This is a genomic window from Mucilaginibacter sp. CSA2-8R (genome assembly GCF_038806765.1).
Lineage (GTDB): Bacteria > Bacteroidota > Bacteroidia > Sphingobacteriales > Sphingobacteriaceae > Mucilaginibacter.
Genome location: NZ_CP152389.1, coordinates 3,167,983 through 3,283,325 on the forward strand (window position 1 = coordinate 3,167,983; position 115,343 = coordinate 3,283,325).

The window sequence follows — 115,343 nt, forward strand, 5'->3', positions numbered from 1 at the left end:
AACTCTTTCCGCTACCGCAAGCGTCTCGCTTGTCGTTAACTCGATATTGTAATGAAAAAGTACAATACCTGTCAGCGGGCCATAAGCGGGACGCTTGCGGCAGCAAGCAACAGTAAAACTCTCACAGGTCAATCCGCCCAATTAATCGAAAACTCCGCCCTTCAGGGGGCCGGGGTGCTTGGCTGGGCGGCCCCTAAACGCCAGCGGCGTCAGATTTGTCTTTCGCCTGAACAGTTTATTGAACGACTGCGGGTAGTCGAAGCCCAGTTTGTAGGCAATTTCGGCTACGGAGAGGTCGCTGCCGGCCAGGAGTTGCTTGGCTTTTTCGAGCAGATGATCCTGGATGTATTGCTGGGCGCTGCGGCCCGACAGGTTGCGGAGCAAATCGCTCAGGTACTTCGGCGATTTGTGAAGCCTGCCGGCCAGATAGCCCAGCGTGGGCAGACCATCATCGGCCAGTTGCTGGTCGTTGGCAAAGTAGGCGGCCAGCAGGTTGTCTACCTCGCTCAGCAACTGGTGGTGGGCGGGTTTGCGGGTATTAAACTGCCGCAAATAAAACCGCTGACTATAATGCAGCAGCAACTCTAACTGCGAAATAAGCACCTCCTGCGTTAAGCCGTCAATCGAGGTATCAAGCTCCTGACTAATGTTGTGCACAATTTGGGTAACGGTGGCTTCTTCTTTTTCTGACAGAAACAAGGCTTCGTTAATGGCGTACGAAAAAAAGTTGTATGTTTCTATTTTGCGGGCCAGCGGGTGGCCCAGCAGCAGGTTGGGATGAAAGGCCACGCACCAGCCTTCTAACTGGTGCCGATCGGGCACGTTGGCCGTAATTTGTCCGGGTGCAAAAAACGACATCACGCCTTCATCATAATCATAATACCCCTGCCCGTACTGCACCTTGCCGCTCACCTTTCGCTTAAGCGCCACGCAATACAGGTTAAGCAGCAGCGTACGCGACCGCCCATCTGGACTGGCCGGGATATCTTCCATCCTAAACACATCAATAAGCGGATGCAACGGCGGCGGCAGGCCCAGGGTACGCCGGTGGTCGGTAATGGAATTAACGGGCTGAGGCAGATGTTGGCTCATGGGGTATAAAGATAAAGAGCGGTGCGCTTATTTTTAAACAGCGCACCGCAAATAAATTTACCGGTCAATAGTGGCCATGGTGTTGACATCGTACCTGTCGCCGGTGGGCGTACCTAAAGGCACAATGGCTTCCAGACGGTTCAACTCACTGGACGAGAGAGCAATATCTGCCGCAGCAATATTCTGTTCTACATACTTTACGCGCTTAGTACCGGGGATTGGTACATGCCCTTTGGCCAGCACCCAGGCAATGGCCAGTTGCGATGGCGTTACCTGTTTTTCGGCTGCTATTTTATTGATGGCCGTTACCAGTTCGAGGTTTTTATAAAACTGATCGCCCTGAAAGCGCGGGATGTGCCGCCTAAAATCGTCGGCCGAAAAATCGTCCGGATTTTTAATATCGCCGGTTAAAAATCCGCGTCCCAGCGGCGAGTAAGCCACCAGGCTGATGCCCAACTCATTCAGGGTATCGGTAATTTTAGCTTCCTCAACCTCACGCTCAAACAACGAATACTCGGTTTGCACGGCCGTAATGGGATGCACCTGGTGCGCCCTGCGGATGGTAGCTGCTGATACTTCCGACAAGCCGATGTAGCCCACCTTACCCTCTTTTACCAGCTGGGCCATGGCCTCTACCGTTTCTTCGATAGGCGTATTCGGGTCAAGCCGGTGCAGGTAATATAAATCAATATAGTCAGTCTGCAGGTTTTTAAGCGAGCGCTCGGCCGCTTTTTTAACGTAATCTTTGGAGCCGTTAAAGTTCCAGGTCAGCTGCTCGTCGTCGCCCACCTCATAACCAAATTTGGTAGCAATAATGTAGCGGTCGCGGTTGCCTTTAATGGCTTTGGCCACCAGCCGCTCGTTAAGCAGCGGGCCATACAAATCGGCCGTATCTAAAAAGTTGCCGCCCAACTCGAGCGAGCGGTGAATAGTGGCAATGGCCTCGGCCTCGTCGGCCTTGCCATAAATATCGCTGCCGGCCAGGGTGGTCATGCCCATGCAGCCCAAACCCACCTCGGGCACTTGTAAGCCTTCGCTTCCTAATTTTACTGTTTTCATGGTTTGTGTTTTTCTGTTGATACAAAGGTGAAGCTTTGGTGGCATGGCGGTGTGTCCGTAGAGCGGATTTTTGTATCCATAGACAAGCCTAAGCCAAGCCCCCCAGCCCCCTGAAGGGGAGGTTTTGATTAGCGGGGTGGACTTGGTCTGTCCTAAGTTGCGGCAAGCGTTCATATTATACTGAGTGCGCTGTTGAGTTTATTGTTGGCGGCGTATGATCAAGGCGATGAGCAGGAGCCTTGCAGCAGCTTAGCTGAACCCCTTTTTAACGCAAGTTTTAGCCTGGCTTATCATAATATAAAACTAACTTGAGTTGATGAATAGTTTAGCTCTGCACCTCTACAACCAGGAAGTTACAAACAAATAGGGAATAATTTTGCTTACTTAGCCATATAACAGTGCAGCCTGCACCAACGGTGACCATATGTTTTTGAAAAACTTTTCGTTTGAGGAAGTAATAACGCTCCTGGCCGATTCGCCTAACTTTTACCTGGTTCATATTGACAATCAGGATGAGTATGTTTACCTAAATCAGCATTTTATTAACCGCCACAGTACATTTTACAACAACACCGACGTCAGATCGGCAGCTATTGCGCTGCACCCTGATGATTATGACCTGAGTTTGGCTACCTATAAAAAATGCATGGCACACCCTACTCATACCTTTCCGGCCACGCTGCGCAAATTGGATGGCAAAGGCGGTTATATTATTACTTATTGGGAGTACAAAGCTAATATTTTGGCTGATGGCAGTATCAAGGGGGTTATTGGCATAGGTTACGATATAACGGCGTTTGAATCGCGTCGCGAACATATCCGGTTTTTAACCGACACGCTCACTAACGTGGCACGGCAACAATCGCATGATGTGAGGCGCCCCTTAGCTAATATTGCCGGGTTGATAGAGGTACTCAAAATTATGGCCGAAGACAATGAAGAACTACAAGCCGTTACCGATAAGCTGAGCCAAAGCTGCGATGAACTGACTAACGAATTTGACCTGTTTATCGTCAAAAACCTGTCGGACAGGTCTGCACCCGAATAACGTTTTCTTGCAAACCGTGTCACTCATTAACGATGAACGACGTTATACGCCAAGCGCAAGACCAAAATTTACTGACTCATTGATTTTGCAGAATCGAATAAAAGTATGCTTCTTAAAGTCCTCGCCTTCGGCCAGGATTTAGGTGGCGTTACTCTGCCGGCTCCCACAATTGTATTTTGTTGCCTTCGGGGTCGAGGATATGTACAAATTTGCCGTAGTCGAAGGTTTCGATCTGGTCTACTATGGTTACGTTTTCTTTTTTAAGGTCGGCCACCAGCGCTTCTAAGTTTTGCACCCGGTAGTTGATCATAAAATCTTTGTCGGACGGGGCAAAATACTGGGTATCCGCCGGGAAGGGGTTCCACTGGGTTAAACCTTTTTGGGCACTGTTTTCGGCATCGCGCCACTCAAAGGTGGTTCCGTAGGGTGTGGTATCAAAGCCGAGGTGTTTTTTATACCATTCGTTTATGGCTTTAGGGTTATGGCACTTAAAGAAAATGCCGCCAATGCCGGTTACTTTTTTCATTTTTTTAGCTTGATAGGTTACCACAGTAGTGTTAAATGCATAGCCCGCCAAAAACGAAGCGGCTACGATGATGGTAAGCGATATATATCTTTTGCTGTCTGTCATGTTAAACGTTTAACAGGTATCATCAGGTCGAGCTCAAAATAATCCCAGCGGCCAATAAGCGTTTTGTTCAAATACTCTTCGATGCCGGGCTGCGTGTCGCACTCATAATCACTATTAATCAGCCACCGGTCAAACAGGTAGTTAAAAGCCTGGCCAACCAGTTGCAAATTGCCCAATACCCTAACCACCGCATAAGTACATGCAGGTAAAGTGGTAGTGCTTATGGGCGCGCCATGGGCAGGTTTAAAAGCTGCCGGAAGCGTTATGCAGGCATCGTAACGATATTTGCCTTTGGGTGTCACCTCCGGATCATCGGGCGACATGCCAAAAATTGTCTGCGCCTCGTATACGCCATTTGCTTTGGCCCAAGCCACTAAAGCACTAAAAGCATCGAGCACCACACCTTCTTTAAACGCATTTGTAACCCTGATGTAGGCAACTCTCCTTTCGGGAAGCCGCCTGATGCTAACCTCGAACTCGCGGTTGCAATGATAGACATGCACTGCCAGTAAGTCTTTGCCAATCTTGCTGTTTTGCAATGCTTCGCCTTTTCGGTATGCACCCGGCGACACCTGAAAGTACCCGGTAAAAGCCCGCGTTAGCGTAGCCGCAGACGAATAACCGCAGGCAAGGGCAATATCCGAAATGGTTTTTTTAGAAAAGCGCAACAGGCGCGCGGCCTTTTCGCAGCGCGCACGGGTGGTAAACTGGTTTACGGTTTCGCCGGTAACCGACGTAAACACCCGGTGAAAGTGGAATGGCGAATAACAAGCTACATCAGCTAATTGCGCTAAAGAAACAGGCTCGTGGATGTGTGCCTGTATAAAATCGATTACTTTGTTAATTCGCGCCCTGTAAACCTCGTTAGCTAAATGCATGCCCGTACCGATAACTAATTATTGATAAGCTAAATAAGCATATTTTAAGTAAGTATTGCATGTGGCCTGCCTTTTTAAGCGCCGGTTTTTATGTATCGAAGAGCTTGCCAAAAGCAGCGGGTTGAATCTACTTGCTGCACTGCTACTTAACCTGTTCGCTGCCGAAAGCGTCCCGCTAACAGGATGTGCCGTTTTATAATAATAGCAGGCTAATCACAAGCCAGGAGGCTTGCGGTAGCGGGGAGGCTTTCGTGTATTAGTAAATCTATTATTGAACCGGTAAAATTGATAAATTAGCCTTATGACGCCGCTAAACAAAAGCTCCCTCTTTATGGGGCTCGGGGTAATGTCGATGAAAAAAATAAGCAACTTGAGCGACTGGGCTTTTAAGCCCGATTTTGATAATAGTACAGTTATCGAAACCAGCATCCACTTGATGTACCCCGACTACCGCACCATGCTGGACTTAGCGCCTGCAGAAAGAATAAAGAAAATTAAGCAAGACCAGCGGGACAAGTTAAAAAAACTGCTTGCAACCGGCTTTTTTCCATCGTTCACTATAATCAGCACGTCGAGAAAACCGAGGGGCATCAAAGCCCGTCATCCGTTTTTGGCATTAGCTGCAATTGCAGAATTGGACTTTGTAGGCAGTATTTTTATTAATCAGGTAGCAGGTGCGCGAAAGGTGCGCCATAAAAAGCCACTTTCCTTTTTTTGCGTAAAAATGACCGTGGCTGTAGCAATTGAAGGTTTTACCACCGGTATGCAAAAGGTGGAAGAACGGATGGTAATCGTAAAAGCCAAAACAGGCGAAGACGCCATTGCAAAGCTCGAAGAAACTAAAGAAAGCTACAGCCAGCCTTACTTAAACAGTGACGGCAGGTTGGTGAGCTGGAACATTGAGAGTTTCGACGATTATTATGAAACCGACATCAGGTCGGTACAAGACCTGAACAATCCGGACGGCGTAGAAGTGTACTCCCATTTAAGATCGCGTAAAATAAGGCCAAAAGAGTAATAACCGAATATTAAAAGCAATATAAGACTGTGAAAAATTGATAAATTAGCTGCATGACGCCATTAAAAAGACTAGGCCCTCAGGAGGCCGGGGGGCCAATATTCAAACTTAAAGACGCCTGGCACTGGGAGGATGCCCCTGCCCTTGCTACCGACCACGAAATGAATTCCTTTGAATTGGAAACCGGGCTGCTAATCCCGCCCGATATGCGAACTTTTTTTACATCCGTCAACGGTTCCAACGGCTACGACGACGGCCTCTTCGATTTTTACTCATTCGATGGATTTATGAGCGAAAACGAACCCGCTCCCAAACTTTACCATCTACCTTCTGCTGTAACCTCGAACAATACCCCAAACCATTGCTACGTTTTTGCTGATTACCAGGTTCACTTAATTGACTACCTCATTCAGCTTTATCAGCATCCAACCGCATCTAATGATATTTACATACGCTGCGGCCAAGAAATTAAATTAATGGCTCATTCGTTTAATGAGTTTGTTTCCTTGTGTTTGATGGATTCGCAAAAATTATTTTTTAACGATTGATGGGTTTTTACAAGCAAGATGTCAGTGATAAAAACGACCTGAAGCTGAGATGCTACAGACCCATCATCAATTTATAAAAGCAGGGTATTTGTCCTAAAATCAAGGGACTTAAAATTACGGATACACAGGTTGTCCAAAACATTAATCCCTCTGGTGGAAGGGGAACATTTTTGCCCCAAATAAATCTTGACATGACGGACAGTACAGCGTAAACCACAACGTTGAAAATCGAATACAATAATGGTTTGTACAGTTTGATGTTGTATAGGTGCTTAAACAACAATCCATACATTATAATAAACGGTATACCGTAAAAGATTACCCTCCAAAAGTTACACAAAATAGCACCACTAATATTGGCGCTAAAGTTTCTCGACTCCAAAAACAAAAGCAAAAAACAGAGAATACTTTCAACCAAAATGAGGCTTGTGTATAATATGATGAAGTTTTTCACTTTGTTCATCTCTGACCTTCTCTATAAATAGCTTATTGTATGCCTTTTTGTTAAATACGGTATATTTACACGTTAACCTATGAGTTAAAAGTGAATGGTTTAATTTAATAAAACTGTTTTACATGTAAGCAAACAGACTTTTACTTTCTGGTTGGAGGTCGGTGACACCGCCATTGCTGTCAAAAGAATTTAAATTTTAACGCCCCATTATAACAACTAAAGTTGGAATCCCGAAGCCTATTTAAAATACCGGCAGCAACTATCTGCCAAGTTAAAACATCATAAATTTAACTATTAGCAAATCAGTGCTACCACCAAAAACCACCTCAATTATTTTACAAGCCCTACGACCTGTCGGCATACGCCTCCTCCCCTTTACCCATCATCGACAAAATTATGATGATGAGCGAAAACTGCATGATGACGATGTTTAGAATCAGGTTTTCGCCGGCAGGGTTTAGGATGGGGAGTTTTGAATCCAGCAACCACCACTTAAGCCAGTCTAAAAGCAGGCTGCCGGCTACACCCAGTACTACAACAAGTAAGGGCTGCAGGTAACTAACTATCAGCTGGTTAAGCGTACCCCAGGTAATGAGCCAGGCAATGGTGAGGGTGGCTAAAACGGCTGCCATGTTTTGGTATAAGGTGTTGGGCGTGAGTAATGATGCAGTAGCTAACGCGGTGCCGTAACCCAGAAAATAAAGCAAGAAAAACGCGAACGGCAGGTACACATACGCCGCACCCGACTGTAAATATGGCCGATTGCTCAGTAACAGTCCCAAACTAAAAAACACAGGTGGCGATAACGCAGCCATCGCAGACAGATCGTCCGAAAAATACGTAGCCAGTGCGCCCAGTACGGTAGCTGCTAAAAGGTAAATGAGGGTTTTGGTTTGTCTAAGGTTCAGCTTCATCAATTAGTTAATGGTGTTTTGGTACCGGTGTTGTTCGTCAAATCCAGTTCGGCCTTAAAGCGAGCAGGGTCGTCTACATGCAGCAGCAGGGTACGCACACGGTAACGCTTGCCAAACAGGCCGTGCAATACGTGGTCGCGGTTTAGGTGGAGGATAATGTTGTGTGCCTCTAACTGCCCCAGCGGCGATAGTTTGCGGGTGCCCGCATCGGCCGGCAAATCGCGGCCCGACTGCTCCACCCGGCCAATGTGCTGGGTATGGATATGGGTTTGGGCCATGATGCCGTAACGCAACTGCAGTTGTTCGCCGTTGATACTGATCAGCCGTTTTGAGAGCGACCGCGCATAGCCAAAAAACTGCAGGGCGGTGTACACGCTCAGGCCCGACAATATCCAGGCGGCGGTATGGTTCCACCGGGCTACCAACAGGTGCATGGCCGCACTCTCTATCAAAATCAGGAAAATGAGGCAGCCCAGCAAGGCCGGGGTGCCGCTGTTTTGGTGATAAGTAAACTGGTTGCGGGCAGGCTTACCCGATTTCCAGTTGAAGATACCATAATAAATTACCGAAATTTCGGATGTTAGCGCGGCAGCCAGCGTGCGCGGCAAGGCGGCATAGCAGGCGTTTTTCAGCACGTCGAAAAAATCGCCCCCGGCAGCGCGACCCTGGCCAAACCGCCGGCGCACAGCCATAAACTTTCGTAGTACCAGCGTTAACGAGGCGATTTCCATCAGCGGAAAACCAAACAGCTTAAACAGGTGCAGCCACTGCTGATGCCCGGCCGGTACCAGGTACGATGCCGAAAACATACCCGCCATCACCAGCGGTGCGACGGTTAGCTTGCTTACCCTGGTTTTGTGAATGAGCCAGGCATAAATGAGCGGCACGGTTAATAGCAAATCGACCGTGATGGCGGCCGACAATGCTGACGGGTTTTGATGAAATACAGGCGATTTTACCAGCCAGACAATGGTTGCAAAAGCAGTGATAACAAAGCCAAAGGCGAAGTATGGGCGGTGATTGACGGCAGGTTGATGAGTCATGGTGGCGTGGGTCTAGTGCATGCGTTCAATATAGCGATTTAAATAGCAGCGGCATACTTTTGGCAGCGGTTTTCCTGTCTGGCGGTAGGTTAGTGATCACAAACTTCAGCCTATAAAGGCGTTAGGTTGCCGAGATAGCGGCTAATTTAAGTCATGAAGTTTATGATCAATGCTGTTGGTTTGGAGGTTTTTTATAATCAGGCAATCTTTAAAGATGGATTTCAGGCTGTCGATATTTGCGCGATTAACATAGGTTATTTTGCAATGGTTGAGATAATAAAGAAGCTGCTTAGCTTCGCTTAAATGTACGGGCGCGTTATAATCCTTAAAAACAGAAATGGTTTCGCTCTGATGAGGGCTTATCAAGATATCCCTTCTCGGCAATTTTGTGATATGGAGTATTTTAAATGCAGTGTCTAAAGCGTTGTCTAAAAAATAGCGTTGCCTGATAAGCAGATCCTTGTCCGGTTTAGCAATTTTTAGCGAAAAAAAGCTGGAAGTATCGCCAAAATGCAGATTGTAATCCTGCCCCGTAAATAACACTGCTGTTTTGTTCGTGAAGTTTATCACTTTCAGCTTAAACTCAATCACAGGTAAACTTTCAGACTGAGTTACGTCGGTGATTATTTTAATCGAATCGATCTTCATTAGCATACCTTGATCGATAGATGTATTACCCGAACAACTGCAAAACAAGGCGATACAAGTGATGTAAAAAAAATAGTGTAATGGCTTGTTAAATGTCATGTAGAAATGGCGGTTGCTTGGTATATAACGTACGATTTTTTTTAAGGGCGGTAAGTTGGTGTTATCAATCGGCTATCTTTTTTCTTGCCTTGCAGGAAGTTGGTGATAACACTATGAGTGTTGGGAAGATTTACTTATCCCCGCCGTCATGCCGACGACGGTCGGCATCTCACTCGCTAAGTAGTAAAATTTCGTATAAACGTCTTGGAGGTGGACCGCCTGGTAGGATGCTAAAATAAATTCAGCACGACTGTCATAAGTTTTTTACTGTTCCCAACACCAATGGTGATAACACCAACCTCAGGCTGCTTCCAGCATTGTTATGACGAGATTGGATGAGAAACCAAGAGCCATTCTTTTAAACACATTTCATGGCGAGGCACGAAGCCATCTTTTTAGGACATTCGCAGCGGGTATGACTGTGCTACAATTTAGCCTAAACGCTGGCTCAACTTAAAAAGATGGCTTCATACCTCGCAATGACGCGGTGGATTTTATTCACTCATTCACTCATTCAAAATTCACTCATTGGCTTTAGTTCTCTCATTGGCCTACCAACACCACGCCCCCGCCTGGCTGAATGGTAACCTCAGTAGTGCCTGTTTTTTTCAAAGTCAGGTCTTTAGCGTTAGTAACCTTGTCGCTGCCATCGGCATAAACTTTTACGCTTTGGCCGGATAGCATGGGCAGCTTTAAGTTGAGTTTGAGCGGGGCCGACTGCGCGTTGATGCCGGCTATGTACCATTTGCTGCCGTGGCGGCGGGCAATCACGGCGTATTTGCCGGGGTAGCCGTCAATGTAGCGGGTTTCGTCCCAGGTGGTAGGTACTTGTTTTATAAAGTCAATCTCGAAGGAGGGTACGTCGGTCAGGTTGTTGGGCGTGATACCGAACATCTGCACCGGGTTTTGGAACAGTACCGAGGAAGCCAGCTGGAAGGCATCGGTGGTCAAGCGTTTATTTTTGTCGGTGTTGCTTTTTACGAGGTATTTGTTGAGCAGCACGCCGCCAAACTCCATGCTGCCCACCGTGTTGCGGATAAACGGATGCATGGTGGCGTTAAAGGCTTCAGCCTCGCGCACGTTTTGCGAAAATATCAGGTTTTCGGAGGCTACCACGGCCTCGCTGCCCACATAGTTGGGATACATGCGTTCCCAGCCACGCGGCAAGGTGGTACCATGGAAGATGATCATTAGCCCGTACTCGTTGGCATCGGTCAGGATGTCTTCGTACAAGCGCATGGTTTCCTGCTTGTCGCCGCCAAAAAAGTCGACTTTGAGGCCTTTAACGCCTTGGTCGCGCAGCCACCGCATTTCGGCCTTGCGCTCAACCGAGGCATTCATGCGGTTGCGCGGACCCATCGGTGCATCGTTAAACGGCCCGTTTGAGTTGTACCACAAAAACACGTCTACGCCTTTGCTGTGGGCATATTTAATGAGTTCTTGCATGCGCTCCTTGCCTATGTTTTTATCCCAAAGGGCATCTATCAAAATGTACTGAAATTTAAGATCGGCGGCTAGGTCAATAAATTTCACTTGGTCGGCATAGTTCATGCTGGGGTCTTGCCAAACAATCCAGCTCCAGGTGCCTTTGCCGTAAGTGTATGGTTTTGAGGGGGCATACAGCGGTTCCACCACATCAAAAGGAATGGTGGTTTCGGTGATGGGTTTTAAATCGGTGCCCACGGTAATGGTGCGCCACGGGGTTACGCCGGGCAGCGCAATAGCTGCGCCGGTGCTGCCAAAGCCGTTATTTTGTTTAGGATCCGGATATTTAATACTGAAAGTACCATCGGCCGAGCCTTCGCTCAGTTGCGAGGCGCAATACAGGCTGCGCACGCCGGTTTCTGAAACCAGCACCCAGCCGCTGTTGCCTACGTGGAATAGTCCTGGAAACACGTAGCCATCGGCATGCGGCTTGGCGGCCACCAGCGGCGCGTCGGCCGTGTAAGGCGTTTCGTAGCTTGGCGTAGTGCGCGACCAGCCCGCAGTTGGCCCCATCATGGGCGCTAAAAAGCGGGTGGTTGTGGCCGGAAACTTAAAGCCCGTAGCCTCGCTTTGTATCACGCAGCTCAGGGTTTCTTTCCAGTTAGGCAGCTCGTACCTAAAGGCAATGTTATTATCGCTCACCTGGAAAACGATGCTGATTTTGCGCTGCTGCGCATTTTCCAGGTTGATCGTAAGCTTGTTAGCCGCATAATGCACCTGTGACACCTTAGCCCTATCGAGCGTGTATTGCTGGTCTACGTTACCTTCAGTTTTGCCTACCAATTTGAGGCCCGACGCAAAATCGCCTTCGTTACTTTGCAGCCCCAGCGGCGAGTTATCGAGCATGGTTTTGCCTTTATAGGTTACGGCATACTGGGCCTTACCGCCCTGCAGCCTGAAACTGAGGGCCGTTTGTTTATCAGGACTATATACGGTGGCATCCTGCGCCCAAAGCCGCGCCGTGCACGAAAGAATGAAGACGGATAACGCAAACGCTTTTTTCATGAAGTGGGTATAAGTGTGTTTTGTTGGTTAGGATTATGGTGCCAAGATAAGGGAAAATTAAGGCAATGAGCGAATGAGTGGGTGGTGAATGAGTGAATTTTCAAGTCAATGAGTGAATCTTGAATGAACGAATGAGTGAATTGACCGATCGAAATTTACTTTTGGCTCTTGGTTCTCCCGCCAATCCTGTCATTCCGAACGATAGAGAGAAATCTTGTTTCTCGCGATAAATGAATTACTTTTCTCTACGTCTGTATTCGTGACTCCAAATTCCCCATCCTGGCTCTTGATTCTTGGCTCTTGATTCTTATATTTAGTGACTTATGATTATAACCGCAACTTTATTGTAGTAAAGCAAAAGCCGAACTACCAGGGTTTTAAAGATATGATTGGCTCGGAATTATTAACGGATTCAAAGCAACACGCTGACAGCACTGAAAGCGAGCGGGTAAAAATGGATACTAAAGCCGACAGCATTTTAAAGCACGATCCCTTTTATCAATCGGTTTTTCAAAAACCCGGTTAACTACTGGACTATTGTACACAGCAAGAAAAAGGTACAGGGCCCGCTCACCCTGCCCGAGCATGAGCAAAAACGAAGAGAACTTGAAATACCCAAAAGCGTTAAACTACAATATGCACCTACCTAAACTTATGCGCTGCCTCATCCTTTTACTGCTTTTACTCACCGGCAACCGCTTATGGGCAGCAAACGCTATTGACAGCCTCCAAACCGACCACGATGTGGAATTATTTGCCACCCGTATTGTTAAAGAGTTTTACCAATTTAAAAAATTGGTAGCCGTGGCACCCTCAACCGATTTCATCAATCAAAACACCAATTGCGACAGCATAGCCTTGCGCTGGAAGGGTAAAAACTGGCAGAAGGCCGATTTTAACCAAGACGGCAAAACCGACTTGTTTGTTATCTTGCATGAAGATAACAGCCGCTTTCAACCATACATCATTATGGACGACGGACCTCGCGGCTTTACACTGCACAACCTAAAGCGCAGCCTATCTTACACATGTGAGCTGGCCCGTGTTGCCGCTATTGGCCAGCAGCCTGCACTGCTGTATTATTATATTAAGGAGGAACCCACCCGGCAAATATTGAATAACCTCGATCATATACAGGTAAACACGCTTATTTACAAGTTTGGTGGTTTTGTTGAATATAATCGCCATCCACAGCCCATAGCTGTAAATACCATTTATTTAAAAACTTTTGGTGCATGGGCAGGTAACTCGGATTTTGAGCTTACTATCAGGTCTGATGGTAAAGCCATTTATAAACCGCTTGCCTGGACTTCCAAAAAAACCCAGCAAACCGGCATCATAGCGCCCGACAGACTTAAAGAGATAACAGGTTTGCTAAGTTACATTCGTTTGCGGCAACTCAAAAGCAGTTATGCAGTAACGTGGTCAGACGACCAAACCGCAATTCTTAAAATAAGCCTGGCAAACGGGTCTGTTAAAACCATTGATGATTATGGCCTGCGGGGCACCTTCGGTTTATCGCATTTGTACAAGTTATTGTTTGATTTAAGAACCAGTGAGGTTTGGCATTAATTAAGGTTTTGCCTGTAAACGGGTATCGGGCGTAACTATGGGCCGCCCAAAGGTGGGGATGATTAGTTTGCCCTTCATCTGCGGAAAAATGGCCCGTAGCCTGGCTTCATTTTCGATTTTTGGATTAATATAAAAACAGTGCTGTTGAGGTGTGAATGAGTAAACAAACGGGTAAGTGAAGTTCACATTTTTATACCGGCCGCCAGCTAAGCACAGGTAGTGGTAAAAACTTTTTCTTACATCATAAAAACGGCCGCAGTCTCGCACTGCAGCCGTTTTTCCCTAAAAACAGGAAAAGAATTTTGAAATCCCTTTCCACCTTGCACTTTACTGTAATTATGAACGCCAGGCGCACTTTACACAAGTTAGTTTAATACCGATGTGCGCCAGTTTTTTGATACTAAATAAAGGTGAGGAGATTTAATAAAATGGCTGCAATCTCGCACCACAGCCAATTCAACCTAAACAACTAAAACAATTGATATAATGAACACCACGCCCACTAAGGCGCCTTTTAAAAAGCAAACAAATGGCACTAAGGCTTACATAACCCCGCATGCTATGGTATGGATAACATACCTGGTAAACAGGCCGGCGCATCACCGGATTTAGGCTTACGCCGGCCCTCACTAAAAAAATTAATGAATCAACAAGGCATACCGGTTTCAGGCACATCCTGCTAAATCTTTACAACCCTATTTTAGCGTATGGTACGCGTATACCCTTTACTCTATAAAAGTAGGGGTCTTTATAAGAGCCGCTGCAGTCGCCTTTATTACAGGCACTAAAGTTTAAACAATAAGTAAGCAGCAGCTCGTTGCGCCCGTTGGCATGCTCGGGATGTACCACCGGTGTATAATACCGGGCGTAGCCACCATTCAGGTTTTCTTGTATGGTATACACTTTGGTGCGCGCCGTAAACGGACCGGTAATGTTTGATGATGTAGCGATGTAAATGTTCCGCTGGTCCGAACAGTCAAAGCCCTGGTCCATCGTCATGAGTACGTATTTATTATTTACAAAAGCAATATTGCTGGTGCCCAGCGCATCGGTTACGCGGGAGGTATTACCCGTTACCGGTGTATTTACCCAAGCCGATCCGTTCCAGAAAGTCCACGATTGAGGGTTGCTTGACGGGAAGCGGGCCAGGTAAATATTGGATGAAAAACCAAAACCGGTATCTTGAAACCCATAGGCATATACATATCCGTCAATACCCTTAATCATGCCGGTTGAGTAATTGATAGCGGTTTGATTGCTCATATTGGCTGGTGTAGTACGCACGCCGGTCCAGGCGTTGCCGGTACCCTCGGTAATATCCCAGAGCGACTGCCGCGCTATGGATAGCCCCTGCCCCTCGCCTACTTGTACGTATACATGGTTGCCAATCTCAACGCCAGGGCCGGGCCAGGCAAAGCTATCGCCGGGCTGTATATCACATATCCGCCTGCTGCCATTGCGGGTAACGTTGGGCGCATCACTGGCCCAGTTAGTGGTTGATGGCTGCACCAGCATCGAGTTACCATAATCAATAATATCGCCGCAGGCAAACATACTATTTGATAACAGCCTCGAACCATCAGTAGCATCCTGCGTTACCCACAGCACCTTGCCGGCATTGCTGCTCCACGTAAGCGGAATGCTGTTGCCCTGGTCAAACGCTACTGAGCCCTGCGCGGGGTTGTTACGGTTAAAAAAGCGCACCACCTGGTCGTCGCGGTAAGTGCTGGGCGTGCGTTGGGTTAGCACCCAGCGTTGCCGGTTATCGGTGTTGGGTGTTTCTTGTATTATAGCTGTACCGTTGCTGGTTGAGCCGTTGGCGTTGGCCAGTGCCAGGCCATTACCTTTATTAATGATGTTATACTGCCCGGTAGTACCAATTTCGGTAATACGCCACAACTGCTGGTCGGCCAGTACCGGAAACTCGGCATATTGCTGCAACTGTGTACCGGAGGTGGTAGTTGCACTGGGCACATCTAAAATTTTGCCGCTAAACGAGTTGCGGATATGATAGTACTTTACGCCGTTTACCGTGGTACGGTAAATAATATACCAGCGCTGCCAGGCATCGCGTTCATCATCAGCAGTGGCGCCAAACTGTACAATTTTTTGCTGATCGAGGTACTTTTCGTTAGCGCCGGGGTTACCTGTAACTTCTAAAAACTTACCGCCCGTTACGCACGAAATTTTGTACTCGCCATAATCTGACGTAATAGCCATGGTGGCTTTGGCCATACCGGCGGGTTGGGCATTGGCAGGTAAAATATCGGCCGGACGTTTACAGCTGTGTGTGGCAAAAGCAGCTGCCAGTACTAAAAAAGTAAAGCTTTTTCTCATAATTAATAATTGGTGGTTATTTACAATGGTTAATACACAACAAAATGAAAAATCGATTTAGCTAAAACTTATATAAAACTATTTGAACGTTATTAAATCACTAAAAATTGAATTATTCTGTATCAAAGGATGGTTATTCCTTTTTGCTGCAATGAGCTATGCTGCAACTGTATGGTAAATATATGCAACCAAACAAATAAACAGCAACCACTATAAAACTTTTTTATAACTGATTTACAGACTTTTAAGATACATTTTAAGTATAGGCACATGAAACAGCACTTTTAAGACGCCATTTTTTGCTAAAACAATTTACCTAGATTGAATATGTTTCAAATTTTACATTAACTGCAAGACGGACAACGTTTTATAAATGTCAAACTTACGCTTTATTTTAACGGTGCATTGTAATAACTGTCTAGCATCCTTATGTGATGCCACATACGCCTATACTGCACTATATAATTTCAGGGCGATTGATAACGATGCAGCCTGCTTTTGAGAGGTTAGCAGATGGCATTACTTTTTGGCATCAGGGGTAAATATGGGCTGTCCAAAGGTGGGGATGATTAGTTTGCCCTTCATCTGCGGAAAAATGGCCCACAGCCTTGCTTCGTTTTCGGCTTTCGGGTTAATAAAAAACCAGTGCTGCCCGGCATCTTCGCTTACTGCCAGCGTACATGACTGTGCCGAAAGCGTACCCCCCGGTACCTGCATAACCAGGGTTTGCGGCACTACCGAAAAGTATAACTGGTCTATTTTGCTTACTTCGCCCGGGCGGCCAATGGTAAAGCTTTTAATGGCTATACCCTGGCTCTTCATCACTTCAAAACTTTTATTGACGATGCTCAGCAAACTGTCTTTACCGCCAGCCTCGGCAACAAGCTTAGGGTGCGTATAAGCTAATACGGTTTCAAAATCACTTTTTACCGTGGCGTCACCAATTTTTTGCACCAGCGCCGCAATCTGTGCCTGCTGTTGCTGTTGGGTAGTGGGTTGGGCTGATGATTTAATTGTACACGTTAAAGTAACAAATAGCAATAAGCAAAGGCGTTTCATGCCCGAAAGATAGCAAGGGTTAAGCAATAATTGTTATTTTCGAAACAACAAAACCATGAACCTCACACCTCTATTAAAACCCTTCAACTTGAAATATCTTATTACCCTATCTTTTTCATTGCTGTTGCAATTGGCCTGCCAGGCGCAACCCTATACCCCAATCAGCTTAACACAAAAAATATTTTCGGCTGATAGCTTTCCCGATCTTAAAAAGTATTGTACCGGAGAGTACCAGGGCCGCCCCAACGGACAGGATTTGCCGCCGGGTGCCAAAGTGAGCTGTACCCTGCTGGCTCAAAATAACCGAACCGCTGTGGTAAATGTTAATTTAACCAACAGCAGCGGCCAAACGTACGATATGTACCTGCACCTCAAAAAAGATTCGGTATGGAAAGCGGCCGCGTTTCGGGCGTTAGCGCTTACCGGTATTATTGAGGAAATAAACCGGCAATTAAAATTGCTTAGCCCCAAACAGGTAGACAGCATAATTGCCGCACCGGGCAAAGCGGGTAAACTTTTTAAAAGCCGGGCCGAATACGAATTTATGCTGGGTAACACCACGTTAACTTTGGCTTCAGACTCACAACTGGTAGCGCATTTTACAAAAAACAAAGCAACGTTTGAAAGCCTTAAGAATGACCTGCTTAAAAACGGCATCTTAAAATTAGACGGTAGCGCAAAGCGAACCAAAAACCCGGATGCCATGATGAAAAGTCTAAAGGATTTACGGCTCGAAAGCGCCTTTCGCGAACGGGAAGAAGTGCCCCACAACATCAATTTTTTAATTGGCGGCATTATCGATAATAGTGTAGGATACCTATATATACCAAAAGAGCAAAACGTACCCAAAATGTCGCCCGGTGAGTATATCATGATCCGCAAAATAGTCGACGGCTGGTATTTATATAAAACTACTTAAGTTTTACTGCTGATGAACTATTTTTTCAATCGCTAAAAAAAGAGTGGGATGCTGATATGCGTCAGCATAACTGCACCAGAAAGGCAAGTTTGACGCTACAACCGCGATGATAGCATCAACTTCAAGCAACTTATATCAACACTATGCAATTAAATCTGCGCCCTGCACTGCTCGGCATCATCATACTAAGTGCAACTGTTTGGCTGATGTACCACGATGGATTATTTACGCGGTATAATTATATGACTGCCCAATGGGATAAATATCAGGGTCGGACATCATTAGTTGCTTATGGAGAGCGCTTGCGAATGGAACTGCAGCTAAAGATGATAGCCCTTGCCAAAGATTTTCAGATTAAAACAATTGCGGATTGCAACATATCTACGGCGGCAGTTCGGGGCGCCCAAGCCTATAATAACGTGATGATGCAGGCACTCAGCAAAAAACCGGGTGCAGGCTGGAAAGCCGCATTCGACAAAAGTGCAGACTCTTTGTACCGTTTGCAAAGCAGTGAGGTGGTTTATCGCGCTGTGATGAAACACCCAGGCGTAGTACAGGATATAGCGCGTTTAGACTCGGTGCTGGGCCGCGGCAAATCGGGCATAATGGTTAGCAACCTGTATAACGACAGCGTCCGTAAAGCATATACGGTTTATCCATACGGGCAAGGCCGGCATCACATCTATAAAAAATACAGTGTAAATATTTATACGCTAAAAGTTAGTGAGTACATAAATTAGCGCTTTTACTAAACATTGCATCAACAATAAAACCTTACCCCATGCTTCGTCAAATTACACTTTACCTTTCGCTTTTAGCTGCCACTGGTTGCCGGGCGCAAACCAACCCTGCGGCGGGCAACAGCCAACCGCTGGCCGACACCGTACAGAACTACCGCGCCCTGCTTACCCGGTTAGAACAGCAGTCGGCCGATAAAACTTACGATTACCTGGGTACCATCCAATCTACCATTGATTTCGGTACTAAAACCAATAACCTTGCAGAATACCCTGACGGGCTGATACCAGGGTTGCCGCTGGAACGTGCTGAAAAAGCGATGAAAAAACTAAGCGGTAAAAACGAAACTGTCATTACCCAGGATACCATTACCCTGCTGATTGATTACCCGTTAACCCGCGAAACCCGGTTGAAAGTAAACTCTCAAGACGGCTTTACCCGTGCAGAATTGTTTCAAACCATCAGCCAGGCCTACTACCGGCTGTTTGATGAAGAAGAGGCCAGTGCCACCGTAAAAACTATACCTGCCGCGCAGCGTACCGCTGTATACAACCGTAACCAAACCAACGGTAAATACGGCATCTGGGGCCACGACATTGCCGATTTAATTTTGATGGCGGCTGACGTTTATCAAACCCCGCAGGGCGAAATCATATTGAGCTTAAATATCGAATCGTAACGGATGTGGATATTCGGGCCGATCAAACTAATGCCTTACAGCGCATGATTGCTTTTGCGAAGATAGAGCTTATTATATGGTGAAACGGGAGATTGCTGAAACAAACCTCCCGCTTAAAACTCATCTAACCCATTATATCCATGCCCGTTGGCATCTCATACGCTAAGTAACAAACACTTAACTGGCAGTTGCGCAAAGCGGCAACCTTGTTCAAAAATTCCGATATTCATCAGCTAAACAGATTATAATATTAATACCCATTGCATAAAATACAATATTCAACCTATGCCCAGCCCTCTGAAGTATTTTTGCGTGTTGATTTGCCTGATGATGCAGGCCCAAGTACTGAGCGCGCAGGGCAAAAAGCTTACTGCCGGTAGCGACACCAGTTTCTGGTACCGAGACATGCTCAAAAACGTTGCTAAACTTAACCTGCCTAACCTAAAACAATCCGCTACCGGGCACCAATGGCGGATGTGGTTTGACGGCCAGGTAACGTCGTACGTTTTGATTATACACCCTGCCGAAAGCCAGCTTATTTTATATACGCAGGAGTACGAAGACCCTTTAACCGGACAGCCCTCCAACCGCATATTTGTAAAGGCTTATGCACTTAGCAGACTGCAAGCCAAAGGCATCGACAGCTTAAAAGAAGCTTACGGGATTGACCAGATACCTACCGACGAGCAAATTAAAGGCTGGGGAGACATAATGGGCCTTGATGGAGTTACTTATCTGATGGAAAAAACCGATGATACCACCTATTCGTTTAAACATTATTGGACACCATCAGCCATTAAAACAGACGAAGCTAAAAAAATGACCGGTTTTATAGCAGCCACAGAGCAGCTTATTGGTTATCAGCATTTTGATACAGATTTTATGAAATCTATCCCATTCTTGAGCTATTTCACGGGCGGTCCGCTATTGGGCATGAAGGCATTGCCCCGTAAAGAAGCACGTCGCCTGCGTAAAGCGCGCAAGGCCTACTTAAAGAGCCATCCTGAAATTAGTAAATAGAAGCCATAATTACAGATATGGTACTGTAGAACTTTACCTGTGCTACAATTTACTCATCAGCCCGCTTACAAATGCATTTTCAAGAAAACCCAAATCAGTTTATGAAGTACTGGAAAAGCAAGCGTATGAAGTGGCCATAACGTGAGTGTAAGGTATAGGATTGGACTATTCATGTTAACCTTCATCCCATGCCTGATGCCGTTATCTTATTTTCCGCAGCCTTTCAGGCAAGCCCAATATAAAGTCGGTCAGCGGTTCGAGGTTGGCGGGTATCAGCTGGCTTTGCAAACGGTATAGTTGGCCGTCGGTGGTTATTACTTCCAATTTAAGTTCGGGCACATCGGTGAGGGCTACATTTTGGTGCCATTCTGCAAGGCGCGACAGCAGGCTGTGCTGCAACAGCCGTTGCAGCGTATCTAACTGCGAACGGTTAAGTTTGCCGGTAAACTTATCCAACTTGCCATCCGCAGTAATTTTACCGGAAAAAGCCACATCGCCCTGCCGGTTAATATTTATTTGCCTGGCGGATGAATCGCCGCTGGTTAAACTCAGGGTTAGTGATTTAAAGCTTATTTTTTCGGCCGGGATGTAAGTTAGATTAGCGTAACGGTATTCGGAGCGGCGGGCCAGGTTGCGGGCGTTGTCGCCCACCGGCACCAGTATCAGTTGCCTTTGGCTAACCGCTTTGATGAAAAACTTAGCCGAGTCCGACCGCTCGAAGGCAAAATTATCTACGCTGCTATAATAGTTTTTAAACAGCACCAGCGTATCGCCTTTAAATATATAATTGGTATGCTCGGGCACGCCCTCAAACACGGCGTCCAGGACGTAGTCATTTCTAAAAATTAAGGAGTTTAACGCTGTGCTTATCCACCTCCCCTGCTTTGTTAACACCTGCGTTTGCGCACGCAGGCTGATGGGCGTTAAGCAGAAGAACAACGCTAAGTATAGGCGCATGTGGATTCGCATCGTTTTGGTTTAGTAGTACGCCTTTTTTGAGCTATTATTGTGGGGATGTATTTTAGAGCCAGGAGCTAAGAACCAAGAGCCAGGATGGGGAATTTGGAGTCGAGAGTGCAGAGTAAGGAGTACAGATGACAACTGGCACTCTTTGGCTGTTATCTGCGCTGATAATTCCCAAAGCGCGTCATTGCGAGGAACGAAGCCATCTCTTTAGGACATTTACAGCGGGTATGCCTATCACGCAATTCGCCTAAACGCTGGCTCAGCTTAAAGAAATGGCTTCGTACCTCGCCATTACGCGTTGGAGTTTGTTCACTCAATGGCTAAACGGACTTACTGACTCATTGACTTTAAAATTCAATCCTTATCTAAACCCACCCATTACCAATGCAACCAGCCACCTTACCAATTGCGCCTTTTGCGTCTTCGTTTAAAACGGAAGCTTTGCTTATCATCAATTAACAAAACATGAAAAAGCTGCTTATTATTTTTTTGCTGATAGCCGGACAGATTGCTGCCGTGGCACAAACACACTCGATTCCAAAGGTAAGTACTGAAAATTCGTTTTATGATAACAGTTTTGAAAAATTTTGGGTCTTTATACAAAGTGGAAGATTAGACTCCGGGATGGTACAGGCTTCTTCACAAGCATCAGAAGCGGAGCTATTGGTCACTAAAGATAAATACACTAAGTGGGTTTGGGAACATAACCCTGTTGCAAATCAGGCGCTAACTAATTACGTTTTTTCGGAGGGCACTAAAACGACTAAATTGTACATTGCTGTCCCTGAAGTTCTTTCATCGTTTTATCGGTATGACATTTTTGATGATGATGGAAAATCGATTATTACCGGTGGCAAATTAAACGGTAAAGGTATTGAACTGAAAGATGATAAAATTCGGCATACTAAAACTAAATGGGTATTGTTTGATTTAGGCCGGTTTGAAATTGCCAATAAGGTAATTACGGTTGAGTATTACAATTATTTAACCCGAAACCAGGTTACCAAAACCGTTCTGCATAATAAACCATTGCGACCTGCTCAATTATTTTTTACTTCTTTGCTCGAAAGTGAACAGCTTGTAGGATTAATCGTCACTAACAAAAAACGCCCCGACGGCTTTGCGTTTAAACTACATGACAGCACCGACGTAAAAGGCGTTTTATTATATCTTATTCCGACCAGCCTCACTTTTATATATCATGTTTACCTCAAAAATTTAGAAACAGGCAAAAAGGTTTATGTTGGTAATAATTGGAAATATGAATGGCGACAAACTTATCCGAGTTTGATAATTGATGCAGCTTATTTTCGACAACCCGGCAACTACGAAGTTTCCATTGTGCCGGCACTATACTTTAACGGCGCTCCTAAAAAATCTTTCACCAAACAAACGGTTAAAACACATTTCACGGTGCTACCATCCGATAAAACCTATACCCGCAAACAGCTTTGGTTGTGGTTAAGCTTAGGCATTTTAACAGTATCTGCACTGGCGGCAACGGTTATTGCACTGCAAAAACGCCGCCATGCCCGGCGCATCGCCCGCGAACAAACTCAGAAAGCGCAGGCTCAAATGCAGCTATCTACCGTACGTGCACAGCTTAATCCGCACTTTGTGTTCAATGCACTGGCGGGCATCCAAAACCTGATGAACAGCCAGCAAACCGACCAGGCCAACCGCTACCTGTCGCGCTTTGCCAGGCTTACGCGTAATGTGCTCTACAGTGCCGAATTTGTTACCCTAACCGATGAGCTTGCCCTGCTGAACGATTACCTGGAGATGGAAAAGCTGAGGTTTGGGTTTACTTACCACCTGCAAACCGACCCGCAACTGGATACCGCCAACCTGGAGATACCGGCCATGCTGCTGCAGCCCCTGGTTGAGAATGCCGTAAAGCACGGCGTGGCTAGTTTGAGCACCGATGGCCTAATTACGCTTGAGGTACAAAAACAAGCCGATAATGTACTAATTTCGGTAATGGATAACGGCAAGGGTTTCGACAATAGCCTGCCCACTGGTGGCCTGGGCCTCAAACTCACGGGCGACCGCATCAGGCTGCTTAACGAGCTGCACCCCGGCACGCCGATAAGTATGGATATCACCACGCCCGAAACCGGTACCCGCATCATCATCACCTTAAACCATTGGTTATAAAGTCATGCGCGCTATTATTATAGACGACGAACTTGCTAATTTGCAAAACCTGCAGGTGCTGCTGGTCCGGCACTGCCCCCTGGTAGAGGTAGTGGCCAGCGCCCAAACCCGCGACGACGCCGTAACGCTGATTAACCAGCTACAACCCGACCTGTTGTTTTTAGACATCCATTTGGGCGATGCCACGGGCTTTGAGGTGCTGCAATCCGTCCGTCATCAAAACTTTGAAGTGATATTTGTAACCGCGTTTGACCGCTACGGCATACAGGCTATTAAATTTGCTGCGCTTGATTACCTGCTTAAGCCCATTGATATTGACGAACTGATGCAGGCCGTAACTAAAGCCGATGCCAGGGTAAAAGCCAAGCAGACCAACCAGCAGTTAGGTTTACTGCTTAACCACCTGCAGCAAGGGCGCAGCCATCCGCAAAAAATTGCGCTGCCCCAATTTAAAGAAACCCGGTACGTACAAACCGACCAAATACGCCGCTGCCAAGCCGACAATACGTATACCTTGTTTTTTTTGGCCAGCGGCGAGCAGTTGCTCATCTCTAAACCGCTTAAAGAGTACGCCGAATTATTGCAGCCGCAGGGCTTTATCCGCACCCATCAAAGCCACCTGATAAACGCGAGCTTTGTAAAAAGCTGGCTGCGAGAAGACGGCGGCACCCTCCTGCTCGACAATGGCGAACACATCCCCATTGCCAAAATAAACCGCGAAAAGGTAAGAGCCCTGCTGGCCAAGCCGGGGTTTTGACGCAAGGTGTTACTTTAGAACCAAGAACTAAGAACCACGAACCAAGATCTGGAATTACGTTTATAGAGCCCAAAATATAGATGGTTAAGCCAATATTTAAAATCAAATCTAACTATTCGCACATCGCGAGTAGCAGGATCTCTCGTTATCACTCGAGATGACAGCATTCAAAAGGGAAAAATCAAAGGACAAGAATCAAGAATAAAAGTTCGACCTGCCAAGCCACTCATTTACTCTTACTATCATTCGCTCATTCAAAACTCACTCATTGGCTTCCATTCACTTCATTGCTTCACCGGAAACGGCAGGCTTACGCGGATGTCGCGCTCCTCGCCGCTGGTATTGGTGTAGCGGGCTTCTTTCATCACGCGCAGGGCTTCTTCGTCGCAACCGTATCCGAGCGGCTTTACCACACTTACGTTTTTGGTGCGGCCATCGGTATCAATGGTGAGTTCGACCGTAACCTTGCCGGTAACACCGGCTGCACGGGCCTGCTCGGGGTATTGCAGTTTAGTTAGGATGGCCTGGAAACCGCCAACGGCTTCAACCGGCGAATATCCTGCATCGTGCGGAATCGCATAATATAAACTGGCCGGATTAGGGTTAGGCTGGCCGGCTACCGGCAGCTTGTAGTTAATTTTCCATTTTGTAAGGTATTGCTGCAGTGGCTCTAAACCTACTTTGGCGCGGCGCTTATTTACGTTGGCTTCATCGGCTATTGGGTACAGTTTTACACCGTCGGGGGTTTCGTGCGTTTGCGAACCGTATATCTGCAGCTCGTTGTGGCCGGTTTTAACACGGTCGGTAATGATAGCCAGCGAGGCGGGACGCAAGTCGCCTTTTTGTACTGCCAGGGTAAGCAGCGGCAGGTATTTTTCCTGCACCTCGGTATCATTGTGCTGGATCACCAAAAATATGGTCGACTGATGCTGAGGCCCCACCAGCGCTTTGCCGGGGTAACCATAGCGCGCTATCATTTTTTCGGCTTTAATAAGGTTAGCCGCATCCAGCCGGCTTTGCTTGTTCATGTTTTCGCGGTCGGCCTCGGGCGTGGCGTTTTTTATTTTGCGGTAAAGCTGGTCGTTATACAAAATCGTATCCAACTGCTTTGTCAACTGCGTATTATACGTTTGTGCCAAAAGCGAGGTGCCGCACAAGCTTAAGCCGGTAATCAGCGTAGCTAATTTAGGTAATAACATGGATTGGTGTGTTTGCGTATTGGCCATGAAGATACGAATGTTAGGTTACTTTTTGGCTGATGGGTTTACTCCTATGCGGGGTGGCGTGTAGTGTGAATTAGCAAATCTACTTATTGCAGGTAACGGTTTTAATTAGGAAAATTGGTTTATGCCGAGTAGTCATACCAATACTTATCGGCTTCTCAAATGCACGCTTTCTGTTTAATAATTGAGGTAACGACAAGAAATCTTTTTTGTACTTTTTGGACGTAATTTTTGTCGATGAAACCAGCCGTATTACTCCTGTTTTTGCTAACATTCACTGTTAAATCTTATAGCCAGGCTATCAATTGTAACGACAGGCAGGCGCTGAAAGCATCGCTGAAGGCCTTGCATGAGAACGACCAGCAGATGAGACTGGATTTAAACCAGAAAATGCAAACCCTGAAAATGCCCCAGGATTCGGCAATACTGATGCCGGTAGTACGAAAAATACGGAAGCAGGATACTGAAAATCAAAAATACGTCAGCACGTTGCTCGACCAGTGCGGATGGCCCGATAACCTGGATTTAACCGAAAACAGCACCATTTTTTTGGTGATTGACCACGGCGATGTATCCTATATTAAAAAGTACCTTCCGTTAATTTACCAGAAAATGCAGCAAGGCGTCGTCCAAAAATCCGACTATGCCACCATCTCCGACCGCCTGCTGATGTACGAGGGCAAAAAACAGGTCTATGGTACGCAAACCTACCGCAATCAGCTTTCGGGTCTAACCACGGTTTGGCCGGTAGAAAACGCCGCTCAGTTAGATGAGCAGCGCAAAGCCATGTCGCTTACCCCGATGAACGAATATATAGAAAGCTTGAAAGCCGCTTATGGCAAAAACGTTACCTGGGATAAAGCCCTGACTGTAGAAGAAGCGCAAAAGACTTATCGAAAAAGTAAATAAGTGAGTTTTTAGTTAGAACGTCGGTCGAATCGGTAAGTACCTTAAGCGCATGAATGAACGTTAATAAGCCTGAATAAGCACCTGGGCCGGGATGTGTAAAACCTCGTTCAGTTTACGAATCATGGCCAGGCTTAGCTTGCGCTTGCCCGAAAAGATTTCGGATTTGCGCGACCGGTAGCCCAAAATATCAGCCAGCTCTTTTTCGGACATGCCCATTTGGTCTAACCTGAACTTTATAGCTTCCAGCGGATTGGGTGATGATACAGGATGATGAGCCAACTCATAATCTTTGATTAGTATGCTTAAAACCTCCAACTCGTCAGACAGGGCCGAACCTTCTTTGACGTCCAACTGCATCAGGTCGTAAACGCGCGCCAGCGCACCATCATACTGTTGTTCTGTTTTAATGGGTTTTAACATAGTTTATCAAATCAAGGTTTCGTTTCATCTCAACGTTGTATCTTAATAATATTGTATAGTGCAATTTAAGTAGGAAAGTTGATAATTCAGCAAAGCTGAAATTTAAGCTGTAGAGCAAACCCCCCGCCGTCATGCTGATGTATATCAGCATCCAACGTGCTAAATCAACGTACAATGCAATTCTATCAACCTGTCCTGTGGGATGCCGATATGCATCGGCATGACTGAACCGAAAGAAGTTTTTAGCCTTTGGTTTGTGTTGCTACAAACCATCCGCCACGCCAATGAGTAGCAAAGCCTATCCGCTTGAGTCAGTGAGTCCGTCGAGTCCGTAAGTCAGTAAAGCTTATGAGTGACGCTATTGGCATCTTTATTATTAGCGCTATGCTTTTGGTTCTTGGCTCATGTCTCTCCCCCAATCCTGTCATTCCGAACGATAGAGAGGAATCTTGTTACTCACGATAAATGAATGACTTTTCTCCACGTCTGTACTTTTGAGTCTGAATTCCCAGTCCTGGTTCTTGGCTCTTGGTTCTTACCTCTTGGTTCTCGGCTCTTGGTTCTTGGTTCTTACTCTTTTTGTTATCTTGTTCATCAATACCAACCTTATGAACGCCTCCGCCTCTTTGCCTGCCGTATACTGGAACACCGGTCAGCTAATTGCCTTTAGGTTTTTTACGTTGCTGTTTACGCTGTTTATTTTGTTTAACCCTAACATGGTGGCGTTTGTTTACCCGTTTTGGATGCTCGTTAAAATACCTGTAGGCTGGCTCACTAATTTAGCGGCGCAGTGGATATTTCATATCGGTCTTCCGCTGAACGACAAAATATCAGGCAGCGGCGACCGGCTGATTGATTTTATGCACCTGTTTGTGGCATTTGCACTGTCGGTATTGGGTACGGTGGTTTGGTCGGTGGTGGATTACCGCAGGCGCAGTTACAACCAGGCGCTGTATTGGGTAACCGTGCTGGTGCGGTACTATCTGGCCATTACTATGTTTGAGTACGGCATGGTTAAGCTATTAAAATGGCAGTTTCCGGATTTAACCGCGAGCAAACTTTCGCAACGCTACGGCGACTCGTCGCCCATGGGGCTGGCCTGGCGGTTTTTAAGTTATTCTACCGGCTATAACTATATTATGGGTTTTGCCGAAATTAGCGGCGGACTGCTATTGCTGTACAGGCGCACGGTGACGCTGGGCGCCATGCTTACTTTTTTTGTGGCATTAAATATTATGGCCATCAATTACTGTTTTGATGTGGCCGTTAAAATACTATCCACCGCGTTGGTGATGATGAGCTTTTTTTTGCTGGTGCTGGATGCCCGTCCGCTTATCCGCTTTTTTATTTTGGGCCAGCCTGCCGGTGCGCCTGTTAAACTTAAACCCGAGTTTAAGCAACGTTGGATTAACGTAACCAGCCTGGTACTTAAATGCCTGGTGCTATTACTGGTAGCCGGCATGACAACCTCGACCATCATCAAATATGAGTATGCCAAATATAAAAGCACCGAAGTAAAACCAGGCTATTATAAAGTGGTAAACTACCGTGAACCCGGCAGGCCTCAAACCCAAACCAATATGGACCCGGCCCGCTGGCAAAAGGTGATGCTCACTCACGATTCGCTGAGCGTATATATTGCCGGCGGCGTACGCATAGCCTGTGCGTGCAACATTGATGCGGCAGGTAACCAGCTTATTTGCTTTAAGCCGAATGCCAACGAAACCGACTTTACCCTGAAATATAAAACGCTTAAAACCGGCAACCTGAGTCTGAAAGGTGTTTTTATGAGGCATCAAATGGTCGCTAAACTGGCTTTTCAGAGTGCCTATCATTCCGACACTACCCTGCTCCTGAACCGCGGCTTTCACTGGATTAACGAGGCGCCGTTTTATAAATAAATGAGTGAGTGGTGAATGAGCGAATGGTTTAGGTGCAGATGCTTAGCAATGTATGATTTGTAAATGTGTGAGCCATACTTCAATCTATCATCTCGAACGTTAGTGAGAGATCCTGCTGCCCGCGATGCACAAATAAATATTGATTTACTCAACCCATATTCCATAAAAAAGGCTGCCCCCTTGCCAGGGGCAGCCTACTACAATAAACTTACACAATCAAATAATCCGGCTTGTGGAGGGCCGGCAAAAAACAATCTTTTACTTTTCTTCGCCTACCAGTTTTTTTACCAGCTTGGCGCCTTTCAGCAGGGTTTGGCCCAGCTTTTTAACAGCGGCACCGTCTTTACCTTCGGCTTTTTCGGCGGCGGCAACTGTTTCTTCGCCCAGTTTTTCTAACAGGGTGTATACCTTTTTGCCGTCTTTATCGGCAATAGCTTCTTTCAGCTTTTCGAGGTTATGTACAATGGGTGCATAGCCGCGTTTGCCTTCCAGGGTTTTAATCCAGCTGTTGATGCTGGTGGTTGAGCCGGTTTGCGACTCTTTTTCGATGCTGTTTTCTAACGCTTCGGTGGTTTTTTCAACGTGTTCCAGTTCTGATTTTTCTTCGGCCATGATGTAGATTTTTTAGTATTTATTTAACCACCTTCTTTGTTGCCCGGTGGCGTAAATTTTAACATCAGGCGGCGGCTTAAGTTTCCTGTCATCGTAAAGCCCTAGGTTGTTGACTACAACTTTGGGTTGTGGTTATGACCGAAACAAGCGGTTGTTTTGGAGGAGGTTGTATTTTGTGAATAATTGTATGTTAAATCGAGACAACATTATTTAAATACCTATTAATCAAAAGATTAAAGAAAAACAGGTATTTGATATGAGCCACCGTTTGCAAACAGCTTACGCGCTATAATTTTAATGCTTTTTGTACGGCAGTTAAAGTGTTGCGATAATGGCCTTGCTGGCAACTCCTGTTCATCTTTTTTAAGATTTACTCCAAAAGCACCAGTCAACTCTTGATAGCCAAAAGCTTAAATCTTTTGATAAATTAGAGGCATTCAATCTTTATATGGCCCGTAATTTATTCTGCTTTTCTCTCCTTTGCTGTTTTACGCTGGCTATTAACTTGCCGGTGTTTGCACAGCAGCAAGGTCTTTTTGTTGAACCTAAGCTGCCTAACACCAAAGGCATAAATCCCTTTAATTACGACAACAAGATTTTTGTTGAAGATAAGACCTACATCTATGACTATTTCATTGTGAAAGGTAAGGATACCCTCCAATACGCCATCGTATCGCAAGCCGACGGAACTAAGTCATGGCATTATGTGCCTAAAAAGCAGCATGATAGCACCACAGTTACATATCTTGGCATCAAGACCTTAGGCAAGTCAGGGCCTATCATGATGGAAAACCCTGATTATAAGCAAACAGAGTTATTTTTGTACCATTATAACGCCGACTTTAAACCCTTAGATACCGAGCTAACAGGAGTGATTGAAAATAAGGTAAATATATGGGTACATCCATTTCGCTTTCATGCCCTCGAGATTTTGCAGCTGGCTCCCTTTCCTTATGTTAAATTGCCGCTTAAAACCGGTCAAACTTATGACTGGAATCTCGAAATAGGCGAAAAGTGGCCCGAATTTAAAGCGTTTGACTGGAAAGGTAAGCTTACGCTGCAGTGCAAGTATGTGGTGCAAGGCCAGGAAACACTCTCCCTACCTGTTGGAACTGTTCAAACCATAAAAATACAAGGTATCGCAAACACAACCAGTGGCCGCAGTTCGCTAGTGTCTTACTTTAACCAGCAATACGGATTTGTAAAGATGATATACCACAATTTAGACGGATCAAATATTACGATAACGCTTAAGGATATTAAATAGAATGGGCTATTTGGCGGGGTTCGGCTTATAATATTTTAGCTCAAGGAATAGAACATTTTGCGTTGTCTCACTTAGAGTGAAATGAGAAGCGGTTCGCCTAAAAACAATATTGTAAATATAAACCAGAAGGCTGGATAGATCTGTATCAATTGACACAGGACTAACCCTGCTTATATTTGCTTCAAAAAACAATTTGTGAACCGCTCCACATCTACACTAATTAAAATTATAAACAATTTTAAACCGTTTAATGAAGATAATTCAGTTGATGATCATGAATCATTTTTTTATGACATTACCGATGAGCTTTATGCTAATGCGGATGGAAAAATTGCAATTTCCGCGGTTATCAAATTGATCGAACGTTATCCCAACGCTGATTTCGGATCACCAGGCCCTCTCGTTCATTGGCTGGAAAAGTACCCGCATCAATACGAAAGTATTCTTTATGACTCTATAAAAAAGTGTCCGGTACCGTTGACAATTTGGATGTTGAACAGAATCATAAATGCGGAAAGGGATAATTTACATTATGCAATACTCATAAATTTATTAACTGAGGTTTCTGAAAAAGAACATGTGCATCAGTCTGCTAAAGATATGGCTGTCCAATGTCTGGCCTATCAAAACACTGTACGAGATAAATTCTCCACAAAATAGGCGCCCTCTGCCCCCTGTTCACAACAGGCTTAAAGGCTATGAAATAGTTTAGGCTTCTTTGGATTTAGGTTATAGACTAACAAGTTAAATATGCGTCCATTTCGTTCAATGTTACTATTGAGGTTACTGACAACTTTATCAAAAAAAACGCATGCTTATAGCGGTGCAACTAAGTTATTATTCCTTTCTCCAACCAATCGCCCTGCAAACCGTATCTTTGCCCCTGCTATGCCCATCATCTCACATCAATTACCCAACTATCAGCCCAACCCAAACACCGAAGTATTAATACTGGGCACTTTTACGCCCGGCCTGCCCGGTGCGCCCGACTTTTTTTACGGCCGCCCACGCAACTTTTTGTGGCACCTGCTACCGCAGGCTTTCGGTCTGGCTCCGCTTAAAGACGAACCGCTGGGCCCTAAGCAGGCCTTTATGGCCGAGTATAAGATAGACTTTGCCGACATGATAAGCAGTCTGGACCTGCCCGACGGACTGGAAGACGAAGCCGAAGATGATGCGGCCGATGCTTACGTACTGGAGTGGAACAACATTATCTCTATTATTGATGCCCTGCCCCACCTCAAAGCTGTTTATTTTACCCGCAAAACCTTTAACGGTCTGCCTAACATTAAGGCACAGGTTACGCCATTGGCCCAGCACTGCCGCCAAAAAGGTATCCGCTTTTGTAAACTCGAAACCCCGGCCCGCCACTACAGCGACAGCAAACTGCAGCAATGGAAAGATACCATAGTGGCGCAAACCACCTGCCTGCGGCCATGACGGTGAGCCAGTGATGGTTAACTTTTGCTTAAAAACCATTATCACCTATTTTATACTATGGAATTAGCCATCCGTTACTTTTTAGTAGCCGTAACCATGTCGTCCATACTGTCGGTAATGTTTTGTACGCTGCCGGGCCAAAGCATGGGAAACGTAATTACCTACATGGTTTACCTACTTATTAAAAACGGATGGAGCTACGTAGTGTCGGGCATGCTCATCAGGGCGTGGTACCTGCACTCGGCAGGCAATAATGATGCCCGGCAAAAGTGGGGCGAGTTGTTTCTGTATGCTAACCTATCGGCTATTCTTATCTTTGTGGCCTGCCTCATGGGCTTTCATGTTGCGAGTAATACCTTTTACATAATGGTTTTGGCAACCGTGGCCATCAATATACCTGTGAGCTACTGGCTGGTAAATAAAGCATTTAATTAAGCTTGCTAAGTATACAATAATAGTTATTTTCGATGCTCATGAAAACGCCTAAACTTATCTCAGCCGTTGCGCTTGCTATAGGCGCTATAAGCGCGACACAAGCACAAAACAGTGCAGCCTCTTCAGCTTTAACGGTTAGTAAAGCTAAGGCCAATGCTATTAGTTATTTAAAGGCTCATCAAGAAGTGATGGCTGGCTACCAGGTAATGGGGTGGAGCGACTTGGTAACCTATAAAAAGCCAACGAATGATCCAGTACTGTTTAAAAAAGCTAACGATCCGTTGCTTGACAACAAAATTGACAGTGTTATCATGCTGCAAAAATCATCAGCACCAATAGCTGACAAGCCACTGGCATACACTATAATGCATACATTTAAAGTTAATGTACCCGACAGCGGTATGGTTCGCAGGGATTATACTTATTATTTTGACCCTACCTTTAACGTCATTAGCATTGATAAGCGCCCTGCAGACGAGAAAGTTAAACTACTGATTCAGCAACTTGATAATTCTTATAAGGTTAAACGCTTAATTGGTGAAATCCGGGATTACAAAATTGCCCATCTAAAGCAAAACTAATACCTACATTGCAACACCCAATCTCACGCCATCTGCAAATAGCCTCAGTTTGCTATTTTTTGTCTTGGTTAGCCTCGGTAGTATTAATAATGGCTCCTGCTTTTGATGGCAAAAAGGTCGACATATTTCCTAAGGTATTGGCCCTGGCTGCCCTGGCTGGCATAGGTTATCTTATCAGGCAAAATTACTCATGGTTTAAATGGCTCTTTTTACTGCTAACAATGGTTGGTTTGTTAGGATTATATTGGGCGCTAACAGACAGTGAGCCCGACAATCAGTTAACGGTTTACGTTGGCTGTTTGCGCGAATTTTGGAAAGTACTTACCTGCATATTCCTTTTTCTGCCTGTTAAAAATCAAGACCGGCCGGCACAGCAGCAATAGCCCGGGTTTATAAAACTCAGCCATCAAACCATTCTCGTATTTTGCTTATTATATTAAAATACTAAATAATAGTATATTTACTATATGAGCCACCGGCGAGAGGACTATCAAAAAAACAAAGGTTTACCGGCCGACCGGTCTGCCTCTACCGATGGTGCCTGGATTAAAAGCAAACTGTGGAGCGCAATTACCATTTTTGCCATACTAATGCTGATACTTTTAATTGTGGCTTTAAAACGATTGCTTTAAGCAGGCAACAGCACCGTTGCTGCATGCTGGCTGTCAGGCCAGTTTTCATTTTTAGTAAACCATTTATCGCGATGCTGGTTAATCATCACATATTTATCCGTAACAGAGGGCGTAGTGCCCCTGGGGCCAGATGATTTCTGGAGCCCATCTAATCATAGCAGATCCATATTTTTTTATTGACGACCGGCCCGCTTTTAACCCAAGCAGGCCGGCCTGTTACCCTAAAAAACATCCGCTCAGCTATGGCAAACACCATGGCGGCAGGCCCAAGAAAACCTTCCCAGAAATTTAGCATCCACGAATTGATAGCCTTGAACTAAACAAGCCCGATTAGGTGCTGCTCCGCATCGAGGTATCTGACAGTTGCGGCGCCGGCCCGCACGATGATGACTTTATTTGCTAAACAACAAATTCTCAATTTTATTGAGTAGTGCATATTGGTCTGCAAAACCAAAATTGGTTAAAATAATAACGGTGTACCCCTGCTTAATATAACGCGCGTTCATCGCATGCCATCCCGAACTATCGCCCGGGTGCCCGATAAAGCTGCGGTCTTTTTTGTCGGTGGTTATCCACAAATAACCAAAATGCGAATCTCCCCATTGGGGTGTATATTCAGCCGTCATGAGTTTCAAATACTTTTGATTTATAAGCTTGGCACCGAAAACAGCCTGGTCAAACTTATATAAATCATGTACACTGCTCCACGCACCTCCTGCCGATAAAGGGACAGACCCATGGTCATAATCGAACGGCCTTCTTTTTATTCCGGTAACGTCTTTTGTGTACCCTATAGCATATTGCCTTTGCTGCTCGTTTAACATCCAATACGGAGTAAAAACAGTATTGGTGAGTTTTAAGGGTTCGCATACGGACGAAAGAAAATAATCCTGAAAAGACATGCCAGTTATCTTTTCGACCACGGCACCTAATATTATAGCGTCGCCGGTTGAGTATATGCAGCTATCACCGGGGTGATACACCAGTGGCATCGACCTCATAAAGGGCAGCATATCGGTGCAGTTTTTAATACCCTGATAACTAAAGCCTTTGGCATTGAAGAAATCATTAAAGCCGGCCGAATGAGTAAGTATTTGGTGAATGGTAATGAAGTTACCTTTGGGCAGTCCACTAATATATCTGCCTATGGTGTCGGTAAATTTGAGTTTATGCTGCTGGGCCAGGCGGGTAATTACAGTACCCACAAACACCTTCGAAGCCGACGACAAATCGAACCTCGTATCAGGCGTGTTTAAAACCTTGTTTTCCCGGTCTGCATAACCATACCCTTTCGAAAGCAATACGTGCGACTTATCGGCAATCAAAACCGCTCCCGAAAACTTATCGTTTAAGGTCATTTCCCGTAGCATGTCATCAATTAGTGCGATTGAAGGTGATTGTGCCCACAGCCGCACCGTAGTGGTTAGCATTAGAAAAAACACGATGATTATGAATTTCATCTCAGGAACGTTATTCTTCAAATTTAAGGGCACATGGCTAATAAACTAAACTTTTAACATCATTTAACTGACTACTAAAGCATAGCCTTAAATTGTTTAACCGCACGTATCAAACAAAATTTTACCACCACCAGGCTGGCTTCATTTTGTTTTTTGCTTTAATTATCTCCTCGCTTGCAAAAGCTAATTTGCCTGTAAAACAATATATCATTAGTCTGACAAGTCCAATATCATTAATAGAAGCCAACCAGGGATTCACACCGCCAGTATCTTATTATCAGTAAGTTAAATCTTATTATTAATAAATAACTATTGATTTATAACTTATTTTACTTTAGCTTTATGTGGCTATTAAGCTACCCCTAAGTCAATCACAGTACGTATGAAAATAATTACAGACACCTCTCCCGAGCTGGTACAAAACAGCATTAATGCATCCGCAACTTTTCAAAATCCTTTGCACGAATTGGAAACGTATGTGGCCCGCAGTCAAAACCCTAAACTAACCGATTCTTTCCGGAAGTTTAAAGAGGCGCTTTCTGAACCGGGTGGCGAATTAAATAACAGAACTAACACTCGTACAGCTAAACCTTTAACGGCAACTAAATTGCCAGAATTTGAAGACCGCAGTTACATGGCTATGTCGTCTTTATTTTCGGCTAACGTAAAGCAACGATAGCGCGATAAAATCGGTTATAATAAGTTAATGAGGTAAATATTTACCGAAATGTAGATTTTAAAGAAGTGTGTAAACAGCAACGTAATGCCGCTGTTTACACACCATGAGCTTGTTATGCATAAAGCATACCATATTTGCACAAACCTGTTGAGTGCCCGTTTGCACTACAACTTAAGCCTGCTTCTGGCGTTTTTTAATTTCGTTATTAACCTCGGTAAAGTTTGTAAAAACCGGAATCAAAGTGATTAACGCGCCCATACCTACCGGCATCAGGATATAGTTTTTTGTTTTAAATATGAGGTAAAATAAAACCCCGCAAACCACCATCATACCCGCGGTGATGCCCACCAGTAACGATGTAAGTTTTTTCTTTTTTTCGGTTAATTGAGTAAGCGTCAGGTCGCTGAGTTTAGATGAAGATTTCATTGGATAAGTGTTTAAAGTTTAAACGGTTTTTTGCGTAGATAATCAGGTGTAAGTTAACCTTTTATTTAGAAAGACAAATAGTTTCCGCCTTTAATTAAGCAGGAAATTTAGTCATCAATACTCCAATCAAAAAGCTTTTCACAGAAAGGTTAAGCCAGAGCTTTTAATGTGATTTATACACCTGAAACTTTTAGCAGCGGTGGTCAAATATGAGTTGCCCCTTGAACCGAAAAGCTTTGGCATACGCCCCTGTTGAGGTAAACGATAGGTTACTCTACCACAATCGAAAATGCAAATTCTTCCGGTTTGCTGATGTTTAAATTAGGATAACCGTTTTTAAGATGCAGCCTTCCATATAAATCTATTGTATCCGATGAAAACCGTTCGTAATCTTTTAATGCAGCACCGGTAAATGTGATCGTCATGATGGTGTGAGTAAAATCAAGCGGTTTAAGCATGACGATGGGTAATGGTGCTTTTTCCGGAACCGGGTTAGAGTTGATATATAGCACCACCTTTCCAGGTGCTTTTTTAACATGATGAACATAGGCTCGAATTTTCACCAATTCGCCAATATGATGTTTTGCTTCATCAGGTGATATCTCTAAGGTGTCAGCTTTTATATTTTTATTTGCCGGCAACCTGGTGCCTGTTGGCACTTGATGAATTTGCCCAAGCACCTGGCCCTTAACTAATGCAACGGCACCAAGAATAGCGTAACAAAAAACAGTTTTAAGCATGCTTGTTATGGATAGAACAGCTAACTAAGGTAAATGTTAGCGACTGGCATATAGCTGTTATGGTAAGTTAATAATAAGGTGTTGTGGGTAAATTTTGGGGGGGTCATTTGAGCTTAATGTCAGTGCTTATTGAGTGCCCTTCTTTACACCTACAATACCAAAGATTCCATAAACTGCCCAACATCTTCTGCTAAAATAGACAAAAAAGTATGGCGGCAAGGCTGACAGTCGTTAACCTGTGGCGGCAATTCATCCATATAACTAAAATGCCCGGCATCCTCGTCTATGTGCAACTCTACTGCTGGCGGATGGGGCAGCCTGCCGGCCAAATCGGCAACACGGTTAGGAGCCACCATGGTATCATGGTTGCCTGTACGCAGGTATATGCGAGCCTGTACATCCAGCGAAGCCTCCGGGTACATAAAGAAATCAACCGCAGGTGCCAGCAGAACCAAGCCGGCAAAATGCCATTGCCTCGCAGAGGCGACCTCATCTCCCAAGTGCGTCCTGGCTTTGGCACCGGCCAGCACCAACAACACTACGCAACCCAACGAATGCCCGATGCCCATGATGGGTTTGCCCGGAGGAGCATATTGCTGCAAAGCCAAATGGAGCCGCCGGATGCGGGTGTCCAGGTTGTGCATTGTGGGCACCACCACCGGCAGCAAATCAAAATGTGGAGCAATCACGGTATATCCCTGCCGTGCCATCGCCCGCAGCAAACCCAAATGCCGCAACGGACTACCGCCGCGCCCTGCCGCAAAAACAACCACCCCGGCAGGCTGTTCGGCCTCTATTACCGTTATTGTAAATTGGCTATCGCCGTCGGTGAGTTGTTGGGTGCTTTCGGTAAGGTGCATGGATTGGTTTTTAACGATGGCGTAAGATACGGTTTGTTAGCCCCCCAACCCCCTGAAGGGGGAGTTTTTGATTAACTGAACGGGATATCACACTGCACACACCTAAATGCAAGAAACACCGATCAAAAGCTTAACTTTCTAAAACGCGGCATTCCATCATACGCTTTAAAAGCTCCCCTTTAGGGGGCTGGGGGCTGGGCTCCTGTCACCCTCCCCAGCTTCGGCCAAAAGGCGGGCAGCACATGTTGGCCATGTGCGATGGCAAAGGCCTTTTAGATTTCGCAGAAGCGGGGCCTAAGTGCGGCAAAGCAGGGGCAAAATATAAACAGCCTGTGGTGCAGCCCGGCTTTGCAGGGTAAAGGCCTTGTGCGCAAAGAAGCAAGCGGGAGGTGACTTGAATTTTTGCTTCTTTTGTTTCAAGACAAAAGAAGTAGCCGCTCAGGCAATGAGGCGATTACAGAAAGTTAACAACCACCAACTCAAGTCCAAAACTGCAGAAACAGCGATTTACATAGCGCATAGGATACCGAAATAAATTTGGTATAAAGCAGCCTATTGTTAACGTGTAAAGCTGTCACTCATCGCAAGTATCAAGATGTCTCGTTATCACTCGACATGACAGCACGAAAATTATCCGCTCATTCACTCATTGGCATCCATCCCCTCATTGCCTCACATCCTCCCACCAAAAATCTCACAAAAAAATTTGCAGAATAAAAACTACTCTCTATATTTGTATCGTTAACGATTTAATCGCTAACGATATTAACTGACCTTATGAAGACTATATATGAAACCAGCGCCACGGTAACCGGCGGCCGTAACGGTAAAGTAAGCACCCACGATGGCGCTTTAGACATTGAAGTAAGATTGCCCAAAGAATTGGGTGGCAACGGGACAGGTTACACCAACCCCGAGCAGTTATTTGCAGCCGGTTATGCCGCTTGTTTTGATAGCGCTCTAAATTTGGTGATGGGCCAGGCTAAGGTAAAACCCGAGTCGCCATCAACCGTACAGGCTACGGTAGGTTTACAGCAAGGCCAAAATGGTGGCTTCGGTTTAGAAGTGGCCCTGGCGGTAACTATTCCGGGTATTGATAAAGCAGAGGCCGAGCAATTGGTGGCCCGTGCGCACGAGGTTTGCCCCTATTCAAATGCTACACGCGGTAATGTAGACGTGAAGTTAAGCGTGGTGTAACGCGGTAGCAGTGTTTATATATATGTGTTGGAGCGGCCGGGAGCGGTCGCTCTTTTTTTGTTTTAATACGAGAGCATCATTTTTTTTCGGTATTTAATTAACCAACAGATAAATTTGCGCATTAAATGGGGCGATGCGATATACGCGTGTTTACCCGCACTGGCAAAGCCCGATATGAATATACCCGACACCAACGACCGTTACCTGTTAGATAACCAGCTGTGCTTTCATCTGTATGCAGCCTCCAGGCTCATGACCCGCTGCTACCAGCCTGTTTTGGATGATTTAGGCATCACCTACCCGCAGTACCTGGTGCTTATTGTGCTTTGGGAAAACGACCATGTTAACCTTACCTGGCTGGCCGACCGGCTCCAGCTGCAATCAAACACGCTTACCCCCCTGCTTAAACGCATGCAGGAACAAGGGCTGCTCACGCGCAACCGGTCGCAAACGGATGAGCGCAGCATCCAGATTTCGCTTACCGACAAAGGCCGCAACCTGAAACAGGAAGTTCCGCGCCTGCAAAACCAACTGACGGAAATCGGCATTACGCTCGAAGAAGCCATGGAACTGAAAAACCTGCTGGCCAAAATTGTGAACCAGGCTAAGTAAGCGTTTGAGTCGGTTGATCATACAGTAGCAGCATATCGCTATGGTAAGCACGTTATATAACTTTGCCGCTATCCTGTTGAACACAAGAACCGGGTTACCGCATTAAATAAAATACCACGGTTTAACCTTTATTGTACCTAACACTTGCTATACTTGCAGTACATCACCAAGCACCCAACACGTACCATGGAAAAGCTATCACCATCCGACTTCAATATTATTTTAGACAACAGCGTGGTAGAAGATGTACCGGTAGAGATTGTTCATATTGGCAATCTAAATGTACCAACCGGGCGCATTGTTGTGTGCGACCCATTAGTGGTGCCTGATACCGAGCCCCTCACCGTTACCAGTCCGCAGGGGCAATTCCCGGTCAAATTGTATATGGCTAAAACGCCCGATGCCGGCGACCGCTTTGCCCTGGCAAAACTCGAGTTTAGTACACAAAAGGCTGATAAATGGGTGCTGGCCCTGCGCGAAGATGAAGATATTGCCGATATCCCCGAGGATGATGCGTTTTTTGGTTTCCCGGTGGATGCAGGATTGGGCGGCTTTTTTGACGAACAGGCAGGCATCGCTTATAACCGGTTCGTAGATCAGTGGCACGAGAAAAACCCCGGTAAAAATATTTACGACGACTTTTTTGCTGCCGAATTTAAAAAGAATGCCATTAACCCCGATGACCCGGCCGATTACGGCGATTGGATAAATTTTACCGTACCCGGCACCGATTTAAACATTACCATGTTTCAGTCGGGCTACGGCGACGGCGTTTACCCCGCCTACTGGGGCATGACTCACCAAAACGAAATTGTATCGTTAGTGATCGACTTTTTCGTACTACTAATGCCCGAAGGCGAAGAGTAACCACTATCTGCTAAACAGCACTGAGAGAGCACATCACCGTGCTCATCAAAAACTCCCCCTTCGGGGGGCCGGGGGGTTAATCTGTTGCGCTCCGGTAAAAAGTTACCACGGTGGTTTGGGGCTGGCCGCCGGTGGCTGAAGTATGTTTGATATTAAGCTGGCCGCTGGTTAAACTAAATGTAGCATCTGTAAATAGCTCATATTCCCCAGGCCAGTTTACCGACGCACTAAAGCCATCAGGCAAAACCGGCGACTTACTAAAATTTTCGGCCTTAAACCGCATAGTTAGCCGGTTACCCTGTACCTGATAAGCACCTTTAAACAAAAACGGCACAAAATAAATAGCGGGCGAGCGGGAGTAGATCGTTGAGTATACGCTGTCTTTATCAAAGTTTAATGTTCGGATTAAGCCGGTGCCACTGATTTCGCTATGCCAAAACCCCCGTAAGGTTGGCGCAGGTACCGTCTTTTCCTTTTTGCAGGCTGTTGCAAAAAGGAGCAACACTAACAAACTTATACCCGGTAATTTAAGTGACAAGGTTTTCATATTCAACAAAATTTTAAAGCCTATACGCAGCTATAGTATGCTTTGTAACAGGCTTTTATATTTTTATCCCGTTGCTGTAAGCATCGGGGATTGGGGTTATCATCAATACATAAATCATCATGGCATCAGCAGCTTAAAAACAACCGTTGCCTATAAGTTAGCCTATCGTCATCGTACCTCATCAGTCTGCATCTATCTCGCGCAAAAAAGTAGCCGAGGCGGGCTGCGGCTGACCGGCCGGATATTCTGTGTAACTGATCATGAGTTTAGTGCCTTGAATGTTATAAGTGGCGTTGTCAAAAAGGGTATAAAACCCCGGCGTGCTTACCGGCGGTTTAAACTCCGGGAATGCTGCCGTAAGTCCGTTAAAATTATTGGGTGCAAACAGCATGGTCAACTTATTGCCCTGCTCAACAAACGTTCCCTTAAAAATTATAGGTCTGACGTCGGTTGGCTTCAACCGTACATAATAAATAACGCTATCGCCCGCAAAAGTGATACTACTCGCTATGTTGTAGCTTTCTACCCGGTTCCACAACGAGCCGCGCAAGGAGTAAGATCTGACTTTTTCTTTTTTACATGAGGCAGCTGTAAATAAGAGTGCTACAGCAAACGTAAAGCTTAACAACTTAAGTGATAAGGTTTTCATGTGGCAAATTTATTCATCTGTACGCAAAATATGCTGCCAGCGCTACAAGCTGCAGCGTATTTTATTTGCAGCTACCGCAAGCTTTAGCGTTGATAGTTGCGAGGATTTGGCCGGTGACCAATAGATTGCAAAAAAATCCCCGATTTGCTTTACTGCTGATGGGCTTGATATGACAACGCCCGGTGTGTTATTAACTCCCACCGTAAAGAATCGCTGATGATCACCTTGTTATCGTTGGGGTTGTTCCTATCCTCTACCCTCACCTTGGTGGCAAGCAGCTTTTGCTCTTTGACGTTAAAACGTATGTATTGCGCCCGGATGATGGTATTGCCAATCTGAACTGCTACATGCCCCCGCATATGCAATGTTGAGGTGGCTGTGTCGTTAATCACAGAATCAGCAGACAGCATCTTAACTATGGTTGTATCTTTCGTGGGTTGTGCTTGTACGGTCAATTTTAACTGCGCGGCTTTATAATTGTTTTCAGTGGCTGCTTTGGGTTTTCCGGCTGATTTGCTTATCACTGCATAATTAGTAGTTGACGCAGTAACTTCCAGTACTTTAGTCAAATCCGGTTTACGAATATCGGAACCTGCCACCGGTACTGGCAACACCTTTTGCCCGGTAAGGCCCAGGCAAACCGGCAACAACAAAACCAGCATGGCCGGATAAGCCCAGCGCCCTGCACCGGCCGACCGCCTTTGCATCAGCATCTTAACCCTGCCCTTTAAACTGCCCGAACCAAAGGTGTTGACCAGACTACCCGATGGCCGCGAAGCTATTTTAAGCAACAGGTTTACGTAACCGCCAGCCTGGGTACGACGGCCGCCCGTGAGCGCCTCGTCTACCTGAAACTCGTGCGTTAGGCGCAGTTCGCGCACCAGGAGGTGCACTACGGGGTTAAACCAAAAAAACACCTTCAGCGTCGCACTCAGCACATTATCAGCCGAGTGCATCATACGGCAATGCAGTGCCTCGTGTGCAAACACCTGGCGGCGCTCGGCATCGGTTAGGCCCGTACTATCTAAAAATATCAGGTTAAAAAAAGAAAAATTAAAACCCTGCTTATTGTTCACTACCAGCAAACGTCCGCGTTTTTGGCCCTGCCGGTAAGCCGTAAGTACTACTTTACCTACCAGCACCAGCAGTCTCGCTGCCAATAATGTGGTAATTAGCCAATAGCCGGCAACCACTCCATCTGTGTAGCTTATAGGCGCTGATGCACTATGCTGTACTAATTTGGTTTTACCGGGTGGTAATGTTATCGGGGCATTATCCGCCCCCTTAACCGCCGGCAAATGCTCAAATACCAGTGGCACGTTGGCCTGGATAGTAAAATGCAGCGCCGGTACTAGAGCCGTAGCCATTAGCGCCAGCAGCAAAAAGCTCCGGTTTAGTTTAAAAAACGTCAGCTTTTTAAGTACCCCGCGGTACGCGGCATAAAAGGCGGCGGCAACTATCAGGCTTTTGCCAAAGTAAAACAGCATTTCCATAAGGCAGTCTTTATTTTTGATTGATGATTTTTTTAATTTCCTCGACTTCCTCGGGCAACAAACTGTTTTCCTGCACCATAAATGAGAGCAGGTTACCAGCCGACTCGTCGAAATAATCGGTAAACAGCTTAAAAAAGGCCCGCTTTCGGTAGGCTGCCTTGCTGATGGCCGGGTAGTATTCGTAGGTTTTGCCGTACGCTTTGTACTGCACATAACCTTTCTTTTCTAACTGCCTCACTATGGACGATATGGTATTATACGGCGGCTTGGGTTCTCCATCCAACTGTGCTATTATATCCTTTACAAACCCCTTCTTTATATGCCACAACACCTGCATCACCCGCTCCTCGGCCCTGGTTAATTGTTCCATCCTTCAAATATATAACTGACAAATCAGTTTTACAACTAAATTTTAAGTTATTTAACTGGTGAAGCAGTTGGTGGAGGTCATGAATCATTATGCGGATGTGCAGATGGGATTAATGAATAAATTTGAATGAGGGAATGAGCAATTAAAACTCCATTTTGTCATTTCGAGCGATAGCGAGAAATCTTGATACGTGTAAGTATGGCATTATTACTGCCCAGTCATGCCGAATTTATTTCGGCATCCCATGCGCTAAGTAACGAGTGGATCTTGCATTTTTGATTTGAGGCAGTGGTATTACACTTACTTCGTCGCCTCATTGCCGGCGAGGCTATTTCTTTTGTCATAGCCACAAAAGAAACAAAAAGGCCTAGCTGTTGCGATCACCTCACCGCCGCACCAGTCCCGCGCTGGCCCGGGCGCAACAGCGGGCCTCTGCGCTTTTTGCCCCCAACCCCCTAAAGGGGAGAATTTGAATAGTACAGCGACTCACCGCTGCCGCAAGCCTCCTGGCTTGTGGCCCGCTGACAGGTATCGAACTATTTTAACCGCTTGATAAATTACACAGCTATTCAAAATCTCCACCTTTAGAGGGCTGGGGGGCTTTTCCCCTTTTCTGGATACAACTACCCACCATCCGGATACATTTATATAAGCTGTTTGGGCAATCTTTGCATCATTATATAAATACACTATGCAAAAAACAATTTTTATTACCGGAGCATCAGCAGGCTTGGGTAAAGCTACGGCTATATTATTTCAGCAGCAGGGCTGGAACGTCATCGCTACCATGCGCAACCCAGGTGCCGAAACTGAGCTTAACCAGTTGCCTAACGTGACCTTGCTGCCGCTCGATGTTACCGACACCGCACAAATAAAAACTACCGTGGCCGAGGCTATCCGCCTGCAGCCGGTTGATGTGGTATTTAACAACGCCGGTTACGGACTGATGGGTGCGCTTGAGTCGCTCACTGACGAGCAGATTTTGAGGGAGGTAAACACCAATTTGTTAGGCGTTATCCGTGTTACGCAGGCATTTATTCCGCATTTTAGGGAGCGGCAGGCGGGTACGTTTATCAGCACCACTTCTATCGGTGGCATCATCGGTTTTCCGTTGCACTCTATTTATCATGCAACCAAGTTTGGTATTGAGGGATGGTCGGAAGGGATGTCGTTTGAGCTGGGCATGCATAACATCCGTATCAAAACGGTGGCACCGGGTGGCATCAGTACCGATTTTGCAGGCCGCTCGCTCGACAGTGCGCTGCACCCGGCTTATGCCCACCTCGAAGAAAAGCTGTTTGCCATGGTGGATGCCATGATGCAGGCCGCGTCTACACCGCAGCAAATTGCCGAAGTGGTTTATGAGGCCGCTACCGATGGTAAAGACCAGATCCGTTACGTAGCCGGCCACGATGCCCAGGCCATGTATGCCCGCCGCAATGAGCTGGGTAACGAAGAATTTAGAAAAGAGATTACCAAACAGATTTTAAGTTAAATTTGTAAGCAAATACTGCAATGCAAACCATTCTGTCCATATCCGAAAAACACCGGCTCATATCGTTACCCGAGCCGCTGCACCCCCTGGTAAGTGTGGTTCGCATTGCAGATATGCGCTTTACCGACAGCATCCGCTGGGAGCATTTTACCATGGGATTTTACTGCATTTCGCTAAAGCGCAATGTAAAGGGTAAAAGCCGTTACGGACAGCAATACTATGATTATGACAAGGGCTTAATGACCTTTGTAGCACCTAAACAGGTGCTGTCGCTGCCCGATATGTCTGCCGATACGCTTGCTGACGCCACGGGCTTTGCACTGCTGTTACATCCCGATTTTTTATACAACCACCCCTTAGCCGCTAAAATAAAAAGCTACGGATTTTTTGCGTATACGGTAAACGAGGCCCTGCACCTTTCGGCAAAAGAAGAGCAATACATGCTCGAAATTTTTGAGAAAATTGACGAGGAGTACCAGCACATTGACCACCATACGCAAGATATCATATTATCGCACATTGATTTGCTGCTTAATTACAGTAACCGTTTTTACCAGCGGCAATTTATCACGCGTAAGGCGGTTAATCATGATTTGCTGACGCGGATGGAGCAGTTGCTCAACCAGCATTTTGAGCAGACCGAAACCCAAAACGCCGGTTTGCCAACCGTAGAAAGTGTGGCGGCACAACTTAACCTTACACCGCATTACCTGAGCGACATGCTGCGCTCGCTCACCGGCCTTACCGCACAGCAGCACATCCACGAAAAACTGATGGAAAAGGCCAAAGAGTACCTGTCGGTCACCAACTTGTCGGTAGCCGAAATTGCCTACCGGCTGGGCTTTGAGTACCCGCAATCGTTCAATAAGCTTTTTAAAAAGAAGGCCGAGGTATCGCCGCTCGAATTCAGGCAACGGTTTAATTAAATCAGTTGCGCATTCAACTTACGCTGGCTTAGCTGTATGGCCCTTACTATGCGCGGCCGGTTAAACCTTTGCAACATTACCGGGTACAGGTTAAGCAAAATATTAGATATAAGCAGCGGCAGGGCTTTAACCAGCCCAAAGCGAAAGGCAACCACGATAGTAAATGCCGATACAATAACCAGTATAATCAGGTGCCCTAACTCGTCTATCTTGGTGCGGTAATACAGGTTAGCCAAGGTTTCGGCGCCTTTACCTACCGGCTTGGTAGCTTTGCCTAACTTTTCCCAACCTACCCAAACCAATAGTTTGCGAAATAAATGAATGCCCAAGCGTTCATAAACCTTGCCCCCGCTTTCCCAGGGCTGCAGGTCAAAGTAGCCCCAATGCATGTCGCTTTGCATAGTTTCGGTAAACATGAGTGCACCACCCATCAGCAAAAAATTGAGCGCTATGGCAAACCCGGCCTTATATATACCTGTAAAACGGACCAATACATAAACCAATGCTGCGGTTACGACAACAATGAGTATTAGGTTTAGGGTCTTCTTCATGATGAGGAATGATACGGTGAGTTGTTGTTTTAAAGATAGTGAAATGCGTGCTTTTTACAACTTGTGAGGATATTTAAATCGCACTCCAATTAAGTAATCGTACTTATTTCCACCAAACAAACATTTACATGGCCTAGCCTGCCTAAACATTTAACATTATTTAACGGACCAACGCACTGTTAAAGAATTAACTTGCTTATCGCATTACACCTTGGCCATGCTGCAAACCTATTGCCGGATTTTTGTATCTCTTGCCTGTCTCTGGTTGTACTGCCGGAGCAGTTTTGCACAGCGCGCTGATTACGCCGCAGGTTACCGCGAGCTGCATTATACCGACAGTGCAAGGCGCTACCAGGCATCGGCTACGGCAAGTAGCATGCTTTATTACCGGCCGGTACAGGTAGATGTATGGTACCCGGCCATCGGGCCCGACCACGCCAGGCTGGATTACCGGCACTTTTTGTCGCTGTTTGAACGGCGAGCCAATGAGTATCAGACCGAAACCCGGTACGACTCGATAGCTACCGAGATGCTTGGTCAGTTTACCATGACCACAGGCGCTACACCCGGTGCACTACCCACCCAGAGCCTGCTTAATGCCCAACCTGCTGCGGGCAAATTTCCGGTAATTGTTTACCTGTGTGCCTACAATGGCATGAGTTATGAAAACGTAGCCCTGTTTGAGCAACTGGCCCGGGCCGGATATTACGTGTTGTCCATAAGTTCGGTGGGGCGCTACCCCGGTAACATGAGCACCCGTTACGAGGATGCCCTTGAGCAAGCAAGGGATGCAGCCTTCGCCGTGAGGCACATTAACACGGCCCTGGCCGATACCAGCCGCATCGGCATTATCGGTTACAGCTATGGCAGCCTGGCGGCAGTATTGCTTACTCACCAGCTGCAAAGCGTGCGCTGTTTTTTGTCGTTAGACGGGTCTGAAAAGCATTATTACGGTCGCGACCGGCAAGAAGACCTGGATTTTAACGATTGCCGGACCAAAGGCAATTTAACATTTCGGCCGGGCTGTACCTACGCCTACCTGGAAAGCGACCATAAAGCACGCGACGGCAAAACGGATAGCGTGTACACCCCAATGGTAACCAGTCGCCAGTATTACAGCCGTTTGGCCAACGCCGCGCACGAAGATTTTAGCCACATCTCTGTACTAAGCATTGCATCATCTAAAATGTATCCTCAGGTAATTAAACTGGCTCAAAATTACGCAGACCAACTGCTGAAAGACAAACCACAACAATTTGAGCAGCAGTTACAACGGCTAACCATTAGCAAAGTTGCTTTGGCACAACCCGAAAATACTGTCGGCGCCGCGGTAACCCTGCAGCTTGCCGGAAAAATCACCGACCAAAACCATCAACCCATCGCCTACGCCAGCGTTGGTATGTTGGATGCTGATGCAGGTACCATCAGTAATGCTGATGGCGGCTTTTTGTTCATCCTTCCCGATAGTTTGAAACATAAAACATTACGAGTATCTGCCATTGGCTACCAGTCGGTTCTGCTGCCGGTTAGCAAGCTGCAGACGATAAATACGCAGAAAGGCAGCATCGTACTGTTAAAAGATGTTCAGGAACTGCCGGCAGTAACCGTAAGCGCCAGCCAGCCTCAGTACAAAACGGTGGGCAATACCAGCCGTTCGAAATTTTTTAGCGTAGGTTTCCCGTTCACCGACCTCGGTAGCGAGGTCGGTGTTATCCTGTCGCTGGGTAAGCAGAAGGTTTTACTGCAATCGTTCAACTGTCATATATCTTACAACCGGATGGATAGCTGCACATTCCGGCTCAATATCTACAGTGTCAAAAACGGTTTGCCTGATGCCAATCTGCTTACGCAAAACATCATCGCCCGCATCGGCAGTAAGCCCGGTAGTTATACTATTAACCTGCAACCTTACCATCTGCTGCTTAACGGCGATGTCTGTGTGGCGCTCGAGTGGATTGACGGAATGGCCACAGCCAAAAACAGCGCCTTGTTCTTTTCGGGTGCGTTGCTGTCGTCCAGCTATCATCGCAAAACGGCCCAGGGCCGCTGGACTAAACTAAAAGGCGTGGGTGCTGCATTTCATCTAAAGGTACAAAAGCTTTGAATGGGCGCTGTATTTTGATGTAGTTATACATTTAACCAGTGTACTAAAGTAACCTCATTATTACAAGCCCGCTGGGTGACGTTTTGATTTTTAAATACTTAGCTTAGTGATATGAACCGTTTTCTTATCCTTTTTATTATTCAGTTTGTTTGTGGTTTTGCCGCCCGGGCCCAACAACAACCGGTTGATGTGTTTAGAAAATCTGTCCAAAAGATCAGAAGCTATCGCAGTATTACTTTCAGCGTTTTGCAGGTGAATAAAAATATGCTGAGCACGGATACCACTATTGTTAAAAGACACGAAACGATTGTGCAAAACGCAGCTGGCCAAGTTACGGCTCAAAACCTGTTATCGCTAACCCAAACGGGGCAGCCTTACCACCGCGAGGTACTTACCGGCGGCAAATTATTTTCGATGGAATTGAAAGACAGCGTTTACAGCAAGGCGGCCCAGCCACAAATGGTGAACAATTCGCTTACCCAATACCTCAATGAGATTACTTACATTATTGACAAAAAGCCCGGTAAGCTCAGCCGCCTTAAAGATACCCTGATTGCAGGCACGTGCTGTTACAGCTTTTTTGCAAATACTTACGACACCGTTGTTAATAACCAGCACAACTATACCTACAAATATTTTTACCTTAATCAGAAAACTTTACTCCCTGTTTATTGCCTTGAAAAAGGTGCCGGCAGTGCTACCAAAGGCGGCTACGAAATTGGCCGGGTTAACATTTATAACGAAAGGCATTATAGTAATTACGCTTTGAACCGAGCCGTTGCACCATCTGTATTTGCCTTTAACCTCACCGGTTTTGACACCGAAACACAGGCTATGCTGCCCGAAGGCGCCCTGGCCCCAACCGTTGCTGTACGCCAACTGAGCGGAATGAGTATACCTGCCGGCCACTTTGCCGGCAAAGTAGTATTGTTGCAGTTTGGCTCGGCTACCTGCGCAGCTAATGCCCTGGCCAACCCGGTGATGAACCGGCTGGCTGCCAGGTATGCCAACCGCAATACCGCCATTGCCTGCATTTACAGCGAAGAAACCCCGTTACAAGCCCAAAAGTATGTGGCCGCTAATAATATAAAATTTCCCATCTACCTTGGCAGCAGCTGGCTGAAAAAGAAATTTCAAACCAAAGGCACGCCCAACTTTTACCTCATTAACCAGCAAGGCGTCATTGTTAAAAGCATCCCTGGCTACAGCGATGGCTTGGAGCAGCAGTTAAGCACTGCGATGGATGCATTGCTGGTAAGCCCGCCTGCCCCCTAAAGGCGGAGTTTTTAATTAGCAAGTTTGATGATCTGAATCTGAATTTGCTGAATGGATGAATTTACAGAATTAAAGGCTCTTCGGCTGCCGCAAGCCTATGGCTTGTGGTTTACCTACAAGCATACCATGCCCCCCAGCCCCCTAAAGGGGGAGTTTTTAATTAGCTGGACGGGATATTATATTGCACAGACCTAAATGCAATAAATACTAATCAAAAATTTACTTTCTCTATAACGTGGCATTCCATCAAGCGCTTCAAAAACTCCCCCTTTAGGGGGCCGGGGGGCTTGGGCGTTGGGGTTGTCATCCTCCCCAGCTTCGGCCGAAAGCCGGGCAGCACAAGCCAGCCATGTGCGGTGACAATGGCCTTTTAGATTTTGCAGAAGCATGGGCCTAGGTGGGCAATGGCGCAAAATATAAACAGCCTGTGGTGCTGTCCGGCTTTGCAGGGTAAAGGCCTTGTGCGGCAAAGAAGCAAGCGGGAGGTGACTTGAACTTTTGCTTCTTTTGTTTCAAGACAAAAAAAGTAGCCGCTCCGGAATAGAGCAGACTACGGCAAGTTAACAACCACCAACTCAAGTCCAAAACTGCAGAAACAGCGATTTAGTTAGCACATGGGATGCCGATATAAATTCGGCATGACTTCAATTTTTAAATTTTGTAAAGCCGCAGTCCAAAGGCAATCAAAACCTAAAATTACTCAGCATCCTTCAAGTATCATTCGTCAAACTTTCAATTGCACCACCCCTTTCATCGCTGCCGCAAGCCTCTGGCTTGTGGTCCACTGGTATGTGAACATGCGTTGTTACGGGCAGTTTAAACTTCAAGCCAAAGTCTTGCGGTAGCAAAAAACTTCACATCTCCTAAGTATCTCTAATCCTTCAGCTCAACGCCCCCAATCTCCCTTCAATCATTCCCCGTCTCCTGTGGCAAATCCAAACCCAATTTTTTTGACTTTTATTGAGAGCGGTTTTACAGTAAAATCTCAACGCGTACCAAAACAGGCCAATAAACAATAGATTTTTATTCTATAAACAACTGAAAAGTCTCTTGATCTAAGATTATGCTTGCTTAAGTAAATCGGTTTAGCTAAATTTGTTTCTTCTTATACCATTATAAACATCTTGACATCAATCACCTTCGTTTTTTCATTTACAAACATGGGAAGTAGTTTTAAAAGCCTTATGGCAGCGGTGTTGTTATGCTCTGGCATGCAGGCCACTGCGCAAGATTATGTGAAATATGTAAACACATTGCAGGGTACTTATTCTACCGCCGATTTATCATATGGCAGTACATACCCTACGGTAGCCTTGCCTTACGGAGAGCATTTTTACTCAGTGCAAACCGGTAAAAACGGCGACGGCTGGAAATACCAGTACCAAGCCAAAAAAATACGCGGTTTTCAGCAGGTGCACCAGTGCAGCCCTTGGATGGGTGACTACGCCACATTTTCGCTGATGCCGGTTGAAGGCAAACTGGTAGTTAACGAAGACGAACGCGCCAGCGCGTTTAAACACAGTAATGAACATGCCGGTCCGGATTATTACAGCGTAAACTTTGATAATGGCATATCGGGCGAAATCACGCCGGCGGAGCGTGCCGCTTATATGCGCTTTAAATTTACCGGCAAGGATGATGCCTACCTGGTTTTTGACGGCTACACTGGCAAAGCCGATATCACCGTTTTACCGCAAGAGCATAAGATTATTGGCTGGACCAGAAATGGCTACTGGTTTCCGGGCGAGTTTAAGGGCTTTTTTGTAATTGAGTTTAACCAGCCCTTTGTTAGCCATGGTACCTGGGCCAATAAAGGTAAAACCATTACGGCGGGCCAAAGTGCCATTGCCGGTGATGCTGTAGGCGCTTACCTGCAATTTAAAAAGGGGGCAACCGTGCTGGCTAAAGTATCTATGTCATACATCAGCCCCGAGCAGGCCGCACTTAACCTTAAAACAGAATTTAAGGGTAAAGAAGGTTTTGAGCAAACACGCATCGCTGCCCGCAAAACCTGGAATGATTTGCTGGGCCGTGTAGCGGTGGAGGGCGGTACCGAAGAAGAAAAGGCAACGTTTTATTCGTGCCTGTTTCGTTCCAACCTTTTTTCGCGCAAGTTTTATGATATCAATGAAAACGGCAAACCCTACTACCGCAGCCCTTATGATAATAAAATACACGACGGCTACATGTATACCGATAATGGTTTCTGGGACACCTTCCGCACCCAGTTTCCATTAGATAATATTTTGCATCCCGAAATGCAAGGACGCTACATGCAAAGCTTAATTGATGCACAGCAGCAGTTTGGCTTTTTCCCTACGTGGTCAAACCCCGGCATGTCGGGCGTAATGATTGGTAACCACGCTATTTCGCTATTAACCGATGCCTGGGCCAAGGGTATCCGCAACTTTGACCCGAAGGCCGCGCTGGCCGGTTACTTAAATGAGGCTACCAACCGTGGCGTGGGCGGATCGAGCGGTCGCGAGGGCTGGAAAGACTACTTTACACTGGGCTATATGCCTGTGAATGATGTGGGCGAGAGCGCTGCCAAAACCCTGGAATATGCCTATGATGATTTTTGTGCCTATAACCTGGCCAAAATGACCGGTAACAAGTTTTATGAAGACATCTTCAAAAGGCAGACGTACAATTATAAGAACATTTATGACCCAACCGTAGGCTTTATGCGCGGCCGTAAACGTGATGGTACCTGGGTGCCCGAAAAATTTAACCCGCGCGAATGGGGCGGGGCCTTTACCGAAGGTAACTCGTACCAATATAGCTGGTCGGTTTTTCATGATCTGAACGGCCTGATTACTATGATGGGCGGCGAAAAAACGGTGCAGGGCAAGCTCGATACCTTTTTTACTACGAAAAATGATTTTATTGTAGGTTCGTACGGGCACGAGATTCATGAAATGACGGAGATGGTAATAGCCAATATGGGGCAGTATGCGCACGGCAACCAGCCATGTTTCCACATCAGCTACATTTACAATTATCTTAAGCAGCCCTGGAAAACCCAGTACCGTGCGCGTGCCGTGATGTCCAAATTATACAACTCGGGCCCTAAAGGTTTTCCGGGCGATGAGGATCAGGGCGCAATGTCATCCTGGTATGTGATCAGCGCCATGGGCCTGTACCCTGTTACGCCGGGTATCGACCAGTTAAACATCAGCAGCCCGGTGTTTAACAAAGTAACTATCACACTCGAGAACGGTAAAAAGTTCATTATTGTGGCTAACAACAACAGCAAAAGCAACGTGTACATCCAATCGGCTAAATTAAACGGCGTAGCGTTTAATAACAACTATATTAAAAACAGCGATATCATGGCAGGCGGCACGCTGGTTTACCAAATGGGAAGCAAGCCTAATACTACTCGGGGCATTACCAATCAAAACGCACCTTTTTCGCTTACGGCTAAGTAAGCTAAAGGTGTGTTTTGATGAAACCGCTCAGCATCGTTCTTTTCTGTCTGGTGCTTTTTGGTTTCTATACAGGTATATAACTGGCTTGTACCTTGGCTTTAGTTAAATACCTCGTGCCGCAAAGTTGAGCGATAAGCCTATGGTTTGTGTTGTCACAAATCATTCTCCATTGCCCCTACCCCTGCGTACGCCCCACATCAAAACTTCCACCAGGGCCGTAGGTGTTTTGGGCGCCGCAATGCGGGCAGGTGTTGGTGGGGTTATTGTCGCCGGTGCAGTGTATTTGCTTGCACGAGCATAAGGCCAGGGCATAGGTGTTGCCGCAGCACGGGCAGTGCGGAAAGCCGAGCAACCCAGCCGCGTTTACGGTAAGTTGCTGTTTTTTTTGGTCAGACAGCTCGGTGTACGTTTGGTCTACCTGGTAGGTGCCCACCAGCTGGTAGGTCAGCGTGCTCAGGTCCATGGCGGGCAAATCCGACGGGATAATGTTTTTTTGATATTTGATAAGGTATGGCCGTTTGGTGTTTTGGCATTTGCCCTGTAATATCACGTAGTTGTTATCTACATACCGGGTGTTATCCGTGCTTTTGGTAAGGTCAATTTTCGACAGCGTTTGCTGGTCAATCTTTTTCAGGTCGATGCCGGACGCATTTTGCTCCACGCCGATGCTGCTGGTTTTGATAGAATCGCTCACCCACCTAAAAAACTGTTTGTAGGCATCCGGCGTGGCGTTTTTAAACAGCAGCACGTTTTCGGTAAGTTCGCTTAGCAGGCGGGTATCGGTGTCGGCACCAAATGATACGGCTATCAGGTTTACCTCGCGCTGCCAGTTTTGCTTCCACTCCTGCACGGCGGCGGTGGTATCTTCGGTGGGCACGCCATCGGTAAACAAAAATACAATGGGTTTCCAGTCGCCTTTGCGCTCGTAGGTGTTTTTAACCGTGTTTTTGCGCAACTCGTACATCAGGTGACCCAAACCCTTGCTGAGCGACGTACCGCTACCCACCGGAAATTTAGGTGGATAAAAATTAATCACTTCCTGCAACGGCACCAGCGTTTTGGCCTGCCCGGCAAAAACGATGATGGATATCCAGGCCGTCTCGATGGCGTGCGGATCGGTTTTTAAAGCCTTTATAATTTCGGATAAACCCTCATCTACCTGGTGTATGGGTTCGCCAACCATCGATTCAGACACATCAATCAAAAAATATACAGGGAGCCGTCTCATGGGGTAAATTGGGTGGGTTTGGTTAGGGTGTTATTGTTAATTAAATTTTATAGGTGATACCATACATCACCCGGCGTTATGAAGCCAGTTTATATGACCAGATGAATTTCGCCGGGTGGCGGCGGCAGGTTTACGTTGCCGCTGGTGCCCGTACTTTTGTTGCCATGCTCAATAGTGTCTGATACCCACCTGAAAAACTGTTTAAGCGTGCTGCTGTCGGCCGTTTCGAGGTGCACTACCGTGTCGGTAAGTTCGAGCAGCATGGCATCGTTACTGAGGTAACCGGCGGCACACCCTACAATGGCTGCAAAGTTGAGCGATTTTATTTGAGGGATCATGCTGCGGTACAGCGATACGTCAGACGGTTTGCCATCGGTGATTAAAAACAGCAGCGGCCGCCAGTCGCCTTTTTGCGTGGCCGATCCGGTGCGGAAATCAGCCTTTACCTTGTTGTACAGCATCTCTAAAGCGTGCCCAGTGTGGGTGGGGCCACTTTGCGGACAAACAATTTCGGGCAACTGGAAGTCGGCCAGTTCGGTAAGCGGCACCAGTTCGGTTACCTCGCGGTTAAAGGTAATGATGCTGAGCCAAAGCGTTTCGAGCGTTTGCGGATCTGTGCGCAGCACGCTGAGCATACCGCGCAGGGCATTGTTGAGCGCCTCGATGGGCTCGCCATACATCGACCCCGAGGTGTCTAACAAAAAATAAACCGGTAACCTGCGCATGCTTTACTAACGCCTCAATTACATATACTTCTTCAATAGTTCGGTAAAGTTATCCGTTGGGTGCGGTTCGCCAATGGCCCTGAATTTCCATGAGCCATCCTTGCGGTACAGCTCGGCAAACGTCATGGAGCACATGCTGTTACAGGTAGCATCGCCCGACAGGCTGTACCTTGCAATCTCTTTACCACGGGCATCAACCGCACGTATAAACGCGTTGTCAACCATGCCAAAGTTCTGGTTATTGTGCCGCCCCTGGTAAATGCTTACCAAAAACAAAATGCGCTGGTACTGCTGCCCCAGTGCGTTTAGTTTCACGATAATTTGCTCATCGTCACCATCGCCGGCACCGGTGCGGTTATCGCCCGTGAGCCAGATGTGGCCCGAGGGGTGCTGCATCGAATTAAAAAAGATAATATCGCCGCCGTAAAGGTTTACCTCGCGCCCGTTGGGTGCCTGCGCCTTGCGGCCCAGGTTGGCCACCCTGCCGTTGGCATCCAGCAAAAAGGCAATGGCATCCAGGTCGTACTCTTCTTCCTGGCCGCCGCCAAAAAGCTTGCCTAAAAAGCCGGTATTTTTTTGCCGCACGTCCCAGCCTAAACCGAGGGTAACGGTGCTGAGGTCAAACTCTTCGCCCTGGTCGTTTTTACGCAGGTCGATGGTTTGGCCCTTAATTAAATTGATAGCCATGATGCTGTTATTTAATGATTTGACCTTTAAAATACTTGGCTAAAAAGAAGGCCAGGTCTTCGCGGTAGCCAATGCCCGAAGCTTCGAACTTCCAGCTGCCATCGCGCTTGTACAAGCGGCCAAACTCAATGCCCGTCTCAATCGAAAAATCTTCGCCCAGTTCGTACTTGGCAATTTCAGCGCCGGTCGAGTCGTCCACAATACGGATGTACGAGTCGCGCACCTGCCCGTAGTTTTGCTTGCGTACCAGGGCATCGTGAATGGTTACCACAAACAGGATCTCGCTGATGCGCGGGTCAACCAGCGACAGGTCGACCGAGATGATCTCATCATCGCCGTGGGCGCTATTGCCGCCTGTAGGGTCGTCGCCCGAGTGGTGCAGGGCGCCGTCGGGCGAGTCGGTATTGCCGTAAAAGATAAAAAACTCTTCGGCCGGAATAAGCCGGTTCTGGTCTATCATGATGGCCGAGGCATCCAGGTCAAAATCGTAACCGGTGCCCTCGTTAGGGTTCCATCCCAAACCCACACTTATTTTTTGCAGACCAATGTTAATGCGCTGGCCTTTTTGCAGATTAATTGCCATTTAAAGTTGTATTAGTTCTGGCTAACAGATACCGTTATAACAGCGTTATGTGCCACCCTGTTTCACCCTGCTCCTTGGTTAATGAGCTTAAGCGGTTAAGGTAGAATATAAATTTAAACCCGCCAATTTATTTAAAAAATTAAAGGAACGCCGACCGGTGACTTACATTAAGCCAATGATAGCTGGTTAACAGTCAATCTATTGAACGAATTAGGTGAATTTTTACTGCAAATTGAGCAAATACAGCTTACATTTGTGCCCGTATTTTTTTGAAGGTACCTGTTTATGAAAACGCTTGTAATTGTGATCCATCCGGATATGCCTAACTCTGTCATCAACAAAACGTGGAAGGAGGCACTGAACCAGCACCCCGACCGCTTTATGGTGCATGATTTGTATGAGGCTTACCCCGATGGCCGCATCAATGTAGCTACCGAGCAGCGACTGATGGAGCAGCACGATAAAATTGTGTTCCAGTTTCCGTTTTACTGGTTTAACTGCCCGCCCCTGTTTAAGCAATGGCTGGACGAGGTACTTACCCACGGCTGGGCCTATGGCAGCAAAAGCGGCTTTAAAATGGCGGGCAAAACCATTGCGCTGGCCGTATCACTGGGCAGCGACGAGCCCGATTACAGCTCCGGCGGTAAATATCAGTATACACTTGATGAACTGCTGCGCCCTTTTGAGCTGAGCTTTGACTATGTTAAAGCCAAATACCACCCGCCCTTTGCCTGGTACGGTATGGAGTACAACGCCACTGCAGAATGGGCCGAGCAAAGTGTGCCCGAATACCTGAAGTTTTTAGAGGCTTTGTAAGAGAAACGCCCCAAATTCACCAAACCGTTTAAATTTGTATTTTTAACGGCGCAACCAGGCCGGCACGCTTAGCACAATGCGCCGTGCAATTGGCGCTATAAGCTGGCCGATAAACGGTTGCGTGTAACCAAAGCCCTTTTACGTGAGCTATGTTTAAAAAGAGAAATACCGTTAGTAAGCTTTGGTTAAAACTGACCAACAAGCCCCAATACAAAATGTACAAGTGGGAGTTGGAGAACTATAAAAACGAACAGCTCACCAACTTTTTTACCGGTGCCAACCTTTTAGATACGCCCGATAAAATTATAGCCGCGGCCCGGCAGGATGGCTGCATTAATGTGATGCACAGCGGTAACGCCGGCGATGTTATTTACGCGCTGCCTACCATCAAGCAGCTGCACCAACTCACAGGTGCACCTATTAACGTTTATTTACGAACCAACCAGCCCATTGTGCTCTCGGGCCATGCATCACACTCTATGGGTGCGGTGATGCTTAACGAAAAAACAGTTTCGTTGCTTGCGCCGCTCATTGCTGCACAGCCTTACGTTAACAGTTGCCAGGTTTACCAAAGCGAAAAAATACACCTCAATTTTGACATTGTACGGTCTAAAACCATATCGCTGGGCAGTGGTAATATTGCGCGCTGGTACAGTTATTTTACCGGCATTACGCCCCAGTTGTGGCAGCCATGGCTCACTGTTAAGCCAGATGCGGCTTATGCTAACACCATAGTACTGGCCCGGAGCGAACGTTACCGTAATTCGGCCATCAGCTACGCTTTTTTGAGCCGCTACCCTAACCTCGTATTCATCGGCGTAAAATCGGAGTATGAGGATATGAAAAAAGCCATTCCCACCCTGCGTTGGGTGGAGGTAAGCGACTTTTTGCACATGGCACAGTTAATTGCAGGCTGTAAACTTTTCATCGGCAACCAGTCGTTTCCGTTTTCGGTAGCCGAGGCGCTGAAGGTGCCGCGGGTGCTGGAGGTGTACGCCAAAATTGCCAATGTAGTGCCCGAAGGACCCAACGCGTATGATTTTTATTTTCAGCAACACCTGGAATCGTTGGTTAAACAACTTTACAATGCCTGAAGCAGCGGCATATATCTTAAAACGTTTAGTGCGTATTTGAATATCACTCATGCTTAAAAAATCGGTCAGTATCATTATTCCTAACTACAACGGCCGGCAGCTGTTAGAACAGTATTTGCCGTATACCTTGCATGCCGTAAAAAACAGCGGTGCGGTTTACGAAGTTATTGTGGTAGATGATTGCTCTAAAGATGATTCGGTAGCCTACCTGCGCAGCCAGTATCCCGATATTAACGTGCTGGTAAACGCCCAAAACGGCGGATTTTCGTACACCTGCAACCAGGGCATACAGGCTGCCCGCATGGATCTAATTCTGCTCCTCAACTCGGACATCAAACTATCGCCCGATTATTTTGACCAGCAATGGAGGTATTTTGACCGCGAAGATACCTTTGGCGTGATGGGGCGCATTACCGACATAGATGGCCCGCGCATACAGGATGCTGCCCGCATGCCTAAGTTTAACGGCTTTAAACTAAAAACCGCCTACTTTTATTACCGTACCGACCAGCAGCCCGCCCTTACGCTGTACCTATCGGGAGCTAACGCCTTGGTTGATGCCCAAAAACTAAAGGCCATGGGCGGCTTTAACGAAACGTTTTCGCCTTTTTATGCCGAAGATTTTGAATTGAGCCTGCGGGCCTGGCGCCTTAATTGGAAATGTTATTACGAGCACCAATCGGTTTGCGGACACGAGGTATCGGCCAGTACCAAAAACTACAAAACTGCCCGCTGGGTAAAAATGGTATACTTTCGTAACCGCTACTACCTGCACGCCCTGCACCTGGGCCGGGCCGCATTGGCACTATGGTTTTTACAAATCACCCTCATCGACCTGCTGCCCAAAATCATCACCGGCAAATTTTGGATGCTCGAAAGCTATACCTCCTTCCTTAAAAACCTGTCGCAAATTAGCGGGCGCCGCAAACAGTTTAAATTCCTGATGCAGCAGCATCATAGTACCACCACCGTGAGCGATGTTTTTGAAACTATTAGTAAGAGTGTTGAGGGTGCTAAAGTGGAGAGAGTGTAAGTGATTTTTCATGTGCAGATGTGCGGGTGTGCAAATGTGCAGATGAAAACTAAGGCGTGATTTTTGAATGGGTGAATACCCACTACCGCGTAATTGCGAGTGTATGGTGTTTAATAAATAACTATACCTTGATTCTTTTAGCGGATGAAGCGGGTAAGAAAAACCTGCCCGCGGGCGGTGTGGTGATAGCACCAACCACAGGTTTAAATTTCAGTGGCTACTCGTGACCCAACCACATAGGCAAGAGTAGCCCTTGCTCTGCCTCGCCCGACATACCCACGCCAGTCGAGGGGCGGCCCATACCTCCACGCGCCACCAAAAATTTGCTGATGCGTCTTAATTACTTATTTTTATCAAAGTTAAACCCAACGCCATAACACCAAATATAGCCCCCGTAATGTTCCGGTTTAAAGTTTGCAAGTTAAGTTTCGCTTTAATTTTGTTTACCTTGGCTACTTGTAAAAACAAAGCCGGGAACGAATTAAATATATGCGTATATGGCGTATATAAACCAGATAGTTATATCGCTATCAAATTAGACGGCAACACGGTTTACAGCAAAACTATAACCGATAACAAATTTAGCGAACGGAGATTGCCTGCCATATTTACCTATAAAAACAAGGCTTTAATAACGCTGATGGTTAACGACAAGGACACTACTTTCACTTGTAATTTAGAAAAGAAAAACTATCTCAATATGGCCTTTTCCATCTTTCAAAATCAGTTTCAGGTGGTAAGGGTCGACTCGTTAACGTACCAAAAAAGCGGAGATGATGTTATATATTAACGTTAGCTTTCATAACGGATCTATTTCTTGCTCTGGCGCAGGTTTTAGAGTAGCTGATTGAGGAGTAGCAAAATCTGTCTGTGCGTAGTTTGGTAATAGCACCAACCACTGGCTGCGCATAAGGAAAGAACCAAGAGCCAAGAATCACGAGCCAGGAGCTATTTTTAGCCTATGGTTTGTGTTATCACGAACCATCAGCCATGCTAAGCAGCTGGCAAGAAAAACCTGTCCGCAGGTGGTGTGGTGATAACACCAACCACAGGCTACTAAACGAGCTTTTAATCAATCATTTACAATTCACTCATTGGCTTTCATCCGCACATCAAGAATTCGCTCAATCAATCACTCATTCATTCATTGGCTTCCATTACCCCGGTAGCCCAATGGGCCATAGCATCAATAACGGGCAGCAAACCACGACCGCTATTGCTAAGGCTGTAAACTACAAAAGGCGGCACTACGGGTTTGCTCTCGCGGATGATGATGCCGTCGGCTTCCAACTGCTTAAGTTGTTGTATCAGCACCTTTTCGGTAATGGCGGGCACTGCGCGCTTAAGTTCGCCGTAACGTTTGGGGCCTACTATTAAATGGTATAAAATTATAGGCTTCCAGTAATTACCAATACGCTCCATTACAAAGGTTACAGGGCATTGCTGCAGGGCTATGCGTTTATTTTCTTGTATGGTTGATGCTTCTTTAATGGCTGTCATGCATGCTTACTTTAGGGTAAGTACTTGTATAAAAGTAAGTACAAATATACCTTTGTTTCAACATAAAAAAAACAAACTATGAAAATTACCATCGCCGGTTCGTTAGGCAACATCAGCAAACCTTTAGCCCAACAGTTAATAAGCGCAGGGCATACCGTTACCGTAATTACCAGCACTGCCGACCGCCAGCCGGCCATTGAGGCACTGGGTGCGCAAGCCGCCGTAGGTTCGGTGAGTGATGCTGCATTTTTAACCCATGCATTTACCGGTGCCGATGCCGTTTATACCATGACGCCACCTAACATGGGCGGCGCCAACATTATTGCCAACACCGTAAACGCCGGGCGGGCTTATGCCCAGGCCATTATAGCAGCGGGTGTTAAAAGCGTTGTGATGCTCAGCAGTATAGGTGCCGACCAGCCCCAGGGCACCGGCCCAATCAGAGGCGTACATCAAATTGAAGAAATTTTCAGGCAACAGCTTACCGGCGTAAATATTACCTTTTTGCGGGCAGGCTTTTTTTATTACAACCTGTTTAATGATGCACCGATGATCAAAAACATGCACATCATGGGCAGTAATTACCCGGCCGATGCCGCTATGCCGCTGGTACACCCGCAAGACATTGCCGCGGCCGCTGCCGAAGAGTTACAAAAGCCAGGCCATGGCACCGAGGTACGCTACATCATCAGCGATGTAAAAACCGGGAATGAAATTGCCGCTGCACTGGGCCAGGCCATTGGTGAGCCACAATTACCTTTTGTTGAATTTACCGATGAGCAAGCCATGCAAGGGATGCAATCAGCAGGATTACCAACCGAAATGGCTGAGCTATATACCGAGATGGGCCGCGGTTTTCGCACCGGCATCATTCCCGGCCACTTCCGCAGCACCCATGCACCCGTTACCGGCAGCATCAAACTACAACAGTTTGCCCAGGAGTTTGCGCAAAAGTTTTAAGTTAGGCAAGCCAGTGATGTAGGTAAGTCATTTTTTCTCGTATGCAGCTTCTTTGAGTTTTAGGATGATGACTGGTTAAGCGCACTTAATCAGTAACTGCTCCTACCCCGCAAGTTTAAAAGCGTGGCTATGCATACAGTTACAGGCCTACTTATAACACGATAAAATTATGATTTGGGTAAGCTTAAGCATTAGGTTAATGGTAAGCAATGCTTGAGCGGCGTCTGTTCGTACCAAAAAGCAAATAGTAAATTTATTAATTGTTTAAATTGACTTTGCCCTGGTTGAGCTTAACGCTAAAGAGAGGCTGCAGTTCAAAAAAAGTGATAATATAGTATATTTTTGAGTATAAAGCCCGTTCGAATACTAAACTTCGAAAATAACAGACGAATTTGATTAGTTAAGTGTGTTTGTGGCTAATAGCTTATCTGTTTTAAGCAGACTTTATACTGTTATGATATACTATATTATCATTCAAGCTAATTAATACACAGACAGTAACTGTCTCCGTATTAATTGAGATTTTACTAAAGTGCAGAACACTTATTAGAAACATTTAAGAATTGGCCGCTGGAAGCAAAATATTTTACCAGAGAATTTTTGTAAGTCGGTGAGTCGGTCGAGCCAATAAGGGAATGAGTGAGTTGTGAATGAGTATATAATGGCCCCTCCTGTCATGTTGAGCGATAGCGAAATATGGTGATACTCGCGGTAAAATTAGGAATGTAGCTCTGCTTTCTGTATTCTTAATTCTATACTCTTGACTTCAAAATCTTGGCTCCTGGTTCTTGGCTCTTGGTTCTTCGTTCTTGGCTCCTGGTTCTTAGCTCTATACTCTATTCTCGACCCCCTCCTGTCCGCAAGCGCACCATAACACCGTCCGGTATCGTACAGTTATTACACTACACTGCATTGTAAATCAACACCTTAACACATGGCATTATATTTAAAGCTATTACCTTTAAAATTGATGCCTCATGTTTAAACACTTTTTACGCATAGCCAGCCGCAACCTGCTTAAACGCAAGTTTTACAGCTTTATTAATATTACTGGCTTAGCCATTGGTATGGCCTGCTGCCTGTTGATTGCGCTATACATTAAACATGAGCTATCGTTTGACCGCTACCACGCCAACCACGAGCGTATTTACCGGGTACTGCAAACTTACCGCAGCGTTGAAAAAGGCCAGAAACCCATCACCCCTGCCCCGCAAGATTATCAGGTTTGGGGTTGTGCGCCGGTTGGCCCTGCCCTGCAGGCCGACTTTCCGGAGGTGGAAACCGTAGCACAGATGATGAGCCCCCTGAGCCTGCTGCTGCAAACCGGCGACAAGCGCATTCAGCAGGATAACCTGATTTGTGCCGACTCGACCGTTTTTAAGGTATTTAGCTGGAAGCTGTTACAGGGCGATGCCCGCACCGCGCTTACCGCCCCGTATAGTATTGTACTGACTGAAGAAACCGCGCATAAACTTTTTGGCAACGTCAACCCGGTAGGCCAAACCCTGCACGCTAACAACAGCGAAAACCTGATGGTGACCGGCGTGGTGCAAAACGTGCCCTCTAACTCACAGGTTACCTTTAACGGTTTAATATCGATGGCTACGGCCCGCAAATGGCAGGCCTTTGCTTTTCCGTCATGGGGTTATGTAGATTTTTATACCTACGTGCTATTAAAAAAGAATGCCCGCATCGAACCTGTGCAAGCCGGTGCCGCTGCGTTTTTGAAACGCCGTAACCCCGAAGACCCTGGTTATACCATTGCTTTTGAGCCTTTAAATGATGCCTACCTGCACTCTAAGGCGCAACGGCAGCCCGGCCCGGTGGGCAGCATGCTCAACATCTACCTGTTTTTGTGCATTGGTGTTATTATACTGCTGATTGCCTGTGTCAATTTCATGAACCTATCCACCGCCCGATCGCTCGAAAGGGCTAAAGAGGTGGGTGTGCGCAAGGTGCTGGGCGTAACGCCGGCGGCCCTGCGCAGGCAGTTTTTGCTCGAGTCGTTCATTATTGCGCTGGTGGCCGGTGTGGCGGCTATGGCGTTTACCAAACTGGCTTTGCCGTTGGTGAGCCGGCTATCAGGCAAGGCCTTTGCACCAGACAGTTTATTTGGCGGGCAATTTGCCTGGTGGGTAGCCGCATTAATTGTTGTGACCGGTTTACTGGCAGGCACCTACCCCGCCTGGTTTTTATCGCGCTTCAGGCCAGTGGCGGTGTTAAAGGGTACGGTGCGGCCATCGCGCGGCAGTATGTCGCTGCGCAAGGCGCTGGTGGTTTTCCAGTTTACGCTTTCGGTAACGCTCATTGCCGGCACCATCATTGTTTATGCCGAACTGCGCTACCTTAACAACCACGACCTGGGTTTTAAGAAAGACCAAATGCTGGTCATTAATTTTGAGGGCGACCGGCAGGTGTCGCAAAACATCGACGCCATTAAGCACGCCATTGCCAACCAGCCCGGCGTGGGATCGGTAGCAGCATCGCGTGCTGTGCCCGGCGAATTTTTACCCAACGCGGGCACTAATATCGAGACCGCTAACGGTGCCATGATTAATAAAGACCCGCTTATTTACGAGATTGATTTTGACTTTATTCCTACCCTGCAAATCCCTATGGCAGCCGGCCGCAATTACTCGCGCGCTTTTACCACCGATAGTACCCAGTCCCTGCTCATTAACGAAGCCACCGCCCGGCTGTACGGCTACCGCAACCCGGCTGATGCCGTAGGTAAAAAGTTTGCCCAATGGGGCCGGCAGGGTATTATTATAGGTGTGGTTAAAGATTTCCACTTCCGCTCGCTGCATACTAAAGTTGAACCGCTGGCTTTGCGCTATGGTATGCCGCCCGACCTTAACCGTATCATTGTATCGGTAAAAGGCAACAAGGTAGCCGCCACGCTGGCCGCCATCGAAAAAACATGGAAAGCGGTAGCACCGCAACGCCCGTTTTTATATTACTTTTTAGACGAGCAGTTTAACCAGCAATACCAGTCTGAACAACATTTCGGTTACCTGTTTTCGCTGTTCTCGTTCCTGGCCATATTTATTGCCTGCCTGGGTTTGTTTGGCCTGGCCACGTTTACCGCGCAGCAGCGTACCAAAGAAATCGGCATCCGCAAAGTATTAGGCGCTTCGGTAGCCAATATTGTGGTACTCATTGCGCAGGATTTTATGCGCCTGGTAGTTATCGCCATCGTGATAGCCGTACCCCTTTGCGTACTGGTGATGAGCCGTTGGCTCAATGATTTTGCCTACCGGGTATCCATCAGTCCGGGCATCTTTGTGGCCACGGCTGCCATTGCGTTATTTATTGCCTTAACAGCTATCAGCTGGCAATCGGTTAAAGCTGCCTTGGCTAACCCGGTAAAGGCCATTAAGAATGAGTAGTGAAGCTAATGAGTGATGTTGAAATATTAAGGTATACGCATAACTACAACAATGAGGTAGTAGATTGAGTGCAGTGTTATTTAATTATGCAGACGAAATTCGACAACCTACATGCTAAGTAATTTCAATTTATGCGTTTTGTGACTTAGTATAGTGGTCACCTACTAACCACAGCCCGCTCATTTGCCGCGGAAGCTCGGTACTTTGGCATAGCCCCAAAGTACCCAAAACGCCTGGCTGTTGCGATCACCTCACACCCGCACAAGGCCCCCGCTGGCCCGGGCGCAACAGCGGGCCTTTGCGCTCTTCTGATTAGCGTTTACGAGTTTGCAAAGTGGAGCTATTTATTAGTAGAATTAAAAGCTCACTCATTAGAGTTTTGGGGAGGCACGGCTACATATTTATTCAATATTTTACCATTCTGATAAGCGATCGAACCATTGAGCCGGAGAGGTTTTCGGGAGTTAAAAATGCGCATGCCCTCCCCTATGGCAATGGGATTAGTAAACAGGTAGTACTCATCAATCAGGTTAAGGTTGATGAGCGAGTTAACAAATTGTGCTCCGCCATAAACCAGCAAATCTTTCCCCGGTTGCGCTTTGAGTTGATGGATGGCAGTAGCCAGGTCACCGCTTTCGGTTTGCAAATTGCGACCGGTAATACCCGATTGATTGCGGCTGAAGACTATTTTTTTCATGTTCACCATCCGTTGGGCCAATGGCTGCTCTACGCTATCGGGCTGATGGTCTACCACGTTTTCCCAATGAGCGATAAAACCGGGCGTCATGTTGCCGCCTAACAAAATAATATCACAGCTGTCGGCTATATCTAAGATCTGGTTAAACATAGCGTCATCGTGCTGGCCACCGGTCCACATCCAGTCTAACTCGCCTTCGGGCCCTGCCACAAAACCGTCGACGGTAATTTGCATCTGTAATTTTAATTTTCGCATGATTTATAATTTTACTATCGGTTACCTGATTTAATATTACAAATATCTGTAAACCTCGCTGAGGCTGTGAGGCCGGTTTGCGACCTATGAGCGGGTGATTTGCGAAAAACGCTGGAATTTGATAACTTGTGGAATAATAAAAAGAGAATACGTGCTTGGCCTATCCGTTTCCATCATCTTATGCACTGTAATTTACCTCGCATTACATTTTTTATTTAAAGCATTGCCCAACTCGGGCTTTAAGCCCTTTGTGCTATCAGGCTTCGGTAAAGTGTTTACAGCTTTTCTTGCCGCAGGGTTGCTGTACGTTGGGTTTTTTTGCTGGATAGTGTTAACGGGACGGCTTTGTTGATTGATTTGAAATATCTACTGGAAATCAACTATTTATCTTGTAAGCTAAACCAACGCATTATCATTTTCTCAACGCCTCCACCTCTGCTAAAGACATGCGTAGATAGGTTACACCAAAAGTTTTGGCGTAAGCCTCAATCGATTGGTCAAAACCAGCTTTTTTCCGGAGCGCGTTTACCTTTGAGGCATCGTAAATAGGCCAGACAAACATATGCATTTCCTGCTTGCCGGTGTTTTTGTTGGTGATACTTAGTCCCTGAATCTGTGTTCCGTAAATTTGCTCTTTACCTTCTTCTACCAGCAGGCGGTCCTGCATCTTGGCGTATAGCGTAAACGGAATTTCTTTGTGTTTTGCCGCCTTCTCCACCATCCTGATATATTCCTTAATATGCGGTGAGTGCTGAATGACGTTCCAGGCTACCTCGTTAGTGAGCTCGCCCACCAAACTTTTGCCGGGGTAACCGTAGATTTTGATAACAGACCGAATTTTGAGCATATTCAACGAATCCACCCGCGGCATATCGGATATTAGAAACCATTGCAAACCTTTAGCGGGCCGGTTAAACAAAGCAGCAATAGAGTCTGCCTTACCACCACTGTTTAAAGCCGTTAGCGCCGCCCGGTATTTTTGGTCGAGTACGTAAATGCTGTCCAGCTTGTGCTTAAGCGGCAGGTTAATTTGGGCTTGCGCCTGAACCAATACAGAATAACACAACAATAAGATGATAAACGCTGGTTTCATGATGTAGCTAACAGTTTTTAGGTTTAAAATGGTGATGATGAAGTTAGTGATTTACAAGATGATGTTTGATGGATTTGTATAAAGAAAAGTTTGATGGGTTTGCTCGTTAGATGAAGACTTGTGTATTGTAAAAAATTAAGTTTCAACTATACACATTCGACATCTTATCACTTAAAACCAAACGCTCATTTATTGCATCCAATCATCAATCAAAATCACAAAAACCGCTTACCTTTAACCTATGCGGCACCTGGATATTAAACCGGCGGAAAATTTAAGGCATGCCATAGAAAGTTTCTGGTATTTGAGCGTCGACTTTGCGCAACTGCCGCCTGCCGGTTTCGAGATATTGCCGGATGGTTTTGCCGAAATCATTTTTTACTTTGGTAGTCCTTGCTACCTCATTGCCGACAACGGCCCTATGGCCTTACCGTCACCATTTTTAACCGGCCTGCTCCGTAAACCCATGTACCTGCGCGCCGACAACCACATGGAGGTTATCGGCATCAGATGCTACCCCTGGGCGGTATTCGACCTGCTGGGCATTTCGTCAAACCAGGGCGGTGTTCATGTATTTGAACATGTTATTGCCCGGCTGCACTCGCCGCTCGAAGCCCTTGTTGTGTCAGGGCAAATTGCCGAAGCTTTAGCACGTGTACAACAATTTTTTAACGCCGACTGCTATGCGGTGCACTCGCCCAATGCACTTAGCAAAGCCGGGCAGGCCATGCGGCAGGGCAATGGTACCCTTCCGGTCAGGCATGTGGCCGAGGCAGCCCACACTACCCTACGCACACTGGAGCGCCAGTTTAAACGCGCAGCCGGACAAACCGTAAAGGATGTGTCCGGACTCATCCGCTTTGAGCAGGTGCGCGACCAGTTATGGACCGACCCCGAAACTCCGATTGCTGCCCTGGCTCAGCAATTGGGCTACGCCGACCAATCACACCTGGGCCGTGAGTTTAAACGCTATGCCGGTGTTACGGTTGCCGCTTTTGCGCGTAAAATTAAGCGCCATAAGCTAACCGCGCATCACGATTTTGTCGCATTTGTTCTATCCTGAAGCAACGACTTTATGCAGTTTTGTATGGTCGATTTAATCAAGACTATATTAAACATGTCCTCGCCAGAATCTAAATCCGTACTCATATCCGGCGCCAGTATAGCCGGGCTTACCGCTGCCTGCCTGATGCAGCAATTAGGTTACCGCGTAACCGTTGTAGAACAGGCCGACCAGCTACGCATCCAAGGTTCGGCCGTAAATCTGACTACCGAAGCGCTTGAAGTGGCTAAGCGCATAGGTATTTATCAGGCCCTGAATGCCAGTGCGCTTAAGCTTGAAAAATGGGAGTTTAAAGATGCCGGCGATACAACCGTTGGCCAACTACCCGTTGATGCGGCTGACGCTGATGAAGAAGTTGAAATTGAGCGCGGTAAGCTTTTACAACTTCTGACGGGCGCCTTAAAAGAAGATATCACCTTCATATTTGGCGACCGCATTACCCGTTTGCAAGAAAACCCGGAAGAGGTGGAAGTCAGTTTCAGGAATTATCCTTCACAAACATTTCAGTTAGTTCTGGGTGCCGACGGCTCGCACTCGGGCGTGCGCAAGATCTGGTTTGGACCTGAGGCTGATTATACCCATTTTTTAAACCATTACTTTTCGATTACCATTGTACCTAAGCTGCTGATTCCGCAAGGCACGGCACAAATGTATAACGTGCCGGGCAAAGTGGTGATGCTAAATGCCTACAACGGCAAAACCGACATCTGTTTTTGCTTTTACTCGGCGCAGCTCTTAGATTATGATTATCGCAACACCAACCAGCAACGCCATATCATCGAACAACATTTTGCCACCGAAGGCTGGCGTACGCCCGAGTTACTACAAGAGATCAGTCGGGCAGAAACCGCCTATTTTGACCAGTTTAGCCAGGTCAGGATGCCGTACTGGACCAAAGGCAGGGTTGCCTTGGTAGGCGACGCCGCCTATTGTGCATCGCCGGCGGCCGGCATTGGTGGTTCGCTGGCCATCATTGGGGCCGCTGCCCTGGCCGATGCGCTGGCCCAACACCCCGACAATCATGCCGCAGCCTTTAACCAATACCAGCAAAGCTTTAGCCCGGTAGTTGATGAGGTACAATTAAACGCTGCCACCATGCTGCAACAATACCTCATTCCACCAACCCACGAGGCCATCCGCAAACGCAATACGCTGCAAACCTTTGGCTGATGAGAATGCGTTTCTATTGGGTGGGTTACCGCGTTTTAAGACAAGCACAATAGCAGGGATATTTATTTAAAGAGATGAAACAGCTTTAGCATGGCGATGAACAACGTAAATCTTAACGGCAAACATTCAAATGCTAAGAGATTAAAATGTTTTTTTACTGGCGATTAACCTTATGGTACAACTCTACAATCTCCCGTACAACCAATTTGGGCGAATGCAGAAATACATAATGCCCCGAATTTTTAGCCAGTACATATCTTCGGTTAGGACGTTCTGCAGCGAAACTTTTTAAACAGCTTTTCCAGCTCAGGCTATCTGTGCCTTTATAGGGAGGATGATCTGAACCGATTATGGTAAGAGGCATTTTGATTTGTTTGGCGGCTTCGGCTGCTTTTTGGTTTGTTGTGCCGTAATTGTTAAGCAGATGGTATAAGCCTGGTCGTTCTTTTTTGAAGGTTTTGAGTTGGGCCTGATATAAAAGCATAATTTCTTTCGATTTTTCCGCTGTCATGAAACAGGGTGTATTGATATCGATAAAAATCCCTCCTGCTACTTTATTTGGATTTCGAGCTGCGAACACCATAGCATAACTTCCGCCGAGCGAATGAGCAACTAAAAAAAACCGACCATTAAACCCTAACCTTTTCAAACCGGTTTCAAGCATATGTACTTCGCTAACGATATCTGTTTTGCTGGTATCTAAGCTGCTTTTTCCGAAGCCTGCACGGTCATAAGTAATTAATGGTGCCTTAAGTTTTTTGTGCAGATCAATCAGCAATGCATTCCAGACACTCCCGTCATCACCGCCGCCCGACTCAAACAGAATAGGAACACCTTTACCTTTAACAATACGAAAATGCGTATGGTAACTACCGTTGTTGATTAAGGTATCGACAACTTGACCCTGTGCTTTAAAGCTTGTGGCGACAAAAAGAGCAAGCGTACATACTATTAATATATTCGTTTTCATTTTTAGATTATCCAAAGCTTTGCCTGACAAGTTATGGTAATAAAATAAATGATTGCTGATTTCATTCGCATATACGATAGAAAAGTTGGTGATTAAGCAAGTTTTGTTAAACATTCAAGCAGCGGTTTAATTAACCAAAAATTCGTCATTTAACATCAGGTTGGTAGATTCCCACTTACCACAACTGCAGTAATTTAAGATAAATTAGTAACAACACCGGTCATAAACTGCATGAATAAAACTTTTTAATCCTACAACCAAGAAGAATTTACCTGCTAATTATTCTTTAACCACTGCGCAACAATAGTCAATGACTCTCATTTGTCAATAAGCTAAAGACTTATTTTTCCTTATATTTTAATTATAAATTAAAATATAAGCTCTTTTGTAAATAAAAAAACATTCTTATGAAAAAGTGATTAATATCCCAACACTAAATACTTTGAATATGCATTTCTCCGATTCATTTCTGCCAACGGCCAACACGGTCGGGCTGTCGTCTATGATTACTTACTTTTTCCTGATTTTTGCGGCTTACGCCTTTTTAGGAAATGTGATTTTTTGCTGGCTTGGCAAGTCGGCCGTGGCACCTGAACATCGTACATCCCGGTATCTAACAGCAATTATTGCAGCTGTAGCCGGCATCTCTTACTTATTTATCGCGCACTTTTATCACGAGATGCTACGCGAACTATCGCACCTTACCGATCCGGCCAAGCGCGAAGAATTGCTAAATAATTCATATAATGCCATTGGCCAGTTAAGGTATATTGATTGGTCGATCACTACCCCACTGTTACTGTTAAAAGCCGTGAGCATGCTTAAAATACAGCCCAGCCAAGCCAAAAGCGCTATTTTTTGGCTACTGTTTGCCGACCTTTTTATGGTTTTTACCGGTTACATAGGCGAGCAGCAACTTACTGCCGATGGCCACATTATGGTTACCCAGAAACTTATCTGGGGGGCCATATCTACTCTTGGCTACCTCATTATTCCTGTTATTTTATGGAATTTATGGAAACGCTTCAAAGATACTGTACAGCCCGAAGAGCGTACCGCCTACCAGTGGATTGCACTATCGACGGTAACCACTTGGGGTGTTTACCCTATTGGTTATGTTCTAACTGTAGTAAACGGCATCAACACCAACTACATACACATTGCATTCAGCATCTTTGATGTGATTAACAAAGTAGGTGCCGGTGTGGTAGTTTACCTGGCAGCCAAAAAAGCACTGGAGCGCCGTGTTGCTGAGGATGCTACCATGAATACCCACCTGGTAGATTAAGCACGCAACGATTTGTTTAAACCATGCATTACCTCGGTGTGAGGCATGGTGATGAGCGACAAAAACACAAACAACAGCGGTAGGGGATGAATTACCGGCATATAGTGTTTAAAAAAATAACCGGCAAGCACCAGCCCACTAATAGCCAACAGTGTAAAGGGCAGGGCTTTTAACCACAGTTTAAACAAGGGTTTATTACTTACCGCAGATTGGTGAGTAATAAACCCTTTAATGTTAAGCAGCGTATTGAGCGAATGCCATCCGGCAAAATAAAGCGCAAATGCCAATAACAGCGGTAAGGTATAGCTGCAGAGCAATATAAAAAGCAGTTGCCCGAGTAGCCAGTATTGGCGACAGTCAGGTGATTGCCGTTTGTCGGCCACTAAAATACCAGTTATTATAAGCCCTAATACCGGCAGCAGCCATTGGGCCTGTGCAGTTACCGCTAACCAGCAGCTATAAAATAAACCCTGGCCATTCACCAGTTGCAGCAATATCGGATTTACTGCCGCCAAATGAGAAAACAAAATCCACCCCAGCAATGCAATACCATAAATTAAACGCAGTATGACACTCCAAACTTTTGTTTGCGACAGGTTTGTAATATCGGTTTCAGCAAAATGCCAGGCCGACGTTAGCAAAAAAAGAGTTAGACTAAGTTGCGGCAAAATATACCATGCCACGGCATACACCAGCATGATGATGAGGTACCGGGCCAAAAATCCCAGTATATAAAAAGACCGCTTAACGCGCCTGGCTTGTTCTTTTTGCACCAGATGGTCGAGCGCACCGTGCGGAATGCCTGTAAGCAGCAAAGAAGCTACTAAAACAGCTAATTGAACAGGCAAACTCAAAGGATTAATAACGTTATGCCAAGTCATCAATAAAAAGCCGGTACCAACCGTAAACCAAATCAGCCTGACCGATGGGGACTGACAGGCGCTGCGTTTATCCGTCATTGTCAATTATATACTTTATAGTTTCTTTGATGAAAGGCAACCAGGGTAACGACCAAAATATGGCAAATTCATGTATGGGTTTAGTCCTTTCGTCTAAAAAGCGCAATACCCGGGCAGATGAGTTATACCTAAATAAACGGGTAAAAATACCGGCAACCAGCTGCGGCTTTTTACGGATGATGTTTAACAGCAACCTGTCATAAAACCTAAACCGCCCCCCGGTACCTGTTTGTGCATTGGGCAGGCTGATATTCAGGTTACGCGCCAGCCATATACTATCTTGTGTGATGCGATTAAATGTATATCCTGTACTGGCTTTAACCATACCCGCGGCTTGGCCAATCAACACCTCACCGGCCTGTCCAAACCGCTTAAACGTTTGCCGGCTCATGGGTATACACCCTTTCTCGGCAGATGTTACTACGAAGTTTACGCCAGCGTAAGTGTATTGCATGTAGTTGCTGATTAACTCGTCATACACCTCATCTTCAGCAATTTTAGACGAAAAAAAAGTAGCTTCGATGAGTGCATGCGTTTTGCTAAAGGGCAACACGTATATGAAATGCACATCCTGATACAATTGTACGGAGTAATCCATCAGGCTTGCCGTACTTGTATCAAAAACTTCATGGTCTGCCTCAATATACCATCCTTTAAAATGCTGTTTCAGTTCATCAGCCTGCCCTTTATTTGCCGGAATACTGCTGAAACAGGTTTTTCCCCAGGCCACATAATCATCAGTTTTAATTAAATAGCTACCATTGTTTGGCTGTATTTGGTTGACCCTACCACTTACCTGCGTGATGTTATGGTGTGCTGGAATAAACTCCCGACTGAAGTACTCAAAAAACACGTCGCCCGGAATATAATGGTAACCGTACGGGCCGATAGTTTGAGTTTTGGAAAACGCCGCCGAACTAAATGATAATTGATGCCAGGTTTTAGTGACCAAGTGCTGCAAGGGGTGTTGCTCTGAAGACCAAAAGCACCAGGAACGTTGCTTTGCTGCACCATCGTCAACAAGCAGCACCTTTAAACCTGACCAATCTTTACGCTGCGAAAACTGATAAAGCAATTGCAGTCCTGCACATCCGGCACCAATAATAATGATGTCAAATGACGGAATATGTTCAGGAGCGTTCATTACTGTACAAAGTATCTGCTATGTAAACTTAACGGCAGAGTTAAACTTATTGGAGGCATTTGCATGTTTAAAAATGCAACGCAATTACTTTCGATGCACCGATAAACTGACAAGTAAGTATGGGCTTTTGTTTTGTTGTGAATTCTGAGGTCTTTCAGATTTTATCAGACAGATTTTCACAAACTCTTTTAATGAACAGTAATTATGTTCATTTTTCAATGGCCATCTAAAAGTATATCTTTTCCTCCCTTTACCAACCCAAGCTCTTGACATTACCACGGATAAACCGCACCTTTGCCGCCGGAATAGGATGCCTTTAACTAACCGTGCATATCGTTTTTTGGCCTGGTGCCTGCTGCTGGTGTTTACCACACTGCAGGCGGCGCAGGGTTTGCACGTACATAAGGGCAGCTCCTTTGCTACGCAGGTAGTTGCTAAACATACTGCTAAACAGCTGCACTTTTCAAAAGATACGGGCAAATGTCATTTGTGCGATTACCACCATCATTCGCAAGCTTCTTACCTGCCAGTATTCCAATCTTTTGCCTGCCTTTACTTTGCTCCCCAGCCGGTAGTTTTATCGGTTAATTATGCGCAAAGCATCTTCACGGCTTGTGTACATACCTGGACTAACAAGGGCCCTCCTGCCGTTGCCGTGGTATAGTACATCTTCAGCATTTACAATTTATTGATTTTTTAAAGCGTAGTCCGTTGTTTTTCGGACTGATGCTGACGTGTTTAGGCCTCGCTGCGTTTGCAGTGCCGCCTGATGTTTTCTGTACCTCTCTTTTACGTCTCCATTTTAACACCGGCACCGGCTTTTGGCCGCGTTGCTGCATTGTCTGATATTTTTATTTAATCCATCCTTTTTATGGCGTTTGTATTAGAAGCAAAAAATCTAAGCAAAAACTACCAGGATAAGCAGGCGCTAAAGCCGCTTAACCTGCAACTGCAACCCGGCGAAATTTATAGCCTGTTAGGCCCCAACGGCGCGGGTAAATCTACCACCATCAACCTGTTTCTGGGTTTTATTGCGCCCACCGGCGGCATGGCGCTCATCAACAACCTGGAGGTGGCCAAAAACCCGGTCGAGATTAAACGGCACCTCGCCTACATACCCGAGCAGGTGGTGCTTTACCCTAATTTGAGCGGTTTTGAGAACCTGTCGTTGCTGAGCTCGCTGGCCGGGTTTGATTATGATGCCGACAGATTGAACGGGTTTTTAATGCGCTCGGGTTTGCCAGCTGAGGCCATTCACAAGCGCACGGGAGCCTACTCTAAGGGTATGCGCCAAAAGGTGGGCATTGCTGCGGCGCTGGCCAAACGGGCTAAGGTGTTGCTATTAGATGAGCCTACGTCGGGCTTGGACCCCAAAGCCAGCAACGAGTTTTCGGAATTGCTGCTGCAACTGAGTGCCGAAGGTACGGCCGTTTTTATGGCTACGCACGACATTTTCAGGGCTCGCGAGGTGAGCTCGCGCATCGGTATTATGAAAGCCGGCGAGCTGGTGCACCAGCTTTCATCGAACGAAATGGATGCCCACCAGCTCGAAAAACTTTACCTCAACTACATGCACGACTAAGCCATGATTAAAACATTAGCCCAAAAAGAACTGGTATCCGCCCGGCGCGATAAGCGCTTTATGCTGTTAGGCGCCATCACTGTTTTGCTGCTGATGGTAGCGGCCGTGAGCGGCGTGGTGAGCTATAACCAACTATCGACCGAGCGCGCCGTGGCGCAGCACGCCGCCGACCACAATTTTAAAAGCCAACCCGCACGCCACCCGCACCGTATGGCGCACTACGGGTCGTATGCGTTCAGACCTAAATCGTCGCTCAGCTTTTTCGATTTTGGTTTAGATACCTACACCGGCACCATGGTTTACCTGGAGGCCCACCAGCAAAACAGCGCCAATTTCAGCGCCGTGCAGCAGTCGGGCGGGTTGTTGCGCTTTGGCGAGATGACAGTGGCCTTTGTGCTGCAATGGCTCATTCCACTGCTTATCATTTTTTTAACCTTTAACACTTTTACGCAAGAGAAAGAGCAGGAAACTGTCAAAGTACTGCTGAGCCAGGGCCTTACCATAGCCCAAATTGCGCAGGCCAAATTGCAGGGTTATGCGTGGGCACTGGCGCTCATCATTGTGCCCGCCCTGTTGGCTGCTTCGCTGTTTTTGCTGCTGGCTAACGGCCTGAGTATTGATGCTGATTTTTTACTGCGACTGCTGCTGTTTTTTGCAGCCTACCTGGTATATTTCTTCATATTTCTGGCGGGTAGCATCCTGATATCAGCCCTAAACCAGCACTCGCGTTCGGCCTTACTGCTATTGCTGGGCATCTGGATTACGGCCTGCGTAATTATGCCCAAGGTAACCGCCAACTGGGGCAGCCTGCTGTACCAAACGCCTACCAAAGCCGAAATGGATGCCACCGTACACCATGCAGCCAGTCACGGCATCAACGGCCACAACCCGCAGGACAAGCGCACGGCTGAGTTTACCAAAACCCTGCTAGCCAAATACCATGTAGACTCGGTGAGCCAGCTGCCCGTTAATATTGACGGACTGGTAATGGCCGAGGGCGAGGCGTACAGCAGTAAGGTATATGCGCGCGAGTTTGATAAACTGGCCGATACCTATCACCGGCAAAGCAGCGTATCTGAGTGGGCCGGTTTACTTAACCCCTACCTGGCCATCCGGTATGTTTCGATGGCGCTGGCAGGTACCGATGCGGCCCATTATGTGCACTTTTTAAAAGCTGCCGAAGCTTACCGCTACGGCCTGGCCCAGCACCTTAACCAATTGCAGGCTACCCAATTGCACTACCACGACAAAGAAACCCGGCTGGATAACAGCCACTGGAAAAGCTACCCAGCCTTTACTTACCAGGAGCCATCAGTAATGTGGGCTTTGAGCCGGCATTGGGTGTCGGTAGCGGCACTGCTGCTGTGGGGCGGGCTGCTGTACTTCTTTTTTACCCAATTAATTACCCGATACTTTACTTTATGAAAAAGGCTTTAAAAACCCTGTTGTATGCCGAATGGCTCAACTTTAAAACCGAAAAAAGCCTGCTGCTTTTTGCCCTGCTTATTTTGCTGGCAGGCGGCTACGGCATTTACTCAGGCCATGCCGAAATACAGCGCCAGCGCGCCAATATAGCACACTTAGATACCCTTTACCGGGATAACATTGCGGAGCTGAAAACCAAATATCCCAACACGGCCGATGCTGGGGATATTGGCTATTACCATACCACCTTTGCCCGCCACATGCCCGACTCGTGGGCGGCGCTCTCCATCGGCCAGCGCGATGTTAACCCCTACTACCTCAAGCTGCGCCTGCTGGCCGTGCAAAACCAGTTGTACAGTTCTGAGAATACCAATCCTGATAAGCTGGCTACCGGTAGCTTTGACCTGGCCTTTGTGCTGGTTTTTCTGCTACCGCTTTTCATCATTGCCATCTGCTTTAATTTGTTTTCGGCCGAAAAGGAACGCGGCACACTTGCACTGGTGCTTTCGCAGCCCATATCACTCTCTACCTTTTTATTTGGCAAACTACTGTTTAGGTTTGGGCTGGTAGTGCTGTTAGTGGTATTGCTGATTGCAGCCGGCATTGCGTTTACCAGTGCACAGCCTGATGGGCGCATACTGGTTTGGCTGGGTGCTGCTACGCTGTACAGCCTGTTTTGGTTTGGGGTGTGCTATGCCTTTATTGTGCTTAAAAAAAGCTCGGCTTTTAACGCCATTTGCCTGTTAGGCGTGTGGCTGCTACTCGCCATTATTTTACCTGCCGTCATCAATGTAGTGTTGCAGGTACAGCAACCGGTTACCGAAGGATTGGCACTTACCCTAAAACAGCGCGAAGAGGTGCATGGCGGGTGGGACAAGCCCAAAGACGAAACACTTAAACACTTTTTTACCCATTACCCGCAGTACCGCAACACCAGCCCTGTAACCGACCGCTTTGCCTGGAAATGGTATTATGCCTTTCAGGAACTGGGCGACCGCTCGGTAGAGAGTTTGTACCATACCTACCTGAGCAAACTGCAATCAAGGGCCGGGCTGGCTAACCGACTCAGCATGGTAAGCGCCCCCGCCACCTTGCAGGTTTTGCTTAATGCTGCCGGGGGTACCGACCTGCAAGCACATTTAGCTTTTGTACAAAGCGCCTGGCAATTTCACCATCGGCTTAAAGCCTTTTACTACCCCTTTTTATTTAGTGACAAGCCATTTCTTCATGCCGATTATGATGGCGAGCCACGGCATGTTTACCAGTCGCGGCCCGATGCTGATACTTTCAATATGGCGATGCTCACCCTGCTTGTCAGCACGGTGGTCATATTTGCCATTGCTGTTATTTTACAATGCTTTACCACTTCAGAACTAAAGTAATGATACAGACAAAATTAATTGCTCCTCTCCTCGTTTTGCTTTGCTTCAGCACGCTGCTTAACGCACAAAACAAGCCATTCCAATTTCAGCAAAAAGCGGTTAGGCCCGGCACCAAAATGTCGTTCAGCATCCCGGTAACGGATGGGCACAATAGCACTTTTATCCCGGTAACGGTGTTTAACGGCAAAGCGCCGGGCAAGGCGCTGGGCATTGTAGCCGGAATACATGGTTTCGAATATCCGCCCATCGTGGCCGCCCAGCAATTGGCTCAAAGCCTCGACCCCGCCCAAATGAACGGCACCCTCATTTTGGTACATATGGCTAACGTACCGGCCTTTTTGCAGCGCAGTGTTGCCCTGAACCAAATGGACGGCAAAAACCTTAACCGAAGCTTTCCGGGCAAGGCCAGCGGCACCATTACCGAGCGCATGGCCTACACCATTGCCAACCAAATTATCGCCCGCTGCGATTACGTAATTGATGCCCATTCGGGCGAGGCTAATAACGACCTGAAACCCTATGCCGGTTATTACAACCACACCGCCACGCCCGAGCTGTCGAAAAAGTCGCGCGGGTTTGCCACGGCTTTGGGGTTTAATTACGTGATACAGTTTGATAACCTGCCGGGCGTAACCGAGCCATCCAAGTATTGCTCGCGCGAGGCTGTAGTGCGCGGCATACCCGCAGCCGACATCGAGTGCGGGCGCTACGGCATAGCCGAGCCCGAAATGGTGAACAAGGTTGTTACCGCCTACCACAACGCGCTTAATTATTTAAAAATCACCAACGGCACACTTGGTAAAGTAACGCCGCTTTACGTCCGTAACCGCACCTTCATCAACAGTAATTATGATGGCTTTTTTTACAGCCGTTTAAAGGCGGGCGAGTTCGTTAAAAAAGGCGCAACGCTGGGTTACATTACCAACTTTTTTGGCAACAAAATCATGGATGTCCAATCGCCGGTTGATGGGATAATTATGTACATGATTTCGACACCTCCGGTCAATAAAACTGATGAGCTTTTCAGCATCGGTCATCTTAATTAAAAACTTTAACGCCAATCACACAAAACACTATCGTATAATTATTTATGTTTCCTAAATTATTAAAAATAACAGTTTCAGCCGTAGTGATAATACTGTTACTGCTGGAAGCAGCTACCTTATGCGCGCAGAACGGCAACAACACTTTGCTGGTACGCGTAACCGACCAGCAAACCCGCCCCCTCACCGGCATGACGGTTACTATTGAGGGCACCACCCAAAGTAATTCTACTAACAATAAAGGCGAGGCCTTTTTTACATCGGTCGCGCCTGGCGAAGTAGCCGTTATTTGCAGCGGCGTGGGTTACCAAACCCACCGCCACGCAACCCGTATTAATGCGGGCAGGCCAACCACCGTAACCATCCCACTGGCTGCGGCTCAGCAAGCCCTGCAACAGGTGGAGATTATTGGCCGTTCCCGAACTTCGTACAAAAGTGACTATACGTTTGGGGCTACCAAAACGGGTACTTACTTAAAAGACATCCCGCAGTCGGTAAGCATTATTACCAAGGAGCTGATTGCCGACCGGCAGATTGACCGCGCCTGGGATGCCACCAAACTCATTAGCGGGGTAAGCCGGTATTCGGGTTATAATGATATTGTGATTCGTGGCTTCCGCAGCGGCGAAAACCAACCGCGGTTGATCAACGGCCTACGCTCGGCCTTCGGCTTTTTTGACCAGCCCGTAACCGCCAACCTGGAGCGTATCGAAATTATTAAAGGCCCGGCCTCGGCCCTGTTTGGCAATACGGCGCCGGGCGGAACCATCAACTTCGTAACCAAAAAACCTTTGCCCACCAAACGCTACGGCATCAGCGTAACCAGCGGCAGCTTTAACACCATGCGTGCCGCGGCCGATTTTACCGGTCCGCTGATGAAGGATAGCAGCGTGCTGTTTCGCCTCAATACGGCCTACAGCCATGCCGAAAGCTTCCGTAATTTGCAGTTTAGTGATAATTATCTTATCGCACCTTCCATTACCTACCTGCCATCGCCCAAAACAGCCCTGAACGTTGATTTGGTGTACAACTACAACAAAAGCCGGATAGACCGCGGTCAGCCAATTTTCGGAGCCAGCGCTAATGGTGATATTTATTCTACCCCAATCAGCCTGGCCATTAATGCGGCCAACGATTATTACAACGTGCGCAACCTGCAATTTAACTTCAACCTGAGCCATGCCTTTACCAGCAACTTTTCGGTAAACGCCACCTATATGAAATACGGCTGGGACGAGGCCCTGTCTGAGCACCGCACCACCAACGCCTTTGCGGTAGATGGTGCCGGCAAAGAAATAGCCAGCCAAGTGGGTATGCAGTTGTTGGAACGTATGCAAAAACTGTTTTCGGACAATCTTAACCTGTTTGCCACCTTTAAAGCCGGCAAAGGCCAGCTGAAGCAAACCATATTGGTGGGTTACGATTATATTGCCCAGTTGCGCCCGGTAGGCGGCACCCAAAATGTGGCGCGCGGTTACCGCAATGCTGCCAACAACGGTGTTATCAACAGTTATAATCCGGCTAACAAGGCAGCTTATTTGCTGGATGCCAAGGGCAACCCGGTACCCAATGTAGCCCACTTTGATTTGCAGAATGTGCAGTACCCCATCCGCAACACCAGCAATTATTTTTTAACGGCCACCAACTACGCACCAAGCAAATATGCCGTTAATGCTGTTTACGTACAAGACCAGCTTACCTACCGTAACTTGCAGATTTTATTTGGTTTAAGACAGGAGTTTTACACCGATTATACCGACTATAAACAAAGTAGCCAAACCAGTGTAACCCAACGCGCCCTGATACCACGGGCGGGATTGGTGTACAGCTTAACGCCGCAAGTAAACCTTTACGGCAGTTATACCCAGGGCTACCAGCCACAAAGTGCATCGGTGTTTAGTAATCCCAATAGTGGAGGTCCGTTCGACCCGTTAAAAAGCAACATGGTAGAGGCCGGTGCCAAGGCCGGACTGTTTGAGGATGCCTTGGCTCTGAACCTGGCCGTGTACCAGATTAACCAGCGCAACGTGTTAGTGTACGCCAACGACCCGCTTAACCCCGACCTGTACCGCCAGCGCGGCCGCGAACAATCGAGGGGTCTGGAGGTCGAAGCCATTGGCAACATTTTGCCTAACCTGTCGGTAAATGCCAACTACTCATACAACGAAGCCATTGTTAAAAAAGGCCTGCCGGCCGAGCTGGGTATGCAGCGTGCTAACGCGCCCAAGCACCTGGCCAACGTATGGCTTAAATACAACGTAATTAAAGGCCCCCTGAGCGGTTTGGGCATAGGCGGCGGCATCAACCATGCATCGCGCCGTAATACCGAGATTACCACGCTGCAATTGCCCGCCTACACTACTACTGATGCTGCCTTATACTACACCTTTAATAAAGTGCGCCTGGCCGCCAACTTTAACAATATTTTTAATCAACGCTACTGGATTGCCGGTTACAACTACACCCGCATCTTCCCCGGCGAACCCCGGAACGTGATGTTTAATATAACGAAGTTGTTTTAGAAGCTCCCCAGCCCCCTAAAGTGGGAGCAGAAGTTGCTAAGTGATACCAGAGTCCTCCCTTTTGGGGAGGATTTCTAACTAATATAGCGTTGCTTTGCTTAGAGCGAAGTTTGCAGCACGGAGGGTAAATTACGCCAAGGCGGCCAGTTTTTCAATCAGCCGGTGGGCGTGTGTACGGGCTTTGCTTTTTACGTCCTCGGCAGTGTAGCCTGCGGCCAGCGAGGTGCCATGAAAGTAAATGGGGTCAATGTAATTCATTTGTGCGTAATAGGCCGTTTGTTCCATACTTTTGGTAAACTCACCGACCCTGAAATGATGGTTACCCAAAGTGGTATATTCACTTTCGGGGGCGCCGACGGTAAAACTGGGTATAAAATTTTTTCCTTTTAGCTTATCTCCTTTCGAGCCATAAGCAAACTGGTAAGTAAAAACAGTATCAAACCAAAGCTTTAAAATTGCCGGCATGTTGTACCAGTAAAACGGATACTGAAACACGACAGTTTGATGCCTGAGCAGTGCCTCCTGCTCGGCTTTCACATCAATTTGGTAATTGGGATACAGACTATGGATATCTCTTACTTCGATATCGAGACTGCTTTGTTGTAGTTGTTGAATAATGGTTTGGTTAGCTAGCGATTGACTAAAACTGGGATGTGCTAAAATGATTAATGCCATACTATAAAAATTATAGTTGCAAAAATATCTTGAGCATCTTAAATTTACAATAACTATCCAAATGGATAGGTGCAGTATACCCATGAAAACAGAATGCCAAAGCGACCAGGTACAACTTAATGACAAGATTTACTCCTGCACCGTAAGCCTGACGATGGATTTGATTGGTGGTAAATGGAAGGCTGTTATTTTATATCACCTGATAAATGGGCCTAAGCGGTACAACCAACTGCGCCGCGAAATGCCCGCCGTTACCGAAATGACGTTGAGCCTGCAACTTAAACAATTGGAAAAAGACGGGCTGTTAACCAGAAGTGTTTATGGCGAAAAGCCACCCATTAAAGTAGTTTATACCCTAACTGCTTTAGGTCAAACCCTCATCCCGTTACTTAAAGCCATTACAGATTGGGGCAACCAGGTGGCAATCACTAAGGGCAAATTCGTGCACGACCATGAGCCGGCGAAACCTTTGGGAGCGTAATAGGTCAATTAGGGCTTGATAAAAAACCTGCATACATTTTAATTCACAATACTTTCATTCATCACTATCCCAATAGATCATAAATAAGCCTGCGCGGTTAAGGATCCCTTACTGAGCAATTAGTCGTTAACATTAAAATGGCCTAACGACCATTGCCTTCAAGGATAGTTTTAAAGCGGCTTAAGATGTTCGCTTGTTTGTGCAGCAATATTTATGGTCTTGTAATTCATCAGCTCGTCGCGAACAATAAGGCGTTAGTTTACTGACGGTTATTTTATCTTATCTCAAAAAAAACTACTGTTATTTACCCCCTGCCAAGCGAGCCAAATAATTGGACAGCGCTATTGCGCTGCCCGATTCATGATTAAGGTTAGGTGTGTTTTAATTTATAGGTTAAACTTATAACCCAGTCTAAGCGATAATACATCGGGCTGATAATCGCTTTTAAAGTAATCGTAACGGGCGCTTACATTTATGTGGTTGAAATTTAACCCTAACGAGGGTGCCAGCACCACAGATGTTGGCCCGTTTATGCCGATGGCTGCACCGGCTTCGGCACCAGCATAAAGGCGGTTACCGGCATAGGCTCTGATCCCGGCTCTGAGCGGAATGATATTTTGGGCTGCCTTGCGGATAGTTATGCCGTTAGACGCATAGTTAATAGAACCACCAAGACTTTTTATGTCTCCCCAATAGTAACTATAGCTCTGTGTAAAGTAATGGCTGTAACCCGTAGTTACCAAGGCCTCGAGGTTGCGGGCGAGGTGTTTGTTCAAGCTAACTTCGGCACCTAAAACGCCTCCCTGTATGCCCGTAAGGGTTTGGCCATACAGCAAACCCATTTCTAACTGCCAGCCGGTAGTTGCATCATTTTTAGCATGAAAGGCCAGCTTGCGGGCGTCAACGTTGTAACCTAAGCGCAATGATACCGCTTTGGTAGCCGGGCTTTTGGTAAAGTCTTCGTACCGCAGGCTGAGGTCTAAGCCATTGTTAAACGCAAAACCAACCGATGGCGACCATAAAAACGAGGTACCCCACTGCTCGAAAGCAAAACCTGCACCTAGCTCGCCGGCCAAGTAAAACTGGCGGCCTGCAAAGTATTTAACCCCCGCCTTAACCGGAATAACATTATAAGGGCTGCCGTACTGTGAGTAACTTCTAAAGTGGTCTTTCTCAAAAAAATGAGTAAAGCCTGCCGAAAGCGTACCGGTTACCCGGTTGCTAAACATTTTTTCGGCACGAATATCACCGCCCAGTGTGTATTTGAAAGCTTCGCCGGTGGCCGGGCCGGCGTTAACGCCAAAGCCAACGTGCCAGCTACTTTGGGCCGATGCTGTAGCGGCCGTTAATAAACATGAAGAAAGTGTAATTAATAAAGATTTAAGCTGCATTATATTGTTTTTGCTTCTAAGACGGTAATGCTGATGCAGACCCTTACAAGCGGCTTAATTATTTATTTGTTTAGTTTTAAACGATACCCTAAACGCAGGGCAAATTGCTTAAACTCCGTTTGCAGGCCATAATCATCAAACTTAAAACCGGCCTCCAGCCCATTGCTAAAACTAAACCCGGCACTGGCAGCGTAGCTCCAAGCACGGTAAGGCCGCAGATAAGGATTCGAATACCTGTTACCGGTGTTTGCATTGATTGTGTTGAAGAAAGCAATGCCTTGCCTGGCGTTGCCAAAGGCTTGCCCAACCTCGCCCGAAATGTAAAATGTTTTCCCGGTTTTGAGTCGTACACCGGCCCTTAGCGGTACTATCCTCATCGGCTTTTCGTATATCGCAAAGTCGTTCGATTGGTAAACATACGGCACTGGCGGGGCACTGAAATAAGTGTAGCCGGTGGTGAGTATTGCGCTCAGGTTTTCGCCCAGGTCGCGTTGTAAAAATAAATCAGCTCCTTTCACCAACCTGAAAGGTTGATTCCAGCCTATGCCGGCCGTAGCGGCAGCGCCTATGTACCAGGTTTTAGAAACATCGGTGATCTTTTTAACAGCTGGTTTAAATACCGAGTTAAAAGCTATACCCAGTTCCCACCCAGTCCAATGCTGCACCGGGTTACCCAGCCGCCGGTAAAGGTAATATTTATAATCTCTGATAAGCTCGAACCGGCTTTGATAACCGGGCTGGCTGCCCGTGTACGAATATTTATTAAATGTGGTCCCGCCGAACACGCTGATGCTTTTAGTAAGCTGGTAATTAAGTAACAGCTTGCCCTGTGTCCAACGGTCGTCCCACAAACCGGTGTAGGCAAACTGGTAGTCGGCTTCGGCCGATAGGTATATGCGCTGGGTAAACATAAAATCATGACCGATGCCCATGCCAAACGAGTAAAACTTTTGATGAACGGATGGGTTAGCCGCTACAAGCAAACTACTGTAAAACCCGTGCGTACCCGTTTTTAGTGCCAGGTTGGTATTGGCCAGGTTACTGGCCGAGTAACTGAGTTTATAAAAACCATTGCGTACTATGTTAACTAAACCAATACTCATCCCCTCTGAGGTATCGGCCACGTTAACAATGCCTACCTGCACGCCTTTTAAATACCGGGTACGGTTGTGCATTGCGCTGATTTGAAGCCCGGATAACTGCTGCTCGGCCTGGTTGGTAAAAAACGAAAGTTGCACACCTTTAACCGTATCGAGCGCACGATTGTGCACCCCGGCCAGTTGCAGGCCATAAGCATTGCCACCCACCAGATTAAATACCCCTGCTAACTGTAAATACCTCGAATCGCGCTTATTGATATTAAATAAACCACCGGCCTCTATGCCGTTTACGCCGGCTGTATAGCCGCCTATCAGGTTAAGCGAAAAGCGATTTACTACCTGCGGACTAAACATGCCATGCGTACTCAACCCCGGCGTGATCGACACCTGGAACGGACGGCTCGCAAAAAAGTTGGGGATGTTGATGCTTTGTATCATTTGCCGGGTAGAGATAAAAGCCTGGCCCAAACCCGTGCGCTCTACACGGTTGCCGCGGCTTTTATCAGTTAGGTAGGCAGCCGTACCCGCACGCGCATTTACCAGCACCGACTGTAAAAAGTGTACGGTAGTGTCGTGGTAAAGCCTTTTGCCGGCCGTAACCGCTATACTACCCGAGGCGCCTGGCCGCAGCCTGAGTTTAAAGTAGCCATGCTCGTCGGTTAGGGTGGCCACGAGCTGGTCTTTATCGTAAACACTGGCATACATCAGCCGTTCGCCGCTGTGCTCATCAGTTACCAGGCCGCTTACGGATACTAAATTACCATCGGTAACTACATCCGTATTGGTAAAGGCAAGCCTGGGCATGGCCGGCGCAATAACCAGGTAGCGGCCCTGCTGCTGATACTCAAACCTGCTGCTAAAAACAGCCTGCAAAGCCGTGTTTAAGGGCTGGTTAGTCAGGTTTATAGTTACCAGGCTATCGCGGTTAATAAGGCGCCCGTCGTACGAAAAATAGATGCCGGCTTGCTTTTCCATCTCCTGCAGCACTACAAACAGTTTAGCATTTTTAACCTGCAGCGTTATTTTAGTTTGGGCCGTATCCTGCGCATTAGCACAGAACGATATTATCAAAATAAAACTGACTATAAGTAGATTACGAAAAAAGTATAAAGTAGAGGTTAATATCATTAAACGTTGTTTAACGTAGTATAATTTGGTTGGATTTACGCAGTACCGTTAAGTTAAACGTGCGGGCAATAATGGACAGAATATCATCAAGCGATTCGTTTTTAAACGTGGTATTAAGTGGCAGCTTACGCAGCTCTTTTCGGCCCAAAACAATGCGGCTGCTGTAAGCTTCGTTTAGTACTTCTATCATTCGCCAGAGTGGGGTGTTAACTGCCACAAATTCGCGGGTGCGGTAATACTGGTATAGCTGGTCGGGGTTGGCGGTTTTGCTGAGTACGTGCGTTTCGGGCTGCACTACAGCCTTTTCGCCGGTTTTAAGCATTACCGTTTGGCTACCCAATTTTACCGCTACCATACCGCTTTCTACAATTACCTCTACCCGGCCATGGTTATTTTTAACGTTAAACGACGTACCCAGCACCTGTACCGTAGTACTGCCGGCGCTGATGATAAATGGCCTTTGGCTTTGGTGTTTCACCTTAAAAAATGCCTCGCCGCGGGTAAGTGCTACCTTGCGCTGCACGCCGTTAAACCTGCGGGCAAATTGCAGTTCGGTATTTTTGTTAAGGGTAAGTACCGAGCCATCGGGCAGGGTATCGGTTTGCACGTGGTTATGTGTAATAACTTCAACCCGTTGCCTGCTATTGCCCATGGCAAGCCACCAGGCCACAGCCGCAAACAGCAACACAGATGCCGCCGCCATTAGCCAGACCGTGGTTTTTTGCAACTGCCTTACTTTACCTTTGGCTGGGTTGCTGCGCTGTTTGATGGCTTTTTGCTTTAGCCGCTGTAAAGATGCGGCAGCACCATCCGGGCCGGTGTAGTTTAAGCGGCCGCTGGTTTCCCAAATCAATTTAAAATCCTGAAACTGCTTTTCGTGGTCAGGGTGAGCCTGCCGCCACTGCATAAGGTGTACAGCCACCTCGGGCGCACAATTGCCCGACAGGTAACTCACCAGTATATCATCATCAACAATCATGGCGATGTATTAAAAGGGTGAATAATTTTGTTAAAGCCGGTGCCAGCAAAGGCAGGTAGTCAGCCAGGCTGATCCGGAGTTTTTTAAGCGCGCGGCTCATCTGAGTTTCCACCGTTTTGATGGAAAGGCCTAACCGGGTTGCTATTTCATGATATTTAAGCTCTTCAAAACGGCTAAGCTGAAAGATGGTGCGGCACTGCTCGGGCAAATTGCCAATGGCCGCATGTACCTGCGTTTCGAGCTCGGTATATTGCAATTTGGCCGCGGGCGTTTCGGTATGCTCAGGTTCGGCTGCGGTACCAGTGTTAAAATTTTGCCTTGGTTTTTGCTGTTTCAGGCTGTTTAAGCACTCATGGTAAACCGACCGGTACAGGTAGCTTTTTAATGATGTGTGAATAACTAGCGGGGTATCGCGCTCCAGCAGTTTTAAAAATACATGGTGCACCATTTCTTCGGCCAGGGCAGCGTCCTGCATAAAAGTAAAAGCATACCGGTGCAAGCCTGCATATTGCCCGAGGTAAATGCTATTTAAGGTTTCCTCTTGCCTGAAATCAATTTCGGTAGCGCTGTTGTGCGGGTTAATTTGCTGCAAAATTCGGTAATATTTTCACAATGTTGCCGGTGAGACAACCCTGCCGGCGTTTACCCCTACAAAGGACTTATATTTTTTTAAAAAATAGGCCTCCATTAAACGATAGGCCCGCAAACCCATCTCAACTATATTGTTGAAACAGTAATCAACAAAAAATATACTTTTGCTTACTAATCAAAATTGGGCTTCAAAACCTTCCCCTTCACGGGGGACATTTAAAGGGAACTCAGGAATTTATGAAACATCCAATATTTACCACGTTAGCACTGGCCGCACTGTTTGCTGCCGGTTGCCAGACTCAAAAAAATAAAACTACCGCCGTACAGGACAATGTACCGGCCGGTGCCGACACCGCCAAGCTGCAAACGCGCCTTTATGTGCCGGCGCAGGCTATATCTGCCGATTCGGTGATGCTAACGTTTACGGTTATAAACCATGGCAGTGAGCCAAAGCGTTTTTGCAAATGGGAAACCCCGTTTGAGCCTCGCCTGGGCAAATACTTTGACATACAAAATGCCCAAGGCGCCGAAGCACCTTTTAAAGGCGCCATGGCCCGCCGCATAATGCCGCCACCTGCCGAAGCCTACCTTACCGTGGCCGCGCACGATAGCACCACCACTACCATTAACCTAGCCCGCAACTACACCCTGCAAGCCGGTGCCTACACCATAAAATATGTTGGCGGTGGAGTGAGCGGATTAGAAGCCGGAAACGTAGTGAAAGTAAACGTGGGACGCTAATAACTGAGGTTTGACGGGAAGGCCATGCCTGTGAATTTTACCCCTTACACCGCAGCATTTTTAGCGATGACTATTGCATACGTTTTTAGCATGTACCGCAGCCATGCCTTGCTAAGAAAAATAAACGCCGAAGGTGAGCCCAGGTATTGGCCGTTTAGTAACCGTAAAAAACTTGAGGTTATGCGCCAAATCAGCACTTCGTCGGCCGATGTAAGGCTGCACAGCTTGGCTAAGCAGTATTTAATGAATATTAAATAATTAAATAGTTATGTACTTTACATAGGCGTAGGGTTGTTTATGTTAATGGCTGCTTTAGGTGTTTAATACGATGTAAAAATGCATCACAGTGACTTGCAGTGTTATATTATTAACGTATAGGCTCCCAGTCTCCTTTTTTAAAGTAAACGTTATTAAACTTAGGCGAACGAAAAGCTAAAGTAAAACTCCATGCACCACGTATTGCAGTAGGATCCTGGCGCATGATGTGGTGCGTATTGGCCTCCATATTTAAAATTAGCCGGGCAGACGCATAATCGGTAGTAGTAGACACTGTGCCTTTATAAGTTTTAAGAATTTTTGCCTCATTGGTTACGTAAAAATATATCGAGTCATTATCCTTGATTTCAAACCGAAAGTGATTGTACTGCCAGTCGGCCTGTTTGCCGGCAAAATAACTCCGGTTGATGACGTATGTGCCGTGATAGTCATTCTTATTAAGGTTCTTTTTATCGAAAAGCCCGCGGAATATCACGGACAAGAAACCTAAAACAAAAACAAACATCCATAAGCAACCCAGTGCCTTACCAAAGACTCGCTTGCGGCTAATAGCCCAAATAATCAGCAGTAATGCCGTGGCAGGTATTAAAATAACGATGAAAAATATGCCAAATCCAAATCCCACGCCTAAATGTAATTTTTGTTCTGATTAATTGATGTCGACTTTTGAGTCAGTTTACACTAACGTTTTTTTATCGCCCTATCCCCCGGTAAAGCTTAAATTCGGGTAAGCGCATGGCAGGGAATTGCAGGATGTGCACGCCCCCGCAACAAAACCAAGAGGTGTCGTTTAGTAAGCTTATAGATTGCAACTGGTTGTTACTAAACCGGTAAATGTGGTCAGCTGCATCCACGCAGAATGCGAGCTTAATCACCTTGTAGCGCTTTCGCTCAGGAAAATCTTCAAAAAATACATTGAGAAATTTTGCCTCGCTCATACCCACTTGAATACCTTTAGTAAAAGCAACATCAGGATCATTGATTTCTCCTTTCATAATATCAGAATGCGCCGATACCTCGGGATCATTGTCAAAATAAAATATTTAGTTTGCTTGACTTATATTTTAAGACGTGATAACGTTCTCTTCCACCATGGGTGTTTAAGGTACGATCAACTACAGTAAATTTTTTCAGCAGATTATTTTAAAGCCTGCAGCACTCTTAAATTTTCCGAAAGGGTAATGTATGAAACGACTACAGGTAGCAATGGCCAGCGTATCGGCACTGCTCTTTTCAACTTTATTGGTATCAAAAAAAACTCTCGGATTTACTTTGTAGCCATCGATGCGTACATCTTCTGTGGTGTCCGCCGCTGTAGTTTTTGAATAGGTAATTTCCGGGGTTGGAGCAATGCCATTCAAAGAATTTTGCCAACTTAAAAGCACTAACGCGGCTAAGCATCCTAATAGCAGTGAAAAGGTTTTCATAACGCTAAAGATAGATTTTCTGACGGATAGTAAAAATTTGATAGCACGGCTCAACTATACAAAGTTTACCAAACCTACGCTAACCAAGTCAGGCTAACCACAGAAATTAACGCATGTGTATTTCTCTGATACTCCTAGCCCCCCACTACATCGCGGCCACTTTAGCCTCCCAGCCACTGGTTTTTAGAAACGCCTGGTAATCGCGGATGTGCAGCATATCATAAATGGCCTGCTTTTTATCTGTTGCCTGGTTGTAGTAGGCACGGCAAATTTGGTAGCCTATCCAGTACCCCTGGTCGGGTGGGTTATCGGGGCCGGATTGTTTAGAGTTGGCTATCCAGTTGTCATAGCGGTTTTGGTACATATCGGCAGTAAACTTGTTCCAAATTCGTTTTTCTTTGCCGGTGGCCCAGGTAACCAGTTTAGCGCTGGGATTACGGCCGCTAATCAGTTCGCCCATAAAATCGGCCATGCCCTCGCGTATCACGTAACTCAATGTAGTGGTATCCTGTTTCATGCCATCCTGCTGGTAATGGATCAGCTCGTGTGCTACCACTGCAGGTAAACCGCTAACCGGGTTAAGGCGCGTTTGCATCCGGGCGCTCAGCTCACCTAATGGCGTTTTGCTATCGGCCGCCGACTGGTTAACGCCCAGCAACAAACCGGCGTTAGATACCGTTCCGCCGCTGGTAAACGCGCCGATGATGAAGTATACATCCGGAAAGCGGGCATCATCATAAATCTTTTTAAAGTTTCGGTAAGACGATTCAAAATCCGGTTTAAAAGCATCAATCTTCAAAGTGTTTTTGCGGATGGCGCTGTAAAACTTAGGGGCCGACCTGATGTGGCTGACAAACTCGTCGATGCTGCCTACCTTCAGATCCATGTAATCGTTCATGCCGCGGCTGGCGCGGTCAAAGTAAAACTTACGCATAATTTGCTTAAAATGCGCGGTGTCTTTAATGGCTTTATCGTAAGCCTCCCAAAAATGATGGATATCTGTAGTAATAAAACCAGCCCTGGCCGGATCTGCGTTAATTACCTTTTTGCTTTCCTTAACGTCGTTTACGGCGGCCGTCCAACCCGGCAGGTTATGCAAAACATCAAAATCGGTATCTGCCAGCAAATGTGCTTTGTTGCTGTAACCCGCAGTAATAGCCTTGTTTAAAATAAGCAGGGCCGAATCTTGTTTATTTTGCAGACTTAAGCAGCACGCCATGTTATAGTAAGCGTTAACCTTTTTAGCCGGAAAATCGCTCTGCTGGGCTACTGCCGCATAATAAGTAGTAGCCGGCGCATATTGTTTAGCCTTATACAAGCTATCGGCCAGTGTACCCATACGCGGCACGCTAAGCTTTTGCTGGCTAAACGCTGCACCGCCCCAAATGCCTAAAGCGGTGGTTACCAAAAAGGGTAATATGCTATTTTTATACATCGAATATTTTGAATTTAAAAGCTGTTTTAAGGTAGACGCACCATCGCCATAAACGTGACGGCGAAACGCTTTTTAATGATAACAAATATATAAAAGTATGCTTTAGCGAAGGCTTGGCTACAGGCTTAGTTTACGTCGCTTACACATGATAAACAGCGGCAGCAGGCAAATGCTTGCATTACTTCTGTCAACTCCTGCAAACATCTGATAATGATTACTGTATAACATTTATATTTTCTAAAACCGATTTTATTTATGAAGTTCCGTGCCCTTTTTTTTATGCTTAGTATTCTCCTTCCGGCATACAGCGACAGCCAAAGCTTACTTAGTAGCACCACCCAAAAGCAGGTAAACCAGGTAACCTTTAAAGCTGCTGCGGATGACGTGCAACCATCGGCACAGGGTACGAAAGTGGGGTTTAAATCGGTAAGCGAATGGCTTATAACCATTACCAACGGTAACCAGCCACAAAAGCACATCAGCCAATATAATATCAGGCTGTTTGAGGCTCCCGGCGCTTGCACCTTATCGCTCACCGGCGTCAACACTTATAAAGAGGGTATCGGCTTCCAATCCACCCGCATTGATTACACTCCGAGGGAGATGTACTGCGACCTGCCGCCGGCCTACTTTCAAAACCTGACCCGCGACCAATTGCCAGCCAAAATTATAGAAGAACTCAAAAGCTTTACGGCAAGTGCAAGTTTCAAAAATTCGTTTTTGGCCCAGGCAGATCAGATTGTTTTGGAAAGTAACGGAGAGGTAATCTGGAAGAAAAATTAGAGGTTGGATGCGGGGCGATAAAGACACCGTTTTGCACCGGGGCTATTATACTAACGCCCCCCGCCTCACAGTCCACTTTAATAAAGCTTAAAGAAGACAGCATCCGGATTAAAGAAATGTTTTAAGGGTGATCAGCGCATGGTGGGATACTTACATTTGAGGAAACAAACAAATATTGTAGATGAAACCATGCGGGAGTTTTAAAATTAACCATACATTTAGCTTACAGCAGCGGGGTGTGGTGCTGACCGGCACTTTATTAGAAGGGACTGTTGACAGCGGTAATTATTTAAAGATACCCCGCCAGCCTGAAGAGCTTTTACTCAAAATAGTATCTGTAGAATATGTTGACCATCTACAGCCGCATCACACTGAACTGGGTTTAGTTGTGAAGCCTAAAGGCGGTTTTTTTGTGACGGAGATTGAGGCTTATAGAGGTGTGAGTTTGCTCGTGATGAATGCGGGCAATTCTTAAAAATCATTTCTGCTTTCAGTTTATGTTCAATAGAGAGAGTACTTTGCGTGGTGGTATATGGGGTTCGGTATGACGAGGATACGAAGCAACCTTTTTAAGATAAACAGACTATTTAAACAACGCTTTTAGGCCATTTATCAGTGGTAAAGCAATAGCTTCATATGCTCGCTGGAATGAGTCAAGGTAAAAGCCTGAATAATGGCACGCTGTTCACCTGCATAAACAGGACGATTGAAGATGTTACTTATCCCACCAGCTACCTACTGCCGCACTATCACAGCAAAATTTACCATCGTCATCAACAAAAAAAGCAGTTCAGATATTTTAACACTGTAATTGCCAACACCCGCTTATGAAACCTTTTTTTCGTTTACTGGCCATCCCGGTTGTGGTAATGGCCTGCACCACTAAACCCAAACCAGCTGCCCAAAACAGCAGCACTACCACCATTGACAGCTCGGTGGCCGTAACCAAAACCGCAACGTCGCCCAAGCGCCAACCCGCTGCCGAATGGCTGATTGTGCCGGGTAAAAGCGTTGGCAAAGTCACCATTGACGAAAATGCTGACAGCGTACTTATTGCCCTGGGCCAGCCTAACCTTACTGATGGCGCCATGGGGAGTGCGCTGCTGACCTGGTTGGGCAAAAACGGCGACAGCAACTCCCGCGTTAGCGTTTTTACCCAGCGCGATATGGGCGGGCCCGACGAAACCGTTAGCCGGGTAAAGCAAATCAGGGTAACCTCTCCGCAGTTTAAAACGGCCGAAGGTATCGGTGCAGGAGCTACGCTCACTGACCTCAGCGCCCATTACAGCATCAAAGCGGTAGATAAATACAAACAGCTTAAAGTATATGACGACCTGCAACACGGTATCGCTTTTGACGTTGACAGCCTGACCAACCGCTGTGTAGCCATCAGCGTACATACCCCCTTTAACCGCAATGCGGCACATATGAATTTGAGGTAGCGGTGATAGAATAAATAACTGCCTGTAACTCACAAGCCAGAGGCTTGCGGTAGCTGAAAACAAAGAAAAAGAATTGCTGCCGCAAGCCTCCGGCTTGTGCGCCCCGATGCACACGCCATCCCTTAATTTACTGCGCCAACAATGACCTATGTACACCAAAAGATGCTGCCTATTTAGAGGCACGCTTTATAGGCCTATTTACCATTGCGTCGCTTAGTAACGTTTTTGCAGCGTTTTGCTAAAATAGTACGCCAAACGATTCTTCTAATTTTCACATTCTTCCGACGTTCTTTTTTACTACTTTTCCCTGCACTTATTGGCACCTACTTTGTAATTGGCTTATTGAAGAAACACACCACCCAGAATAAAAAATTAACTATACATATACGCATTGAAAATATTAAATTCAATTATCAAATTACTCGTTGTTCTAATCGTTATAACGGCAGCTACGGGTTTTGAAACGCTTTACGGGCAAACGGACTGGAAACTTGAAAAGGATCAGGACGATATTCAGGTTTATTCAAAAATATTGAAAGACAGCAAGTTTAAATCTTTAAAGGTAACCTGTAAACTTCAGTGCACGCCTGTAGAACTGACCTCAGTTATAATGGATGTAGAAAATAGCTGCAAATGGGTGTACCATACCCAAAACTGCAAATTACTTAAAAAACTAAGTCCTGCTGAGCTATACTACTATGCCGAGGTTTCGGTTCCGTGGCCTGTTAGCAACAGAGACTATGTAGTTCATATAACCTCCACTAAGCCTGATGATCAAACCACCATTATAAACTCTAACTGTGTTGCGGGCTGGATTCCGTTAAGCGATAAAAAGGTGCGGATTGTAAATTCATCCGGCATGTGGCGAATTGAAAAACAAAAAAACGACCTGGTCAACGTTACCTATACTACAGAAATAGATCCGGGTGGATCTGTCCCTACCTGGTTAATTAACCTATTTGCAGCGCAGGGACCATTGGAGTCGTTCAAAAAATTAAAGTTGGAGGTCAGAAATCTGCATAACAGTCACTTATAGCGTTTAAGTGAAATCCTCAGCGTCAGCATAATCCTTTCTACAAGCGTAACAGCAATAAGGATGAATGCCTGTTTTTATAAACAACATAAACAACCATAATCAGATCAAAAAAAGCTTGTCTTTAATTTCGCGGGCAATGCAATACTTATCACCGAACTGTTTTTAGACCCTATGGCCAGCATCTCCTGATTAGCTGTTTTAATGGTATGCTTTGAACCAACAAACATGGCTGCCCCTATAGCCAAAGCATCTACCAGCGCCTGTTCAAAAAACTTGTATTGGATATGATAAATCTAAACCTGCTTAATAAGCAGGTGCAAATATGTCTTTAGTACCGTTGTTTTAAGAGAAGGATTAGATTATTTGATTTTAAAGCCGGTAGAACTTACAAAAGTGCAATGTCATTACTGCCGAAATTAACCATCCCCTTAGGCTAACGGTAATCTAAAATAAAAGGTAGATCCCACTCCTATTTCGCTATCCACCCCTACCTCGCCGCCATGGCGGCGCACAATTTCGGCACAAAGGTATAGCCCTATGCCAAAGCCCGAAATAGTTTTAGTGTTTTTGCTTTCTACCCGGTAAAAACGGTCGAACAGGCGGGCTGTATCTTGCGGGCTGATGCCCAAACCTTCGTCGATTACGTTTACTTGCACCTGGCTGGCATCGGTTGTAAAACAGCTTACGGTAATTTGCTTGCCGTTGGGCGAGTATTTTACAGCGTTACTTAAAAAATTGTTAATCACCTGCCCAATCTTATCACGGTCGGCATACACCTGTACCGGCCCGCATGGCCGTATCAAAATCTGGTGTTTTTGCGAAAACAGACGATTCTCTTCCACACACTCCTGCACCAGGTCGGCCATGATGAAGTGCTGCCGGTCGAGATTAATTTTACCGGATTCCATACGGGCAAGATCTAAAAAGCCTTTGATGAGGGTCTGCATTTTTTCGATTTGCCGGTCTACCTTATGCAAACTGCCTTCGGTAAAAGCATCACCGTTTTTAAGCGCCTTTTGGGCCAGCATCTGCACAAAGGCCTTGGCCGAGGTGAGCGGCGTTTTAAGCTCGTGGCTTACCATGGCCACAAAATCATTTTTGCGAGCCTCGTCTTCCTTACTTTCGGTAATCTCCATCAGCAAGCCCGAAAACTGCGGTGCATCGCCCATTTCGGCCGGGTAAAGTTTGCCAAAGGCCCGTACCCAGCGCAGTTTGCTATCGCGGTAACCCATAATTGGAAACTCCACATCGTATTTATCGCCGCTTATCATAGCGGCATTAAATATTTCTACAACATTATCACGATAATCTTCCCTGATTTGAGCGATGCTTTCATCAAGCGTCATTTCGTCGTCAGCATAAAAGCCAAACAGCTCTTTAACCCGCTCGGTAGCTGTCAGCTTACGGCTAAGGGTATCTACATACCATGAACCCATATCGGCCGATTGTACCGTAAGCCTGAACTGCTCCTCAACCATTTCGCGCCGGCGGCGTTCCAGCAGTTTTTCGGTTACTTCGTTCAGTATCACCAATACGCCGGTAATATTACCGTCGCCATCTTTTACCGGTGTGTAAACAGAGTTGAGATAAGCCTCGCGCAAACCGTTGCCATCCTTCACTTTAACTCTAATTTCGTTATTGTTGATGACCTGTCCGGTCTGGTAAACTTTTTCCAGCTGCTCAAAAATGTCCTGGCCTTCCATTTCGGGGCGGGCCTGGCGGTGCGGCTTGCCCAGCAACTCGCGGGCGGTGCGGCCCCATATTTTAAGAATTGGGGCGTTTACCTGTGCAATAACCATATCGCTGCCGGTAAACCAGGCCAGGCCCAGCGGCGATTGCTCAAAGATATTACGAAACAGCGTTTCACTCTGGGCCAGCTGGTCGTACAGGTATTGTAAATGCTGCTGGGTTTCGGTTAACTCCTCATTGGTGGCCTGGTACTCTTCGTTTATGGAGAGTAGTTCCTCATTGGCCGAAGTCAACTCCTCATTAAGCGCTTCAGCCTGCTCTTCTTTGATGTGTACCTGCTGCCAGGCTTTTACCCTCTCGGTAACATCTGATGCCGTGTTAATAATAGCATAAGTCTGGCCATTGTCATCAAGCACGGGCCGGTACTCAAAATCAAAGTAGGTAGGTGTTAATACACCATTATTGTTGATGTTGGTGAGTGTATCGGTTGCGGTATATACTTCGGCATTTTGCCATACCCGGTCCAGTATCGGTAAAAATTCTGCAAACTCGGGAGCTGCCTCCGCCAGGGGTTTATTCTTAATGCTGTCGTCTTTGTGCCAGAGGCGCAGCATGGCCTCATTAATAAAGCCGATGTGCAGTTGCCTGCTGGTAAATACCACCGTACCCTCCCGCGCTTGCGCAAGTATTTGAAGCATGATACTGCCGGGCGGCAGGTTTGACATTGTATCCAAAAAAGAGAATTAATAAAGATGTAAATATATAAAATAATGCATGCGATGTATGTTGCACCGTATGCAAAAGAGCTATTTGGAGTACTATTAGGCCATTATTTGGCGGTTTACTGCAGGGAGTTAACATTGCCCGAAATGCTGTTAACGGTTACTGCATAACGCTTAGGTTTTATGCCCCAGTGCTGCTCAAAAACCCTGGCAAAGTGGCTCAGGTTGGTAAACCCTAACTGGTAGCCAACCGCGGCTACGGTTAAACGCCCGCTGCGCAGCAATTGTGCCGCTTGCTGCATACGCGCCCATTGGTAATACTCAAACACACCCCTGCCAAAAGTTTGCTTAAACAGTTTGCGCAATTTAGGTTCGCTCATGTGTGCCCTGAGTGCCAGGGTGGCAATCTGGGGCGGTATACCGGGGTTGGCTTGCAAATCTGCCTTAACTGCATAAATGGCTTTTATATCCGCTATATGCATGTTGCCTGCAGGTACGTAGTCGCGCTGCATTATTAAGCTAAAAATGTGATGCAGCAGTTCCTGGCATTTGAGTTTGTGATAGGTATTTTCAAGTGCTTCGGGCAGATGGTTTTGCAGCATGTCACCGGCACTGTTAATTATTGCAGTTGATATGCCGCTCTCGATCACAAAATTTTCGCCGGCCTGCAGCACCGCCTTTACAACCGGGTGTTGGATATGCCCAAACAACTGTTGCAGATATGGCATGGATACCGCAATGGTTATGCTGCCAAAAGCGGTATGCGAAGGCATAGCCATAACAGCTGATGCCGCATGGCGGCAAATGAGCAGGTTGGCTTGCTCGGGCACCAGTTTGCCGACCGGATCAGCAGGCGATGGTAAAACGCCGCTGAGCATAAAAATGATATCCTCCTGCACCTCGGCAAACTCGTTGGTGCGCTCTACAGTAATATCCTGGTGCAAATGATAGTTGCGAATCATCATCCTCAGTTCGCGCCCCCAGGCAAAACCGGTGAGGTAACCGGCGCCTTTGCTTTCGGGAATATAGATAAACCGGCCTTTTACGTGAGCGCCAATGGCTTTGGCAAAAGCGTACGCTATGCCGCTACCCGTATCTGTAACTGCAATTTTCATTCACGACTATTTTTTGATTAACAGCGGCTATTTTACATCTAAAAGTATGCAGAATTTTGCTGACACCAAATAGATAAGGTTATGATTACAAATAATTTGCTGACAGGTAAACAAGTGGCCATCATAGGCGGCGGTCCGGGTGGCTTGACCCTGGCCCGGCTATTACAGCAACAAGGCGTTAGCGTAAAGGTATATGAGCGCGATGCCGACCCATCTTACCGCCAGCAGGGATCCACGTTAGATCTGCATTACGAGTCGGGGTTAAAAGCCATACGGTTAGCCGGACTAATGGACCAGTTTAAGCAAAGCTACCGTCCAGGTGCCGAACGGATAACCTTGGTTGACAACAACGCCGTAATCAGATATACCGAACGTGACCAGCCACCCGGTACGGACCTTGAAAGCCCTGATGCACGACCGGAAATTGACCGCGGCCCGCTACGCGACCTGCTCATTGCATCGCTACAGGCAGACACCATTGTGTGGGGTGCGCAGTTTACCGGCCTAACCACCAATGGCCAAGGCTGGACCTTGCATTTTAAAAACGGCACCGATACTTATGCTGATCTGGTGGTGGCGGCCGATGGGGCCAACACCAAGGTACGCCCGTATGTAACCCCTATAACGCGCATTTACTCGGGCATTACTATTGTGGAAGGCAACATTTACAACGCAGCTGTAAATGCCCCACAATTATGGCAGCTTACTAATGGTGGTAAAATATTTGCCCACTGGGCCGGTAAAACTCTGGTGCTGAGTGCCAAAGCCGAAGGCTCGCTATCATTTTACACCATCACCCGCGAACCCGAAAGCTGGGCACAATCGCCGGGTATCAACTTTAATCATAAAGACGAAGTGTTTGCCTGGTTTAAAACCCGCTTTGCCGACTGGAGCGCTATCTGGCATGAGATTTTTGAAACCGATGATTCGTACTTTGTGCATCGCCCGCAATATTATTTTCCGCTAAACCAAGCCTGGCAAAGCCAAACCAACATTACTTTACTGGGCGATGCCGCGCACCAAACACCCCCATCCGGCGATGGCGTTAACCAGGCTATGTTAGATGCCGTGGAGTTATGTGATGCGCTGTGTTTGCAGTCACACCACAGCTTGCAACAAGCCATCGCTGCTTACGAGCACAGCATGCTTACGCGTACTGCGGCCGTTAACCAAGACGCGCTGCACATGGTGGATGCCATGCTGTCCGATGATAACTTACAGTTTATGCTCGATTTTTTTTGCCCTCCGCCTACTGAAGGTGGAGCTTTTGATTAGTTTGGTTGTATATGTACTGTATAAATAGTAAAAAGTTTAGTTGAGGCATACAATTAGCTTAGGTGGCACGGCCGGAGCCCCCCGGCAGTGCCACTTAAGCCAGTTAGTAAAACCTGCCTCCTCCTAAAATTTTAATAAGCCTGATAATTTCTCGATACATGGCTTTAATGTTAAGGCTGTACAAAAAGTTTAACAGGTGCAGCGTGCAGCATCAGCGATGCACTGTCTGAGATGTGGTTAATGCTTTTGGCTACGCTTTGGCCGTACAACGTTAACACACTTTTGCCTTTAACATTTAAATCAGCTAACCCTATTTTGTTATTATCGGTAATGGTTAGTAAGCCCCGGCCTGCTTTATCATCACCCAAAAGTGTATTTAACCGGTTAAGCTTATTGTTATCGAGCAAAATAAGGGTGCGAAAATTAGCCCTTACACCTAAATGAGGTTGCACAAATCCCGTAATTTTAGTGCGAATGTACGGGTCGTAATTATCAATAGCTTCCTGAGTACCTTTTACGGCCGGGCCACCGGCTACCACACTATCTATATCGGGGCAGGTAATAATGATAGAATTATCGTAATAATAGTCTCGCTTTGGCAACGTTGATTTCTTGATGCTTAGTGTACGGCCATCGCTGGTAATTTTAAGCATATCTTCTACGTCGGGCCGTACCCAAACCTGATACTTAGCATCATGTTTTATTTGTATTCCCATAAAATCTGCCGCCTGGTTATTTACTATTTTAAAGTTGCTAAGGTTGAGCTTATGCATGCCGTAATACGGACTTCTGAACTCGCCCTGGGTGTATACTTTTTTTAGTGCAAAGTTGTAGCCCACCAAACAGGCCAGGATGATGAGGCCTACAGCCAGTAAAAGTTTATTACTTGTTTTCATGATACAGGTTATTTAGGAAAGTTTTGATTGATAAATTGTTGATACTGCTGCTGTACCTCGTCGAGCGAAATATCGAGCAGGTATAAGCTCCTGAAAAAGTCGGGCAGTTCTTGCTGCATAAAGCGTTCCTTGCGCTGCACTTTAATTTTTTCAAGGGCATCGGCTGTTACAAATAGCCCTAAGCCGCGTTTATTAAATACAACGCCCTGATTTTGCAGGTACTCGTAGGTGCGCATTACGGTGTTGGGGTTTACCTGCAGCTCAACTGCCAAGTCGCGCACTGATGGTATTTTTTGCTCGGGCAACCATTTTCCCAGCGATATATGGTCGCTCACGTACGCTGCTATCTGCAGGTATATGGCTTCTCTGTCGTTAAAATTCATAGAGCTTTAAACCTCCTTTTCCTTAAGTTTAAAATAGGCCGTAGTCCACAACAAAATTGCTATTGCTACTAACACCACGGCTGTACTAATAGCGTAGCCCACGCCTGTTACACCAATGTTGTAGTAATGACCATGCTCTGTAAATGAGGTACCCAAAAACGGTATTGCTCCCCGTGCATCGGGCTTAATTAAACTACGGAGCATTATATTGTTAAGCACCGTTAACAAAAATGCACAGGCAAACACCACAAAACTGGTTTTTATAAAATGAAGCTTTTGGAAATAAACGGCACCCCAAAATGCAGCAGCGTGCAGCAATATGTACACAATAATGGCTACATAAATTTTCTGGTCAATAGCAAAAATGTTGATCATCTCGTTGTCGTCTTTTTGATAGGGCGCACCTATAGAAAACAAAAAACCATCAACCAAAAAGAATACACCTATAAACACCAGTTGATAAACGACAAAGGTGTAAATCCACGATACCAGGTACTTTTCAAAATGTGATACCGGCAGCGTTAACACGGGTATGGCCTGCTTTTTTTCGCTCAGGTAGGTAAAGCTTAAACTGGTAAAAATGGCACCGCATACTAAATAAAAGAAAACAAAAACGTTGGCTTGCGCTCTTAGGGACAAAGCGCCCTTGTTGATGTTCCAAAAAAAGCCCAGGCAAACCAGTAACAGCCCGGCTAGTACTGCTATAGACAGCAGGTAAGTTTTTAAATGCTCAACGGTGTGTTTTTGATATAACCGCGCAAAGCGGCCCGGTTCAAAAGTATTGTTCATAAGGTTCAGGTTATTTTAATAAGTTAATCAATTCTTGGTTATTGCTGATAATGGCATTAAAAAGCAACTCCATATCTACCTTGCTGTAAGTGCCGGTAGTATTGGGTACCATAGCGTTAAGTCCGGCCATGCCCTCTTCGGCATATAAATAATCGGTGCTGCCGGCAGGCAGGGTAACAAACGACACTCGGTCGGCAATCTCATCCAGCTCTTTAGCTACCACAATTTGCCGGTTATGCAGTACCAGTAAAGTATCAATCAAGTTATTTAAATCGCGCACTTGGTGGGTGGATATAATAAAGCAACGCTCATCGGTAAGGGCTGAGGCCATAATTTTACGAAACTGGGTTTTAGACGGAATATCCAGTCCGTTGGTAGGCTCATCCATAATAAGCAGCGAGGTGTTGGTGGCCAGCCCAAATGCTATCATCACTTTTTTTTGCTGACCGTAAGATAGCCGGGTGAGCACCTCGTTGGGTTGCACATCAAACTCGGCCAGCATGGCGTTAAATTGTTCGGTATCAAACCTGGGATAAAAATGGGCGGTAGCCTTTAAAAACTGGACAGTTGTAACTGCAGGCAAATAAACTTCTTCAGGCACAAAAAACAATTCCTGCAAAAAGGCAGGCTGCCGCTTGCCGGCTACCCAACCGTTTACCGTGCAGCTCCCCTCCTGCGGAAATACCAAACCGGCAATGTTTTTTAACAGGGTTGATTTTCCGGCCCCGTTTTTACCCAGCAAGCCATAAATATGGCCTGGCAGTAGGTTTAGGTTCAGGTTTTCGAAAAGCACTTGCTTGCCGTAACCAAAAGACAATTGTGATATGCTAACCATTATAGTGTATTAGTTATATAGTACACTACAAATGTAAACAGCAAAATGTTATTTCCAAATATTATATTTTATTTTTTTGAGAGTTGATTATCGAACAATGATACTTGCGCAATTACTTATTAATCAGCACTTGATCCATTTTCAACTGCGGTAATCTTTGTTAGCATTCATATTTGCTAAGTGATGTAGAATTTCTGATGTGTGCAGCAAGCGTTTAAATGATGAATTATTAACACAGGAGTTTTTTGTTGCATTATATTCCGGCAGATCAGCGAATAACGGCAATGCCTTCAAATAAAAAATCCTCCCTTAAGGGGAGGATTTCGGTGATATTTCTTTCTGAAAAATCTTACGCATAATTGCTTAGTGCAACGGGCTGCACACCAGCCCAAATTTTTTGTGCAGCTATTTAATCAGCCTCAATAGTAAATTATCAAATACCGGTTTGTCCTGAACCACATTTTTAAAAAAGTCATCATCTACCTTATTAACTATTACATAGGCGTCCCGCAGCAAATCTGTGCCTTTACTGGTAATTTTTAATTGCTTGGCACGGCTATCGTCCGGATCTTTAACCCGCTCCAACAGCTGCTTTTTTTCTAAAACCATCAACACTTTCGAGGTCATCATTTTGTCGGTATTAGCATAATCTGCCAGTTGCTGTTGGGTAACCGCTTGCTGTTTTTGATTTAACCAGTACAAGCCTGCCATTAAAGAAAACTGCGTTAGGGTGAGCCCAAATTTGCCTAAGGCGCGGTTCATGCTCAACTGCCATTGCATGGTTACCTGCCAAAGCAGGTATCCGCTATTTTCTTCAGGCTGGGTATAAGTAAATACCGGACGTTGATTATCCATCATTTTTATATGCTTGATGATTTGTGAGTATTTAAGTTCTTAAAAACAATTTACAAAATAAAAGCACCGCGGTCATTTCCGTTGTTAATCGCTGTATCACTTGCTGTTGTTTACTATACTTGCGGTAAAACAGTAAGGGCAGCCAAAATGGCTAACTCACTTTTGTTAATCTTCTTTGGTTTCCTGCAAAGTTATAGCGTAGCCATCAGGATCTGCAATAACCAAAATTCTGCCAAACGGTGTTGGGTGAATATCTTTTACTATGGATATCTTTTCGCGGTTTTTTGTTAAAAAGCTGTCCAGATTACCCACACTAAACCAAACGGCTACGCCCCACCCCAGCAAATTAGCTTTGGTAAGCTCAATCATCGGTTTACGGATGGCGAAAGCCGCCCCATTCTTTTGCTCAAAAACAATGGCGTCGGGTGGCGTTTTCGGCACCGGTTTAAAGTCTAAAATTTCTGTATAAAATTTTCCGGATGCTTCGAGATTACTAACCTGAAGCGAAACAAAGCTGAGTTGTGTTGGATTTGACATTTAATTTTGTAAATAGTAGTTACGACTACTAAATTAGATATAGTTTACACATTGTGTAATTATTTCTTGCTTTTTTTTTGCGCCTGTCAAAAGGTTACCTCTCAGTGTATACAATCAACTCAAAAGAAATGGAGTAATAATGTAAATTGATAGCTCCATCTTTTATTGCAGTAGTATTTGCTCGTTTTTAAGCTTACAGATGCAGCTAATTGTTTCAACTCCTCCTTTTGGGGGCTGGGAGGCTCGGCCTTAGGCGGCCTGACAATTTGACAACCAACCACCCATTGGTACAGGCATTGATACAAAGCGGGAGTAAAAAGACTATCACATCTAAAAAAATAAGCATATGCAAGAAAAAGGCACGATTTCGATTCACACCGAAAACATTTTTCCGATTATTAAGAAATTCCTTTACTCTGATAACGAGATATTTTTACGCGAGCTGGTTTCGAACGCCGTAGATGCTACTCAAAAAATTAAACGTTTATCATCACTTGGCCAGTACAACGGCGAGTTGGGCCAGTTGCAGGTTGAGGTAGCGTTTGATGAGGCTGCCAAAACCATCACGATATCAGATAATGGTTTGGGTATGACGGCTGATGAAATAAAAAAATACATCAACCAGATTGCTTTCTCGGGTGCTACCGAGTTTATGGAGAAATTTAAAGAGGCTAAAGATGCGAACGAGATCATTGGCCGCTTTGGTTTAGGTTTTTACTCGGCCTTTATGGTGGCCGATAAGGTAGAAATCCAAACCCTGTCTTACCAGGATGGTGCCGAGCCGGCCCGCTGGATTTGCGATGGCAGCACCGAGTTTGAAATTACCGAAGGCAGCCGCACTACCCGCGGTACTGATGTAATTTTACATGTTAATAAAGAGTCGGAAGAGTTTGTAAACAAGGCTAAGCTGCAGGAGATCCTTGATAAATACGCTAAGTTTTTACCGGTACCTATTAAATTTGGCACCAAAACAGAGCAGGAACCTGATGGCGAAGACGAAGAAGGTAAACCTAAATATACCAGCGTTGAAAGTGATAACATCATCAACGAAACCAACCCCATCTGGACCAAGGCCCCTTCTGAATTAAAAGACGAGGATTACCTGGCCTTTTACAAAGAACTTTATCCGTTCTCGGAAGACCCACTGTTCTGGATTCACCTGAATGTAGATTATCCGTTTAACCTGACTGGTGTATTGTACTTCCCTAAGGTTAAAAACGACTTCGAGTTTCAGCGAAATAAAATTAAATTGTTCTCGCGCCAGGTGTTTATTACCGACGAGGTAAAAGATATTGTTCCGGAATTTTTAATGCTGCTGCATGGGGTGATTGACTCACCTGATATTCCGCTGAACGTATCGCGCAGCTTTTTACAGGCCGACAGCAACGTTAAAAAAATCAACACCTATATTACCAAAAAGGTGGCTGATAAACTTAGCGAACTGTTTAAAGCCGACCGCAAGGCTTACGAAGAAAAATGGAGCGACATTGGCCTGTTTGTAAAATATGGCTACATCAGCGATGACAAGTTTCAGGACAAAGCCAAGGACTTTGTGTTGTTAAGCAACACCAACAAAGAAAACTTTACCCTGAACGAGTATAAAGAGAAAGTTGCCCCGGTACAAACCGACAAAGACGGACAACTGGTATACCTGTACACCAACGAGCCTTTAAAACAAGACTCGTTTATCCAGTCGGCCACTAAAAAAGGTTATGATGTGCTGGTGATGAACTCACCTATAGATAACCACTTTGTGGGTCAGTTAGAGCAAAAACTGGAGAAAACATCGTTAAAACGTGTTGACGCCGACGTTGCCGACAAACTGATTAAGAAAGACGACGCCCCAGCCACCGTATTAACCGCCGACCAGGAAACCCAGGTGAAAAACATTTTTGAAAAAGCCATCACCAAACCGGGCTTTAAGGTAGAGCTGGAAAGCTTAAACCCTGACGAGTTACCGGTAACTGTAACCATGGATGAGTTTATGCGCCGCATGAAAGACATGGCCCAAATGGGTGGCGGCATGGGCTTTTACGGTAACCTGCCCGACAACTATAAAGTAGTAGTAAACGGCAACCACAAATTGGTGAGCCGCATTTTAGAAAGCGATGACGAAGCTACACAAGGTCAGTTAGCTAAACAAGCTTTTGATTTAGCACTACTTTCGCAAGGCTTGCTTACCGGCAGCGAACTTACCGAGTTTGTTAACCGCAGCGTAAACCTGATATAACGATTAGCATTCTTTAAGTTGTTTTAAAGCACGTCACTGCCCAATTTGGAGCAGCGACGTGCTTTTTTTTATGCCGATAGGTTGAGGGCCTTCGGCATCAATTCTTCCTATCAGCGGTTATGGCATCATAAATAGCATTAAGCACCATAGGCCGGATGTTTACTTTGGCAGGGCCATAGGTTTTGCCATCATCCGGGTAAACACGGTTGGTAAGGCAGATGTAAACCAGGTTGTAGGCCGGGTCAACCCATACATAAGTGCCGGTATAACCGCTGTGGCCAAAGGCCAGTTCAGAGCGTTTATCTGCGGCCGACGTTTTTTGAGCACGGTCGAACCCTAAACCACGCCATGAGGTTTTAGACTGCCGCGAGGTGAACAATTTTACGGTGGTGCTGTCAAAGTATTGCTTGCCGCCATAAGTACCATTATTAAGCAGCATCTGGTAGTAAATGGCCAAATCGTTAGCATTGGCAAATAAACCGGCATGGCCCTCTACCCCACCGGCCATGGCAGCGCCCGGGTCGTTCACATAGCCTTGTACCAGCATATTGCGCATCCAGTTATCGTTTTCGGTAGTAGGCACAATACGGTTGCGGTTAAAGCGGTTGCGCGGCAGGTAGCCGGTGGCCTGCATGCCCAAGGGTAGGTACAGGTTGTTCAGCACATATTCGTTTAGTTTTTGATGACTAATGGTTTCAAAAACTTCTTTCATCATATACATACTGATGTCGCTGTACACATATTTACCGCGGGTGTTACCGCTGGAGGCCAGCGTTACCGGCCACATCACCTCGTTAAAATAATTGGCCCGCAGGTAGTAATGGTCGGCTACCTTGGTAGGATAAGCGGCCGACGAATCGGTGCTCATGTCTGACGGCTTTAATTTTTCGTAAAACTTGATATAAGGTGTGAAACCGGCTTCGTGCAACAACGCTTCGCGGATGGTAACATCGCGCTTATCGGGTATAGTGCGCAGGCGCGCCACATACCGGCTAATGGGCGAATCCAACCCTAACAACCGCTGCTCGTACAGGTGCATGATGGACGGTGTAGTAGCCGTAACCTTGGTAATGGATGCCATATCAAAAATATCGGTGAGTTGTGTTGCCTGGTTGCCGTTATAGGTATGTTTACCATAAGCTTTGCTAAAAATAACCTCCCCGTCTTTAGCCACCAGTATCACCACTGCCGGTGCCGAGTGCGTAGCAATACCTGCGGCTACAATAGAGTCCACCTTTTTAAACCGGTCGGTGTTTACGCCGGTAGCCTCGGGTAAAGTATAACCTAAGCGGGTTTTGGTTATAGTAGTACCGATGCCCTTGGTATAGCTCGTGCTAAAGTTATCAGTGAGCTTGCCAGACACCGTAGCGCCGCCAAAAACAGCCTGTGCTGCTAAAGAGGCACCTTCAGGCGTATCGCCCGGGTACCAAAGTACCGGCGACCTGATGCCATCCAGGTATTTTAAATTTTTGCCCGATCCCGACAGCACTACCACAACACGGGTAATGCGCTCCATGTCTTTTACAAAACTCACGAGCGGCTCACCAAACGTGGTGTTTTCTGATAAGGTAATCATCACCAGGTTATAAAGCTTCAATTTGTCATGCAGGTTATTGAAAGCTGTGGCCGTACTTACCTTATCAGCATTAAATGCCGTTACTTTCCAGTATTTATTGGCCAGACTATCGAACATTGCCCGATTCGGAAAATCGATATGTACACTGGCAATGTTTAAATCGTTTAGCGTAATTAACGGCAACACTGCTTCTGCATTGTTAAGCACTACCAGCGTTTTTTGTGCTTCTTTAATATTGTTTAACTGCTTTAGGTTAAGCGCATGGTTTTGCGCATGGGCGAAGCCGGTAAACAGGCAAAGTATTATCAGAAAAAATCTTTTCATTATCATAAAATTAAAAGGAGAAGAGTATAAACCCTTCTCCTTTATCTCGTCTTTTTTATATCGCCGGATCTGAAGGAGTGTTTGGATTATTCAAACGTTCCTGATCGGGATAAGGGTAAAAGATGCGGTTGCGTTCGCTTAGGTCAGTTGGCGGTGCCGGGCGGTTAAAGCGGCGGGTATCTTCCCACTTTAAGCCACTCAGGTACAGCTCGGTGCAACGCTGTTTGTAAACCTCCAGCAATAAATCGGCGTTGGTTACCGGTCCGCTATAGGCTGGCAAGCCTGCATTTACGCCAAACAGATCGCCGGTGGTTTGGGTGCGCACAGCATTTATCTGTGCCAGCGCATCGGTCAACGAACCATTTAAACGCAGTATAGCCTCGGCTTTAATCAGCTTAATCTCGTCGGTCAGGTACACCGGGATGGCACTGGTTTGAGTAGCGGCAAAGCCGGTAAGGCCCACCGTAACCTCGCCGCCAATGGTGGTTTTAATACCGTTAAAATAAAAATTATAGCGCTGGTCGCCAGTATAATATAAGCTGGCAGGCAAACCAAAATTGTCGCGCGGTACGTAAGATTTGGTTACGTTAAACAGCGTATACAGCGGGTTAGGGCTTTGCGTAGTGTAGGTAAACCTTGATGTTTTAGTAAGATCAACCAGGTTGGCGTTATCCAGCGCTTTTTGATAGTTACCGGCCATTAAGTTGATACGGGCTTCCATGGCATATAAACTGTTCACCAGGTCAAAATCGGGCCCGGCAATGGCAGAACCAAATGTAGCATTGGGCGCATTGGCCTTTACCGCAGCCACGCCTAAATCGAGCAGGCGGATGGCCTCGGCAAAAACCTGGGCCCGCGGGGTAAAGCTTACCGGTGCAGCGGTGCTGGTGCTTAGGTTAGCCTGTTGAAAAGCCATCGCTAACTCGGCCAGTGCCATGGCTTTAAACAAGTAGGCTTGCCCCATGATGCCGCTTAACAGCGCCGGTTCTATCGAGCTGATTTGCGGGGCGTTGGCAATTACGTTTTCGCACATGGTCATTTCGCGCTGCATGGCCGACCAGTAATTGAGCACACCTGCATTGGCCGTTGGCAGGGCCGTACCGCCGGCTTCCAGTTCTAACACAGTGGTAAAGGTGGCAAAGCCCTTCATTTCGCGGGTGGTAGCACTCGGAGCTAAAATTACGGCGCTCAGGCCGCTGGTAGAGTAGTATTGGCGCAAACCAATGCTCAGGGCAACAATACCGTCGCGGCTGTTAAGCACCTGCTCGCTGGCGGCCGCGTTGGGGTTAACCTGGTCCAGCTTACACGATGATGCCAGCGCCAGCATCACCACGGATAAAATCTTATATCTTGTTTTCATAAACGTCATTTAAATGGATTTAAAAAGTGTAGTTAAGGCCCAGGGCAATAGTTCTGGGGATGGGTACCTCCACAAAGTCGAAACCACGCACGGCACCGCTTTGGCCCGCTGCATTGGTTTCAGGATCCCAGCCGCTGTACTTATCAATCGAAAGTAAGTTACGCCCGGCCAGGGTTACGCGCAAAGGTTTGTCCTTTAAAAACTTTAAATGCAAGGTATATGAGGCCGACACCTCGCGCAGCTTAAGGTAAGAGCCATCCTCAATCCAGTTTTCCATAATGCTGAACAGCGCTGCCGATGTACCTTTAGGCACCTCGCCTTTCAATTCCGGAATGTACCCGGCTAAACCGCCGTACAAATCGCGGTCGCCCACACGTTTGGTGAAGTTAAACACCTCACCGCCGTATGAGGCATCCCACTGCATCCGGAACGAAAGGTTTTTACCTACGTTAAACTCATTGATGAATGAGCCTGTCCACTGCGGATTAGGATCGCCGATTACGCGGTTTACAATAGTACCCGATGGCTGACCTGCAGCGTTGCGGCCTGTCATTTCGCGTTGCGGAAAACCGGTTGGCGTTAACAGCAATGAGCCATCAGCGTTGCGGGCAAATGCTGTGGCATAAAACACACCTAACGGATAGCCCTCAACAGCGGCCACCTGGCCAAAACCACCCGGGAAGGTGAGCAAACCACCCGGAATGTTGAACACTTTATTTTTGTTTTTATTAAAGATGACGGTGGTGCTCCACTTAAAGTTTTCGTGCTGTACCGGGATGCCGCGTACCAGTAACTCGATACCTTTATTGGTCATGTTACCGATATTCTGGAACTGGGTACTGTAACCGGTAGACGGGCGCAGGTTAACCCCCAACAGCAGGTCTTTTACCGATTTGTTGTAGTAAGAAAACTCGAAACCTAAACGGTCGTTCAGGAAACTGGCATCCATACCAATTTCTTTTTCGGTTTGCCGTTCGGGCTTCACGGTAGCGTTACCCAGTAAAGAAGACGGCGATACGCCCGGTAAGCCTGACAACGATACCGGATTATAGTTGGTAAAGCGGTCGTAAGCGCCGATGGCGGTTAAGTTACCCGACTGCCCGTAAGAGGCACGTACCTTTAAAGTTGGAATGACTGAGCCGAGAGATGAATTTTTCCAGAATTTTTCTTCCGACAAAATATAAGTACCGCTCAGTTTAGGATAATACTGCCAGCGGTTTTCTTTACCGAAGGATGAGGCAACGTCGTTACGCAAAGCGCCGGTTACATACAATTTGTTGGCATAGCCAATGGTTTCCTGTGCGTAAAAACCTAAAATATTTAAAGTAGAGCGGTTATCGGTTACGGCTAAACCTGCACCGCCCGAGGCTACTTGGCTAACCGGGCTTAGCTGCGTGCCTGTAATACCCGATAAGCTTACACGCTCGGTTTGGGCCGTGGCACCGGCAGCAGTGGTAAAATCAAAGTCGCCCAGTTTGGCTTTGTAGCTTATGTTTAAATCATTGTTCATCAGCAGGGCAATGCGGTCGGCGCGGCGGGCGTAGCCGGTGCTGTATGATGGCGAAGTGTTGCCTACCGGAATAAAGCCGGTAGCCAGTTGGGTAGAGTTATCATAACCTAAGGTGTAATTAATAGTCAGGTTTTTAACTGGGGTCATGTTCACCTGTAAATCACCAATCAGGCGGCTGGTTTTCTGGTTAAAATCAAAGCGGTTAATAGCTTCGAGCGGGTTGGTACGCAGCAAACCGGCCGGCGACAACGACGAGTAGATGCCCGTAGTTGGATTTGGAGCAGGGTTTACATAGTTGTTGGCAAAAATAAACCCGGTAAGCGCACCGTAGGCCTCGTTAATACCGCCGTTAGGTATCTCTTTGCTGCCGCTGAGCGAATAGTTTAAACCTAACGATACTTTGAGCCAGTTGTTAAAACGCTGGTCTACCCGCACACGGGCCGTAGCACGCTGAAAGTTGGTGTTATCAATAATACCCTGGTTGCCCAAATAGCTGCCGCTCATGTAATAAGTAGTATTATCAGACCCGCCCGAAACCGATACGTTGCTCTCGTTACCCCAGGCATCTCTAAAAATTTCTTTTTGTAAATCGTAACGGTCTACCGGTACCTGGGTAAGGTCGGTTGCGGTGGTATTGGTAAAGCGGAAAGGATAATCGTTATACGCCAGTTTTTTACGCAGGGTGTTAGATCTGAACTGGGTAGAAACCGCCACTACCGGCTTGCCCGATTTACCGCGTTTGGTAAAAATCTGCACCACACCGTTGCTGGCTCTCGAGCCGTAAATAGCAGCACCGGCCGCTCCTTTAATAATCTCGATGCGGTCAATATCAGCAGGGTTAATGTCTACCAAACGGTTTTGCGAGTAACCGCCCAAATCAACCAGTTCGGTCGAGCTGTTGTTGACGATGACACCATCCACAATGTACAAGGGGTCGCTCGAACCGGCAATGGTGCTGTTACCGCGCAAACGAACGCTGATACCACCGGCCGGGTTGCCCGAGTTTTGCGAAATCTGCGCACCGGCCACCTTACCGGCCAGGGCCTGGTCGATAGAGGTAGCTACGCTGTTTTCTAAATCCCTGGATGATACGGTAGAAATGGCGTTGCCCAATTGCTTTTTGCTGGTGGCCGCACCGGTACCGGTTACTACTACCTCGTTCAGGTTCAGGGCATCTTCAGACATATCTACATCTACCGTAACCGGGCTTTGGTTTAACGTAACCGCACGGTTTACGGTACGGTAGCCGGTATAAGTAATAGCCAAGGTGTAATTACCGTTGGGTACCGTGGCGTTTAAGGTGTAGTTACCATTAATATCGGTAGCTGTACCAACGTTGGTACCCGCCAGTCGGATAACTGCACCAATAACCGGCTCCTTGTTACGGGCATCCCTGATGACCCCTTTAACAGTTTGCCGGTTTTGCGCCAGGGCAAACTGTGCCGTACACAGCATCAGGAGCAGTGCAGGGAGTACTCTTGCTGTCTTTAAACACTGTAAAAGTTGTTTCATATATGATTAATTAAGTAAATAATGTATGTTTTAAAGCGGGAAGCTTACCTTACCCATAGAAACCCTCGGGATGCCTGCCGCAGCGCTTAAACTATCCGGACTACCTGCAACCGCCTCATTAGCTAACAGGGCAAATAAAACGGCCTCTTTAGCATCCGGGTTAACACCGAAAACATTGGTGGAGCGGATGGTTTTGCCAAAGTGTTTTTGCAGGTGGCTTAACAGCAAGGGGTTGTACATACCGCCGCCGCTTACGTAAATTTCAAAATTGCTGCCGCTGCCTACCGTTGCCTCAATGGCTTTGATAATACCCCTGGCCGAAAAGGCGGCCAGCGTAGCCAGTACATCATGATGGGATAAACCGGTTTGCGCTGTATTACTTAGCGCCCGGTTGAGGTACGCCAGGTTAAACAATTCGGGGCCGGTAGTTTTTGGAAAAGGTGCTTCGAAGAAGTCGTTTTTCAGCAATTCTTTTAGTAAAACTTCATTAACCTGCCCCTGCGAGGCCAAGGCCGAGTCTTTGTCGTAGTACCGACCGGGATAATGCAGCTGCACATACTGATCCATCAGCGTATTGCCCGGCCCTACATCGGTTGAGAAAAATCCGGCCGGCTGCCCGGCTGGCAGATAGGTAAAGTTGGCTATACCGCCAATATTTAGCAGTACACGACTTTCGTGCGGGTCGGAAAAAATCAAATAATCACCGTATACGGCCAGTGGGGCGCCTTCTCCACCCCCGGCAATGTGTTTTTGACGGAAATCGCTCAGGGTAATGATGCCGGTTTTTACGCTCAGGTGGTCGGCATCACCAATTTGCAGGGTGGCGTTGTCATAATGATCATCAGGGTGCAGGTGCTTGGGCGCATGAAATATGGTTTGCCCATGGCTGGCAATCAGGTCCACGTCATCAGCTGTTAGTCCCCAGTCGGCTAAGCATTCGTTTATCAGTTCGGCGTAATAGGTACCAATGTAGGCGTTAAGCACCGTTACTTTTTCAAGGTCGGCCTGGCGGCTGACAAAAACAGATTTTATTTCTTCTTTAAACTGCGGAGTGTATTCTTTAGTGATGAAATTTTGGATACTGACAGGTGCCCCCGGGCCACTGCCGGTAAACTGGCACAAGGCAATATCCAGCCCGTCGAACGACGTGCCTGACATTAAGCCAATGATAGTACGAACGGGTTTAGCCGCAATAGTATATAACTTTTGGATGTTTACATTCATAAAAATTAACAGGGAAAGCAGAGAACGGATGATGCCATACCTTACCGGCAGACCAACCGGTCTATTCATCGGTTAAATTAGCTTTACATTAACTTAAATGCAAATTACTTTCAATTTTTTATTGAAGTTTGGAGAGCTTATATGCAGCCAATATAATTGGTATGTACTTCTTTAGATAGTGCGCCACTAACTAAACCTACTGCCCTATTTTAAGTCTAATAAAACGTAGTTGCCAAACAAATTGCAGACTACGCTACTTCTAATATTATTTACCTGGTAACTTCTTGAAACACATAACCATGAAATTATTAAAACATATTTTGCTTACGGCTTGCCTTATTGCGGCTGGCACCATTTTAACCTACGCTCAGGATACCACCAAACGCGAGACCCGTGCCGAACGCAAGGCTATGAAAGAGGCCGACGTGAAGAAGCTATTGGAAAGCCGCCGGTTTGTTTTCCAGGCGCAGTATGCCAACCCACTGGGTGGCGGCGTAACTACGCTGAACGGGCGCTTGTTCAATATATCGCCAAACGGCACCGGGCATATTTATTTAAACTATAATTACGATTTAAAAATCCGCCCCGACTCGGTAATTGCCTACCTGCCCTACTACGGCCGCGCCCAGTTTGACGCCGGTTATAACGCTAACTCTACCGACAATGGCGTAATGTTTAAGTCGACCAAGTTTGATTACACCAGTAAGGTAAACAAAAAGGGTATTACTACAATTGTGATCAACCCGCAGGATGCTAAGTATAACCGCAAGTTAACACTTTCGGTATCACCCGAAGGCTATGCCAACTTGAGCGTGATTATTACCAACCGGTCGGCGATTACGTATGATGGGTATATATCGGAAAAGTAATTGTTTTTGTTGTTGATATGATGGCCAGTGAGTTATGCTTAGCGGCCATTTTTGTATTTATTAAGAGTGATTAGATATTAGTAGCTACGGTGCAACCTGCGCCATATAATGTCCTTTTTAAATATCTTACTCTTATTATTTATGATATGAATTTATCAGCTCATTATTAATATATTTACCTTCAACAATCTTATCATCAGCCGAAACCATGAAACTTAGAAACTTCCATTACTATCAAAACCCGTAGCAAATCAACCTGAATGTTTACAAAGATTTTCGCCAGGAGTTCTCTGTTAATCAGCAGCAAGTGTATCAGTCTTT

Annotated in this window: 110 protein-coding genes; 55 read left to right on the plus strand and 55 right to left on the minus strand. The window is 46.4% G+C overall.

What is annotated here, in order from left to right; genetic code table 11:
• Positions 1-141 precede the first annotated feature (141 nt).
• Together AAGR14_RS13485 and AAGR14_RS13490 are read right to left on the minus strand one after the other, a co-directional pair.
• Positions 142-1,092 (minus strand): helix-turn-helix domain-containing protein, encoded by a 951-nt coding sequence (locus tag AAGR14_RS13485; protein ID WP_342644744.1) that lies wholly within the window; start codon positions 1,090-1,092, stop codon positions 142-144.
• 57 nt (positions 1,093-1,149) lie between these two features.
• Positions 1,150-2,151, minus strand: coding sequence for an aldo/keto reductase (locus AAGR14_RS13490; RefSeq protein ID WP_342644745.1), 1,002 nt, complete (start codon positions 2,149-2,151; stop codon positions 1,150-1,152).
• 424 nt (positions 2,152-2,575) lie between these two features.
• Between AAGR14_RS13490 and AAGR14_RS13495 the strand changes: the two genes are divergently transcribed.
• Positions 2,576-3,199, plus strand: coding sequence for a hypothetical protein (locus tag AAGR14_RS13495; protein WP_342644746.1), 624 nt, complete (start codon positions 2,576-2,578; stop codon positions 3,197-3,199).
• 148 nt (positions 3,200-3,347) lie between these two features.
• On the opposite strand, the gene AAGR14_RS13500 is transcribed toward AAGR14_RS13495, so the two are convergent.
• A complete protein-coding gene (locus tag AAGR14_RS13500; protein WP_342644747.1) occupies positions 3,348-3,830 on the minus strand; it encodes a VOC family protein in 483 nt (160 codons plus the stop codon).
• Positions 3,827-4,708, minus strand: a complete 882-nt coding sequence (locus tag AAGR14_RS13505) for a GyrI-like domain-containing protein (protein ID WP_342644748.1) — start codon at positions 4,706-4,708, stop codon at positions 3,827-3,829. Before AAGR14_RS13505 ends, AAGR14_RS13500 begins: the two co-directional genes overlap by 4 nt.
• Positions 4,709-5,009: 301 nt before the next feature.
• Between AAGR14_RS13505 and AAGR14_RS13510 the strand changes: the two genes are divergently transcribed.
• Both AAGR14_RS13510 and AAGR14_RS13515 read left to right on the plus strand, forming a co-directional pair.
• The gene (locus AAGR14_RS13510) at positions 5,010-5,726 is read left to right on the plus strand and encodes a DUF4288 domain-containing protein (protein ID WP_342644749.1); all 717 of its coding nucleotides are present in this window, start codon (positions 5,010-5,012) and stop codon (positions 5,724-5,726) included.
• 53 nt (positions 5,727-5,779) lie between these two features.
• The gene (locus AAGR14_RS13515) at positions 5,780-6,274 is read left to right on the plus strand and encodes an SMI1/KNR4 family protein (RefSeq protein WP_342644750.1); all 495 of its coding nucleotides are present in this window, start codon (positions 5,780-5,782) and stop codon (positions 6,272-6,274) included.
• Positions 6,275-7,072: 798 nt separating this feature from the next.
• Here AAGR14_RS13515 and AAGR14_RS13520 read toward each other — a convergent pair.
• The 4 genes from AAGR14_RS13520 to AAGR14_RS13535 all read right to left on the minus strand — a co-directional run bounded on the left by AAGR14_RS13520 (position 7,073) and on the right by AAGR14_RS13535 (position 11,922).
• Positions 7,073-7,642: a hypothetical protein gene (locus AAGR14_RS13520; protein WP_342644751.1), complete on the minus strand. Its 570-nt coding sequence runs from the start codon at positions 7,640-7,642 to the stop codon at positions 7,073-7,075.
• Positions 7,642-8,685 (minus strand): hypothetical protein, encoded by a 1,044-nt coding sequence (locus AAGR14_RS13525; protein WP_342644752.1) that lies wholly within the window; start codon positions 8,683-8,685, stop codon positions 7,642-7,644. The genes AAGR14_RS13520 and AAGR14_RS13525 overlap by 1 nt, the downstream gene beginning before the upstream one ends.
• 141 nt (positions 8,686-8,826) lie before the next feature.
• On the minus strand, positions 8,827-9,333 hold the full coding sequence (locus tag AAGR14_RS13530; RefSeq protein WP_342644753.1) for a hypothetical protein: 507 nt from the start codon (positions 9,331-9,333) through the stop codon (positions 8,827-8,829).
• Positions 9,334-9,975: 642 nt separating this feature from the next.
• A complete protein-coding gene (locus AAGR14_RS13535) occupies positions 9,976-11,922 on the minus strand; it encodes a glycoside hydrolase family 97 catalytic domain-containing protein (RefSeq protein ID WP_342644754.1) in 1,947 nt (648 codons plus the stop codon).
• A 316-nt stretch (positions 11,923-12,238) separates the two neighbouring features.
• Between AAGR14_RS13535 and AAGR14_RS13540 the strand changes: the two genes are divergently transcribed.
• Both AAGR14_RS13540 and AAGR14_RS13545 read left to right on the plus strand, forming a co-directional pair.
• The gene (locus AAGR14_RS13540) at positions 12,239-12,448 is read left to right on the plus strand and encodes a hypothetical protein (protein ID WP_342644755.1); all 210 of its coding nucleotides are present in this window, start codon (positions 12,239-12,241) and stop codon (positions 12,446-12,448) included.
• A 59-nt stretch (positions 12,449-12,507) separates the two neighbouring features.
• Entirely contained in the window at positions 12,508-13,494 is a 987-nt protein-coding gene (locus AAGR14_RS13545; RefSeq protein WP_342644756.1) for a DUF6438 domain-containing protein, read from the plus strand.
• Here the strand turns inward: AAGR14_RS13545 and AAGR14_RS13550 are convergent, their stop codons facing one another.
• The 3 genes from AAGR14_RS13550 to AAGR14_RS13560 form a co-directional block, all read right to left on the minus strand.
• A complete protein-coding gene (locus AAGR14_RS13550; RefSeq protein ID WP_342644757.1) occupies positions 13,495-13,680 on the minus strand; it encodes a hypothetical protein in 186 nt (61 codons plus the stop codon).
• Positions 13,681-14,181: 501 nt separating this feature from the next.
• Positions 14,182-15,831: an RICIN domain-containing protein gene (locus AAGR14_RS13555; RefSeq protein ID WP_342644758.1), complete on the minus strand. Its 1,650-nt coding sequence runs from the start codon at positions 15,829-15,831 to the stop codon at positions 14,182-14,184.
• 519 nt (positions 15,832-16,350) lie between these two features.
• Positions 16,351-16,890, minus strand: a complete 540-nt coding sequence (locus AAGR14_RS13560) for a hypothetical protein (RefSeq protein ID WP_342644759.1) — start codon at positions 16,888-16,890, stop codon at positions 16,351-16,353.
• Positions 16,891-16,945: 55 nt separating this feature from the next.
• Between AAGR14_RS13560 and AAGR14_RS13565 the strand changes: the two genes are divergently transcribed.
• From AAGR14_RS13565 to AAGR14_RS13580, 4 genes are all read left to right on the plus strand, one after another.
• Positions 16,946-17,809: a hypothetical protein gene (locus AAGR14_RS13565; RefSeq protein WP_342644760.1), complete on the plus strand. Its 864-nt coding sequence runs from the start codon at positions 16,946-16,948 to the stop codon at positions 17,807-17,809.
• A gap of 143 nt (positions 17,810-17,952) precedes the next feature.
• Positions 17,953-18,549: a hypothetical protein gene (locus tag AAGR14_RS13570; protein ID WP_342644761.1), complete on the plus strand. Its 597-nt coding sequence runs from the start codon at positions 17,953-17,955 to the stop codon at positions 18,547-18,549.
• Positions 18,550-18,590: 41 nt separating this feature from the next.
• Positions 18,591-19,226, plus strand: coding sequence for a hypothetical protein (locus AAGR14_RS13575; protein ID WP_342644762.1), 636 nt, complete (start codon positions 18,591-18,593; stop codon positions 19,224-19,226).
• Between the two features lie 285 nt (positions 19,227-19,511).
• Positions 19,512-20,246: a hypothetical protein gene (locus AAGR14_RS13580; RefSeq protein ID WP_342644763.1), complete on the plus strand. Its 735-nt coding sequence runs from the start codon at positions 19,512-19,514 to the stop codon at positions 20,244-20,246.
• Between the two features lie 201 nt (positions 20,247-20,447).
• On the opposite strand, the gene AAGR14_RS13585 is transcribed toward AAGR14_RS13580, so the two are convergent.
• Positions 20,448-21,203 (minus strand): hypothetical protein, encoded by a 756-nt coding sequence (locus AAGR14_RS13585; RefSeq protein ID WP_342644764.1) that lies wholly within the window; start codon positions 21,201-21,203, stop codon positions 20,448-20,450.
• 474 nt (positions 21,204-21,677) lie between these two features.
• Between AAGR14_RS13585 and AAGR14_RS13590 the strand changes: the two genes are divergently transcribed.
• Both AAGR14_RS13590 and AAGR14_RS13595 read left to right on the plus strand, forming a co-directional pair.
• Positions 21,678-23,369 (plus strand): histidine kinase, encoded by a 1,692-nt coding sequence (locus AAGR14_RS13590; RefSeq protein WP_342644765.1) that lies wholly within the window; start codon positions 21,678-21,680, stop codon positions 23,367-23,369.
• 4 nt (positions 23,370-23,373) lie between these two features.
• Entirely contained in the window at positions 23,374-24,126 is a 753-nt protein-coding gene (locus AAGR14_RS13595; protein WP_342644766.1) for a LytTR family DNA-binding domain-containing protein, read from the plus strand.
• Positions 24,127-24,410: 284 nt separating this feature from the next.
• Here AAGR14_RS13595 and AAGR14_RS13600 read toward each other — a convergent pair whose 3' ends face one another.
• The gene (locus tag AAGR14_RS13600; RefSeq protein WP_342644767.1) at positions 24,411-25,352 is read right to left on the minus strand and encodes a TonB family protein; all 942 of its coding nucleotides are present in this window, start codon (positions 25,350-25,352) and stop codon (positions 24,411-24,413) included.
• 234 nt (positions 25,353-25,586) lie between these two features.
• On the opposite strand from AAGR14_RS13600, the gene AAGR14_RS13605 reads away from it, so the two are divergent.
• A complete protein-coding gene (locus AAGR14_RS13605) occupies positions 25,587-26,258 on the plus strand; it encodes a DUF6624 domain-containing protein (RefSeq protein ID WP_342644768.1) in 672 nt (223 codons plus the stop codon).
• Positions 26,259-26,318: 60 nt separating this feature from the next.
• Here AAGR14_RS13605 and AAGR14_RS13610 read toward each other — a convergent pair whose 3' ends face one another.
• Positions 26,319-26,678 (minus strand): helix-turn-helix domain-containing protein, encoded by a 360-nt coding sequence (locus AAGR14_RS13610; RefSeq protein ID WP_342644769.1) that lies wholly within the window; start codon positions 26,676-26,678, stop codon positions 26,319-26,321.
• Between the two features lie 608 nt (positions 26,679-27,286).
• Here AAGR14_RS13610 and AAGR14_RS13615 point away from each other — a divergent pair.
• Positions 27,287-28,579 (plus strand): hypothetical protein, encoded by a 1,293-nt coding sequence (locus tag AAGR14_RS13615; protein WP_342644770.1) that lies wholly within the window; start codon positions 27,287-27,289, stop codon positions 28,577-28,579.
• 258 nt (positions 28,580-28,837) lie between these two features.
• Here AAGR14_RS13615 and AAGR14_RS13620 read toward each other — a convergent pair whose 3' ends face one another.
• The gene (locus tag AAGR14_RS13620; RefSeq protein ID WP_342644771.1) at positions 28,838-29,191 is read right to left on the minus strand and encodes a hypothetical protein; all 354 of its coding nucleotides are present in this window, start codon (positions 29,189-29,191) and stop codon (positions 28,838-28,840) included.
• Between the two features lie 448 nt (positions 29,192-29,639).
• Between AAGR14_RS13620 and AAGR14_RS13625 the strand changes: the two genes are divergently transcribed.
• The 7 genes from AAGR14_RS13625 to AAGR14_RS13655 all read left to right on the plus strand — a co-directional run bounded on the left by AAGR14_RS13625 (position 29,640) and on the right by AAGR14_RS13655 (position 33,546).
• A complete protein-coding gene (locus tag AAGR14_RS13625; RefSeq protein WP_342644772.1) occupies positions 29,640-30,458 on the plus strand; it encodes a hypothetical protein in 819 nt (272 codons plus the stop codon).
• A 195-nt stretch (positions 30,459-30,653) separates the two neighbouring features.
• The gene (locus AAGR14_RS13630; RefSeq protein ID WP_342644773.1) at positions 30,654-31,118 is read left to right on the plus strand and encodes a hypothetical protein; all 465 of its coding nucleotides are present in this window, start codon (positions 30,654-30,656) and stop codon (positions 31,116-31,118) included.
• 228 nt (positions 31,119-31,346) lie between these two features.
• Complete coding sequence (locus AAGR14_RS13635; protein WP_342644774.1) at positions 31,347-31,898, plus strand: hypothetical protein; 552 nt, start codon at positions 31,347-31,349, stop codon at positions 31,896-31,898.
• A 57-nt stretch (positions 31,899-31,955) separates the two neighbouring features.
• Complete coding sequence (locus AAGR14_RS13640; protein ID WP_342644775.1) at positions 31,956-32,333, plus strand: hypothetical protein; 378 nt, start codon at positions 31,956-31,958, stop codon at positions 32,331-32,333.
• Between the two features lie 38 nt (positions 32,334-32,371).
• Positions 32,372-32,914 carry a hypothetical protein gene (locus AAGR14_RS13645; RefSeq protein WP_342644776.1) on the plus strand — a complete coding sequence of 181 codons (543 nt, stop codon included), beginning with the start codon at positions 32,372-32,374 and terminating at the stop codon, positions 32,912-32,914.
• 89 nt (positions 32,915-33,003) lie between these two features.
• Positions 33,004-33,297 carry a hypothetical protein gene (locus AAGR14_RS13650; protein WP_342644777.1) on the plus strand — a complete coding sequence of 98 codons (294 nt, stop codon included), beginning with the start codon at positions 33,004-33,006 and terminating at the stop codon, positions 33,295-33,297.
• Between the two features lie 84 nt (positions 33,298-33,381).
• On the plus strand, positions 33,382-33,546 hold the full coding sequence (locus tag AAGR14_RS13655; RefSeq protein WP_342644778.1) for a hypothetical protein: 165 nt from the start codon (positions 33,382-33,384) through the stop codon (positions 33,544-33,546).
• Between the two features lie 392 nt (positions 33,547-33,938).
• On the opposite strand, the gene AAGR14_RS13660 is transcribed toward AAGR14_RS13655, so the two are convergent.
• Complete coding sequence (locus AAGR14_RS13660; protein WP_342644779.1) at positions 33,939-35,006, minus strand: serine hydrolase domain-containing protein; 1,068 nt, start codon at positions 35,004-35,006, stop codon at positions 33,939-33,941.
• Positions 35,007-35,388: 382 nt separating this feature from the next.
• On the opposite strand from AAGR14_RS13660, the gene AAGR14_RS13665 reads away from it, so the two are divergent.
• Positions 35,389-35,685, plus strand: a complete 297-nt coding sequence (locus AAGR14_RS13665) for a hypothetical protein (RefSeq protein ID WP_342644780.1) — start codon at positions 35,389-35,391, stop codon at positions 35,683-35,685.
• Positions 35,686-35,856: 171 nt separating this feature from the next.
• On the opposite strand, the gene AAGR14_RS13670 is transcribed toward AAGR14_RS13665, so the two are convergent.
• The 3 genes from AAGR14_RS13670 to AAGR14_RS13680 form a co-directional block, all read right to left on the minus strand.
• Positions 35,857-36,111, minus strand: a complete 255-nt coding sequence (locus AAGR14_RS13670) for a hypothetical protein (RefSeq protein WP_342644781.1) — start codon at positions 36,109-36,111, stop codon at positions 35,857-35,859.
• A 269-nt stretch (positions 36,112-36,380) separates the two neighbouring features.
• On the minus strand, positions 36,381-36,851 hold the full coding sequence (locus AAGR14_RS13675) for a hypothetical protein (protein ID WP_342644782.1): 471 nt from the start codon (positions 36,849-36,851) through the stop codon (positions 36,381-36,383).
• A 149-nt stretch (positions 36,852-37,000) separates the two neighbouring features.
• Complete coding sequence (locus AAGR14_RS13680) at positions 37,001-37,711, minus strand: hypothetical protein (RefSeq protein WP_342644783.1); 711 nt, start codon at positions 37,709-37,711, stop codon at positions 37,001-37,003.
• Positions 37,712-38,488: 777 nt separating this feature from the next.
• On the opposite strand from AAGR14_RS13680, the gene AAGR14_RS13685 reads away from it, so the two are divergent.
• The 3 genes from AAGR14_RS13685 to AAGR14_RS13695 all read left to right on the plus strand — a co-directional run bounded on the left by AAGR14_RS13685 (position 38,489) and on the right by AAGR14_RS13695 (position 40,387).
• Positions 38,489-38,908, plus strand: coding sequence for an organic hydroperoxide resistance protein (locus AAGR14_RS13685; protein ID WP_342644784.1), 420 nt, complete (start codon positions 38,489-38,491; stop codon positions 38,906-38,908).
• Between the two features lie 174 nt (positions 38,909-39,082).
• Positions 39,083-39,520 (plus strand): MarR family transcriptional regulator, encoded by a 438-nt coding sequence (locus AAGR14_RS13690; protein ID WP_342644785.1) that lies wholly within the window; start codon positions 39,083-39,085, stop codon positions 39,518-39,520.
• Between the two features lie 186 nt (positions 39,521-39,706).
• Positions 39,707-40,387: a DUF4241 domain-containing protein gene (locus AAGR14_RS13695; RefSeq protein ID WP_342644786.1), complete on the plus strand. Its 681-nt coding sequence runs from the start codon at positions 39,707-39,709 to the stop codon at positions 40,385-40,387.
• Positions 40,388-40,463: 76 nt separating this feature from the next.
• Here AAGR14_RS13695 and AAGR14_RS13700 read toward each other — a convergent pair whose 3' ends face one another.
• The 4 genes from AAGR14_RS13700 to AAGR14_RS13715 form a co-directional block, all read right to left on the minus strand.
• Positions 40,464-40,934, minus strand: coding sequence for a hypothetical protein (locus tag AAGR14_RS13700; protein ID WP_342644787.1), 471 nt, complete (start codon positions 40,932-40,934; stop codon positions 40,464-40,466).
• A 181-nt stretch (positions 40,935-41,115) separates the two neighbouring features.
• The gene (locus AAGR14_RS13705; RefSeq protein ID WP_342644788.1) at positions 41,116-41,583 is read right to left on the minus strand and encodes a hypothetical protein; all 468 of its coding nucleotides are present in this window, start codon (positions 41,581-41,583) and stop codon (positions 41,116-41,118) included.
• Positions 41,584-41,732: 149 nt separating this feature from the next.
• Positions 41,733-43,076, minus strand: coding sequence for a M56 family metallopeptidase (locus tag AAGR14_RS13710; RefSeq protein ID WP_342644789.1), 1,344 nt, complete (start codon positions 43,074-43,076; stop codon positions 41,733-41,735).
• 10 nt (positions 43,077-43,086) lie between these two features.
• Positions 43,087-43,446, minus strand: a complete 360-nt coding sequence (locus AAGR14_RS13715; RefSeq protein WP_342644790.1) for a BlaI/MecI/CopY family transcriptional regulator — start codon at positions 43,444-43,446, stop codon at positions 43,087-43,089.
• Positions 43,447-44,137: 691 nt separating this feature from the next.
• On the opposite strand from AAGR14_RS13715, the gene AAGR14_RS13720 reads away from it, so the two are divergent.
• Together AAGR14_RS13720 and AAGR14_RS13725 are read left to right on the plus strand one after the other, a co-directional pair.
• Positions 44,138-44,941 carry an SDR family oxidoreductase gene (locus AAGR14_RS13720; protein WP_342644791.1) on the plus strand — a complete coding sequence of 268 codons (804 nt, stop codon included), beginning with the start codon at positions 44,138-44,140 and terminating at the stop codon, positions 44,939-44,941.
• A 20-nt stretch (positions 44,942-44,961) separates the two neighbouring features.
• On the plus strand, positions 44,962-45,867 hold the full coding sequence (locus tag AAGR14_RS13725) for a helix-turn-helix transcriptional regulator (protein ID WP_342644792.1): 906 nt from the start codon (positions 44,962-44,964) through the stop codon (positions 45,865-45,867).
• Here the strand turns inward: AAGR14_RS13725 and AAGR14_RS13730 are convergent.
• Positions 45,864-46,418 (minus strand): hypothetical protein, encoded by a 555-nt coding sequence (locus AAGR14_RS13730; RefSeq protein WP_342644793.1) that lies wholly within the window; start codon positions 46,416-46,418, stop codon positions 45,864-45,866. The genes AAGR14_RS13725 and AAGR14_RS13730 overlap by 4 nt on opposite strands.
• A 217-nt stretch (positions 46,419-46,635) precedes the next feature.
• Between AAGR14_RS13730 and AAGR14_RS13735 the strand changes: the two genes are divergently transcribed.
• The 3 genes from AAGR14_RS13735 (at position 46,636) to AAGR14_RS13745 (ending at position 53,228) form a co-directional block, all read left to right on the plus strand.
• Positions 46,636-48,522 (plus strand): carboxypeptidase-like regulatory domain-containing protein, encoded by a 1,887-nt coding sequence (locus AAGR14_RS13735; RefSeq protein ID WP_342644794.1) that lies wholly within the window; start codon positions 46,636-46,638, stop codon positions 48,520-48,522.
• Positions 48,523-48,633: 111 nt separating this feature from the next.
• Positions 48,634-49,797: a TlpA disulfide reductase family protein gene (locus AAGR14_RS13740; RefSeq protein ID WP_342644795.1), complete on the plus strand. Its 1,164-nt coding sequence runs from the start codon at positions 48,634-48,636 to the stop codon at positions 49,795-49,797.
• Between the two features lie 1,160 nt (positions 49,798-50,957).
• The gene (locus AAGR14_RS13745; protein WP_342644796.1) at positions 50,958-53,228 is read left to right on the plus strand and encodes a GH92 family glycosyl hydrolase; all 2,271 of its coding nucleotides are present in this window, start codon (positions 50,958-50,960) and stop codon (positions 53,226-53,228) included.
• Between the two features lie 175 nt (positions 53,229-53,403).
• Here AAGR14_RS13745 and AAGR14_RS13750 read toward each other — a convergent pair whose 3' ends face one another.
• The 4 genes from AAGR14_RS13750 to AAGR14_RS13765 form a co-directional block, all read right to left on the minus strand.
• A complete protein-coding gene (locus AAGR14_RS13750; RefSeq protein ID WP_342644797.1) occupies positions 53,404-54,456 on the minus strand; it encodes a TerY-C metal binding domain-containing protein in 1,053 nt (350 codons plus the stop codon).
• An 89-nt stretch (positions 54,457-54,545) separates the two neighbouring features.
• Positions 54,546-55,181, minus strand: coding sequence for a VWA domain-containing protein (locus tag AAGR14_RS13755; RefSeq protein WP_342644798.1), 636 nt, complete (start codon positions 55,179-55,181; stop codon positions 54,546-54,548).
• Positions 55,182-55,199: 18 nt separating this feature from the next.
• The gene (locus AAGR14_RS13760) at positions 55,200-55,868 is read right to left on the minus strand and encodes a TerD family protein (protein WP_342644799.1); all 669 of its coding nucleotides are present in this window, start codon (positions 55,866-55,868) and stop codon (positions 55,200-55,202) included.
• A gap of 7 nt (positions 55,869-55,875) precedes the next feature.
• Positions 55,876-56,451: a TerD family protein gene (locus AAGR14_RS13765; RefSeq protein ID WP_342644800.1), complete on the minus strand. Its 576-nt coding sequence runs from the start codon at positions 56,449-56,451 to the stop codon at positions 55,876-55,878.
• A gap of 285 nt (positions 56,452-56,736) precedes the next feature.
• Here AAGR14_RS13765 and AAGR14_RS13770 point away from each other — a divergent pair, with 285 nt between their 5' ends.
• From AAGR14_RS13770 to AAGR14_RS13785, 4 genes are all read left to right on the plus strand, one after another.
• A complete protein-coding gene (locus AAGR14_RS13770) occupies positions 56,737-57,267 on the plus strand; it encodes an NAD(P)H-dependent oxidoreductase (RefSeq protein ID WP_342644801.1) in 531 nt (176 codons plus the stop codon).
• A 149-nt stretch (positions 57,268-57,416) separates the two neighbouring features.
• Positions 57,417-58,361 carry a hypothetical protein gene (locus AAGR14_RS13775; RefSeq protein ID WP_342644802.1) on the plus strand — a complete coding sequence of 315 codons (945 nt, stop codon included), beginning with the start codon at positions 57,417-57,419 and terminating at the stop codon, positions 58,359-58,361.
• Positions 58,362-58,410: 49 nt separating this feature from the next.
• The gene (locus tag AAGR14_RS13780; RefSeq protein ID WP_342644803.1) at positions 58,411-59,394 is read left to right on the plus strand and encodes a glycosyltransferase; all 984 of its coding nucleotides are present in this window, start codon (positions 58,411-58,413) and stop codon (positions 59,392-59,394) included.
• Positions 59,395-59,842: 448 nt separating this feature from the next.
• Positions 59,843-60,184 (plus strand): hypothetical protein, encoded by a 342-nt coding sequence (locus tag AAGR14_RS13785; protein WP_342644804.1) that lies wholly within the window; start codon positions 59,843-59,845, stop codon positions 60,182-60,184.
• A 350-nt stretch (positions 60,185-60,534) separates the two neighbouring features.
• On the opposite strand, the gene AAGR14_RS13790 is transcribed toward AAGR14_RS13785, so the two are convergent.
• Entirely contained in the window at positions 60,535-60,894 is a 360-nt protein-coding gene (locus tag AAGR14_RS13790) for a helix-turn-helix domain-containing protein (RefSeq protein ID WP_342644805.1), read from the minus strand.
• Between the two features lie 78 nt (positions 60,895-60,972).
• Here AAGR14_RS13790 and AAGR14_RS13795 point away from each other — a divergent pair, with 78 nt between their 5' ends.
• Positions 60,973-61,854 carry an NmrA family NAD(P)-binding protein gene (locus tag AAGR14_RS13795; RefSeq protein WP_342644806.1) on the plus strand — a complete coding sequence of 294 codons (882 nt, stop codon included), beginning with the start codon at positions 60,973-60,975 and terminating at the stop codon, positions 61,852-61,854.
• A gap of 977 nt (positions 61,855-62,831) precedes the next feature.
• The gene (locus AAGR14_RS13800; protein ID WP_342644807.1) at positions 62,832-65,243 is read left to right on the plus strand and encodes an ABC transporter permease; all 2,412 of its coding nucleotides are present in this window, start codon (positions 62,832-62,834) and stop codon (positions 65,241-65,243) included.
• A gap of 364 nt (positions 65,244-65,607) precedes the next feature.
• Here the strand turns inward: AAGR14_RS13800 and AAGR14_RS13805 are convergent, their stop codons facing one another.
• Positions 65,608-66,195, minus strand: coding sequence for a dihydrofolate reductase family protein (locus tag AAGR14_RS13805; RefSeq protein WP_342644808.1), 588 nt, complete (start codon positions 66,193-66,195; stop codon positions 65,608-65,610).
• A 412-nt stretch (positions 66,196-66,607) separates the two neighbouring features.
• Positions 66,608-67,288, minus strand: a complete 681-nt coding sequence (locus tag AAGR14_RS13810) for a DUF6624 domain-containing protein (RefSeq protein ID WP_342644809.1) — start codon at positions 67,286-67,288, stop codon at positions 66,608-66,610.
• Between the two features lie 241 nt (positions 67,289-67,529).
• On the opposite strand from AAGR14_RS13810, the gene AAGR14_RS13815 reads away from it, so the two are divergent.
• Positions 67,530-68,351, plus strand: coding sequence for a helix-turn-helix domain-containing protein (locus AAGR14_RS13815; RefSeq protein ID WP_342644810.1), 822 nt, complete (start codon positions 67,530-67,532; stop codon positions 68,349-68,351).
• Between the two features lie 54 nt (positions 68,352-68,405).
• The gene (locus AAGR14_RS13820) at positions 68,406-69,521 is read left to right on the plus strand and encodes an FAD-dependent monooxygenase (protein WP_342644811.1); all 1,116 of its coding nucleotides are present in this window, start codon (positions 68,406-68,408) and stop codon (positions 69,519-69,521) included.
• A 154-nt stretch (positions 69,522-69,675) separates the two neighbouring features.
• Here the strand turns inward: AAGR14_RS13820 and AAGR14_RS13825 are convergent, their stop codons facing one another.
• On the minus strand, positions 69,676-70,605 hold the full coding sequence (locus tag AAGR14_RS13825; RefSeq protein WP_342644812.1) for an alpha/beta hydrolase: 930 nt from the start codon (positions 70,603-70,605) through the stop codon (positions 69,676-69,678).
• Between the two features lie 334 nt (positions 70,606-70,939).
• On the opposite strand from AAGR14_RS13825, the gene AAGR14_RS13830 reads away from it, so the two are divergent.
• Positions 70,940-71,779, plus strand: a complete 840-nt coding sequence (locus AAGR14_RS13830; protein ID WP_342644813.1) for a bacteriorhodopsin — start codon at positions 70,940-70,942, stop codon at positions 71,777-71,779.
• Here the strand turns inward: AAGR14_RS13830 and AAGR14_RS13835 are convergent.
• Both AAGR14_RS13835 and AAGR14_RS13840 read right to left on the minus strand, forming a co-directional pair.
• Positions 71,776-72,738, minus strand: coding sequence for a Brp/Blh family beta-carotene 15,15'-dioxygenase (locus AAGR14_RS13835; RefSeq protein ID WP_342644814.1), 963 nt, complete (start codon positions 72,736-72,738; stop codon positions 71,776-71,778). The genes AAGR14_RS13830 and AAGR14_RS13835 overlap by 4 nt on opposite strands.
• Positions 72,728-73,882, minus strand: coding sequence for a lycopene cyclase family protein (locus AAGR14_RS13840; RefSeq protein WP_342644815.1), 1,155 nt, complete (start codon positions 73,880-73,882; stop codon positions 72,728-72,730). Before AAGR14_RS13840 ends, AAGR14_RS13835 begins: the two co-directional genes overlap by 11 nt.
• A 310-nt stretch (positions 73,883-74,192) precedes the next feature.
• Here AAGR14_RS13840 and AAGR14_RS13845 point away from each other — a divergent pair, with 310 nt between their 5' ends.
• The 6 genes from AAGR14_RS13845 to AAGR14_RS13870 all read left to right on the plus strand — a co-directional run bounded on the left by AAGR14_RS13845 (position 74,193) and on the right by AAGR14_RS13870 (position 81,836).
• On the plus strand, positions 74,193-74,546 hold the full coding sequence (locus tag AAGR14_RS13845; protein WP_342644816.1) for a hypothetical protein: 354 nt from the start codon (positions 74,193-74,195) through the stop codon (positions 74,544-74,546).
• Between the two features lie 207 nt (positions 74,547-74,753).
• On the plus strand, positions 74,754-75,464 hold the full coding sequence (locus AAGR14_RS13850) for an ATP-binding cassette domain-containing protein (protein WP_342644817.1): 711 nt from the start codon (positions 74,754-74,756) through the stop codon (positions 75,462-75,464).
• 3 nt (positions 75,465-75,467) lie between these two features.
• Positions 75,468-76,889: a DUF3526 domain-containing protein gene (locus AAGR14_RS13855; RefSeq protein ID WP_342644818.1), complete on the plus strand. Its 1,422-nt coding sequence runs from the start codon at positions 75,468-75,470 to the stop codon at positions 76,887-76,889.
• A complete protein-coding gene (locus AAGR14_RS13860) occupies positions 76,886-78,271 on the plus strand; it encodes a DUF3526 domain-containing protein (RefSeq protein ID WP_342644819.1) in 1,386 nt (461 codons plus the stop codon). The genes AAGR14_RS13855 and AAGR14_RS13860 overlap by 4 nt, the downstream gene beginning before the upstream one ends.
• Positions 78,271-79,317, plus strand: coding sequence for a M14 family metallopeptidase (locus tag AAGR14_RS13865; protein WP_342644820.1), 1,047 nt, complete (start codon positions 78,271-78,273; stop codon positions 79,315-79,317). Before AAGR14_RS13860 ends, AAGR14_RS13865 begins: the two co-directional genes overlap by 1 nt.
• A gap of 44 nt (positions 79,318-79,361) precedes the next feature.
• Positions 79,362-81,836 carry a TonB-dependent receptor gene (locus AAGR14_RS13870; RefSeq protein WP_342644821.1) on the plus strand — a complete coding sequence of 825 codons (2,475 nt, stop codon included), beginning with the start codon at positions 79,362-79,364 and terminating at the stop codon, positions 81,834-81,836.
• Between the two features lie 129 nt (positions 81,837-81,965).
• On the opposite strand, the gene AAGR14_RS13875 is transcribed toward AAGR14_RS13870, so the two are convergent.
• On the minus strand, positions 81,966-82,511 hold the full coding sequence (locus tag AAGR14_RS13875; protein WP_342644822.1) for an NAD(P)H-dependent oxidoreductase: 546 nt from the start codon (positions 82,509-82,511) through the stop codon (positions 81,966-81,968).
• Between the two features lie 82 nt (positions 82,512-82,593).
• Between AAGR14_RS13875 and AAGR14_RS13880 the strand changes: the two genes are divergently transcribed.
• Positions 82,594-82,992, plus strand: coding sequence for a helix-turn-helix domain-containing protein (locus AAGR14_RS13880; protein ID WP_342644823.1), 399 nt, complete (start codon positions 82,594-82,596; stop codon positions 82,990-82,992).
• Positions 82,993-83,378: 386 nt separating this feature from the next.
• On the opposite strand, the gene AAGR14_RS13885 is transcribed toward AAGR14_RS13880, so the two are convergent.
• The 4 genes from AAGR14_RS13885 to AAGR14_RS13900 all read right to left on the minus strand — a co-directional run bounded on the left by AAGR14_RS13885 (position 83,379) and on the right by AAGR14_RS13900 (position 88,182).
• Entirely contained in the window at positions 83,379-84,383 is a 1,005-nt protein-coding gene (locus AAGR14_RS13885) for a hypothetical protein (protein WP_342644824.1), read from the minus strand.
• Positions 84,384-84,445: 62 nt separating this feature from the next.
• Positions 84,446-86,554, minus strand: coding sequence for an STN and carboxypeptidase regulatory-like domain-containing protein (locus AAGR14_RS13890; RefSeq protein WP_342644825.1), 2,109 nt, complete (start codon positions 86,552-86,554; stop codon positions 84,446-84,448).
• Between the two features lie 67 nt (positions 86,555-86,621).
• Positions 86,622-87,590 (minus strand): FecR domain-containing protein, encoded by a 969-nt coding sequence (locus AAGR14_RS13895; RefSeq protein ID WP_342644826.1) that lies wholly within the window; start codon positions 87,588-87,590, stop codon positions 86,622-86,624.
• On the minus strand, positions 87,580-88,182 hold the full coding sequence (locus AAGR14_RS13900; protein WP_342644827.1) for an RNA polymerase sigma-70 factor: 603 nt from the start codon (positions 88,180-88,182) through the stop codon (positions 87,580-87,582). Before AAGR14_RS13900 ends, AAGR14_RS13895 begins: the two co-directional genes overlap by 11 nt.
• Positions 88,183-88,418: 236 nt before the next feature.
• On the opposite strand from AAGR14_RS13900, the gene AAGR14_RS13905 reads away from it, so the two are divergent.
• Complete coding sequence (locus AAGR14_RS13905; protein WP_342644828.1) at positions 88,419-88,922, plus strand: hypothetical protein; 504 nt, start codon at positions 88,419-88,421, stop codon at positions 88,920-88,922.
• A 24-nt stretch (positions 88,923-88,946) separates the two neighbouring features.
• Entirely contained in the window at positions 88,947-89,180 is a 234-nt protein-coding gene (locus AAGR14_RS13910; RefSeq protein ID WP_342644829.1) for a hypothetical protein, read from the plus strand.
• 109 nt (positions 89,181-89,289) lie between these two features.
• Here the strand turns inward: AAGR14_RS13910 and AAGR14_RS13915 are convergent, their stop codons facing one another.
• From AAGR14_RS13915 to AAGR14_RS13930, 4 genes are all read right to left on the minus strand, one after another.
• A complete protein-coding gene (locus AAGR14_RS13915) occupies positions 89,290-89,823 on the minus strand; it encodes a hypothetical protein (RefSeq protein ID WP_342644830.1) in 534 nt (177 codons plus the stop codon).
• Between the two features lie 67 nt (positions 89,824-89,890).
• Entirely contained in the window at positions 89,891-90,193 is a 303-nt protein-coding gene (locus tag AAGR14_RS13920) for a hypothetical protein (protein WP_342644831.1), read from the minus strand.
• A gap of 135 nt (positions 90,194-90,328) precedes the next feature.
• Complete coding sequence (locus AAGR14_RS13925) at positions 90,329-90,625, minus strand: hypothetical protein (RefSeq protein WP_342644832.1); 297 nt, start codon at positions 90,623-90,625, stop codon at positions 90,329-90,331.
• Between the two features lie 145 nt (positions 90,626-90,770).
• Entirely contained in the window at positions 90,771-92,060 is a 1,290-nt protein-coding gene (locus tag AAGR14_RS13930) for a DUF2268 domain-containing putative Zn-dependent protease (RefSeq protein ID WP_342644833.1), read from the minus strand.
• A 255-nt stretch (positions 92,061-92,315) separates the two neighbouring features.
• Here AAGR14_RS13930 and AAGR14_RS13935 point away from each other — a divergent pair, with 255 nt between their 5' ends.
• The 5 genes from AAGR14_RS13935 (at position 92,316) to AAGR14_RS13955 (ending at position 95,321) form a co-directional block, all read left to right on the plus strand.
• Positions 92,316-92,843 carry a hypothetical protein gene (locus AAGR14_RS13935; protein ID WP_342644834.1) on the plus strand — a complete coding sequence of 176 codons (528 nt, stop codon included), beginning with the start codon at positions 92,316-92,318 and terminating at the stop codon, positions 92,841-92,843.
• A gap of 181 nt (positions 92,844-93,024) precedes the next feature.
• Positions 93,025-93,318, plus strand: a complete 294-nt coding sequence (locus tag AAGR14_RS13940; RefSeq protein ID WP_342644835.1) for a hypothetical protein — start codon at positions 93,025-93,027, stop codon at positions 93,316-93,318.
• A 173-nt stretch (positions 93,319-93,491) separates the two neighbouring features.
• Positions 93,492-93,674: a hypothetical protein gene (locus AAGR14_RS13945; RefSeq protein ID WP_342644836.1), complete on the plus strand. Its 183-nt coding sequence runs from the start codon at positions 93,492-93,494 to the stop codon at positions 93,672-93,674.
• Positions 93,671-94,285 (plus strand): hypothetical protein, encoded by a 615-nt coding sequence (locus AAGR14_RS13950; RefSeq protein ID WP_342644837.1) that lies wholly within the window; start codon positions 93,671-93,673, stop codon positions 94,283-94,285. Before AAGR14_RS13945 ends, AAGR14_RS13950 begins: the two co-directional genes overlap by 4 nt.
• A 391-nt stretch (positions 94,286-94,676) precedes the next feature.
• Positions 94,677-95,321: an START domain-containing protein gene (locus tag AAGR14_RS13955; protein ID WP_342644838.1), complete on the plus strand. Its 645-nt coding sequence runs from the start codon at positions 94,677-94,679 to the stop codon at positions 95,319-95,321.
• A 428-nt stretch (positions 95,322-95,749) separates the two neighbouring features.
• Here the strand turns inward: AAGR14_RS13955 and AAGR14_RS13960 are convergent, their stop codons facing one another.
• Together AAGR14_RS13960 and AAGR14_RS13965 are read right to left on the minus strand one after the other, a co-directional pair.
• On the minus strand, positions 95,750-97,708 hold the full coding sequence (locus AAGR14_RS13960) for an ATP-binding protein (protein ID WP_342644839.1): 1,959 nt from the start codon (positions 97,706-97,708) through the stop codon (positions 95,750-95,752).
• 143 nt (positions 97,709-97,851) lie between these two features.
• Positions 97,852-98,847, minus strand: a complete 996-nt coding sequence (locus AAGR14_RS13965; protein WP_342644840.1) for an AraC family transcriptional regulator — start codon at positions 98,845-98,847, stop codon at positions 97,852-97,854.
• 81 nt (positions 98,848-98,928) lie between these two features.
• On the opposite strand from AAGR14_RS13965, the gene AAGR14_RS13970 reads away from it, so the two are divergent.
• Positions 98,929-100,122, plus strand: coding sequence for an NAD(P)/FAD-dependent oxidoreductase (locus AAGR14_RS13970; RefSeq protein ID WP_342644841.1), 1,194 nt, complete (start codon positions 98,929-98,931; stop codon positions 100,120-100,122).
• A 170-nt stretch (positions 100,123-100,292) separates the two neighbouring features.
• Here AAGR14_RS13970 and AAGR14_RS13975 read toward each other — a convergent pair whose 3' ends face one another.
• The 6 genes from AAGR14_RS13975 to AAGR14_RS14000 form a co-directional block, all read right to left on the minus strand.
• Positions 100,293-101,018, minus strand: a complete 726-nt coding sequence (locus AAGR14_RS13975; RefSeq protein ID WP_342644842.1) for a hypothetical protein — start codon at positions 101,016-101,018, stop codon at positions 100,293-100,295.
• Positions 101,019-101,026: 8 nt separating this feature from the next.
• A complete protein-coding gene (locus AAGR14_RS13980; protein ID WP_342644843.1) occupies positions 101,027-101,401 on the minus strand; it encodes a GntR family transcriptional regulator in 375 nt (124 codons plus the stop codon).
• Positions 101,402-101,407: 6 nt separating this feature from the next.
• The gene (locus AAGR14_RS13985) at positions 101,408-102,190 is read right to left on the minus strand and encodes a hypothetical protein (RefSeq protein ID WP_342644844.1); all 783 of its coding nucleotides are present in this window, start codon (positions 102,188-102,190) and stop codon (positions 101,408-101,410) included.
• 10 nt (positions 102,191-102,200) lie between these two features.
• A complete protein-coding gene (locus tag AAGR14_RS13990; RefSeq protein ID WP_342644845.1) occupies positions 102,201-103,025 on the minus strand; it encodes an ABC transporter ATP-binding protein in 825 nt (274 codons plus the stop codon).
• 405 nt (positions 103,026-103,430) lie between these two features.
• Complete coding sequence (locus AAGR14_RS13995; protein ID WP_342644846.1) at positions 103,431-103,883, minus strand: MarR family transcriptional regulator; 453 nt, start codon at positions 103,881-103,883, stop codon at positions 103,431-103,433.
• Positions 103,884-104,045: 162 nt separating this feature from the next.
• Positions 104,046-104,417 carry a VOC family protein gene (locus AAGR14_RS14000; RefSeq protein WP_342644847.1) on the minus strand — a complete coding sequence of 124 codons (372 nt, stop codon included), beginning with the start codon at positions 104,415-104,417 and terminating at the stop codon, positions 104,046-104,048.
• Between the two features lie 346 nt (positions 104,418-104,763).
• Between AAGR14_RS14000 and htpG the strand changes: the two genes are divergently transcribed.
• Positions 104,764-106,647: a molecular chaperone HtpG gene (gene htpG / locus AAGR14_RS14005; RefSeq protein WP_342644848.1), complete on the plus strand. Its 1,884-nt coding sequence runs from the start codon at positions 104,764-104,766 to the stop codon at positions 106,645-106,647.
• Between the two features lie 97 nt (positions 106,648-106,744).
• Here htpG and AAGR14_RS14010 read toward each other — a convergent pair whose 3' ends face one another.
• Genes AAGR14_RS14010 through AAGR14_RS14025 form a run of 4 tightly spaced genes read right to left on the minus strand, consistent with a single transcriptional unit; the run spans position 106,745 to position 114,222 of the window.
• On the minus strand, positions 106,745-108,547 hold the full coding sequence (locus AAGR14_RS14010) for a serine hydrolase (RefSeq protein WP_342644849.1): 1,803 nt from the start codon (positions 108,545-108,547) through the stop codon (positions 106,745-106,747).
• A gap of 55 nt (positions 108,548-108,602) precedes the next feature.
• A complete protein-coding gene (locus AAGR14_RS14015) occupies positions 108,603-109,907 on the minus strand; it encodes a RagB/SusD family nutrient uptake outer membrane protein (protein ID WP_342644850.1) in 1,305 nt (434 codons plus the stop codon).
• 19 nt (positions 109,908-109,926) lie between these two features.
• Positions 109,927-112,929, minus strand: a complete 3,003-nt coding sequence (locus AAGR14_RS14020; protein WP_342644851.1) for a SusC/RagA family TonB-linked outer membrane protein — start codon at positions 112,927-112,929, stop codon at positions 109,927-109,929.
• 30 nt (positions 112,930-112,959) lie between these two features.
• Positions 112,960-114,222, minus strand: coding sequence for an anhydro-N-acetylmuramic acid kinase (locus AAGR14_RS14025; RefSeq protein ID WP_342644852.1), 1,263 nt, complete (start codon positions 114,220-114,222; stop codon positions 112,960-112,962).
• A gap of 230 nt (positions 114,223-114,452) precedes the next feature.
• On the opposite strand from AAGR14_RS14025, the gene AAGR14_RS14030 reads away from it, so the two are divergent.
• Positions 114,453-115,022 (plus strand): DUF4251 domain-containing protein, encoded by a 570-nt coding sequence (locus AAGR14_RS14030; RefSeq protein WP_342644853.1) that lies wholly within the window; start codon positions 114,453-114,455, stop codon positions 115,020-115,022.
• Positions 115,023-115,343 lie beyond the last annotated feature (321 nt).

What these genes read in the sequence shown, in the direction of transcription:
- AAGR14_RS13990 (WP_342644845.1), bottom strand. Translation starts at nt 103,025, where the DNA reads ATGGTTAGCATATCACAATTGTCTTTTGGTTACGGCAAGCAAGTGCTT.
- AAGR14_RS13805 (WP_342644808.1), bottom strand. Translation starts at nt 66,195, where the DNA reads ATGCGAAAATTAAAATTACAGATGCAAATTACCGTCGACGGTTTTGTG.
- AAGR14_RS13530 (WP_342644753.1), bottom strand. Translation starts at nt 9,333, where the DNA reads ATGAAGATCGATTCGATTAAAATAATCACCGACGTAACTCAGTCTGAA.
- AAGR14_RS13690 (WP_342644785.1), top strand. Translation starts at nt 39,083, where the DNA reads ATGAATATACCCGACACCAACGACCGTTACCTGTTAGATAACCAGCTG.
- AAGR14_RS13910 (WP_342644829.1), top strand. Translation starts at nt 88,947, where the DNA reads ATGCCTGTGAATTTTACCCCTTACACCGCAGCATTTTTAGCGATGACT.
- AAGR14_RS14030 (WP_342644853.1), top strand. Translation starts at nt 114,453, where the DNA reads ATGAAATTATTAAAACATATTTTGCTTACGGCTTGCCTTATTGCGGCT.
- AAGR14_RS13790 (WP_342644805.1), bottom strand. Translation starts at nt 60,894, where the DNA reads ATGACAGCCATTAAAGAAGCATCAACCATACAAGAAAATAAACGCATA.
- AAGR14_RS13605 (WP_342644768.1), top strand. Translation starts at nt 25,587, where the DNA reads ATGAAACCAGCCGTATTACTCCTGTTTTTGCTAACATTCACTGTTAAA.
- AAGR14_RS13655 (WP_342644778.1), top strand. Translation starts at nt 33,382, where the DNA reads ATGAGCCACCGGCGAGAGGACTATCAAAAAAACAAAGGTTTACCGGCC.
- AAGR14_RS13750 (WP_342644797.1), bottom strand. Translation starts at nt 54,456, where the DNA reads ATGAGACGGCTCCCTGTATATTTTTTGATTGATGTGTCTGAATCGATG.
- AAGR14_RS13745 (WP_342644796.1), top strand. Translation starts at nt 50,958, where the DNA reads ATGGGAAGTAGTTTTAAAAGCCTTATGGCAGCGGTGTTGTTATGCTCT.
- AAGR14_RS13840 (WP_342644815.1), bottom strand. Translation starts at nt 73,882, where the DNA reads ATGAACGCTCCTGAACATATTCCGTCATTTGACATCATTATTATTGGT.
- AAGR14_RS14020 (WP_342644851.1), bottom strand. Translation starts at nt 112,929, where the DNA reads ATGAAACAACTTTTACAGTGTTTAAAGACAGCAAGAGTACTCCCTGCA.
- AAGR14_RS13815 (WP_342644810.1), top strand. Translation starts at nt 67,530, where the DNA reads ATGCGGCACCTGGATATTAAACCGGCGGAAAATTTAAGGCATGCCATA.
- AAGR14_RS13830 (WP_342644813.1), top strand. Translation starts at nt 70,940, where the DNA reads ATGCATTTCTCCGATTCATTTCTGCCAACGGCCAACACGGTCGGGCTG.
- AAGR14_RS13670 (WP_342644781.1), bottom strand. Translation starts at nt 36,111, where the DNA reads ATGAAATCTTCATCTAAACTCAGCGACCTGACGCTTACTCAATTAACC.
- AAGR14_RS13935 (WP_342644834.1), top strand. Translation starts at nt 92,316, where the DNA reads ATGAAGTTCCGTGCCCTTTTTTTTATGCTTAGTATTCTCCTTCCGGCA.
- AAGR14_RS13940 (WP_342644835.1), top strand. Translation starts at nt 93,025, where the DNA reads ATGAAACCATGCGGGAGTTTTAAAATTAACCATACATTTAGCTTACAG.
- AAGR14_RS13680 (WP_342644783.1), bottom strand. Translation starts at nt 37,711, where the DNA reads ATGCACCTTACCGAAAGCACCCAACAACTCACCGACGGCGATAGCCAA.
- AAGR14_RS13560 (WP_342644759.1), bottom strand. Translation starts at nt 16,890, where the DNA reads ATGAAACGCCTTTGCTTATTGCTATTTGTTACTTTAACGTGTACAATT.
- AAGR14_RS13920 (WP_342644831.1), bottom strand. Translation starts at nt 90,193, where the DNA reads ATGAAAGGAGAAATCAATGATCCTGATGTTGCTTTTACTAAAGGTATT.
- AAGR14_RS13975 (WP_342644842.1), bottom strand. Translation starts at nt 101,018, where the DNA reads ATGAAAACAAGTAATAAACTTTTACTGGCTGTAGGCCTCATCATCCTG.
- AAGR14_RS14000 (WP_342644847.1), bottom strand. Translation starts at nt 104,417, where the DNA reads ATGTCAAATCCAACACAACTCAGCTTTGTTTCGCTTCAGGTTAGTAAT.
- AAGR14_RS13965 (WP_342644840.1), bottom strand. Translation starts at nt 98,847, where the DNA reads ATGAAAATTGCAGTTACAGATACGGGTAGCGGCATAGCGTACGCTTTT.
- AAGR14_RS13510 (WP_342644749.1), top strand. Translation starts at nt 5,010, where the DNA reads ATGACGCCGCTAAACAAAAGCTCCCTCTTTATGGGGCTCGGGGTAATG.
- AAGR14_RS13885 (WP_342644824.1), bottom strand. Translation starts at nt 84,383, where the DNA reads ATGCAGCTTAAATCTTTATTAATTACACTTTCTTCATGTTTATTAACG.
- AAGR14_RS13495 (WP_342644746.1), top strand. Translation starts at nt 2,576, where the DNA reads ATGTTTTTGAAAAACTTTTCGTTTGAGGAAGTAATAACGCTCCTGGCC.
- AAGR14_RS13865 (WP_342644820.1), top strand. Translation starts at nt 78,271, where the DNA reads ATGATACAGACAAAATTAATTGCTCCTCTCCTCGTTTTGCTTTGCTTC.
- AAGR14_RS13760 (WP_342644799.1), bottom strand. Translation starts at nt 55,868, where the DNA reads ATGGCTATCAATTTAATTAAGGGCCAAACCATCGACCTGCGTAAAAAC.
- AAGR14_RS13945 (WP_342644836.1), top strand. Translation starts at nt 93,492, where the DNA reads ATGAGTCAAGGTAAAAGCCTGAATAATGGCACGCTGTTCACCTGCATA.
- AAGR14_RS13765 (WP_342644800.1), bottom strand. Translation starts at nt 56,451, where the DNA reads ATGGCAATTAATCTGCAAAAAGGCCAGCGCATTAACATTGGTCTGCAA.
- AAGR14_RS13925 (WP_342644832.1), bottom strand. Translation starts at nt 90,625, where the DNA reads ATGAAAACCTTTTCACTGCTATTAGGATGCTTAGCCGCGTTAGTGCTT.
- AAGR14_RS14025 (WP_342644852.1), bottom strand. Translation starts at nt 114,222, where the DNA reads ATGAATAGACCGGTTGGTCTGCCGGTAAGGTATGGCATCATCCGTTCT.
- AAGR14_RS13685 (WP_342644784.1), top strand. Translation starts at nt 38,489, where the DNA reads ATGAAGACTATATATGAAACCAGCGCCACGGTAACCGGCGGCCGTAAC.
- htpG (WP_342644848.1), top strand. Translation starts at nt 104,764, where the DNA reads ATGCAAGAAAAAGGCACGATTTCGATTCACACCGAAAACATTTTTCCG.
- AAGR14_RS13575 (WP_342644762.1), top strand. Translation starts at nt 18,591, where the DNA reads ATGCTTCGTCAAATTACACTTTACCTTTCGCTTTTAGCTGCCACTGGT.
- AAGR14_RS13660 (WP_342644779.1), bottom strand. Translation starts at nt 35,006, where the DNA reads ATGAAATTCATAATCATCGTGTTTTTTCTAATGCTAACCACTACGGTG.
- AAGR14_RS13740 (WP_342644795.1), top strand. Translation starts at nt 48,634, where the DNA reads ATGAACCGTTTTCTTATCCTTTTTATTATTCAGTTTGTTTGTGGTTTT.
- AAGR14_RS13870 (WP_342644821.1), top strand. Translation starts at nt 79,362, where the DNA reads ATGTTTCCTAAATTATTAAAAATAACAGTTTCAGCCGTAGTGATAATA.
- AAGR14_RS13795 (WP_342644806.1), top strand. Translation starts at nt 60,973, where the DNA reads ATGAAAATTACCATCGCCGGTTCGTTAGGCAACATCAGCAAACCTTTA.
- AAGR14_RS13615 (WP_342644770.1), top strand. Translation starts at nt 27,287, where the DNA reads ATGAACGCCTCCGCCTCTTTGCCTGCCGTATACTGGAACACCGGTCAG.
- AAGR14_RS13545 (WP_342644756.1), top strand. Translation starts at nt 12,508, where the DNA reads ATGAGCAAAAACGAAGAGAACTTGAAATACCCAAAAGCGTTAAACTAC.
- AAGR14_RS13810 (WP_342644809.1), bottom strand. Translation starts at nt 67,288, where the DNA reads ATGAAACCAGCGTTTATCATCTTATTGTTGTGTTATTCTGTATTGGTT.
- AAGR14_RS13675 (WP_342644782.1), bottom strand. Translation starts at nt 36,851, where the DNA reads ATGCTTAAAACTGTTTTTTGTTACGCTATTCTTGGTGCCGTTGCATTA.
- AAGR14_RS13800 (WP_342644807.1), top strand. Translation starts at nt 62,832, where the DNA reads ATGTTTAAACACTTTTTACGCATAGCCAGCCGCAACCTGCTTAAACGC.
- AAGR14_RS13505 (WP_342644748.1), bottom strand. Translation starts at nt 4,708, where the DNA reads ATGCATTTAGCTAACGAGGTTTACAGGGCGCGAATTAACAAAGTAATC.
- AAGR14_RS13620 (WP_342644771.1), bottom strand. Translation starts at nt 29,191, where the DNA reads ATGGCCGAAGAAAAATCAGAACTGGAACACGTTGAAAAAACCACCGAA.
- AAGR14_RS13775 (WP_342644802.1), top strand. Translation starts at nt 57,417, where the DNA reads ATGTTTAAAAAGAGAAATACCGTTAGTAAGCTTTGGTTAAAACTGACC.
- AAGR14_RS13705 (WP_342644788.1), bottom strand. Translation starts at nt 41,583, where the DNA reads ATGAAAACCTTATCACTTAAGTTGTTAAGCTTTACGTTTGCTGTAGCA.
- AAGR14_RS13650 (WP_342644777.1), top strand. Translation starts at nt 33,004, where the DNA reads ATGGCTCCTGCTTTTGATGGCAAAAAGGTCGACATATTTCCTAAGGTA.
- AAGR14_RS13995 (WP_342644846.1), bottom strand. Translation starts at nt 103,883, where the DNA reads ATGATGGATAATCAACGTCCGGTATTTACTTATACCCAGCCTGAAGAA.
- AAGR14_RS13960 (WP_342644839.1), bottom strand. Translation starts at nt 97,708, where the DNA reads ATGCTTCAAATACTTGCGCAAGCGCGGGAGGGTACGGTGGTATTTACC.
- AAGR14_RS13735 (WP_342644794.1), top strand. Translation starts at nt 46,636, where the DNA reads ATGCTGCAAACCTATTGCCGGATTTTTGTATCTCTTGCCTGTCTCTGG.
- AAGR14_RS13500 (WP_342644747.1), bottom strand. Translation starts at nt 3,830, where the DNA reads ATGACAGACAGCAAAAGATATATATCGCTTACCATCATCGTAGCCGCT.
- AAGR14_RS13570 (WP_342644761.1), top strand. Translation starts at nt 17,953, where the DNA reads ATGCAATTAAATCTGCGCCCTGCACTGCTCGGCATCATCATACTAAGT.
- AAGR14_RS13905 (WP_342644828.1), top strand. Translation starts at nt 88,419, where the DNA reads ATGAAACATCCAATATTTACCACGTTAGCACTGGCCGCACTGTTTGCT.
- AAGR14_RS13490 (WP_342644745.1), bottom strand. Translation starts at nt 2,151, where the DNA reads ATGAAAACAGTAAAATTAGGAAGCGAAGGCTTACAAGTGCCCGAGGTG.
- AAGR14_RS13710 (WP_342644789.1), bottom strand. Translation starts at nt 43,076, where the DNA reads ATGGAAATGCTGTTTTACTTTGGCAAAAGCCTGATAGTTGCCGCCGCC.
- AAGR14_RS13730 (WP_342644793.1), bottom strand. Translation starts at nt 46,418, where the DNA reads ATGAAGAAGACCCTAAACCTAATACTCATTGTTGTCGTAACCGCAGCA.
- AAGR14_RS13715 (WP_342644790.1), bottom strand. Translation starts at nt 43,446, where the DNA reads ATGGAACAATTAACCAGGGCCGAGGAGCGGGTGATGCAGGTGTTGTGG.
- AAGR14_RS13665 (WP_342644780.1), top strand. Translation starts at nt 35,389, where the DNA reads ATGAAAATAATTACAGACACCTCTCCCGAGCTGGTACAAAACAGCATT.
- AAGR14_RS13525 (WP_342644752.1), bottom strand. Translation starts at nt 8,685, where the DNA reads ATGACTCATCAACCTGCCGTCAATCACCGCCCATACTTCGCCTTTGGC.
- AAGR14_RS13645 (WP_342644776.1), top strand. Translation starts at nt 32,372, where the DNA reads ATGAAAACGCCTAAACTTATCTCAGCCGTTGCGCTTGCTATAGGCGCT.
- AAGR14_RS13980 (WP_342644843.1), bottom strand. Translation starts at nt 101,401, where the DNA reads ATGAATTTTAACGACAGAGAAGCCATATACCTGCAGATAGCAGCGTAC.
- AAGR14_RS13825 (WP_342644812.1), bottom strand. Translation starts at nt 70,605, where the DNA reads ATGTTTAACAAAACTTGCTTAATCACCAACTTTTCTATCGTATATGCG.
- AAGR14_RS13635 (WP_342644774.1), top strand. Translation starts at nt 31,347, where the DNA reads ATGCCCATCATCTCACATCAATTACCCAACTATCAGCCCAACCCAAAC.
- AAGR14_RS13725 (WP_342644792.1), top strand. Translation starts at nt 44,962, where the DNA reads ATGCAAACCATTCTGTCCATATCCGAAAAACACCGGCTCATATCGTTA.
- AAGR14_RS13895 (WP_342644826.1), bottom strand. Translation starts at nt 87,590, where the DNA reads ATGATTGTTGATGATGATATACTGGTGAGTTACCTGTCGGGCAATTGT.
- AAGR14_RS13610 (WP_342644769.1), bottom strand. Translation starts at nt 26,678, where the DNA reads ATGTTAAAACCCATTAAAACAGAACAACAGTATGATGGTGCGCTGGCG.
- AAGR14_RS13835 (WP_342644814.1), bottom strand. Translation starts at nt 72,738, where the DNA reads ATGACGGATAAACGCAGCGCCTGTCAGTCCCCATCGGTCAGGCTGATT.
- AAGR14_RS13720 (WP_342644791.1), top strand. Translation starts at nt 44,138, where the DNA reads ATGCAAAAAACAATTTTTATTACCGGAGCATCAGCAGGCTTGGGTAAA.
- AAGR14_RS13700 (WP_342644787.1), bottom strand. Translation starts at nt 40,934, where the DNA reads ATGAAAACCTTGTCACTTAAATTACCGGGTATAAGTTTGTTAGTGTTG.
- AAGR14_RS13850 (WP_342644817.1), top strand. Translation starts at nt 74,754, where the DNA reads ATGGCGTTTGTATTAGAAGCAAAAAATCTAAGCAAAAACTACCAGGAT.
- AAGR14_RS13950 (WP_342644837.1), top strand. Translation starts at nt 93,671, where the DNA reads ATGAAACCTTTTTTTCGTTTACTGGCCATCCCGGTTGTGGTAATGGCC.
- AAGR14_RS13535 (WP_342644754.1), bottom strand. Translation starts at nt 11,922, where the DNA reads ATGAAAAAAGCGTTTGCGTTATCCGTCTTCATTCTTTCGTGCACGGCG.
- AAGR14_RS13695 (WP_342644786.1), top strand. Translation starts at nt 39,707, where the DNA reads ATGGAAAAGCTATCACCATCCGACTTCAATATTATTTTAGACAACAGC.
- AAGR14_RS13930 (WP_342644833.1), bottom strand. Translation starts at nt 92,060, where the DNA reads ATGTATAAAAATAGCATATTACCCTTTTTGGTAACCACCGCTTTAGGC.
- AAGR14_RS13585 (WP_342644764.1), bottom strand. Translation starts at nt 21,203, where the DNA reads ATGCGCCTATACTTAGCGTTGTTCTTCTGCTTAACGCCCATCAGCCTG.
- AAGR14_RS13640 (WP_342644775.1), top strand. Translation starts at nt 31,956, where the DNA reads ATGGAATTAGCCATCCGTTACTTTTTAGTAGCCGTAACCATGTCGTCC.
- AAGR14_RS13520 (WP_342644751.1), bottom strand. Translation starts at nt 7,642, where the DNA reads ATGAAGCTGAACCTTAGACAAACCAAAACCCTCATTTACCTTTTAGCA.
- AAGR14_RS13555 (WP_342644758.1), bottom strand. Translation starts at nt 15,831, where the DNA reads ATGAGAAAAAGCTTTACTTTTTTAGTACTGGCAGCTGCTTTTGCCACA.
- AAGR14_RS13485 (WP_342644744.1), bottom strand. Translation starts at nt 1,092, where the DNA reads ATGAGCCAACATCTGCCTCAGCCCGTTAATTCCATTACCGACCACCGG.
- AAGR14_RS13770 (WP_342644801.1), top strand. Translation starts at nt 56,737, where the DNA reads ATGAAAACGCTTGTAATTGTGATCCATCCGGATATGCCTAACTCTGTC.
- AAGR14_RS13855 (WP_342644818.1), top strand. Translation starts at nt 75,468, where the DNA reads ATGATTAAAACATTAGCCCAAAAAGAACTGGTATCCGCCCGGCGCGAT.
- AAGR14_RS13600 (WP_342644767.1), bottom strand. Translation starts at nt 25,352, where the DNA reads ATGGCCAATACGCAAACACACCAATCCATGTTATTACCTAAATTAGCT.
- AAGR14_RS13515 (WP_342644750.1), top strand. Translation starts at nt 5,780, where the DNA reads ATGACGCCATTAAAAAGACTAGGCCCTCAGGAGGCCGGGGGGCCAATA.
- AAGR14_RS13625 (WP_342644772.1), top strand. Translation starts at nt 29,640, where the DNA reads ATGGCCCGTAATTTATTCTGCTTTTCTCTCCTTTGCTGTTTTACGCTG.
- AAGR14_RS14015 (WP_342644850.1), bottom strand. Translation starts at nt 109,907, where the DNA reads ATGAAAACAAGATATAAGATTTTATCCGTGGTGATGCTGGCGCTGGCA.
- AAGR14_RS13875 (WP_342644822.1), bottom strand. Translation starts at nt 82,511, where the DNA reads ATGGCATTAATCATTTTAGCACATCCCAGTTTTAGTCAATCGCTAGCT.
- AAGR14_RS13970 (WP_342644841.1), top strand. Translation starts at nt 98,929, where the DNA reads ATGATTACAAATAATTTGCTGACAGGTAAACAAGTGGCCATCATAGGC.
- AAGR14_RS13595 (WP_342644766.1), top strand. Translation starts at nt 23,374, where the DNA reads ATGCGCGCTATTATTATAGACGACGAACTTGCTAATTTGCAAAACCTG.
- AAGR14_RS13755 (WP_342644798.1), bottom strand. Translation starts at nt 55,181, where the DNA reads ATGCGCAGGTTACCGGTTTATTTTTTGTTAGACACCTCGGGGTCGATG.
- AAGR14_RS13580 (WP_342644763.1), top strand. Translation starts at nt 19,512, where the DNA reads ATGCCCAGCCCTCTGAAGTATTTTTGCGTGTTGATTTGCCTGATGATG.
- AAGR14_RS13985 (WP_342644844.1), bottom strand. Translation starts at nt 102,190, where the DNA reads ATGAACAATACTTTTGAACCGGGCCGCTTTGCGCGGTTATATCAAAAA.
- AAGR14_RS13780 (WP_342644803.1), top strand. Translation starts at nt 58,411, where the DNA reads ATGCTTAAAAAATCGGTCAGTATCATTATTCCTAACTACAACGGCCGG.
- AAGR14_RS14010 (WP_342644849.1), bottom strand. Translation starts at nt 108,547, where the DNA reads ATGAAAAGATTTTTTCTGATAATACTTTGCCTGTTTACCGGCTTCGCC.
- AAGR14_RS13565 (WP_342644760.1), top strand. Translation starts at nt 16,946, where the DNA reads ATGAACCTCACACCTCTATTAAAACCCTTCAACTTGAAATATCTTATT.
- AAGR14_RS13860 (WP_342644819.1), top strand. Translation starts at nt 76,886, where the DNA reads ATGAAAAAGGCTTTAAAAACCCTGTTGTATGCCGAATGGCTCAACTTT.
- AAGR14_RS13820 (WP_342644811.1), top strand. Translation starts at nt 68,406, where the DNA reads ATGTCCTCGCCAGAATCTAAATCCGTACTCATATCCGGCGCCAGTATA.
- AAGR14_RS13880 (WP_342644823.1), top strand. Translation starts at nt 82,594, where the DNA reads ATGAAAACAGAATGCCAAAGCGACCAGGTACAACTTAATGACAAGATT.
- AAGR14_RS13590 (WP_342644765.1), top strand. Translation starts at nt 21,678, where the DNA reads ATGAAAAAGCTGCTTATTATTTTTTTGCTGATAGCCGGACAGATTGCT.
- AAGR14_RS13845 (WP_342644816.1), top strand. Translation starts at nt 74,193, where the DNA reads ATGCCTTTAACTAACCGTGCATATCGTTTTTTGGCCTGGTGCCTGCTG.